110 protein-coding genes and 1 pseudogene (2 of these 111 cut by a window edge) are annotated in these 115,343 nt (G+C 69.5%); 71 read left to right on the top strand and 40 right to left on the bottom strand.

From position 1 onward, the window contains the following. From BOX37_RS19790 to BOX37_RS19745, 10 genes are all read left to right on the top strand, one after another. On the top strand, positions 1-52 hold the 3' end of the coding sequence (locus BOX37_RS19790; RefSeq protein WP_084760922.1) for a DUF8175 domain-containg protein. The gene continues 542 nt to the left of window position 1, outside the view; only the last 52 of its 594 coding nucleotides appear in the window; its start codon lies off the left edge, out of view; its stop codon occupies positions 50-52. Then, a complete protein-coding gene (locus BOX37_RS19785; protein WP_071928962.1) occupies positions 49-864 on the top strand; it encodes a DUF8175 domain-containg protein in 816 nt (271 codons plus the stop codon). The genes BOX37_RS19790 and BOX37_RS19785 overlap by 4 nt, the downstream gene beginning before the upstream one ends. A 59-nt stretch (positions 865-923) precedes the next feature. Beyond that, positions 924-2,381 carry a hypothetical protein gene (locus BOX37_RS19780; protein WP_071928961.1) on the top strand — a complete coding sequence of 486 codons (1,458 nt, stop codon included), beginning with the start codon at positions 924-926 and terminating at the stop codon, positions 2,379-2,381. Then, complete coding sequence (locus BOX37_RS19775; RefSeq protein WP_071928960.1) at positions 2,378-3,874, top strand: SCO6880 family protein; 1,497 nt, start codon at positions 2,378-2,380, stop codon at positions 3,872-3,874. The genes BOX37_RS19780 and BOX37_RS19775 overlap by 4 nt, the downstream gene beginning before the upstream one ends. A gap of 7 nt (positions 3,875-3,881) precedes the next feature. Further along, positions 3,882-6,389, top strand: coding sequence for a hypothetical protein (locus BOX37_RS19770; protein WP_071928959.1), 2,508 nt, complete (start codon positions 3,882-3,884; stop codon positions 6,387-6,389). Continuing rightward, on the top strand, positions 6,386-6,694 hold the full coding sequence (locus tag BOX37_RS19765) for a transposase (RefSeq protein ID WP_071928958.1): 309 nt from the start codon (positions 6,386-6,388) through the stop codon (positions 6,692-6,694). Before BOX37_RS19770 ends, BOX37_RS19765 begins: the two co-directional genes overlap by 4 nt. Before the next feature lie 58 nt (positions 6,695-6,752). Beyond that, positions 6,753-8,411 carry a peptidoglycan DD-metalloendopeptidase family protein gene (locus tag BOX37_RS19760; RefSeq protein WP_071928957.1) on the top strand — a complete coding sequence of 553 codons (1,659 nt, stop codon included), beginning with the start codon at positions 6,753-6,755 and terminating at the stop codon, positions 8,409-8,411. A gap of 68 nt (positions 8,412-8,479) precedes the next feature. Further along, a complete protein-coding gene (locus BOX37_RS19755; protein ID WP_084759875.1) occupies positions 8,480-8,992 on the top strand; it encodes a hypothetical protein in 513 nt (170 codons plus the stop codon). 34 nt (positions 8,993-9,026) lie between these two features. Continuing rightward, positions 9,027-10,850: a type IV secretory system conjugative DNA transfer family protein gene (locus tag BOX37_RS19750; RefSeq protein WP_071928955.1), complete on the top strand. Its 1,824-nt coding sequence runs from the start codon at positions 9,027-9,029 to the stop codon at positions 10,848-10,850. Then, positions 10,847-11,275 carry a DUF4913 domain-containing protein gene (locus BOX37_RS19745; RefSeq protein ID WP_071928954.1) on the top strand — a complete coding sequence of 143 codons (429 nt, stop codon included), beginning with the start codon at positions 10,847-10,849 and terminating at the stop codon, positions 11,273-11,275. Before BOX37_RS19750 ends, BOX37_RS19745 begins: the two co-directional genes overlap by 4 nt. A gap of 39 nt (positions 11,276-11,314) precedes the next feature. Here BOX37_RS19745 and BOX37_RS19740 read toward each other — a convergent pair whose 3' ends face one another. Beyond that, positions 11,315-11,896 (bottom strand): hypothetical protein, encoded by a 582-nt coding sequence (locus BOX37_RS19740; protein ID WP_071928953.1) that lies wholly within the window; start codon positions 11,894-11,896, stop codon positions 11,315-11,317. 168 nt (positions 11,897-12,064) lie between these two features. After that, the gene (locus BOX37_RS19735) at positions 12,065-12,958 is read right to left on the bottom strand and encodes a peptidylprolyl isomerase (RefSeq protein ID WP_071928952.1); all 894 of its coding nucleotides are present in this window, start codon (positions 12,956-12,958) and stop codon (positions 12,065-12,067) included. Positions 12,959-13,043: 85 nt separating this feature from the next. Between BOX37_RS19735 and hisS the strand changes: the two genes are divergently transcribed. Then, a complete protein-coding gene (gene hisS, locus BOX37_RS19730) occupies positions 13,044-14,318 on the top strand; it encodes a histidine--tRNA ligase (protein WP_071928951.1) in 1,275 nt (424 codons plus the stop codon). Positions 14,319-14,390: 72 nt separating this feature from the next. Beyond that, positions 14,391-15,032, top strand: coding sequence for a hypothetical protein (locus BOX37_RS19725; RefSeq protein WP_071928950.1), 642 nt, complete (start codon positions 14,391-14,393; stop codon positions 15,030-15,032). Positions 15,033-15,082: 50 nt separating this feature from the next. On the opposite strand, the gene BOX37_RS19720 is transcribed toward BOX37_RS19725, so the two are convergent. Both BOX37_RS19720 and BOX37_RS19715 read right to left on the bottom strand, forming a co-directional pair. Next, on the bottom strand, positions 15,083-16,108 hold the full coding sequence (locus tag BOX37_RS19720; protein WP_071928949.1) for an Rv2578c family radical SAM protein: 1,026 nt from the start codon (positions 16,106-16,108) through the stop codon (positions 15,083-15,085). 64 nt (positions 16,109-16,172) lie between these two features. Continuing rightward, positions 16,173-17,147, bottom strand: a complete 975-nt coding sequence (locus BOX37_RS19715; protein ID WP_071931679.1) for an NAD-dependent epimerase/dehydratase family protein — start codon at positions 17,145-17,147, stop codon at positions 16,173-16,175. A 191-nt stretch (positions 17,148-17,338) separates the two neighbouring features. On the opposite strand from BOX37_RS19715, the gene BOX37_RS19710 reads away from it, so the two are divergent. Together BOX37_RS19710 and BOX37_RS19705 are read left to right on the top strand one after the other, a co-directional pair. After that, complete coding sequence (locus tag BOX37_RS19710; protein ID WP_071928948.1) at positions 17,339-17,668, top strand: type VII secretion target; 330 nt, start codon at positions 17,339-17,341, stop codon at positions 17,666-17,668. Beyond that, entirely contained in the window at positions 17,665-19,326 is a 1,662-nt protein-coding gene (locus BOX37_RS19705; RefSeq protein WP_071928947.1) for a hypothetical protein, read from the top strand. The genes BOX37_RS19710 and BOX37_RS19705 overlap by 4 nt, the downstream gene beginning before the upstream one ends. 43 nt (positions 19,327-19,369) lie before the next feature. Here the strand turns inward: BOX37_RS19705 and BOX37_RS19700 are convergent, their stop codons facing one another. Both BOX37_RS19700 and ypfJ read right to left on the bottom strand, forming a co-directional pair. Further along, a complete protein-coding gene (locus BOX37_RS19700; protein WP_071928946.1) occupies positions 19,370-19,864 on the bottom strand; it encodes a hypothetical protein in 495 nt (164 codons plus the stop codon). 37 nt (positions 19,865-19,901) lie between these two features. Then, positions 19,902-20,831, bottom strand: coding sequence for a KPN_02809 family neutral zinc metallopeptidase (gene ypfJ / locus BOX37_RS19695; protein ID WP_071928945.1), 930 nt, complete (start codon positions 20,829-20,831; stop codon positions 19,902-19,904). 240 nt (positions 20,832-21,071) lie between these two features. On the opposite strand from ypfJ, the gene aspS reads away from it, so the two are divergent. Both aspS and BOX37_RS19685 read left to right on the top strand, forming a co-directional pair. Further along, complete coding sequence (gene aspS, locus BOX37_RS19690; RefSeq protein ID WP_071928944.1) at positions 21,072-22,913, top strand: aspartate--tRNA ligase; 1,842 nt, start codon at positions 21,072-21,074, stop codon at positions 22,911-22,913. A 77-nt stretch (positions 22,914-22,990) separates the two neighbouring features. After that, positions 22,991-23,959, top strand: a complete 969-nt coding sequence (locus BOX37_RS19685; protein WP_071928943.1) for a DUF389 domain-containing protein — start codon at positions 22,991-22,993, stop codon at positions 23,957-23,959. A gap of 3 nt (positions 23,960-23,962) precedes the next feature. On the opposite strand, the gene BOX37_RS19680 is transcribed toward BOX37_RS19685, so the two are convergent. Beyond that, positions 23,963-24,835: a DUF2189 domain-containing protein gene (locus tag BOX37_RS19680; RefSeq protein WP_240504950.1), complete on the bottom strand. Its 873-nt coding sequence runs from the start codon at positions 24,833-24,835 to the stop codon at positions 23,963-23,965. 340 nt (positions 24,836-25,175) lie between these two features. Here BOX37_RS19680 and BOX37_RS19675 point away from each other — a divergent pair, with 340 nt between their 5' ends. Beyond that, the gene (locus BOX37_RS19675) at positions 25,176-26,345 is read left to right on the top strand and encodes a phosphotransferase family protein (RefSeq protein ID WP_071928941.1); all 1,170 of its coding nucleotides are present in this window, start codon (positions 25,176-25,178) and stop codon (positions 26,343-26,345) included. A 79-nt stretch (positions 26,346-26,424) separates the two neighbouring features. Then, complete coding sequence (locus tag BOX37_RS19670) at positions 26,425-27,252, top strand: siderophore-interacting protein (RefSeq protein WP_071928940.1); 828 nt, start codon at positions 26,425-26,427, stop codon at positions 27,250-27,252. A 157-nt stretch (positions 27,253-27,409) separates the two neighbouring features. Here the strand turns inward: BOX37_RS19670 and BOX37_RS19665 are convergent, their stop codons facing one another. Beyond that, the gene (locus tag BOX37_RS19665) at positions 27,410-29,074 is read right to left on the bottom strand and encodes an alkaline phosphatase D family protein (protein ID WP_240504949.1); all 1,665 of its coding nucleotides are present in this window, start codon (positions 29,072-29,074) and stop codon (positions 27,410-27,412) included. A gap of 207 nt (positions 29,075-29,281) precedes the next feature. On the opposite strand from BOX37_RS19665, the gene BOX37_RS19660 reads away from it, so the two are divergent. From BOX37_RS19660 to BOX37_RS19630, 6 genes are all read left to right on the top strand, one after another. Continuing rightward, a complete protein-coding gene (locus BOX37_RS19660) occupies positions 29,282-30,658 on the top strand; it encodes a replication-associated recombination protein A (RefSeq protein ID WP_071931677.1) in 1,377 nt (458 codons plus the stop codon). 69 nt (positions 30,659-30,727) lie between these two features. Beyond that, a complete protein-coding gene (gene alaS, locus BOX37_RS19655; protein ID WP_071928939.1) occupies positions 30,728-33,391 on the top strand; it encodes an alanine--tRNA ligase in 2,664 nt (887 codons plus the stop codon). After that, on the top strand, positions 33,391-33,948 hold the full coding sequence (gene ruvX / locus BOX37_RS19650) for a Holliday junction resolvase RuvX (protein ID WP_071928938.1): 558 nt from the start codon (positions 33,391-33,393) through the stop codon (positions 33,946-33,948). Before alaS ends, ruvX begins: the two co-directional genes overlap by 1 nt. Continuing rightward, positions 33,945-35,486 carry an endolytic transglycosylase MltG gene (locus tag BOX37_RS19645; RefSeq protein WP_071928937.1) on the top strand — a complete coding sequence of 514 codons (1,542 nt, stop codon included), beginning with the start codon at positions 33,945-33,947 and terminating at the stop codon, positions 35,484-35,486. Before ruvX ends, BOX37_RS19645 begins: the two co-directional genes overlap by 4 nt. Next, a complete protein-coding gene (locus BOX37_RS19640) occupies positions 35,479-36,285 on the top strand; it encodes a shikimate dehydrogenase (RefSeq protein ID WP_071928936.1) in 807 nt (268 codons plus the stop codon). Before BOX37_RS19645 ends, BOX37_RS19640 begins: the two co-directional genes overlap by 8 nt. Before the next feature lie 410 nt (positions 36,286-36,695). Next, positions 36,696-37,145, top strand: coding sequence for a B-4DMT family transporter (locus BOX37_RS19630; RefSeq protein ID WP_084759872.1), 450 nt, complete (start codon positions 36,696-36,698; stop codon positions 37,143-37,145). Positions 37,146-37,173: 28 nt separating this feature from the next. Here BOX37_RS19630 and BOX37_RS19625 read toward each other — a convergent pair whose 3' ends face one another. From BOX37_RS19625 to BOX37_RS19590, 8 genes and pseudogenes are all read right to left on the bottom strand, one after another. Then, the gene (locus tag BOX37_RS19625; protein WP_071928933.1) at positions 37,174-37,833 is read right to left on the bottom strand and encodes a response regulator; all 660 of its coding nucleotides are present in this window, start codon (positions 37,831-37,833) and stop codon (positions 37,174-37,176) included. Further along, the gene (locus BOX37_RS35420) at positions 37,830-38,975 is read right to left on the bottom strand and encodes a sensor histidine kinase (RefSeq protein ID WP_071931676.1); all 1,146 of its coding nucleotides are present in this window, start codon (positions 38,973-38,975) and stop codon (positions 37,830-37,832) included. Before BOX37_RS35420 ends, BOX37_RS19625 begins: the two co-directional genes overlap by 4 nt. A gap of 265 nt (positions 38,976-39,240) precedes the next feature. Next, the gene (locus tag BOX37_RS19615) at positions 39,241-39,693 is read right to left on the bottom strand and encodes a hypothetical protein (protein ID WP_071928932.1); all 453 of its coding nucleotides are present in this window, start codon (positions 39,691-39,693) and stop codon (positions 39,241-39,243) included. Next, positions 39,690-40,193 (bottom strand): DUF1772 domain-containing protein, encoded by a 504-nt coding sequence (locus tag BOX37_RS19610; protein ID WP_071928931.1) that lies wholly within the window; start codon positions 40,191-40,193, stop codon positions 39,690-39,692. Before BOX37_RS19610 ends, BOX37_RS19615 begins: the two co-directional genes overlap by 4 nt. Positions 40,194-40,367: 174 nt before the next feature. Beyond that, positions 40,368-41,486: a 3-dehydroquinate synthase gene (aroB, locus tag BOX37_RS19605; RefSeq protein WP_071928930.1), complete on the bottom strand. Its 1,119-nt coding sequence runs from the start codon at positions 41,484-41,486 to the stop codon at positions 40,368-40,370. 734 nt (positions 41,487-42,220) lie between these two features. After that, a pseudogene (locus tag BOX37_RS35415) lies at positions 42,221-42,724 on the bottom strand (shikimate kinase); the annotation flags it as partial. A gap of 89 nt (positions 42,725-42,813) precedes the next feature. Next, positions 42,814-44,022 (bottom strand): chorismate synthase, encoded by a 1,209-nt coding sequence (gene aroC, locus BOX37_RS19595; RefSeq protein ID WP_071931675.1) that lies wholly within the window; start codon positions 44,020-44,022, stop codon positions 42,814-42,816. Positions 44,023-44,209: 187 nt separating this feature from the next. After that, positions 44,210-44,677 (bottom strand): prepilin peptidase, encoded by a 468-nt coding sequence (locus BOX37_RS19590; protein WP_071928928.1) that lies wholly within the window; start codon positions 44,675-44,677, stop codon positions 44,210-44,212. Between the two features lie 161 nt (positions 44,678-44,838). Between BOX37_RS19590 and BOX37_RS19585 the strand changes: the two genes are divergently transcribed. Genes BOX37_RS19585 through BOX37_RS19570 form a run of 4 tightly spaced genes read left to right on the top strand, consistent with a single transcriptional unit; the run spans position 44,839 to position 47,353 of the window. Further along, positions 44,839-45,960: an aminopeptidase P family protein gene (locus BOX37_RS19585; protein ID WP_071928927.1), complete on the top strand. Its 1,122-nt coding sequence runs from the start codon at positions 44,839-44,841 to the stop codon at positions 45,958-45,960. A 47-nt stretch (positions 45,961-46,007) separates the two neighbouring features. Beyond that, the gene (gene efp, locus BOX37_RS19580; RefSeq protein ID WP_071928926.1) at positions 46,008-46,571 is read left to right on the top strand and encodes an elongation factor P; all 564 of its coding nucleotides are present in this window, start codon (positions 46,008-46,010) and stop codon (positions 46,569-46,571) included. A 2-nt stretch (positions 46,572-46,573) separates the two neighbouring features. Further along, positions 46,574-47,083: a transcription antitermination factor NusB gene (gene nusB / locus BOX37_RS19575; RefSeq protein ID WP_071928925.1), complete on the top strand. Its 510-nt coding sequence runs from the start codon at positions 46,574-46,576 to the stop codon at positions 47,081-47,083. 3 nt (positions 47,084-47,086) lie between these two features. Then, positions 47,087-47,353 carry a YciI family protein gene (locus tag BOX37_RS19570; protein ID WP_084759868.1) on the top strand — a complete coding sequence of 89 codons (267 nt, stop codon included), beginning with the start codon at positions 47,087-47,089 and terminating at the stop codon, positions 47,351-47,353. Between the two features lie 49 nt (positions 47,354-47,402). Here BOX37_RS19570 and BOX37_RS19565 read toward each other — a convergent pair whose 3' ends face one another. From BOX37_RS19565 to BOX37_RS19530, 8 genes are all read right to left on the bottom strand, one after another. Then, positions 47,403-47,738, bottom strand: coding sequence for a hypothetical protein (locus BOX37_RS19565; RefSeq protein WP_071928924.1), 336 nt, complete (start codon positions 47,736-47,738; stop codon positions 47,403-47,405). Between the two features lie 457 nt (positions 47,739-48,195). Continuing rightward, the gene (locus BOX37_RS19560; protein WP_167659964.1) at positions 48,196-51,021 is read right to left on the bottom strand and encodes an NERD domain-containing protein; all 2,826 of its coding nucleotides are present in this window, start codon (positions 51,019-51,021) and stop codon (positions 48,196-48,198) included. A 114-nt stretch (positions 51,022-51,135) separates the two neighbouring features. Next, entirely contained in the window at positions 51,136-52,332 is a 1,197-nt protein-coding gene (locus BOX37_RS19555; RefSeq protein WP_071928922.1) for a serpin family protein, read from the bottom strand. 307 nt (positions 52,333-52,639) lie between these two features. Then, positions 52,640-53,083 (bottom strand): SgcJ/EcaC family oxidoreductase, encoded by a 444-nt coding sequence (locus BOX37_RS19550; protein WP_071931673.1) that lies wholly within the window; start codon positions 53,081-53,083, stop codon positions 52,640-52,642. A gap of 46 nt (positions 53,084-53,129) precedes the next feature. Further along, complete coding sequence (locus tag BOX37_RS19545; RefSeq protein WP_071928921.1) at positions 53,130-53,753, bottom strand: alpha-ketoglutarate-dependent dioxygenase AlkB; 624 nt, start codon at positions 53,751-53,753, stop codon at positions 53,130-53,132. 78 nt (positions 53,754-53,831) lie between these two features. After that, positions 53,832-54,440, bottom strand: coding sequence for a hypothetical protein (locus BOX37_RS19540; RefSeq protein ID WP_071928920.1), 609 nt, complete (start codon positions 54,438-54,440; stop codon positions 53,832-53,834). A 23-nt stretch (positions 54,441-54,463) separates the two neighbouring features. Then, positions 54,464-55,342 (bottom strand): phosphotransferase enzyme family protein, encoded by an 879-nt coding sequence (locus BOX37_RS19535; RefSeq protein WP_071931672.1) that lies wholly within the window; start codon positions 55,340-55,342, stop codon positions 54,464-54,466. Positions 55,343-55,367: 25 nt separating this feature from the next. Next, positions 55,368-56,258, bottom strand: a complete 891-nt coding sequence (locus BOX37_RS19530) for an RNA polymerase sigma-70 factor (protein WP_071928919.1) — start codon at positions 56,256-56,258, stop codon at positions 55,368-55,370. Between the two features lie 171 nt (positions 56,259-56,429). On the opposite strand from BOX37_RS19530, the gene BOX37_RS19525 reads away from it, so the two are divergent. The 3 genes from BOX37_RS19525 to BOX37_RS19515 are packed head-to-tail and all read left to right on the top strand — an operon-like array spanning position 56,430 to position 57,927. Next, positions 56,430-56,585, top strand: coding sequence for a hypothetical protein (locus BOX37_RS19525; protein ID WP_156910464.1), 156 nt, complete (start codon positions 56,430-56,432; stop codon positions 56,583-56,585). A 5-nt stretch (positions 56,586-56,590) separates the two neighbouring features. Then, the gene (locus tag BOX37_RS19520; protein ID WP_071928917.1) at positions 56,591-57,091 is read left to right on the top strand and encodes a VOC family protein; all 501 of its coding nucleotides are present in this window, start codon (positions 56,591-56,593) and stop codon (positions 57,089-57,091) included. Positions 57,092-57,123: 32 nt separating this feature from the next. Further along, complete coding sequence (locus BOX37_RS19515) at positions 57,124-57,927, top strand: MerR family transcriptional regulator (RefSeq protein ID WP_071931671.1); 804 nt, start codon at positions 57,124-57,126, stop codon at positions 57,925-57,927. A gap of 78 nt (positions 57,928-58,005) precedes the next feature. Here the strand turns inward: BOX37_RS19515 and BOX37_RS19510 are convergent, their stop codons facing one another. Next, positions 58,006-58,389 carry a hypothetical protein gene (locus BOX37_RS19510; RefSeq protein WP_156910463.1) on the bottom strand — a complete coding sequence of 128 codons (384 nt, stop codon included), beginning with the start codon at positions 58,387-58,389 and terminating at the stop codon, positions 58,006-58,008. A 59-nt stretch (positions 58,390-58,448) separates the two neighbouring features. Here BOX37_RS19510 and BOX37_RS19505 point away from each other — a divergent pair, with 59 nt between their 5' ends. From BOX37_RS19505 to pyrF, 8 genes are all read left to right on the top strand, one after another. Next, positions 58,449-59,417, top strand: a complete 969-nt coding sequence (locus BOX37_RS19505; RefSeq protein WP_240504947.1) for an AraC family transcriptional regulator — start codon at positions 58,449-58,451, stop codon at positions 59,415-59,417. Positions 59,418-59,571: 154 nt separating this feature from the next. Then, positions 59,572-60,204, top strand: a complete 633-nt coding sequence (pyrR, locus tag BOX37_RS19500; protein WP_071928916.1) for a bifunctional pyr operon transcriptional regulator/uracil phosphoribosyltransferase PyrR — start codon at positions 59,572-59,574, stop codon at positions 60,202-60,204. Further along, on the top strand, positions 60,201-61,157 hold the full coding sequence (locus BOX37_RS19495; RefSeq protein ID WP_071928915.1) for an aspartate carbamoyltransferase catalytic subunit: 957 nt from the start codon (positions 60,201-60,203) through the stop codon (positions 61,155-61,157). Before pyrR ends, BOX37_RS19495 begins: the two co-directional genes overlap by 4 nt. A gap of 58 nt (positions 61,158-61,215) precedes the next feature. Next, positions 61,216-62,514, top strand: a complete 1,299-nt coding sequence (locus BOX37_RS19490; protein WP_071928914.1) for a dihydroorotase — start codon at positions 61,216-61,218, stop codon at positions 62,512-62,514. A gap of 12 nt (positions 62,515-62,526) precedes the next feature. After that, the gene (locus BOX37_RS19485; RefSeq protein ID WP_071928913.1) at positions 62,527-63,042 is read left to right on the top strand and encodes a PH-like domain-containing protein; all 516 of its coding nucleotides are present in this window, start codon (positions 62,527-62,529) and stop codon (positions 63,040-63,042) included. Further along, the gene (carA, locus tag BOX37_RS19480) at positions 63,039-64,154 is read left to right on the top strand and encodes a glutamine-hydrolyzing carbamoyl-phosphate synthase small subunit (RefSeq protein ID WP_071928912.1); all 1,116 of its coding nucleotides are present in this window, start codon (positions 63,039-63,041) and stop codon (positions 64,152-64,154) included. The genes BOX37_RS19485 and carA overlap by 4 nt, the downstream gene beginning before the upstream one ends. Next, on the top strand, positions 64,154-67,516 hold the full coding sequence (gene carB, locus BOX37_RS19475; RefSeq protein ID WP_071928911.1) for a carbamoyl-phosphate synthase large subunit: 3,363 nt from the start codon (positions 64,154-64,156) through the stop codon (positions 67,514-67,516). Before carA ends, carB begins: the two co-directional genes overlap by 1 nt. A gap of 56 nt (positions 67,517-67,572) precedes the next feature. After that, entirely contained in the window at positions 67,573-68,397 is an 825-nt protein-coding gene (pyrF, locus tag BOX37_RS19470; RefSeq protein WP_071928910.1) for an orotidine-5'-phosphate decarboxylase, read from the top strand. 353 nt (positions 68,398-68,750) lie between these two features. Here the strand turns inward: pyrF and BOX37_RS19460 are convergent, their stop codons facing one another. Then, complete coding sequence (locus tag BOX37_RS19460) at positions 68,751-69,098, bottom strand: DUF6463 family protein (protein WP_240504945.1); 348 nt, start codon at positions 69,096-69,098, stop codon at positions 68,751-68,753. A 30-nt stretch (positions 69,099-69,128) separates the two neighbouring features. Here BOX37_RS19460 and BOX37_RS19455 point away from each other — a divergent pair, with 30 nt between their 5' ends. From BOX37_RS19455 to BOX37_RS19395, 13 genes are all read left to right on the top strand, one after another. Next, the gene (locus BOX37_RS19455) at positions 69,129-69,719 is read left to right on the top strand and encodes a TetR/AcrR family transcriptional regulator (RefSeq protein ID WP_071928907.1); all 591 of its coding nucleotides are present in this window, start codon (positions 69,129-69,131) and stop codon (positions 69,717-69,719) included. 348 nt (positions 69,720-70,067) lie between these two features. Continuing rightward, positions 70,068-70,388: an integration host factor, actinobacterial type gene (mihF, locus tag BOX37_RS19450; protein ID WP_030203531.1), complete on the top strand. Its 321-nt coding sequence runs from the start codon at positions 70,068-70,070 to the stop codon at positions 70,386-70,388. Positions 70,389-70,393: 5 nt separating this feature from the next. Beyond that, entirely contained in the window at positions 70,394-70,978 is a 585-nt protein-coding gene (gene gmk, locus BOX37_RS19445) for a guanylate kinase (protein ID WP_071928906.1), read from the top strand. A gap of 27 nt (positions 70,979-71,005) precedes the next feature. After that, entirely contained in the window at positions 71,006-71,284 is a 279-nt protein-coding gene (gene rpoZ, locus BOX37_RS19440) for a DNA-directed RNA polymerase subunit omega (RefSeq protein ID WP_071928905.1), read from the top strand. Positions 71,285-71,312: 28 nt separating this feature from the next. Further along, positions 71,313-72,530 (top strand): bifunctional phosphopantothenoylcysteine decarboxylase/phosphopantothenate--cysteine ligase CoaBC, encoded by a 1,218-nt coding sequence (gene coaBC / locus BOX37_RS19435; protein WP_071928904.1) that lies wholly within the window; start codon positions 71,313-71,315, stop codon positions 72,528-72,530. Between the two features lie 220 nt (positions 72,531-72,750). After that, positions 72,751-73,962: a methionine adenosyltransferase gene (gene metK, locus BOX37_RS19430; RefSeq protein WP_071928903.1), complete on the top strand. Its 1,212-nt coding sequence runs from the start codon at positions 72,751-72,753 to the stop codon at positions 73,960-73,962. Between the two features lie 14 nt (positions 73,963-73,976). Beyond that, positions 73,977-76,148 (top strand): primosomal protein N', encoded by a 2,172-nt coding sequence (locus BOX37_RS19425; RefSeq protein WP_240504944.1) that lies wholly within the window; start codon positions 73,977-73,979, stop codon positions 76,146-76,148. 345 nt (positions 76,149-76,493) lie between these two features. Beyond that, entirely contained in the window at positions 76,494-77,171 is a 678-nt protein-coding gene (locus BOX37_RS19420; protein ID WP_071928902.1) for a PadR family transcriptional regulator, read from the top strand. A gap of 104 nt (positions 77,172-77,275) precedes the next feature. Next, positions 77,276-78,253 (top strand): esterase/lipase family protein, encoded by a 978-nt coding sequence (locus BOX37_RS19415; RefSeq protein ID WP_420811632.1) that lies wholly within the window; start codon positions 77,276-77,278, stop codon positions 78,251-78,253. Positions 78,254-78,339: 86 nt separating this feature from the next. After that, positions 78,340-78,879, top strand: a complete 540-nt coding sequence (def, locus tag BOX37_RS19410) for a peptide deformylase (protein WP_071928901.1) — start codon at positions 78,340-78,342, stop codon at positions 78,877-78,879. Then, positions 78,879-79,802, top strand: coding sequence for a methionyl-tRNA formyltransferase (fmt, locus tag BOX37_RS19405; RefSeq protein WP_071928900.1), 924 nt, complete (start codon positions 78,879-78,881; stop codon positions 79,800-79,802). Before def ends, fmt begins: the two co-directional genes overlap by 1 nt. A 556-nt stretch (positions 79,803-80,358) precedes the next feature. Then, the gene (locus BOX37_RS19400; RefSeq protein ID WP_071931667.1) at positions 80,359-81,717 is read left to right on the top strand and encodes an RsmB/NOP family class I SAM-dependent RNA methyltransferase; all 1,359 of its coding nucleotides are present in this window, start codon (positions 80,359-80,361) and stop codon (positions 81,715-81,717) included. Positions 81,718-81,935: 218 nt separating this feature from the next. Then, the gene (locus tag BOX37_RS19395; protein ID WP_071928899.1) at positions 81,936-82,283 is read left to right on the top strand and encodes an MmcQ/YjbR family DNA-binding protein; all 348 of its coding nucleotides are present in this window, start codon (positions 81,936-81,938) and stop codon (positions 82,281-82,283) included. 19 nt (positions 82,284-82,302) lie between these two features. Here the strand turns inward: BOX37_RS19395 and BOX37_RS19390 are convergent, their stop codons facing one another. Together BOX37_RS19390 and BOX37_RS19385 are read right to left on the bottom strand one after the other, a co-directional pair. Then, on the bottom strand, positions 82,303-83,109 hold the full coding sequence (locus tag BOX37_RS19390) for an RNA polymerase sigma factor SigF (protein ID WP_420811631.1): 807 nt from the start codon (positions 83,107-83,109) through the stop codon (positions 82,303-82,305). A 95-nt stretch (positions 83,110-83,204) separates the two neighbouring features. Beyond that, positions 83,205-83,627, bottom strand: coding sequence for an ATP-binding protein (locus BOX37_RS19385; protein ID WP_071928898.1), 423 nt, complete (start codon positions 83,625-83,627; stop codon positions 83,205-83,207). Between the two features lie 98 nt (positions 83,628-83,725). Here BOX37_RS19385 and rpe point away from each other — a divergent pair, with 98 nt between their 5' ends. Beyond that, positions 83,726-84,382 (top strand): ribulose-phosphate 3-epimerase, encoded by a 657-nt coding sequence (gene rpe, locus BOX37_RS19380; protein WP_071931665.1) that lies wholly within the window; start codon positions 83,726-83,728, stop codon positions 84,380-84,382. Between the two features lie 9 nt (positions 84,383-84,391). On the opposite strand, the gene BOX37_RS19375 is transcribed toward rpe, so the two are convergent. Then, on the bottom strand, positions 84,392-84,790 hold the full coding sequence (locus BOX37_RS19375; protein WP_338039702.1) for a hypothetical protein: 399 nt from the start codon (positions 84,788-84,790) through the stop codon (positions 84,392-84,394). A 594-nt stretch (positions 84,791-85,384) separates the two neighbouring features. On the opposite strand from BOX37_RS19375, the gene BOX37_RS19370 reads away from it, so the two are divergent. The 6 genes from BOX37_RS19370 (at position 85,385) to BOX37_RS19345 (ending at position 90,061) form a co-directional block, all read left to right on the top strand. After that, complete coding sequence (locus BOX37_RS19370) at positions 85,385-86,008, top strand: riboflavin synthase (RefSeq protein ID WP_071928896.1); 624 nt, start codon at positions 85,385-85,387, stop codon at positions 86,006-86,008. A gap of 206 nt (positions 86,009-86,214) precedes the next feature. Then, the gene (locus tag BOX37_RS19365; protein WP_071928895.1) at positions 86,215-87,459 is read left to right on the top strand and encodes a bifunctional 3,4-dihydroxy-2-butanone-4-phosphate synthase/GTP cyclohydrolase II; all 1,245 of its coding nucleotides are present in this window, start codon (positions 86,215-86,217) and stop codon (positions 87,457-87,459) included. A gap of 31 nt (positions 87,460-87,490) precedes the next feature. Continuing rightward, positions 87,491-87,967 carry a 6,7-dimethyl-8-ribityllumazine synthase gene (ribH, locus tag BOX37_RS19360; RefSeq protein WP_071928894.1) on the top strand — a complete coding sequence of 159 codons (477 nt, stop codon included), beginning with the start codon at positions 87,491-87,493 and terminating at the stop codon, positions 87,965-87,967. Between the two features lie 2 nt (positions 87,968-87,969). Continuing rightward, positions 87,970-88,464: a PH domain-containing protein gene (locus tag BOX37_RS19355; RefSeq protein WP_167660047.1), complete on the top strand. Its 495-nt coding sequence runs from the start codon at positions 87,970-87,972 to the stop codon at positions 88,462-88,464. A 37-nt stretch (positions 88,465-88,501) separates the two neighbouring features. Beyond that, a complete protein-coding gene (locus tag BOX37_RS19350) occupies positions 88,502-89,074 on the top strand; it encodes a helix-turn-helix domain-containing protein (protein WP_071928893.1) in 573 nt (190 codons plus the stop codon). Between the two features lie 135 nt (positions 89,075-89,209). Continuing rightward, a complete protein-coding gene (locus BOX37_RS19345; protein ID WP_071928892.1) occupies positions 89,210-90,061 on the top strand; it encodes a class I SAM-dependent methyltransferase in 852 nt (283 codons plus the stop codon). A gap of 13 nt (positions 90,062-90,074) precedes the next feature. Here BOX37_RS19345 and BOX37_RS19340 read toward each other — a convergent pair whose 3' ends face one another. Then, positions 90,075-91,808, bottom strand: coding sequence for a gamma-glutamyltransferase family protein (locus BOX37_RS19340; RefSeq protein ID WP_240504943.1), 1,734 nt, complete (start codon positions 91,806-91,808; stop codon positions 90,075-90,077). Between BOX37_RS19340 and BOX37_RS35410 the strand changes: the two genes are divergently transcribed. Continuing rightward, a complete protein-coding gene (locus tag BOX37_RS35410; protein ID WP_240504942.1) occupies positions 91,792-92,040 on the top strand; it encodes a hypothetical protein in 249 nt (82 codons plus the stop codon). The two genes, BOX37_RS19340 and BOX37_RS35410, sit on opposite strands and share 17 nt — an antisense overlap. Before the next feature lie 150 nt (positions 92,041-92,190). Beyond that, positions 92,191-92,898: an HAD family hydrolase gene (locus BOX37_RS19335; protein ID WP_071928890.1), complete on the top strand. Its 708-nt coding sequence runs from the start codon at positions 92,191-92,193 to the stop codon at positions 92,896-92,898. Positions 92,899-93,064: 166 nt separating this feature from the next. Here the strand turns inward: BOX37_RS19335 and BOX37_RS19330 are convergent, their stop codons facing one another. Then, on the bottom strand, positions 93,065-93,478 hold the full coding sequence (locus BOX37_RS19330) for a hypothetical protein (protein WP_071928889.1): 414 nt from the start codon (positions 93,476-93,478) through the stop codon (positions 93,065-93,067). Positions 93,479-93,586: 108 nt separating this feature from the next. On the opposite strand from BOX37_RS19330, the gene uvrC reads away from it, so the two are divergent. The 7 genes from uvrC to tpiA all read left to right on the top strand — a co-directional run bounded on the left by uvrC (position 93,587) and on the right by tpiA (position 101,903). After that, complete coding sequence (gene uvrC, locus BOX37_RS19325) at positions 93,587-95,575, top strand: excinuclease ABC subunit UvrC (protein ID WP_071928888.1); 1,989 nt, start codon at positions 93,587-93,589, stop codon at positions 95,573-95,575. A gap of 124 nt (positions 95,576-95,699) precedes the next feature. Beyond that, on the top strand, positions 95,700-96,656 hold the full coding sequence (gene rapZ, locus BOX37_RS19320; RefSeq protein WP_071928887.1) for an RNase adapter RapZ: 957 nt from the start codon (positions 95,700-95,702) through the stop codon (positions 96,654-96,656). Next, positions 96,653-97,708 (top strand): gluconeogenesis factor YvcK family protein, encoded by a 1,056-nt coding sequence (locus tag BOX37_RS19315; RefSeq protein WP_071928886.1) that lies wholly within the window; start codon positions 96,653-96,655, stop codon positions 97,706-97,708. The genes rapZ and BOX37_RS19315 overlap by 4 nt, the downstream gene beginning before the upstream one ends. Further along, on the top strand, positions 97,699-98,682 hold the full coding sequence (gene whiA, locus BOX37_RS19310) for a DNA-binding protein WhiA (RefSeq protein WP_071928885.1): 984 nt from the start codon (positions 97,699-97,701) through the stop codon (positions 98,680-98,682). The genes BOX37_RS19315 and whiA overlap by 10 nt, the downstream gene beginning before the upstream one ends. Positions 98,683-98,874: 192 nt before the next feature. After that, a complete protein-coding gene (gene gap / locus BOX37_RS19305; protein WP_071928884.1) occupies positions 98,875-99,891 on the top strand; it encodes a type I glyceraldehyde-3-phosphate dehydrogenase in 1,017 nt (338 codons plus the stop codon). Positions 99,892-99,896: 5 nt separating this feature from the next. Further along, positions 99,897-101,111: a phosphoglycerate kinase gene (locus BOX37_RS19300; RefSeq protein WP_071928883.1), complete on the top strand. Its 1,215-nt coding sequence runs from the start codon at positions 99,897-99,899 to the stop codon at positions 101,109-101,111. Positions 101,112-101,114: 3 nt separating this feature from the next. Next, positions 101,115-101,903, top strand: a complete 789-nt coding sequence (tpiA, locus tag BOX37_RS19295) for a triose-phosphate isomerase (RefSeq protein WP_071928882.1) — start codon at positions 101,115-101,117, stop codon at positions 101,901-101,903. 62 nt (positions 101,904-101,965) lie between these two features. Here the strand turns inward: tpiA and BOX37_RS19290 are convergent, their stop codons facing one another. Both BOX37_RS19290 and BOX37_RS19285 read right to left on the bottom strand, forming a co-directional pair. Further along, positions 101,966-102,751 carry an META domain-containing protein gene (locus BOX37_RS19290; protein WP_071928881.1) on the bottom strand — a complete coding sequence of 262 codons (786 nt, stop codon included), beginning with the start codon at positions 102,749-102,751 and terminating at the stop codon, positions 101,966-101,968. Between the two features lie 18 nt (positions 102,752-102,769). Continuing rightward, the gene (locus tag BOX37_RS19285; RefSeq protein WP_071928880.1) at positions 102,770-103,261 is read right to left on the bottom strand and encodes an MmpS family transport accessory protein; all 492 of its coding nucleotides are present in this window, start codon (positions 103,259-103,261) and stop codon (positions 102,770-102,772) included. A gap of 172 nt (positions 103,262-103,433) precedes the next feature. Between BOX37_RS19285 and BOX37_RS19280 the strand changes: the two genes are divergently transcribed. Both BOX37_RS19280 and secG read left to right on the top strand, forming a co-directional pair. Further along, a complete protein-coding gene (locus BOX37_RS19280; protein ID WP_071931663.1) occupies positions 103,434-105,005 on the top strand; it encodes an MFS transporter in 1,572 nt (523 codons plus the stop codon). A gap of 34 nt (positions 105,006-105,039) precedes the next feature. Beyond that, positions 105,040-105,273: a preprotein translocase subunit SecG gene (secG, locus tag BOX37_RS19275; RefSeq protein WP_071931662.1), complete on the top strand. Its 234-nt coding sequence runs from the start codon at positions 105,040-105,042 to the stop codon at positions 105,271-105,273. Between the two features lie 220 nt (positions 105,274-105,493). On the opposite strand, the gene BOX37_RS19270 is transcribed toward secG, so the two are convergent. Then, a complete protein-coding gene (locus BOX37_RS19270) occupies positions 105,494-107,815 on the bottom strand; it encodes a thiamine pyrophosphate-dependent enzyme (protein WP_071928879.1) in 2,322 nt (773 codons plus the stop codon). A gap of 188 nt (positions 107,816-108,003) precedes the next feature. Between BOX37_RS19270 and BOX37_RS35405 the strand changes: the two genes are divergently transcribed. Continuing rightward, complete coding sequence (locus tag BOX37_RS35405) at positions 108,004-108,636, top strand: alpha/beta hydrolase fold domain-containing protein (RefSeq protein WP_071928878.1); 633 nt, start codon at positions 108,004-108,006, stop codon at positions 108,634-108,636. A gap of 78 nt (positions 108,637-108,714) precedes the next feature. Here the strand turns inward: BOX37_RS35405 and BOX37_RS19260 are convergent, their stop codons facing one another. The 6 genes from BOX37_RS19260 to tkt form a co-directional block, all read right to left on the bottom strand. Continuing rightward, a complete protein-coding gene (locus BOX37_RS19260; protein ID WP_240504941.1) occupies positions 108,715-109,470 on the bottom strand; it encodes a PaaI family thioesterase in 756 nt (251 codons plus the stop codon). Positions 109,471-109,540: 70 nt separating this feature from the next. Continuing rightward, complete coding sequence (pgl, locus tag BOX37_RS19255; RefSeq protein WP_084759849.1) at positions 109,541-110,326, bottom strand: 6-phosphogluconolactonase; 786 nt, start codon at positions 110,324-110,326, stop codon at positions 109,541-109,543. Then, a complete protein-coding gene (gene opcA, locus BOX37_RS19250) occupies positions 110,319-111,227 on the bottom strand; it encodes a glucose-6-phosphate dehydrogenase assembly protein OpcA (protein WP_206045906.1) in 909 nt (302 codons plus the stop codon). The genes pgl and opcA overlap by 8 nt, the downstream gene beginning before the upstream one ends. Then, positions 111,224-112,795 (bottom strand): glucose-6-phosphate dehydrogenase, encoded by a 1,572-nt coding sequence (zwf, locus tag BOX37_RS19245; RefSeq protein ID WP_071928875.1) that lies wholly within the window; start codon positions 112,793-112,795, stop codon positions 111,224-111,226. Before zwf ends, opcA begins: the two co-directional genes overlap by 4 nt. Before the next feature lie 4 nt (positions 112,796-112,799). Beyond that, positions 112,800-113,936, bottom strand: a complete 1,137-nt coding sequence (tal, locus tag BOX37_RS19240; protein WP_071928874.1) for a transaldolase — start codon at positions 113,934-113,936, stop codon at positions 112,800-112,802. Between the two features lie 3 nt (positions 113,937-113,939). Beyond that, positions 113,940-115,343, bottom strand: partial view of a transketolase gene (tkt, locus tag BOX37_RS19235; RefSeq protein ID WP_071928873.1) — the 3' portion only. Its footprint extends 738 nt past the window's final position; the window shows 1,404 of its 2,142 coding nt (coding positions 739-2,142); its start codon lies beyond the right edge, outside the window; it ends in the stop codon at positions 113,940-113,942.

Below are 115,343 nucleotides of genomic sequence, written 5' to 3'. Positions count from 1 at the left end.
CGCGATCGACGAACTACCCACCGACATCGTCGCATTGGAGGCACCACAGTGAGCGTGAAGGAGCCGGGCGCCCGCGACCGCGCTACCTTCGGCATGGTCGCCTCCGGTGCGCTGCTCGCCCTGATCTTCGTCGCCGGCGCGGTCGTGTACTTCACCAGTGGTGGGGACGCCGAACCCGACGCCGGGCCCCCGCCCGCTCAGGCCGCGGGCGGGACCGGGTTCGCCGAGCCCGAGGTCGACCTGCTCGGCCGGCGCGTGGACGTCCCGAACAATCCGGCGGGGCAGCCGCTGGCCCAGGAACCGGGAACCCAACGCACGCCAGCGGATCCGGACTGGCTGACCGCCGCGCCCATCGGCACGACCAAGCCGCACGGCTGGCAGCGGGTGTTCGGCGCGTCGGTGCCGTTCTCCACCTCCGATGGGCCATCGCGTATCGAGGACGGTCTCGCCGTCGGCTACGCGCGCACCCCGCAGGGTGCCGCGCTGGCCGCCGCCCAGATCACCTACCGGCTCAATGCCAGGCCCGCCGATCGCGACCTGTACGTGACCCAGTTGCGGGTCAGCACGGCGCAACTGGCCGCCTACGACTCCGCGCTGTCGAGTGACCGGCTGCCGAAGCAGCAGCCGGAGAAGGTGACCCGCTACTTCGTCGCCTCCGACGCGTTCAAGATCGATGACTACGCCGACGACATGGCGATCGTTCGCCTCGCCTCGCGCGGGCCGGTGATCGACGGTAAGCAGTTGTATGCCGCGATGCGGATGATCGTGGTGTGGGACGAGGGGGACTGGCGACTCAAGCCGTCGACGACGACCAACACCCAGACCGAGTACGTGGAATCGCTGGCGGGGTGGACGAAATGGTGAGCATCGGTGTACAGCACAGCCCGGATCGATTCCCTGCGGACCATCGAGGGGTGCCAACAATGCTGAGGCGGATCGTCACAATTCTCGCGGTGATCTTCACCGTGATGCTCGCGACGCCGGTCGTGGCCTACGGCCAGAACACCTACGGCTTCGACGAAGCGTGCAACGAATTGCACGACACGCTCGACGGCGTCGCCATTCCCGGGATCTCACTCGGTGACGCCGCCTCGGCGGTCTGCAAAGCGGGCAACGCCGCCTCGCATCCCGGTGAGGCGGCCACCGCGGTCAAGGACAAGGCGTGGGACTCCACCTTCGGCAAGGTGGTCGACTCGCTGATGAAGGGCCTCGGCGAGGCGCTGATCCTGGCAATGACCTTCTGGATGAACGTGCCCAACGAGGCGGTGAGCGACTCGGGGGCGTTGTTCACCAAGATCAACGACTACACCTATCAGATCCAGATATTGCTGTTGATCGCCTCGGTGATCATCACCGGCGGGCGATTGGCCGAGGCCAGGCGCGGTGCGGCGGTGAGCGAGGCCGCGGAATCGTTCCGGTTGTTCGCCAGGGTCGTGTTCAGTTCGTGGATGTTGGGGGCGGTGATCGTCGCGGGGACGCGGGCCTCGGACAGGTTCTCCGAGTGGATCATCGAGGACGCCACCGGCGGCAATGCCAAGAACATGGCCGAGTTGATGGTGAAAACCAGCAAGTTGCAGGCGTTCTCACCCGGTCTCGTGCTGATCATCGCGATCGTCGGGTTGCTCGGCGCGCTCGCCCAGATCGTGTTGGCCATTGTCCGGCAGGGTCTGCTGGTGGTCGCCGCGGGTGTGCTGCCCTTGGCCGCCGCCGCCTCGGCGACCGGGACGGGTAAGCAGTCGTATCAGAAACTGGTCGGCTGGATCATCGCGTTCATGCTGTTCAAACCCGTGGCCGCGATCGTCTACATGATCGCGTTCACCACTGCGGGCCACGCCGACGAGACCACCGAGTCCGGTGGCCTGCCCAGCGGTGAGGACGCCCAGCGCATGCTGGTCGCCCTGGTGCTGCTGTGCAGCGTGGCGTTCGTGCTGCCCGCGCTGATGCGGCTGGTCGCGCCCGCGGTCGCCACCGTCGGCGCGGGTGGTTCCGGCCTGATGGTGGCCGGTGGTACCGCGGTCGGTGCGATGGCGCTCGGTGCGATCGGTACCAAGGCGGTGGCTTCCCGGACCGCCGCGGCGCCCGGTGCGGCAGGCTATTTCGGCAGCGGCGGAGCGGGTCCGCGACCCGGCGGCGCCGGGGGCCGAGGCGCCAGTCCGCGACCCACGCCACCACCTCGTGGCGGCGGCGGAGGGGGTGGTGCCGCGCCCCCGGCGCCCAGCTCGGGCTCGGTGCCCTCCGGGGCGGGGGCGGCCCGTGGCGTGATGGCCGCGCGCGCCGCGGCGGGCAGCGCGAGCAGAGCCGATCAATCCATGGGCGACGTCGCGGGTGACCGCTGGGCGAATCGTTCACCCGACCTCGGCAGGAGCACGATTCCGCGATGACGACCTCGGCGACCGACACCTACGAGCGCCGCTCGTACGGGCTGTGGCAGAAACCACGCAGCGCGGGCCTTTTCGGCCTGCGCTGGGAAGAGACCGTGATCGGTTTCGTCGTGGTGATCACGGCACTGATCTGCGCCATGGTCGGTGGATTCAAATGGGGCTTCATCGTCGGCGGCCTCGGCGCGCTGGTGATGTTGCCGCTGGTGTGGCGGACGGGGGGCCGCTCGGGCTACGAGACGGGACTGATGATGTTCAACTGGATGCGCTCGCGCAAGAACGGCGAGCACGTGTACCGGGGCGGCCGGTTCTCCCGGATCCCGGGCGGTGTCACCAAACTGCCGGGGCTGCTGGCTCCGTCGAAGCTCTACGAGGGCATCGACGCGGGCGGCTACCACTTCGGGATGATCCACCTGCCCGCGTTCGCGCAGTACACGGTGGTGTTGCGGGCCTGGCCGCAGGGCCACGAGGCGGTGGACCAGCCGGTGATCGACCGCTGGGTCGCGGCCTGGGGCACCTTCCTGGCGTCGGTGGGCCAGACCAGCGACATCGTCGCGGTGGTGCCGGTCATCGACACCGTCCCCGAGACCGGCAACCGGCTGCTCAACGAGGTCTCCACGATCACCCGGCCCGAGGCGCCCGATCTGGCCCAGCAGGTGATGTACGAGCTGGCCACCGAACTGCCCCAGGAGCGGGTGCAGTTGCTGCCCCGGGTGGCGATCACCTTCAAGGCCACCACCGCCGAGCGGCGCAAGAACCCGGCCGAGGAGGCCGTGGAGATCGGGCGCAGGCTGCCCGGGATCTGCGCGGCGCTGGCCGAGGCGGGCGTGCGGGCGCAGCCGATGGCGGCCGAGGAGGTCATCTCCTTCATCCGCCGCAGCTACGACCCGGCCGCGCAGGCCGACCTCGAGGTGGCCGCCGCCGATCCGGGCGGGCACGGGCTCGGCTGGGACGACGCGGGCCCGGTCTCCCACGACGAGAAGTGGGACCACCTGATCCACGACGGCGGCCGCTCGGTGACCTGGGAGATGGATGCCGCCCCCGAGGGCGCGGTCGACGAGCGGGTGCTGCAGCGGCTGCTGGCGCCCAATCCCGAAGTGCCACGCAAGCGCATCGCGATCGTCTACCGGCCGCACTCGGCCGCCGACGCCGCCGAGATCGTCGACGACGACTTCAAGAACGCGCTCGTCGCGCAACAGAGTGAACGCGGTGTCGTCTCGGCCGCCGCGACACTGCGGGTCGGTGCGACCCAGCAGGCACGCGAGGAACAGGCCCGCGGGCACGGTGTGACCCGCTTCGGCGCGCTGGTGACCATCACCGAGCCGCTGCGCGGTGACCTACCGCGCATCGAGGCCATCACCCGCGACCTCTCGACGCAGGCCCGGCTCAAGATCCGGCGCTGCTACCGATACCAGGCCGCGGCATTCGCGGCCTCCCTCGGTTGCGGCGTGATCCTGCCCGAGCACGCGACCATTCCGAAGGCATTGGCGGGGTGAGGCGATCATGGGACGCGACTACGAACCCCCGGTGCGCGACCGCGACGACATCGCGTTGCGCCCGGTCCACCGGCCACCGCGGATCCGTGGTGAACGTGAGCCGCGGGGGAGCGCGTCGCGCGTGAGCGACGACGTGCTCGGCCTCGACGAGCGCACCGAACGCGCCGAGCGGGAGACCGCGGCGCGAGGTGGGCGCACGTCCGAGGAGCGTCCCTCGGGGGAGCGCGGATCGCGTGCGGATGACGGTCGGGGACGCCCCGGGCGATCGGGCCAGGACGATCCGCGTCGGCCGGAGGAGACACGCAGGTCGCGTGCCGAGGAGCCACGTCGCCCCCGTGCGGACGACGAGCGCAGGTCCAGGGCTGACGACCCGCGCCGGGCTCGCGAGGACGACAAGCGCGGACGACGGGCCGAGGATCCACGCGGACCACGTGCCGAGGGCGCGCGAGGGCCGCGTGGTGAGGCCGTCGGCCGGCCGCGTGGTGACGAGACCGGCCGGCTCCGTGGTGCCGGACGTGGCTCCCGGACGGGTGGTCGCGGCGCGGACGAACGGCGAACGCGCGGTGCGCAATCCCCGGCCGGTGCCCGTGGCCTGCGCGACGAGGACCACGGCCCCCGCCTGGAACACGAACGTGTACAAGGCGATCCGCGCCGTCAGCAACGACCGGCGAAACCCGGGCTGACCAAGCAGCCGAGAGCGGCCAAGCCGGCGCGTCCGATTCGTCCCGACGAGGCCGCCGACCGGGCGATGGGCGCCGGCCGGGCGGTGAAGTCGAAGAGGCCGGAGCGGGGCCGATCCGGCCCGTCGCTGCTCGATGACGCCACTCGGGCCCGCTACGAGATGATCGCGCGCGAGCAGTCCGGTCTGCGCGCGGCCTGGGCCACCTTCCGCATCCACACCGACGACCTGCGCCGCAACAACGCCCAGGCCCGCACCGAGGCCGTGGTCAAGGACGGATTCGACCGCACCACCGCCGAATTGACCGACCGCGGCTACTCCGGCCCCGGTGGCGGCAAGATGAACGTGGTCGGCCGACCGGTCGAATACCGGGCCACCACCGCTCAGGTCGCCGGGTTGTGGCCCTGGTCGGTCGGGGCCGGCGCCCCGTTGATCGGCACGCCGCTCGGCTCGCACCTGCACACGGGCGCGCCGGTCTGCTTCGACCCGATGAACTGGTTCATGCGCGGCAGCTTCATCACCGCGCCGAGCCTGTTCGTGCTGGGCCTCAACGGTTTCGGCAAGTCCTCGCTGGTGCGCCGGATCGTGCTCGGCGGCATCGCCCAGGGCATCACCCCGCTGATCCTGGCCGACGTGAAACCCGACTACCGCAAGATGGTCGAACTCGTCGGCGGTCAGGTCATCGACCTCGGTTACGGCCACGGCAAGCTGAATCCGCTGGCCGCGGGTGTGCTCGGCGCGGTGGTGCCCCGGCTCGGAGACCTCCCCGCGTTGCAGCGTCAGGTGCTGCAGGACCTGCGGGCCAGGCAGGTGACGTTGGTGGCGGGCCTGGTGGAACTGGTCCGCGGTGCCAGGGTCGCCGACTTCGAGGAAACTCTGATCGCGACCGCACTGCGCATCCTCTACCAGCCGGGTAGCGAATTCACCCCCGACAAGCCGCCGATCATGGAGAACCTGCTAGAGGTGATCGTCGGCGGCGGTGCGGAACTGATGCTGGACGCGGGCGCCGACAACGCCGACGAATACCAGAACGCGATCAAGAATCTGCGCCGCTCGTTGCGCGCGCTCACCCAGGGTCCGTTCGGCGCGATCTTCAACGGCCAGACCAGTGTGCCCATCGACACCGACGCCGTCGCGGTGTGCATCGACGTCTCGCACATCCCCACCGGCGACAAGAAGCTCAAGGCCGCGGTCATGCTCGCCTGCTGGGCCGACGGATTCGCCTCGGTCGAGGCCGCGCACGTGCTCGCCGACGCGAAGATGGGCCCGCAGCGCTACTTCCAGGTGGTGATGGACGAGCTGTGGCAGGTGCTCGGCCTCGGCGACTTCATGGTCGACCGGGTCGACGAACTGACTCGCCTGCAGCGTGGCCTGGCCACCGCGCTGATCATGATCAGCCACACCATCAAGGACCTGCAGGCACTGGGCTCGGATGCCGCGATCGCCAAGGCGATCGGCTTCCTGGAACGCGCCCGCGCCAAGATCTTCGGCGCGCTGCCCGCCGAGGAGATCAGCAGACTGGATTCGACGGTGCCGTTCACCGCCGCCGAACAGGAGATGGTCACCGGCTGGTCGGCCCCCCAGGCCCTCACCGGGGAGGCGTTGCGGCCGGGCCAGCAGCGGCCCTCGCCGCCGGGCACCGGCAAGTTCCTGCTCAAGATCGGCGAGGATCGCCGTCCCGGCATCCCCTTCCACATGGAGTTCACGGTGTCGGAGAAGGAAAGCGGAATCCACGACACCAATCAGCGGTTCAGCGAGTTCGGCGACAATCCGCGTGGCACGCCTGCCTACGACATGCCACCGGCCGAACCGTCGGCGAACGGGGGTCAGCCATGATGCCGCACCGGTCCTACCGCCGCGTCTCGCCCGAGGTGCGCAATGCCGCCGTCGAGCAGGTACTGGCCTTGACCGACAAGCTGCGCAGCGAGTCCGAGGCCTGCCGGGTGGTGGCCGAACAGATCGGCGTGCACACCAATTCGGTCCGCAACTGGGTGCGCGCGGCGGAGGGACCGAGCCTGGACCGGATGGACGCCACCGCGCTGCGCCGCAAAGTGGCCCTGCTGCAACAGCAGCTGGCCGCCGCCGCCGAGATGAACCGCACACTCGCCGACACGCTCAACGAAACCCGGCGCCGCCGGTGAACACCCCCGCGGCGGACCCGGATCCCGGCGCCCGGCGCGGAACCCTGGGAGGGCGCCGGTGAATGCCCGCACCATCCTGATGACGACGCTGGGTTCGGTCATCGGGCTGATCGCGCTCGTGCTGGTGATCGTGCTGCCGTCGGCGGACGAGACCTGCGAGACCGACGACATCCTCGACGGCTCCTCGGTGCCCACGCTGCCGCGGCTCGGTGGTGAGGACCAGCGCGCCGCCGCCACGAGTGCGCCCGCGCCGTCATCGAATCCGGCCGTCACCGGGACACCGTCGCTGGCCGCCGGGGTCGGTCCGCTGCGCCGCACACTGCCGCTCGAGATCGGTACCTTCACCGTCTCCGATGTGTTCGGCACCCGCGGTGGCAATCACAAGGGCATCGACTTCGCCGCCGGCGACGGGACGACGATCTACTCGGTCTCCGATGGTCGCGTCGTCGCCGCGGGTCCGGCCTCCGGCTTCGGCAACTGGATTGTCGTCGACTCCGTGGACACCAACGGCCGCGCCTACTCCGCGGTGTACGGTCACATGTGGGACAACGGGGTCAAGGTACGCACCGGTGACACCGTCACCGCGGGACAGCCGATCGGGATGGTCGGCTCGGCGGGTGAATCCAGCGGCCCGCACCTGCATTTCGAGATCGTGCCCGGCGGCCGGTTCACCGGTGGCCGCCAGATCGACCCGATGCCGTGGCTCGACGGCGCGCCGACCCCCGATGTCGGTGGCGCGCGCGCCTTCTCGGTCGACCCCCGGTGTGTGCGCGGATTCGGCAGCGCCGGTGGGGCGCTCGCCGACGGCAAGGTGCCCGCCGAACTCGAGATCTGGTACCGACGCGCCGGGACGGTGTGCCCCGAGATCTCGTCCTCGCTGCTGGCCGCACAGGCCAAGCAGGAGTCCGGATTCCGGCGCGGGCTCACCTCGCCCGCGGGTGCGCAGGGCCTGGCCCAGTTCCTGCCCGGCACTGCGGCGGGGATCAACCCCGACGACGGGCTGCCCTACGTTCTCGACTCCGACGGCAACGGCACCGCGAGTGTGTGGGACGACGGTGACGCGATCATCGGCCAGGCCCGCTACATGTGTGCGATCGCGCGCAAAGTCTCGGGCTGGATCGCCGAGGGCAGGGTGTCGGGCGACCTGACCGCGCTCACGTTGGCCGGATACAACGCCGGGGAAGGGGCGGTGCTCGCGTCCGGCGGCATGCCGAATCAGTATGCTGCGCACTACTCCGAGACCCGGCCGTATGTCACCAACATCCTGACGATGGAGCCGCTGTACCGCGCGCCCGGCGCGCAGGGCCGATTCACTCCCGAGCCGGGTGGTGGCGGGGAACAGATCGCCGAGGCCGCTCATGATTGGCTCGGCACCCCGTATGTGTGGGGCGGTGGCGGCGCGCAGGGACCGAGCAGTGGCGGATTCGACGCACCGGGCCTGACCGCGGCCGCGGTGTTCGCGGCCTCCGCGGGCGAGGTGGTGTTGCCGCGCACCGCTGAACAGCAGTGGGAGTCCGGCGTCGAGGTCCCGCTGCGCAGGGCGGCCGCGGGTGATCTGGTGTTCAGCGCGTTCGGTCGGCAGGGTCCCGCGCAGGTGGGGATCTACACCCGTGACGGGCAGGTGATCCAGGCGGTGCCGCCGGCGAGCAACGGTGGCGGCGGTGGCGTCGTCGAGGTGGCGGTGCCGGGTGACGCGCGGATACGGAGGGTGTTGTGAGCACACAGCGACCGAGACCGACGATAACCTGGTGGGACAGAACACGAATCCGGACGATTCCGGCGGTGATGCTCGTGGCGGTCCTCACCTCGGTCGCCGCCTGTGGCGGCGGCTCCGATTCGGCGCGCCCGGACCAGGTCACCTCGACGACCCGGTTGCTCGAGGCCGCCGTGGCCACCGACCCCACGACGCCCGACGGGGTGGCTGTCGTGGCGCTGCGCGAGATCTACAGCTGGAACCCGGTCACCGAGGAACCGGGCGACTCACTCCAGCGTGCGCGCACATGGCTGGGGCCCAGCATGATACGTATGCTCGACGGGTCCGCGGACGAGAGCGACACGCCGAAACCCTCGCTGCAGTGGGCGGATTGGGCGAAGGCGAAGGCGCACGTGACGGCGTTCACCTTCGCCTCGGGCGACACGGCACCGCCGAGCCCGGATCCGGCGGTGGCGCAGTACAAGATCGGCATCGAACAGACGGTCGTCTACCCGAGCGGACGCACCGAGCCACTACCGCCGAGCACGGTCATCGCGACCGTGGTGCAGACGACTCGAGGCTGGCGCCTCGACGCGTTCCGCTGAGCACCCATCCGACCCAGTCCACAAGGAGGCACTCGTGGCGAAGAAGAAGGTGACGGATCCGGCCGCGGTCGGGCCCGACACGACGCTGATCCTGATCATGTTCGGCTTTGCGACGCTGATCACCCTCGCCGTCGCGCTGCACCTGGGCAACGCGTTGGCGGTGGTGCCGCAGGACATTCCGGCCAATCCGATCGCGGTGGTGGCCGATCTTGCCCGCGGCAAGCTGCACTGGCCGCGGGCCTCCACGGTGATTGTGCTGCTGGTGATCGTGACGATCATCGGCTACGTGGTGGTGCGCAAGAAGTTGCGCAAGCGCGCGGTGGTCGGGCGACTGTCCATCGACGACAAGGCCGACCACATGGGCACCGGGAGCGCGATCGCCTCGATCACCGAGGAAGGTGTGCGGGCCAAGGCCAAGGACCTCGGCGTGCGGTTGGGTTCCCAGGACGCCCCCGGCGTGCCGATCGGTGTCGCCGTGGCCGACGGCACCCCGCTCTACGGTTCCTACGAGGACCTGCATCTCGACATCTGGGGCCCCCGGCAGGGCAAGTCCACCTCGCGGGTGATCCCGGCGATCCTGTCCGCGATCGGGCCGGTGCTGACCACCTCGAACAAGCGTGACGTGGTCGACGCCACCCGTAATGTGCGCGAGGCGAAGGGCAGCGCGACCTTCGTGTTCGACCCGCAGGGCGTGGCCGGTGAACGGCCGACCTGGTTCTGGGATCCGCTGGCCTGGGTCGATCACCGCAGGGAGGGCTGCGAGATGCGCGCGGCGCGCCTGGCCGGTCACTTCGCCGACGCCGAGTCCGGCGGCGCCGACGATCAGGACAGCTTCTTCGACCCCGAGGCCGAAGACCTGCTGGCCGGGATGTTCCTGGCCGCCGCGATCGCGGGCAGGCCGATCACCCAGGTGTGGGAGTGGGTCACCAACCCGCAGGACAGTGAGGCGATCGAGCACCTGCGGCGGGCCGGCCACGATTTCACGGCCGCGGGTCTGGCCATGCAGTACAACGCCGAACCGCGCACCAAGAGCGGCATCTTCGGCACCGCCAAGAAGATGGTCCGCTGCCTGCAGTTGTCGAATGTGCACCCGTGGATCACCCGGGGCGGCGGCGATCGGCTCCAGTTCGACGAGCTCGAGTTCGTCGAACGCAACGGGACGCTGTACTGCCTGTCGCTCGAGGGGCGAGGTTCGGCCTCGCCGCTGGTGAGCGCGCTCACCGAAGCGGTGATCGATGTCGCGATGCGCAAGGCATCGATGTCGTCGGGCGGCCGGTTGCCGATCCCGCTGCTCGCGGTGCTCGACGAGGCCGCGAACGTGGTGCGCTGGAAGGATTTGCCCAAGCAGTACAGCCACTTCGGATCGCGCGGCATCGTGGTGATGACCGTGCTGCAGTCGTGGGCGCAGGGCGCGCGGTGCTGGGGCGACGCCGGGATGAGCGCGCTGTGGTCGGCGGCCAACATCAAGGTGCTCGGCAGCGGTGTCGACGACATGGCGTTCCTGCGCGATCGGTCCGAGGCGATCGGTGAGTACGAATCCATCTCGTCGTCGATGTCGCAGTCGGGCAACAGCAAGAGCTATTCGCGCTCGCTCAGTTCCTCGGTGACCTTCACCGCCCAGGCGCTGGCGACGTTGCCCCGGGGCCGGGCGGTGGTGTTCACCTCCGGTCAGCCTGCGGTGCTGGTCCGTACTGTGCCATGGTGGGAATCGGAGTACGCCGACGCGGTGAAGCGGTCGATCGAGTACAACGACCCGACGCGCAAGACCCGCGTCGACGATCTGTTCGGGTCGCCCGCGCAGTCGCATGCCAATCCGCCGGACGAGATCGGTGAAGTCGAGGAGGTCAAGCCGCTGTGAACGAGCAGAATTCGGGTCCGGATCCGCGCGATATCGCGAACGGGTACCCCACCGTGTTCGCCTTCGTGAACGAGTATCTGAGCAGGGTGTACAGCAGGCAGGTCACCGACATCAGCGACACCGTGTGGTGCCCGGAATGGTGGCGGCATCCCGAGGCGGCGATCCGGCTGCACGCGCTGTGGCAGGCATGGGAACACTTTCGGCTGCAGGGCGGGCCGGGGATCAGCTTCTGGTTCCTCGATCACGCCGATCCGCACATGGCGAAGCTGTTCGATCCGCGGGGGCCGTTCAAGTACTGCAGCGTGCGCAACGGGCACAAGAAGATGCTCGACCGGCTGCCACTGGAGGACCAGGTCGGCGGTGACCGGGAGCTGTTCACCGACCCGGACGTCATGCAGACGATGGAGAAGACCAAGCCGCTGTAGTCCGCTGTCGGGGGCGGTCCGCCCGCCCCCGGCCCGGGGTCAGCGACCGCGTTCGATGCCGCGTTCGATGCCGCGTTCGATGGCCGATCGGCGGGCGCCCACACTCGGTCGCCGGATCGCCTCGTCCGGCGAGATGCCCTGCCCCATCTCGAGCAGCATGCGCACCTCGGCCAATTCCGGTGCGACACCGGCGCGTTCGAGATGGGCCGCGATGGCGGCCCGGCGTTCGACCGAGTCGTAGCCGATCTGGGGCGCGTGTCCGCTCGCGCTCGCACCCGCACCGGTCGTTGCCGCGGCGGCACCGCCGGCCGATCCGGCACTGCTGGCATAGGACGACGCCGTGTCCCGTTCCAGTCCGAGACCGGGTGTCTGCGCCGAGGCCGAACCCATCGACATCATCTGGACGAGCTCGAGATTGCGCGGATCCTTGGCCTTGAGATCGCGGGCCTCACGCACCTGCAGTTCGCGCGCTTCCTTCATTTTCGCTTCGATCGCCTTGGCGCGGGCTTCGGCGTCTTTCTGGCCGTGCTCACGCGATTTGAGGGCGACCAGGGTGGCCATCTGCAGCATGGTGCGCATCATGGCCGCCGTTTCGCTACCGATGTCGTCGAGTTCCGCCATGACTGCTCCCCGATACGGCTGTGGAAGTGGACATCTGAGCCTACCGCGCGAAGGACACAGACGGGTGTCCAGCAGGGCATCTTCTGGGCAGTGTCGAGGCAGGGGAAGGGCGACGGGCCCGACACCGTGGCGGTGTCCGGCCCGTCGCTCGGGTGTCCGAGCCGGGTGTCAGCCCACCGTGACCTTGGTGAACTCGATCGGCAGGTTCGGCGTGCCGCCACCGGCGGCCATCGATCCGTCGTCGCCCGCGGCGCCCACCTTGGCCAGCGTCGCCAGACCCTCGTCGTCGATGGTGCCGAAGATCGTGTACTTCGGCGGCAGGATGGTGTCGCCGTAGACCAGGAAGAACTGGCTGCCGTTGGTGCCCTCCGGGGTGAGCCCGGAGTTGGCCATCGCGATCACGCCCTTGCGGTACTTGATCGGCTCCTCGAGCGCCGGGTCCTCGGGCGCGTACTGATCGGTCGGGTACTCGTTGGCGAAGGCGTAGCCCGGGCTGCCGGTACCGGTGGCGGTGGGGTCACCGCACTGCAGCATCTCGAAACCGGTCACCGCCGAGATGCGGTGGCAGCTGGTCTCGTCGAAGTAGCCCTGCTGGGCCAGGCTCACGAAACTGTTGACGGTGCACGGCGAGGCGGCACTGTCGAGTTCGAGGCCGATCGGGCCCTGGGTGGAGTCGATGCTGACCTTCGTCGGCGCCGTACCGGGGCCGGAGGCCACCGAGGTGCTGGTCGGCGGGGTCACCGGCTTGGACGCGGGCTCGGCGCCCACCGGGTAGGCGCAGTCGACCGTGGCGGGCTTGTCCGCGGGGGCGGGCGCGTCGGCCGCAGGCGGTAGCTCCTGCTCGCTGGTGGCCGAGGTGCTCGACGCGGTCGTGGTGTCGGCCTCGTCGCCGCCCTTGGTGAGGAAGTACACCCCGGCCGCGGCGGCACCGACCACGATGACACCGAGTACCGACCCCGCGATCATCAGGCGCTTGCGCTTCTTCTCCTGCTCGGCCCGTCGTGCCAGCTGGCGCTCCAGCTTGCGCTTGGCCGCCGCCCGTCGCTGTTCGTTACTCGGCACTACCGCGTTCCTCCCGTGTCGTCAGGTTCGTGTAGAGGGTAACCGGTTGGACTGGAGGGGCGCCCGTGGGGAAAACTGGACCATCGTGACCAAGACCAGCAGCTTCACCGCCCCGAAGGGGGTCCCGGATTATGTGCCGCCCGGCTCGGCCGAGTTCGTCGCCGTGCGCGACGGCTTGATCCACGCCGCCCGACTCGCCGGGTACGGGCACATCGAACTGCCGGTATTCGAACAGACCGCCCTGTTCGCCCGGGGTGTCGGCGAGTCGACCGACGTGGTCAGCAAGGAGATGTGGACTTTCGCCGACCGCAACGGCGAGAGCTTCACCCTGCGCCCGGAGGGCACCGCCGGCGTGATGCGCGCGGTGATCCAGCACGGCCTGGACAAGAGCGGGCAGCTGCCGCTCAAGCTCTGCTACGCCGGGCCGTTCTTCCGCTACGAGCGCCCGCAGGCGGGTCGCTACCGGCAGTTGCAGCAGGTCGGGATCGAGGCGATCGGTGTCGATGATCCGGCACTGGACGCCGAGGTCATCGCCATCGCCGACGCCGGCTTCCGCAGCCTCGGTCTCGACGGGTTCCGGCTCGAGATCACCTCCCTCGGCGACGAGACCTGCCGCCCGCAGTACCGCGAACTGCTGCAGGAGTTCCTCCTCGGGCTGCCGCTGGATGAGGAGACCCGGCGGCGTGCCGAGATCAATCCGCTGCGCGTGCTCGACGACAAACGCCCCGAGGTGCGTGAACTGACCGCGAACGCGCCGCTGATGATCGATCACCTCTCGGAATCGGCCAAGACGCACTTCGAACAGGTGCTCGGCCACCTCGACGCGCTCGGCGTGCCGTACGTGGTGAACCCGCGCATGGTCCGCGGCCTGGACTACTACACCAAGACCACCTTCGAATTCGTGCACGACCAGCTCGGCGCGCAGTCGGGCATCGGCGGCGGTGGCCGCTACGACGGGTTGATGGCCGAGCTCGGCGGGCAGCCGCTGTCGGGCATCGGCTTCGGTATCGGTGTCGACCGGACTGTGCTGGCATTGGCCGCCGAGGGCAAGACGGCGGCCGATCCGGCGCGCTGCCAGGTCTACGGTGTCGCCCTCGGGGACGCCGCCAAGGCACGGATGGTGGCCCTGGCCGGGGAGCTGCGCGGTGCGGGCGTCAGCGTCGATCTGGCCTACGGGGGGCGCGGCATGAAGGGCGCCATGAAGGGCGCCGATCGCTCCGGCGCGAAGTACACCCTCGTGCTCGGCGATCGTGATCTCGCCGACCACACCATCGGGGTCAAGGAGATGGGCACCGGGGATCAGCGTCAGGTGCCGCTCGGCGAGGTCGTCGGGGTGCTGCGGGACGCACTCGGCAACTGAGCCATCCCCGGTGTCGGCGCGGTAATCTGACCGCGCCGACACCGGGCGGGCCGGTGCGCGGTGGAGAGGGACATGGTGGACGGGGAGTCCGGACGATCGCAGGCGGTCGGGATCGATCTGGTGGCGCCCGAGGTGTTCGCGCCCATGCTGCGCAGGCTCGCGCTGGCCGCGCTCGGCATCGGCATCGGCGCGGCGCTGCTGTCGGCGGTGTGGTTGAGCTGGCCGTACGCGATCCTGCTCGGGCTCGTCGTCGCGGTGCCGACCCTCGGGTACGTCTTCGCGTTCCGGCGGCGGCGGATGTGGTTGAGCGGCAGCGTGATCAGCGCCCACCGGCTGTTCGGTGAGCGCACTGTCGACCTGGCCGCGGCGACCGGCGTGCAGCTGCTGGTGTTCCCCGGCAGGCTCAGCCGGATCGTGCTGAAGGTGACCGCGGGCCCCGACACCCAGCTGGTGCCGCTGGCGATGTACACCGACGCGGGCAGCGGCCGGGAACTGCATCCGCTCGGCTTGCGCAAGCTCGCCGACGCGTTGGCCGCCAGCGAACTCGCCGCCGGTGCCGCGGTGTCGGAGATCCTGGTGCACCAGTTGCGGGCCGAGGCACGCGACGCCGCGCTCGGTGAGCGGCCGCTGTATCGCGGGGTCCAGCTGGTCCGAGCCAAGGACTCGGTGTCCTCGGTCGTGCTCAGCGATCAGGAAGTCGCTCAGCTGCTCTGAGAGGTCAGCGCGCCGACCAGGCGGCGGGCCGGAGTCCGGGCGTGGTCTCCTCAGGTGAACAGGGGCAGCTGATGGTCCGCTGGCGCGAGTGCCGGTGGGTCGGGGACCGTGCGGTCCTGGACGCGGCGCAGTCCGTATTCGTCGAGCAGCGGGTCGACGCGTTCGCGCAGCCAACTCGCGTAGACGGGGGCGACGTTGGCGCCTCGGCCGTAGAGCTGGCGGTAGCGGCGCATCAGGGCGGGATGCTCGGCGGCGAGCCAGCTGAGGAACCAGGTCTTGGTCGGGCCGCGTAGGTGCATCGGGAAGGCCATCGCGCTGTGGGCCCCCGCCTCGGCGATCGCGGCGAACAGCGCGTCGAGGTGGGCTCGTCCGTCGGTCAGACACGGGATGATCGGGGCGGCCATGACGTGCACGGCGAAGCCCGCCTCGGCCAGCGCGCGCACCAGGTCGAGACGAGCGCGCGGTGCCGGGGTGCCGGGTTCCAGGCTGCGGTGCAGCTCGGAGTCGAGGATGGCGATGGACACGGCCACGCTCACCTCGACCCGACGCGCCGCCTCGGTGAGCAGGGGCAGATCGCGGCGCAGCAGTGGCCCTTTGGTCAGAATGGAGAACGGGGTACCCGACTCGGCCAGCGCGCCGATGATCCCCGGCATCAGCCGATAGCGGCCCTCGGCTCGCTGATACGGATCGGTATTGGTCCCCAGCGCCACCGCCTCACGCCGCCACGACCGCCTACCGAGCTCACGCCGCAACACCGCAGCGACATTGGTCTTCACCACGATCTCGGCGTCGAAATCGCGCCCCGCGTCGAGATCGAGATACTCGTGACTCCCGCGCGCGAAACAGTACCGGCACGCGTGCGTACACCCCCGCATCGGATTGATCGTCCACCGAAACGGCAGCCCCGAGCCCTCCGGCATCTTGTTCAGCGCACTCTTGCACAACACCTCGTGAAACGTCACCCCGTCGAACTCGGGGGTGCGAACAGAACGAAGAACAGAACGAACCAGCCCCGCCCGGGTCAGCCCGGGCAGGGCACCATCCTCGGCGTCGAGCGTCTGAGTCTGCCACCGCACCCCAATAGTCGAACATATGTTCGGATGAATTGTCGAGTGCCGACCCGTACGGGGTGGGAATTTGTCAGGCGGGGCGCGCGGCGCGGAGGAAGTCGACGAGGTCGGCGACGGTTTCCTCGACGGGGCGGGGGCGGTAGCCGAGTTCGCGTTCGGCTTTGCCGTGGTCGACGACCGGGGCCGAGAGAATGGCACCGAGGGCGGCCTTGGACAGGATGTCGGAGCCGAGGCGCTTGCCGATCGGCTCGACCACCGGCAGTACCGCGCCGAGCGCCTTTGCCGGGATCGCGAAGCGCGGGCCCTTGACGTCGGCGTGGGCTGCGGCCATCCGGCACAGATCGATCAGCTTGGTCATATAGCCGCCGAGTAGATAGTTCTCGCCGGTGCGGCCCTTCTCGCCCGCCAGGATCAGGCCCTGGGCCACGTCGCGGACGTCGACCAGGTCGAAACCGCCGCCGATCATCACCGGGACCCGGCCGCGGACGGCTTCTGCGGTGGTGCGGTTGAGCCGGGACAGCTGCTTCGGGTTGTCGGTGGGGCCGTAGACGCCGGTCGGATTCACGATCACCGCGTCGAGGCCACGCTCGATCACCGGCCGGAGCGCCAGTTCGCCCGACCACTTGGACCGGTCGTAGACCGGCAGGCTCGGATCGTCGGAGCGACCGGAGGTCTCGTCGATGTGCCCGCCCGCGCGGTACTGATCGAACGCGTGGATGGAACTGGTGTGCACGAACCGGCGCGCGCCGACCTCCAGTGCCGCCTCGGCGGTGACCCGCACGCCCTCGGTGTTGACCCGCCACGCCAGATCGTTGCGCTCGGCCAGGGTGATCAGTGCGACGAGGTGGTAGACGACCTCGGCGCCGTCGAGTGCCTCGCGCATCGACGCCGTGTCGAGCACATCGCCCTCGACCCAGGTCACGGCCGGGTCCGAGGTGGTCGGTGCCGCGCGATCGATGGCGATGATCTCGTGTCCACGCTCGATGAGCTGGGGGATCAGGTTGGTACCGAGGTATCCGGCTGCGCCGGTCACTGCGACCTTCATGTCGCCGAGGATATAGAACATGTTCTAGTTTTGATAGTGCATCCTTCAGATCGGACCCGACAGGAGTCGATACTGGTCGAGGTGTTCGGCTATATTTGGCCCACTGCGCAGTCAGGTGGCCGCGTCGGGAGTTTCGAGGTCACCGATCGCGTTCTCAGTGCAGACTTTTCACGACGAGTTGGGGGATTCGCATGACCGATCTCTCGGTGCAAACCGATGCCGTCGCCGCGTTCGCGGCGACCAATTCCGTGGTGGCGGCCGATGTCTCCGCAGCGGGTCTCGGCGAGGCCGCGGCCAGTGTCACCGCGATGACGCCGGTCTTCGGGCTCATCGGTGCCGACTACCTGGCCATGTTCGCGGCCGCGCAGGCCCTGCAGGCCAAGGACATCAACGATCTGTCCGACCGGTTCAGCAAGCTCTCCGATGCCGCGTTCACCTCCTCGGTGCAGTTCGAGACCACGGACCTGACCAACGCCGCCGACATCGCGCGCCGAGCCGCCGGAATCGGGGGCCTGGCATGAAGCCGCTGAGCTCCGGCGACACCGGTGTCATCACGCCCGACACCGCGCTGGCCACCGCCGACGCCGCCACCCTGTCGGTACTGGGCGCCGTGCCCGCCGACCTGACGCCCCAGGCGATCCTCGACGTGCCGCTGATGCAGCTGCCCGAGGACGAGGAGACCGTCGAGGAGCCCGTCCTCACCCTGGCACAGAAGATCACCGAGGACACCCCGGCCGCGGGCGCGTTCCCCGGTGGCGGAATGCCGGGCATGTCCGGACTCGGCGACGGCGCGGTGCTCCCGCAGGACATTCTTTCCGGCATCTCGGCGGACGCCTCGGCCGCGCTGAGCGGCTTCGAGGGCACCGTCACCCAGGCCGCCACGCCCGCGCTCGCCGCCGCGCAGACCGCGTTCGACCAGGCCAAGAGCGCCTTGGCCGGCACCTCGGGGGGAGGTGCCGCGAACCCCGCGGGGACCGGCGGCTCGGCCGCCGCCACCACCATGGCCGAGGACCCGGTCTCGGCGCTGATGAGCGGGCTGTCGCTGCCCGCTCTGCCCGGCATCGAGTCGCTGTTCCAACCGCTGCTGGAACTGCTGAGCAGCTTCGGCAGCGGCGTCTTCGGATCGTTCGACCCCACCGCACTGCTGAGCAGTTCCTCGGCGGCCATCGAGACGGCCATGAGCGTCGCGCAGGGCGGGGTGAAGACCGTGCAGCAGGTCTGGGAAGGGCAGTCCGCCGACGCGGCGACGGTCGCCAGCCAGCAGGCGCAGAACCAGGGCGAGGAGACCAGCCAGCGCGGCATCGATATCGCCGCGCTCACCCAGCAGGCCGCCACGGTCGTCCAGACGGGCAACGCGCAGCTGACGGGGATCGCCACCACCTTCGCCGCGCAGGCGGTCGCGCTCGCGCCCACGATCATGCTGCCGCCCACTCAGGCCACCCTGATCGGACTGGCCACCCAGCATCTCGGTCAGGCGGTCACGGTCGTCAACACCACTCGCGGCCAATTGGCCGGGCACACCGCCGAACTCGGCGGTGTGGTGCACCAACTCGCCGCCCAGAGCGGACTGCCGTCGCCGGATCAGGTACTCACGGCGGCGTCGGAGAACATCGGCGAACCGCTGCTCACCAAGGCGCAGGACGCCTTGACCGGCTCCGATGGTGCCACCACCGCGGCAGGCACCGGCGGCGGCACCAACCTCGGCGCGACCACCCCGTCGAGCCTGGGCACCGGCGGTTCGGGCGGCATCGGGTCCGGTGGGTCCGGTGGGTCCGGTGGGTCCGGCGCTTCGCTGGGCGCGCTCGGCACCCCGCGGACCGGATCGGGCGGCAGCACCGGTGGCGGCGCGGGTACGCCGAGCACCGGCAGCCCGAAGGCGACCGCGCTGCCCGGTGCGGGGCTGCCCGCGGGCCGCGCCATGACCACGCCGGCGATGACCTCGGGCTTCGGCGGCACCCCCGCGGCCGGCGCCAACGGCTCCAACTTCATGGGCGGCGGTGGCGCGGGCGCGGGTGCCGGCCAGCGGGGCAACAACGACGAGCAGCACGGCCGCACGGTGCAGCCGTACCAGAGCCGCACCGGCAACGACGATCTCACCGGTCCGCTCGGGGAATCGACTCCCGATGTGATCGGCGCGGTGCACGAGGACGAACGCGACACCGCCGAAGATCGGTTCTGATCAACCAGGTTCGCCCGCGGTCGAGGACCGCGGGCGAACCCGCTCAGCTCGTGAAAGCGTCGACCAGCTTGCGGTACAGATCGGCGAAGCGCTTGCGCGCGGCCTGCTGCTCGGGGTTCAAGCCGTCGGTGGCATCGGGGGAGTAGACCACCAGGTGGACGTCGCCCGCCGCGTCCTCGGGCAGCAGATCGATGATCTGCAGACCCTTACCCTCCCCGGCGGGAATACCGAAGTCGAGTTCCCTCATCGCGTCGATCTCCGTGCGCGCGGCCGAGATCACTTCGGGGGCAACCTTTCCGGTCACCTTCTTCGGATCGGTGTCGGCTTTGCGGTCCTTGCTCACCGCGTCGGGCCGGTGCACGGCCTTGCCGTCGGCGAAGACCTGCAGCACCGGCCGCAGATCGGTGCGCTGTGACCAGCCGTCGGGGATCGTGGTCAGACTCACCAGCGGTAGCGGCGCCGGATCGGCCTGGGCGACAGCGCTCGCGCCGGTCAGGGCGAGCGCGCAGACGAACAGTCCGGTCATGGTGCGGCGCATGGGTTCCCCTCGATCGAAAGACGGTGTGACGTTCGGGTCAGCGTAGCCCGGCGGGGTTGTCCAGGTCGGTCGCGGTGTAGGTATCGCAGGCCTGCACCGACCCGGTCCGGTAGCCGGTGAGGAACCACTTCTGGCGTTGTTCGGAAGACCCGTGCGTCCACGACTCGGGGTTGACCCCGCGCCCCGCGCTGCGCTGGATGCGGTCGTCGCCGACAGCATTGGCCGCGGAGAGCGCGTCGCGGATGTCGGTGTCCGACAGCGGTTTCAGGAACGGTTGGTTGCTGCCCGGTGCGTTCTTCTTGTCCGCGTAGTGTGCCCACAGGCCCGCGTAACAGTCGGCCTGCAGCTCGGTGCGGACCGCGCCGGATTCCGGGCCGCGCGGATCGCGCTGGGCGCGACCGATGTCGCCGAGCTGATTCTGGATGTGGTGGCCGATCTCGTGGGCCACCACGTACTCCTGGGCGAGCGGACCCGAGCTGGCCCCGAACCGGTCGGTGAGCTCCTGGAAGAACGAGGTGTCGAAGTAAGTGGTCTGGTCGGCCGGGCAGTAGAACGGGCCGACGTCGCTGGTGGCGTTGCCGCAGCCGGTGTTGACCGCGCCGGAGAACAGCACCAGGTTCGGCTGCACGTAGCGCTTGCCGGTCTGCCTGGGCAGCTCCTCGGTCCACACCGCGTCGACGCTCTGCGCGGTGAGCACGATACGGCAGTCGACGTACTTGTTGGCGTCGGCGCCGGTCTTGCAGTGCTCGGGCGTGCCCGCCGTCCCACCCGAGCCGACCTGCTGTTCGGCGGAGGACCCGGTGAGGTCGCCCATCAGCGAACCGGGATCGCCACCGAGCAGCAGGGTGATCACCAGCAGGATCAGCCCGCCCGCGCCGCCGCCGACGGCGAGTTTGCCGCCCATGCCCGGGCCGCCGCCCGACGATGCCCGGCCGGGATCGATCTGCATACCTTCGTTGAAGGTCATCGCCGTACTCGCCTTCGCTCGGTCCCGGTCCGCACCCGCGTGGGAGGGTATCGGTTGTCCATCTGTCTCGCAGCACGATTCACCGCCCTGGGCACGAGGACGGTGCGCGCGTGGCACAAGCTTGACACGGTCAGCAAGATATCGGTTTTCACTCGGGGATCGTGTCTCACTACGATGGCAGTGCACCTGGCCGTCCGCGCCGGTGCGACGAGTCCGCGAATGTCTGTCGAAAGGAATACCGTGCTGCGCACCCACTTGGCTGGTTCGCTGCGAAGCGAGCACGCCGGTCAGACCGTCACCCTCACCGGCTGGGTGGCCCGGCGTCGTGACCACGGTGGCGTGATCTTCATCGATCTGCGCGACGCCTCCGGGGTGGCGCAGGTGGTCTTCCGCGAGGGCGAGGCGGCCGAGCAGTCCCACAAGCTGCGCGCGGAGTACTGCGTGCAGGTCACCGGTGTGGTGGAGCAGCGTCCCGACGGCAACGAGAACCCGGACCTGCCGACCGGGCGGATCGAGGTCGACGCCAAGGAACTGGTCGTGCTCAACGAGAGCGCGCCGCTGCCCTTCCAGCTCGACGAGACCCCCGGTGACGAGGCTCGTCTCAAGTACCGCTACCTCGACCTGCGTCGCGAGGGCCCCGGCCACGCGATCCGGTTGCGCTCCAAGGTCAACGCCGCCGCGCGCGACGTCCTGGCCCGCCATGACTTCATCGAGGTCGAGACCCCCACGCTGACCCGCTCGACGCCCGAGGGCGCCCGCGACTTCCTGGTCCCCGCGCGCCTGCAGCCGGGCAGCTTCTACGCGCTGCCGCAGAGCCCGCAGCTGTTCAAACAGCTGCTGATGGTCGGTGGCATCGAGCGTTACTTCCAGATCGCGCGCTGCTACCGCGACGAGGACTTCCGCGCCGACCGTCAGCCGGAGTTCACCCAGCTCGACATCGAGATGAGCTTCGTGCGCCAAGACGATGTGATCCTGCTGGCCGAGGACATCCTGACCGCGTTGTGGAAGCTGGTCGGCCACGAGATCACCACGCCGATCCCGCACATGACCTACGCCGAGGCGATGCGGCGTTTCGGTAGCGACAAGCCGGATCTGCGTTTCGGCGTCGAGATCACCGAATGCACGGACTACTTCGCCGAGACCCCGTTCCGGGTGTTCCAGGCGGAGTACGTCGGCGCGGTCGTGATGCCCGGTGGCGCGAGCCAGCCGCGACGTCAGCTCGACGCCTGGCAGGAGTGGGCCAAGCAGCGTGGCGCCAAGGGCCTGGCTTACATCCTGATCAACTCCGACGGCACCCTGGGCGGCCCGGTCGCCAAGAACCTGTCCGAGGCCGAGCGTGAGGGCCTGGCCAAACACGTCGGCGCGGTGCCCGGCGACTGCGTCTTCTTCGCCGCCGGTCCGACCAAGGCGCAGCGCGCCCTGCTCGGCGCCGCGCGCGGTGAGATCGCCCGCAAGGTCGGTCTGATCGACGAGAACGCGTGGGCCTTCGTCTGGATCGTCGACGCCCCGATGTTCGAGCCGACCTCCGAGGCCACCGCCAGTGGCGACGTGGCCCTTGGCCACTCGGCCTGGACCGCCGTGCACCACGCCTTCACCTCGCCCAAGCCCGAGTCGATCGACACCTTCGACACCGACCCTGGCGCGGCGCTGGCCTACGCATACGACATCGTCTGCAACGGCAACGAGATCGGCGGCGGCTCGATCCGTATCCACCGTCGCGACGTGCAGGAACGCGTGTTCAAGGTGATGGGCATCGACCACGAGGAGGCGCAGGAGAAGTTCGGCTTCCTGCTCGACGCGTTCGCCTACGGCGCCCCGCCGCACGGTGGCATCGCCTTCGGCTGGGACCGTATCACCGCGCTGCTGGCCGGTGAGGACTCCATCCGCGAGGTGATCGCGTTCCCGAAGACCGGTGGTGGCGTCGACCCGCTCACCGACGCGCCCGCCCCGATCACCGCCCAGCAGCGCAAGGAAGCGGGGATCGACGCCAAGCCCGAGGTCAAGGGTGCCGAGGCCAAGGGTGCTGAGATCAAGGGCAACGGCAAGCCCGACGCGCCCGACACCGGCGCCGCCGCGAAGTAGCGGGCTTCGGCTCGAGCCCCGGTACCTTCTGGTCAGTTCCCGTGTCGCCGCGGCGGCACCGACCAGGAGGTCACCGGTTGCTGCACCTGCGCGTGATCAGTCCGGCCGAGCAGACCGCGGTGCTCGTGCGGGTGCTGGAGGCGGACCCCGGCGTCACCCATCTCACGGTGGCGCGCGGGATCGCCGTTCGGCCGCCGGGCGATCTCGTTCAGGCCGACATCGCGCGTGAAGCCGCCAACAAGGTGCTCGCCGACATCAAGGCACTCGGCATCGTGCACAGCGGCGGGCTGACACTCGGCCCGGTCGAGGCGGTGCTCTCCGATGCCGCCGACCGCGCGGTCCGGGCGGCGCCCGGTGACGCGAACGACGCGGTGGTCTGGGAAGAACTGCTGGAGGAGACGCACGAGGAGTCCTCGCTCAATGTCAGCTTCCTCGCTTTCCTGACCATCGCCTGTCTGCTCGCCTCGATCGGGGTCGCGACGAACTCGCCGGTCACCATTGTCGGCGCCATGGTGGTGGGTCCCGAGTTCGGTCCGCTGGCCGCGCTGTCGGTGGCGCTGGTGCGTCGCAACTGGCGGCTGGCCAGGCGGTCGATCATCGCGCTCGCCGTGTCCTTCCCGGTGGCGATGCTCATCACGCTGGCCGCGACCCTGGTGTGGGTGCGGCTGGGCTGGATCACCACCGAAGGGGTGATCGGCGCGCACGATGTCGACTTCATCTACCAGGTCGGACCGTTCTCCTTGGTCGTGGCGTTGCTCGCCGGTGGGGCCGGCATGCTGTCGCTGGTGACGGCCAAGTCCTCGGCCCTGATCGGGGTGTTCATCTCGGTCACCACGGTGCCCGCCGCCGGGTACGCGGTGGTGGCTGCGACGCTGGGGCAGTGGCATCGGGCGTTCGGGTCGGCCGGTCAGCTGGCGTTGAACCTGGTCGGTATCGTCGTCGCCGGGGTGATCGTGCTCGAGCTGCGGCTGCGCACGGGCGACCAGAGCCGTCCGATCGGGCGGTTGAAGCCGACGATCGGGAGGCGGACCCCGCGGGAGCGATGATCGTCAGAACTCGGCGACCGGGCCCTCGGTGAGCATCCGGTAGGCGTAGGTGACCGCGATCACGCAGACCGGACCGGCCACGAACAGGCCGAGCCCACACAGCGCGAGACCGACGAAGGTCACCAGCATCACCGTGATCGCGAGCAGGAACGAGGGCCACAGGTTGGCCAGCACCAGCTGCGCGCTCGCCTTGATCGCCTCGACGGGGCCGTAGTCCTGATCGATCACGAAGTGCAGCGAGTACATGCACAGGAATCCGACGACGAGTCCGGGCAGCAGACACAGCGAGGCGGCGACGAGGGTGATCGCGAAGGCGAGCAACGCGGTGAGCAAGACATTGCCCGAGTTCACGAACCGGAAGAACGAGCCGAAAGCCGGTGGATAACCATCGGTTTCGTAGAGCGCGCCACGCACCATCACCGCCTGGAGCAGCCACAGGGCAACCAGCACCACCAGGAACAGGAACAGCACGGTGAACAGCGATGTCGGGTCGAAGATCTGCACGACCGCGAAGTAGCCGAGATAGATCAGCACGCCCACGGCCATCACGCCGAGCCATGGTCCCGGGTTGGTGCGGAACCGCTCCCACCCGTAGCTCAGCGCGCGGCCCACATCGAGGGCCTGTGCTTCCGGATGGTAGTAACCCGGCGGCTGCTGAATCTCGCCCGGCGACACGCCGGGCGCGGGGGCAGTGGCTCCGGCGAGGTCGTCCGGTTTCGCCTGCGGCGCCGGGTAACCGGGCGCGGTGCCGGGCGGGCCGTAGCGTGGTGCGGGCGCGGGGTGTCCGGCAATCGGCGGCGGAGGTTCGAGCGGCTCCTCGCCGTACTGGGCGGCGCCGGGCCCTTCGAACTGTGGATAGCCTGCGCCACCGGCCATTCCGTGCCTCGCGGGTCCGGGACCGGCCTGCGATGGTCTGCCCTGTCCCTCGTGCTGACCCCCTGGGCCGGCGAATTGTCCGCCACCACCGGGCGCAGGCGACCCACCCGGTGAATCGCTCGATGCGGCGTACGGTGTGTCGGTCACTGTGGTAGACCTTTCGACTCAACCGGTTTGCGGTGTGGCGCACAGCAGTTGACGATGAGAAAACCCGACGACCGACAGGTGTGTCAAGCGAACAGGCACACTCGCGCAACCTCGGCGCCAACACGCCGGGTGACGCGGAAAGGTTGTCCAACCGCTCGCTAGAAGTGACCTGGTACGAGTAGCTTGAGAGGCGATGACCGCACTATTGGCCGAACGCGCCGCCGACGTCGTGTCCGCAGCACAACAGTTGCTCACAAAGCGAATGGGTGCTCCGGTGAAGCTGAGTGATCCCATGGAGCTCAGCGGCAGTGGTAGGACGACAGTCCTACGCGTGCGTGTCGCGGAGAACGCTTTCTCGTTGCCGCGCACGCTGATCGTCAAGCAGGTGCGCGGTACCGCTACCGAGCGACGCACCGGTGGCATGGCGCCCGGAGTCGCCAGCATCGACTCCGCGTTCCTGCGCGAGGCGGTGTCCTACCAGTTCACCACCGCCCTGAGCCGCGAGCAGCGCCCCGGTGCCTTCCTGATCGCGCACAGCGTGCCCGACCGGCTGCTGGTGCTGTCGGATCTGGGTGACAATGCCCTGCTCACCTCGGTGCTGCGGGCTCGGGTCGAGCCGAACACCCGCAACGCGCTGATGGCCTTCGCGCAGGCGCTGGGCCGGATGCACGCCGCGACCGTGGGCCGTGAGCCCGACTTCGTCGCCCTGCTGCGCCGGGTCGACTCGGCGCACCGCGTCGACGGGATCGCCCAGCAGGCCCAGGCGGCCATCGCCGAGGTGCCCGGACTGCTCCAGGCCGAGCTCGGCATCGAGGTGCCCGGCGAGATCGCCGAACGCATCGTGGCCGGAAATCGTCTGTTCACCGGCGGTCGTCACCGCGCGTTCAGCCCCTCGGACCTGTGCCCGGACAACGTGGTCCTCAACGATGACGGCGCGCGCTTCCTCGACTACGAGTGGGGCGGTTTCCGCGACGCCACCCTCGACATCGCCTACGCGCTGGTCTCCTTCCCCGGCTGCCTGTGCGATGTCGAGCTCTCGCGCGGCCGGGCCAGGGAAATGGTCGAGGCCTGGCGGTCGGCCGTGGTCGGCGTGTGGCCCTCGCTGGCCGACGACACGGTGCTGGCCGAACGGATCCTCGAGGCGCGGTTGATCTGGGTCTGGCTGTCGACCTACTGGTTCCTGCCCGCCGACCACACCCGCATCGCCGTCGCGCGCGAGCACGGGCTGTCGGTGCCGCGCTCGGAGGCGCTGATCAACCGCTGGTCGGCACTGGCCGAGGACGCGCGCGTCACCGGTGACGACGCGGTCGGCGACTTTGCCGAACAGGTCTCGGCGACGCTGGAAGAGCGCTGGTCGGAATGACGAGCCCGGGGACGTAGCTCCCCACTTCGCGGCGCGACGGGAGTAGCGTCGGCGGACGTCCGAGGAATGGGGAGCTGTCGTGCCGAAGTCGATCACCGTCACCGTCGTCCGCAAGCAGTCGCTGACCCCGCACCTGGTGCGGGTCGTCGGCCGCGTCGCGGAGCCGGATCGGTTCACGCCGAACGAATTCACCGACGCCTATGTGAAATTGATCTTCCCGGTGCCCGGCGTGGAGTATCCCGAGCCGTTCGATCTCGACGCGATCCGTGCCACGCTGGGCCCGGAGAGCCAGCCCGTCCTGCGCACCTACACGGTGCGGTCCTTCGACCCCGCGCGCAACGAGATCAGCATCGATTTCGTCGTGCACGGCGATGAGGGCATCGCGGGGCCCTGGGCGCGGTCGGTCGAACCGGGCGAGCAGTTCCGGCTGTTCGGCCCCGGTGGCGCGTTCGCCCCTGACCCGTCCGCGGACTGGTTCCTGCTGGCCGGTGACGAATCCGCGCTGCCCGCCATCGCGGCCGCACTGGCGGCGCTGCCCGCTGGTGCCCCGGCGGAGGTGTTCGTCGAGGTGGGCGGTCCGGAGGAGGAGATAGCGCTCGAATCACCGGCGGACCTGCGCCTGCACTGGGTGCATCGTGGTGGGTCGTCGGACCGCATCCCCGACGATCTCGCGGGGGCGAACTCCCCGCTGGTGGCCGCCGTGCGTGCGGCCGAGTGGCTGCCCGGCCAGGTCCAGGCCTTCGTGCACGGCGAGGCCGAGGCCGTGATGCGCAACCTGCGCCCCTACCTGCGCAAGGAACGCGATGTCGCGCCGAAGTGGCTCTCGATCTCCGGATACTGGCGCCGCGGTCGTACCGAAGAGGGCTTCCGCGAGTGGAAGCGCGAACTGGCCGCCGAGGGCGCCTGATTCGCGGGTAGCGGGGTGGTTGGGCGCCGAGTGCGCGATCCGGCCGCGGACACTGACCCCCGCGGCCTGATGAGCAGGCCGTTTCGTGACGGTGATGATCACCCGGCCGGCGGTGTCATGGCGGATCGACAAACCCGCCGCAGATATCCTCCTCCGCTCAGCTCGGCGGCGTCGCCCGCGGCTCCAACCGGCCGCCGGAGCGCACGGCGAACGAGGTGCCGTGGCGGAGGCCGCTGTGCGGATCGATGACGTCGAACAGGTAGAACCAGTCCATCTGGGTCTGCTCGTGGGTCACCTCCAGCACGCCGAAACCGTGCGAGTCCAGCTCGACGTAGCGCAGGTGGTGGTTGGCCGCCTTGATCGCCTCCTCGGCGACCACCGAGGTGGTGCGCGGCGGGGTCTTCAGCAGGTCACCGACGCTTGACGAGGTGACCGACGGGATGACGAACTCGGTGCCGACGGTGGGCCCGGCGGGATAGTTCGCGGCATCCAGGGGCAGATCGGCGGCCCAGGAGGTGTGGATGTCGCCGGTGAGGAACACGACGTCACCGATCTGGTTGTCGGCGATGGTGCTGAACAGCGTGCGCCGGTCGGCGGTGTAGCCGTCCCACTGGTCGCCGTTGACCGTGATGCCGCCCTGCGGGATACCCAGGGCGGTGGTGATCGCCTCGGTGGTCGCGGGCTCGAGCGGCGGGAACAGCAGCGGCGAGATCATCACCGAGTTGCCGATGAGCTTCCATCGAGTTGGCGAGGACACCAGTCCGGCGGTGAGCCAGTCCATCTGCGCGCGGCCGGTGATGGTGCGCGCCGGATCGTCGGCGACCCGCCAGCCCGCCAGCGGGCCCGCTTCCTCATCGCGGTAGGTGCGCAGGTCGAGCATCGAGAGTTCGGCCAGCGTGCCGAATCGCAGGCGCCGGTAGATCTGCACGGCGCCGTCGGCACGGGTCGCACGCACCGGCATCCATTCCAGATAGGCGCGGGCCGAGGCGGCGCGCCGGTCGCCCCAGGCACCCTGGGTGGCCGGATCGTGGTGGGTCGAGCCGTCGCGCCAGGCGTTGTCGGCGGATTCGTGGTCGTCCCAGGTGCAGATGAACGGCAGCGCCGCGTGCAGATCGGCCAGGTCCGGGTCGGTCTTGTACTGGCCGTGACGGGTGCGGTAGTCCGACAGGGTGATGATCTCGTGCGCGGGATCGTGGAGGCGCACCGCGCCGTTGCGGCCGGTGTACTTGCCCTGTCCGTACTCGTAGAGGTAGTCGCCGAGGTGCACGATCGCGTCGAGATCGGTGCGCGCGGCCAGATGCCGGTAGGCGCCGAACCAGCCCGCCTCCCAGTTCGAGCACGACACCAGCCCGAGCCGCAGCCGGTCGACCTCGCTCTCGGCGGCGGGCGCGGTGTGGGTGCGCCCGATCCGTGAGGTCTCGCCGAGGGCGATGAAACGGTAGAAATAGTCGGTGCCCGGAGCCAAGCCGGTCGCGTCGACCTTGACGGTGTGATCAGCGTCCGCGTTCGTGGTGACGGTGCCCGAGGCGGCGACCCGGTCGAAGCTCTCGTCGGTGGCGATCTCCCAGCGCACCGTCGCGGGCGCACCGAGGCCGGAGCCGGGGACGGCGTTGTCGGCGACGGTCACCCTGGTCCACAGGATCACCGCGCCCGGTAGTGGATCACCGGAGGCGACCCCGTGCCGGAACACCGTCCCAGCCGCGTGCGCGGTCGCGGTGCTCAGCACCACCGCCGCTGCGGCCGCGGTGCCGCCCGCGAAGAGGGTGCGCCGGGTGAACTGTCCCGCCGACGGGGAAGTGACGATGCCGTTGTTTTCGACCACGATCAGCGATCACAACCCACGATCGGCTTGCGCGCAAGCCTGAAACGCAAAAATTGGTCAATCGTTCAACTCGGCGCCGGTCAGGGCCGGGTCCGGACGGATCACCGACCGGGTGGCGCAGCCGCGGCCGTGGCCTTCCCCGACGGTGTGCCCGAGCTTGTCCGGCGGAGCTGACGTCGGCTGGGCATTGTCCGGCGTCGACCGATGATGTCCGACGGTGTCGGTACCCTGCTCGACGTGAGCGATCAGCTGTTCGAGGTGCCAGGAGAACCCGTCGAGCCCGACCGCGGGCTCGACGCGGTGGTCCGACGCGATCCCGGCGCCCCGCTCGCGGTCCGGATGCGGCCCACCTCGCTCGACGAGGTGATCGGTCAGCAGCATCTGCTCGGTCCGGGTTCGCCGCTGCGCAGGCTCGTCGAGGGCTCCGGCGCGGCCTCGGTGCTGCTCTACGGTCCGCCCGGCACCGGCAAGACCACGCTGGCATCGCTGCTGTCGCAGGCCACCGGGCGCCGGTTCGAGGCGCTCTCGGCGCTCTCGGCCGGGGTCAAGGAGGTCCGCGCCGTCATCGAGGTGGCCCGGCGCCGCCTGACGGTGGGGGAGCAGACCGTCCTGTTCATCGACGAGGTGCACCGATTCTCCAAGACCCAGCAGGACGCGCTGCTGGCCGCCGTGGAGAACCGGATCGTGCTGCTCGTCGGCGCGACCACCGAGAACCCCTCCTTCTCGGTGGTCTCGCCGCTGCTGTCGCGCTCGCTGGTGTTGCAACTGCAATCGCTCACCGTCGACGACATCCGCGCGGTGCTCGACCGCGCCATCGCCGATCCGCGCGGGCTCGCCGGGGACTACACCGTCACCGAGGAGGCCCTCGACCACCTCGTGCGCATCGCCGGCGGTGACGCGCGCCGCGCGCTGACCGCGCTGGAGGCCTCGGCCGAGTCGTCCCTCGACGGCACGGTCGACGTCGAACTGGTCGAGGCCAGTGTCGACAAGGCCGCGGTCCGCTACGACCGGGCAGGCGATCAGCACTACGACGTGATCAGCGCCTTCATCAAGTCCATCCGCGGTTCCGACGTCGACGCCGCCCTGCACTACCTGGCCCGGATGCTCACCGCGGGCGAGGATCCGCGATTCATCGCCCGCCGCTTGATGATCCACGCCAGCGAGGACGTCGGCATGGCCGATCCGACCGCCCTGCAGACCGCCACCGCCGCCGCGCAGGTCGTCCAGCTGGTCGGCCTGCCCGAGGCGCAACTCGCCCTGGCCCAGGCCACGATCCACCTCGCCACCGCGCCGAAGTCCGGTGCGGTCACCTCGGCGCTGGCCGCCGCCATGGCCGACATCACCGCGGGAAAGGCGGGTGCGGTCCCGCCACACCTGCGCGACGGGCACTACGCGGGCGCGGCCGCCCTCGGCAATGCCAAGGGCTACCAGTTCCCGCACAAGTCCCGCGACGGCGTGCTGGCCCAGCAATATCCGCCCGACGAGCTGGTCGGCACCGACTACTACGAGCCCACCGACCATGGCTTCGAACGTGAGGTCGGCCCGCGGGTGGGCAAGCTGCGCCGCATCATCCGCGAAAAGTAGCCACCGGTACACCGCGAGCACCGCCCTCGGCGCAAAACCGGTGGAATGCAGACGGTAGGCTGGTCAGCTGTGCAGACCCACGAGATTAGACGGCGTTTCCTGGACCATTTCGTCCGTGCCGGACACACCGAGGTACCCAGTGCCTCGCTGATCCTGGCCGACCCCAACCTGCTGTTCGTCAACGCAGGCATGGTCCAGTTCGTGCCGTACTTCCTCGGTCAGCAGACCCCGCCGTACGCGACCGCGACCAGCGTGCAGAAGTGCGTGCGCACCCTCGACATCGAGAACGTCGGCATCACCACCCGCCACAACACCTTCTTCCAGATGGCGGGCAATTTCAGCTTCGGTGACTACTTCAAGCGCGAGGCGATCACTCTCGCCTGGACGCTGCTCACCGACAGCGTCGAAGCGGGTGGCTACGGCTTCGATCCCGAGCGCCTATGGGTCACCGTCTATCTCGATGACGACGAGGCCGAGCGGATGTGGCTCGAGGTGGGCGTCCCCGCCGACCGCATCCAGCGTCGTGGCATGGCCGACAACTACTGGTCGATGGGTATCCCCGGACCGTGCGGCCCGTGTTCGGAGATCTACTACGACCGTGGCCCCGAATACGGTGTCGAGGGCGGCCCCGAGGCCGACGAGGACCGCTACATCGAGATCTGGAATCTCGTGTTCATGCAGAACGAGCGCGGCGAGGGCATCGGCAAGGACAACTTCGAGATCCTCGGCCCGCTGCCCAAGCAGAACATCGACACCGGTATGGGCGTCGAGCGCGTGGCCTTCCTGCTCCAGGGCGTGGACAACGTCTACGAGACCGACCTGATGCGCCCGATCATCGACAAGGCCGAGCAGCTCACCGGCCGCTCCTACGGTGTCGACCACACCGACGATGTCCGCTTCCGGGTCATCGCCGACCACGCCCGCACCGGCGCGATGCTCATCGTCGACGGCGTGAACCCCGGCAACGACGGCCGCGGCTACGTCCTGCGTCGGCTGCTGCGCCGCATCGTGCGCTCGGCCCGTTTGCTGGGCGCCGAGAAGCCGGTGATGGCCGAGTTGATGAAGGTCGTCTCCGAGCTGATGGCCCCGTCCTACCCCGAGCTGGCCACCGACTTCTCCCGCATCGAGACCGTCGCGGTCGGCGAGGAGACCGCCTTCCTCAAGACGCTCAACACCGGTGAGACCCTCTTCGACAATGCCGCCTCCGCGGTGAAGTCCAAGGGCGGCAAGCAGATCGCGGGCTCGGACGCCTTCGCCCTGCACGACACCTACGGCTTCCCGATCGACCTCACCCTCGAAATGGCGGCCGAGGCGGGTCTTTCGGTGGACGAGGACGGGTTCCGCTCGCTCATGGCCGAGCAGCGCAAGCGCGCCAAGGACGACGCCCAGGCCCGCAAGCACGCCCACGCCGACCTGACCGTCTACAAGGAACTGGTCGACCGCGGCGCCACCGAGTTCACCGGTTTCGACGAGCTCACCTCCGAGGCGCAGGTGCTGGCCCTGATCGCCGACGGTGTCCGGGTACCCGTCGCGCAGGCCGGTTCCGATGTCGAGGTCATCCTCGACCGCAGCCCGCTCTACGCCGAGTCCGGCGGCCAGATCGCCGACCGCGGCACCATCACCGCCTCGGGGCTGAAGCTGCGCGTCAACGACGTCCAGAAGATCGCCAAGAAGGTCTGGGTGCACAAGGCCACTGTCGAGCAGGGGCAGATCACCGAAGGTGATGTGGTGCTCGCCCAGGCCGACCCGGCCTGGCGTCGTGGCGCCACCCAGGGCCACTCCGGCACGCACATGGTGCATGCCGCGCTGCGCCAGATCCTCGGCCCCAACGCCGTGCAGGCCGGTTCGCTGAACAAGCCGGGCTACCTGCGCTTCGACTTCAACTGGCAGGGTGCGCTGAGCGAGGCCCAGAAGGCCGACATCGAGGCCGTCTCCAACGACGCCGTCGGCGCGGACTTCCCGGTGAACACCTTCGTCACCGACCTGCCCAAGGCCAAGGAAATGGGCGCGATGGCGCTGTTCGGCGAGAACTACGGCGACGAGGTGCGCGTCGTGGAGATCGGCGGCCCGTTCTCGATGGAGCTGTGCGGCGGCACCCACGTCGAGCACTCCTCGCAGATCGGCCCGATCACCCTGCTCGGCGAATCCTCGATCGGTTCGGGGGTGCGGCGCGTCGAGGCCTTCGTCGGCCTGGACTCCTACAAGTACCTGGCCAAGGAGCGGGCGCTGCTGGCCGGTGTGGCGTCTTCGCTGAAGGTGCCCTCCGACGAGGTGCCCGCGCGGGTGGAGCAGCTCGTGGAGCGGCTCAAGGTGGCTGAGAAGGAACTCGAGCGCACCAAGATCGCCGCGGTGCTGTCCTCGGCGGGCACGTTCGTCGACCAGGCCGAGCGGGTCGGCTCGGTGCTGCTGGTCGCCGCCGCCGCGCCCGAGGGCGTCAACGCGGGCGATCTGCGCACCCTGGCCACCGACATCCGGGGCCGCTTCGCCGGTGAGCCCGCCGTGGTCGTGCTGCTCGGCAATGCCGACGGCAAGGCGCCGTTCGTGGTGACCGTCAACAAGGCGGCCCAGGACCTCGGTTTCAAGGCCGGTGATCTGGTCGCCGGCTTCGGTCCCAGCATCGCCGGTCGCGGCGGTGGCAAACCGGAGATGGCCCAGGGCTCCGGCTCGGATCCGTCGGGTATCCCGGCCGGTCTGGCCGCGGTCCGTGCCCAGGTGGCCGAACTCGCCGCCTGATGCCGGAGACCGCTGGATCACCTGAGCAGGACCCGGCCGACCGGCCGGATCCGGCGACCGACCCGGGCCGGGGGCGCCGGATCGCGATCGACGTCGGCAGTGTCCGGATCGGGGTGGCCTCGAGCGACCCCGACGGGATCCTCGCCACCCCCGTGGAGACGGTCGCGCGTGCCAAGTCCGGTGCGCGCGCGGCCGGTCCACCCGCCGACATCGCCAGAATTGCCGACATTGTGCTGGAATACGAGGCGGTGGAGGTTATCGTCGGTCTGCCACGCACATTGCGCGGTGAGAACGGTAGTGCGGCCGGTATCGCCAGGAAATTTGCCCGGCAGTTGCGCCGGGTGATCGACCCGATTCCGGTGCGCCTTTCCGACGAACGTTTGACTACGGTGTCTGCTGCACGTGCGCTGCGCGACAGCGGAGTTCGAGCACGTGGCCAGCGGCAGGTGATCGATCAGGCGGCAGCCGTGTCGATTCTGCAAGGATGGTTGGACGAGCGGAGTTCGGTGTTGAAGCACGCAGCAGACGCGGCGAGTGTGGTCGGAGATGATGCATGACCGACCGATGGGCGAGGGCCGAGGAACGCTACCGGGCGCGGGAAGCTGATCGGCGCTACCCCCGGCGCGACGACTGGGGCCTCGATGCCCGCGCGGCGCACGGCGACGAACAGCAGGCGGGCGAGCCCGTCGGCTGGGACGACGACGATTACGGCACCGATGTCATCCCGCGCTATGACGAGGAAGCCGACGCGTTCGTCGAACAACCCGAGCCGGAACCGGCCGCACCGCCGCGTCGCGTAGGGCAGCGCCCGGCCGCCGGTCGGCCGCCGGATGAACGGGGCGGACGCGCCAAGGCGGCTGCGGGTGAACGTGGCGGTCGCGCCAAGGCGGGCTCGTCGGGACGCGGCGAACGGTCGCGGATCGCCTCGCGTAAGGCGGCCGAGCGTAAACGGCGCCGTCGCAATCTGTGGGTCGTGGCCGGGGTGTTCGTGCTGCTGTTCGTCTCGGTGGCCGGATTCGCCGGGTACAAGCTGATGGGCCGACTGACCCCGGCCGAGGATTTCGCCGGTCCGCCCGGCGCGCTCGTCGTGGTCGCGGTGCATCCGGGCGACACCGCCTCACAGATCGCCACGGAGATGAAAGACAAGGGCGTGGTCGCCAGCTCGGCGGCGTTCTACGAAGCGGCGGTGCGGAATTCGTCGATGAACAGCGTGCAGCCCGGCTTCTACGCGGTCGGCGTGAACAGCCCCGCCGCCGACGCCGTCGCCACGCTGGTCGGCGGGAAGTCGCGGGTCGGGAACGTGACCGTGTCCGAGGGCCGGTTGCTGCACGACAAGCACGACGTGGGCACCGGCGGCCGATACGAGGGCATCTACCGAAAGATCGCGCAGGCCAGCTGCTTCGGCGAGGAACGCAAGTGTGTGACCTACGAGCAGCTCGACGCCGCGGGCGCGAGTCCGGACCTGGCCGCGCTCGGCGTACCCGAATGGGCGATGCAGGGCGTGCGCGACTCCCCGGACCGGACCAGGCAGCTGGAGGGCCTGATCGCGGCGGGGACATGGGATTTCGATCCGAGCGGCACACCGGAGCAGATCTTGCGGCAGCTGATCACCGCGAGTGTGCAGCGCTACGAATCGACCGGCCTGCTGCAGTCGGGCGCCACCACGGGCCTGACCCCGTATGAGACCCTGGTCGCCGCCTCCCTGGTGGAGCGTGAGGCCAAGCCCCAGGACATGAGCAAAGTGGCCAGGGTGATCGCGAACCGCCTGAAGGTCGAACAGATGCTGCAGTTCGACTCGACGGTGAACTACACCCTCGACACCACCGAGGTGGCGACCACCAACGCCGACCGTGCCCGGGTCACCGCGTGGAACACCTACGCGATGTACGGCCTGCCCGTGACGCCGATCGCCGCACCCTCCCTGCAGGCCCTGCAGGCCATGGAGAACCCCGAACCCGGCGAGTGGCTGTACTTCGTCACCGTCGACAACGACGGCACCACCCTGTTCACCGACAACTATCAGGAGCACCTGCGACTGGTCGCGCAGGCACAGCGCAGCGGCATCCTCGACAGCTCCCGGCCCTACGGTGGCTGAGGCGCGCAAAGCGGCGGTGCTCGGCAAGCCGATCGCGCACTCCCGCTCGCCCCAGCTGCACCTGGCCGCCTACCGCGCGCTCGGGTTGAACTGGAGCTATGAGCGCATCGAGTGCTCGGCCGAACAGCTGCCCGGGCTGGTCGACGGGCTCGGCCCGGAATGGGTGGGACTGTCGGTGACGATGCCCGGCAAGGAAGCCGCGCTGGCCCACGCGGACGTGCGCACCGATCGGGCCGTGCTGGTCGGTTCCGCCAACACCCTGGTTCGGACCGAGGCCGGCTGGCTGGCCGACTGCACCGATGTGGACGGCGTGCTCGGCGCGCTTCGTGGTGGTGGTGTCGACCGGGTCCGCGAGGGTGTGGTCCTCGGTGCGGGTGGCACCGCACGGCCCGCCCTGCTCGCTCTGTCGGAGCTGGGCGCGGAGTCGGTGACCGTGGTCGCGCGCGATGCCGGCCGCGCGCGTGGTGCGCTCGAGCTCGCCGAGCGGTTGGGCATGGCCGTGTCGACGATCGGTTTCGATGCGGAGCCCCTCGCCGCCGTGTGTGCGCGCGCGGGAGCCGTGGTCAGCACGGTGCCCGCCGAGGCCGCCGCTGCGCTCGCGGCTCCGGTGTCGGCGGCGCCGGTGGTCCTCGACGCCATTTACAACCCGTGGCCCACACCGCTGGCCCATGCGGTCGAGGCGGCCGGACACACGGTGGTCAGTGGGCTGCAGATGCTGTTGAACCAGGCGTTCGGGCAGGTCGAGCTGTTCACCGGGCAGCCGGCACCGCGTGCGGCGATGGCGGCCGCGCTCGACTGACCCCTTTCGCGGCGGTGCTCGCCGTATTACCCTGGTGCCCAACGCAACCTAGGGGAGGGGTGGGCTCGTGTTCGGTCGAATCGGGTTCGTCGTGTTGTCGGTCGCCGCGTCGGCGATCGTTGTGGGTGGATCGGCGGCGGCGCAGAGTGGCTGCGCCTCGGCGCAGCCGACGTGGGGGTTCCGTTGTGTACCGTCGGCATCGAACGTCACGCTGGCGAGCTGTCTGAAGGACGGTCCGCTGTGGAGCGATCGGGCGCAATGCGTACCGCGCGGTGACGGCAGCGGCAGGTACGACCTGTGGGTGCCGTGACGTGCTCGGCTCTGTGTCAGCACCGCCGACGCGGCCGCGGTGATCATCCGATCCGCAGAATTGACACCGGTTCTAGTTTTGCCGGGCTAAGGTGTTGCCCATGAGCGCTTGGGTGTTACGAGCCGTCGGTCTCGGCGCGTTGGTCGTCGTGCTGCGGGTTCTGCTCGGTCTGCTGATGGGGTCACTGCCGACCTACGGCACACTGTGGCGGGCGGTCTGCCTCGTCGCGATCGTCGCCGTCGCCGTCGTCTGGGGCGTACGCGATGCCCGCTCGACATCCGGCACTGATCTCACGGTCCGCTGGCTCGCCGCCGGTATCGCCGCCGGCCTCGGCAGCGGGGCGGTGTGCCTGATCCTCGACTACGTCCCCGGTATCGAACTCGGCGACGCCGGCGCGCTCTTCGAGCTGACCTCCGCGGCGTCGTTCATCATGCTGCTGATCTTCCTGCCCGCACTCGCCGGTGTTGGCTACGGGCACGCCCGCTCCGGACGGCCCGCGAAAGCCCCTGCCGCGACTGCGAGCGAACCGGTACTCGCTCCCGCGCAGTAGCCCGCGGGGTGGGGTGTGGGTCGGCCACTCACGGTCGACCTGGGGTGATCAAGCCGGTCTCATAGGCGAGTCGCACCAGTTGGGGTCGGTCGCGGGCGTCGAGTTTGGTCAGTAGACGGCCGACATGGGTGCGTGCTGTCGCTGGACTCATCGACAGCGCCGCGGCGATCTCGGCATTGGAACGGCCGTGGCCGACCTCGGCCAGCACCTCGCGTTCGCGTGGAGTCAGTGGACTCAACAGCTCGGCGGTTTGCGGATCGGGTCCCCTGGCGGCCGCGCGCATGACCCGGCGGGTGACCGCGGGAGACAGGAGTGCGTCGCCACCCGCGACGATCCTGATCGCGGCGCGCAACTCCTGTGGGTCGGTGTCCTTGAGCAGGAATCCGGATGCGCCCGCGCGCATCGCCGCCAGCACGTTGTCGTCGGTGTCGAAGGTGGTGAGCACGACGACCCGGACATCACGAAGCGCGAGGTCGGCGACGATGCGCTGGGTCGCGGTCAGGCCGTCGCCGTCGGGCATACGGATGTCCATCAGCACGACATCGGGTCGGGTACGTGTCACCAGATCGACTCCCGCGCGGCCGGAACCGGCCATCCCCACCACACCGATGTCGTCGGCGCGGTCGAGCAAGGCCCGTAGGCCCTCGCGCACCAACTGTTGGTCGTCGACCACCACCACTCGGATCACGTGGTGCCTCGCGCCGGAATTCGTGCCTCCACCACAAATCCTCCTGTCTGGCCCGGTCCGGCGTGCAAGGTGCCGCCGAGCAGCGTCACCCGTTCCCGCATGCCGATGATGCCCCATCCGCTGTCGGCGGTTTCGGACGCTGCGCCGACGCCGTCGTCGGCCACGCGGACCACCAGATCGGTGTCGGCTCGGTCGATCTCGATGTCGACCGTGTGCGCGGCGGCGTGGCGCAGGACATTGCTCAATGATTCCTGGACCACCCGGTAGGCGGTGAGGTCGACGATGGCGGGCAGGGTGCCGGTCGCGGGAGAGTGGGTGAGCGTCACGATGAGACCGGCGGCCTCGGTGGCGGCGATGAGACCACCCACTCGGTCCAGGTTCGGTGTCGGCGGTTCGGTCGTGCTGTCGGCGCGCAGGGCGGCGACGGTCGCGCGTAGCTCACTGTTCGCTTCCCGGCAGGCGGCTCGCGCCGCGGCGAGCGACTGGGCCGCGGTGTCAGGGTCGTCGCGCAGCGATTCGCGCGCCACATCGGTGTGCAGCGCGATCACCGAGACGGTGTGGGCGAGCAGATCGTGCAGATCGCGGGCGATGCGCAATCGCTCCTGCTCGATGCGCCCCGCCAGCGCGCGGTCGCGTTCGGCCGCAGCCGCACGCGCGCGCTGCTCGGTCTCGGCGCGCCAGCCCCGGCGGGCCCGCACCCCATCACCCAGGGCGATCATCGCGGTCATCAGCGCGGCCGAGGTCGGCAGTTCCAAGCCGAGGACGAATCCCAGGTCGTCACCGTGGATGACCCGCACGCCCGTCGAGATCGCCAGGAGCGCGACGGCGATCCCGATTGCCCAGCCCGGTCTGCCGCGCTCGGCCGCGGAGAACAGCGCGGCGGCGACCGGCAACGCGAGTCCGATCGGCGGATAGTCGAGCATGTAGTAGATAGGCAGCGCGGCGGCCGAGACGACCAGCGTGGCGACCGGCCAGCGTCGACGCACCAGCATCGCACCGGCGAACAACGCGCCGAACGCGTACGCGGCCGGGTCGACCGAGTCCGAGCCGACGCGCGCGGTGATGGCGGTACCGACCACCACGAAGGTCGCCGCGGCAAGGGCGAGATCGACGGCTCGCTGCCCCCGTTCGGTGGCAAACATGGGCGACACCGCCCCTCCCTTCGTCCTCGGGCCGGCCGCACATCGGCTGACGCACCCGTCCGTCGTCTCGAAGCGTGGTGTTCGGGTCGCACATCCGGCGGCTCGGATGCGTGGTCACTGGGCCCGCGCCTTGTCCATGATCAGGATGCCCACCGGGTCCCGGGTGCGTGTCCGCGCGTTTGGACGAGCCGTTTCCGGCTTCTGTTCCGGTCCGTGATCAGGATGCGCGATCTCCTGTCCGGGTCCGTTCGTTCGGACGAACCCTTCACCGGGGTCGATGTCGGTCTGTTGTACGGATGAGCACCCAGGCGATCGCGCCGGTCACCGCGCCGACGAGCACTCCGGTCACCAAGCTGCTGCCAACGGAGAAGACGCGCAGGACCACGTCCTCGACCACCGGTGAGAGCTGCCCTTCCAGGGTGCCACCGAGCCGGGGCGGGTCGTCGAACGCCATGGTCCACAGGATCTGGTGCGTGACCGCCAGCGATACGCCGTAGCAGGCGCCGACGGCGAGCAGCGCACGGAACGCGTCGGAGACCCGGCGCCACCACATGTAGCCCACCCAGGCGGCGAAGGGCGCGAAAACCAGCACCGTGTTGACGGTAGGCCCGACCAGGTCCAGATCGTGCGCGATCACCCGGGGGATGCCGAGCAGGGCCAGCCCGCACACCGTCGTGAGGGGGACGCCGAACGTGCGCGTGGACGCCACCGAGTTCATGCGCGCACCAACCGATCGCGATACACCCGCAGGAATCCGACGAACGCGGCACCGGCGGTGACGGCGCTCATCGCCAGCCTGCCCCGGTGACCGGTCTCGAACTCGGTCGCGGCGCGCCGCAGTACCTCGCTCGAGTGCACCGCGGCGCCCTCGGTGAACATCATTTCGTTGCGCGGCCAGAAGTACAGGGCGGAGAACAGGAACTCCCCGAAGATCAGGGTCAGCAGGCTCCCGACGATCCACCAGCGTGCCGCCCGCACCCGCCACACCAGCACCGTGCTCGCCACCGCCGCGACGATGGTCGCCGCGCCCAGCGGACGGAAGAAGTCGGCAGGCCCGGTCACCTCGAAGAAGGCCGACGCCTCGCCCAGCGACGCGGGAACATCGTGAAAGACGTTGGGGTAGATGATGATCGTTTCCACGGCGATGGCGCTGAACGCCACCGCCGCGATCCACGCGTACACCGCGGGGATCCCGAGCGTGAGCCAATGTCGTGTCATGTCTCGACGGTAGGTTCATGCCCGGGGTCGCCGCGTCAGCCGAAATGCCCGATGCAGGTACGCGTTTCGACGTACGCCGCGCACCGACCGGCTACACCGTATCGAGCCGACCACGCGGCGCCGAGGTACCAGTGCCGACGCCGACGTCACCGTCGACGGGACCAGGAGCCCTGCTCAGAGCAGGATCGCGCCGCCGCCCGGCTTGTCCTCACGAGCGATCGCCGAATAGGCGGCCGCCAGCAGGCTCGGGTCAGGGCCCTCGAGCCGACCCGGCTTGGCGAGGCCGTCGAGGATGACGAATCGCAGCACGCCGGAACGGGTCTTCTTGTCGGTCTGCATGGCGTCCATCAGCTGCGGCAGCGCGTCGGCGTCGTAGCTGACCGGCAGGCCGACGCTTTCCAGGATGCTGCGGTGCCGGTCGGCGGTGGCATCGTCGAGCCGCCCGGCCAGGCGGCCCAGCTCGGCGGCGAACATCAGGCCGACCGAGACCGCGGCGCCATGGCGCCAGCGGTAGCGCTCGCGCCGCTCGACGGCATGCCCGAGGGTGTGCCCGTAATTCAGGATCTCGCGGAGGTTGGATTCCTTGAGATCGGCGGCGACCACGTCGGCCTTGACCTGGATGGCGCGCCGGATCAGTTCGGGCAGCACCTCACCGGTGGGGTCGAGCGCGGCCTCGGGGTCGCGCTCGATGAGATCCAGGATCACCGGATCGGCGATGAAACCCGCCTTGATGATCTCGGCCATGCCGGCGACGATCTCGTTGCGCGGCACCGTCTCCAGTGTCACCAGATCGACCAGCACGGCGCTGGGCTCGTGGAAGCTGCCGACGAGGTTCTTGCCCGCCTCGGTGTTGATGCCGGTCTTGCCGCCGACCGCCGCGTCGACCATCGCCAGCAGCGTGGTCGGCACGTGCACGATGCGCACTCCGCGCATCCAGGTGGCGGCCACGAACCCGGCCAGATCGGTGGCCGCGCCACCGCCGAGGCTCACCACGGCGTCGTTGCGGGTCAGCCCGATCCGTCCGAGCACCTCCCAGCAGAACCCGGCCACGGCCAGATCCTTGCCGTCCTCGGCATCGGGGATCTCGATCCGATGCGCGTCGACACCGGTGTCGGCCAACGCCTTTCGCACCGCCTCGGCGGTCTCGGCCAGCGGCGGCTGATGGAAGATCGCCACGGTCCGCACGGCGTTGCCCGCGGTGACCGACTCGACGAGATCGCCGAGCAGCCCGCGTCCGATGATCACCGGGTACGGGTCGGCGGTGCGGACCTGAATGGTGGACGGCTCTGTCACGTGCGCTGCTCCGATTCTTTCTGGTCGTTGGTCTTGCGTCGACCGCTGCGGTGGCGCGGCCTGCCGCGACGCGCTCGATCACCCTGGGTGTCGGAACGGTCGGTGTCGGGTTGATTCGAACCGGTGCGGTTGCCGCCGCCCGGTTCCGATGTGCTGGTGCGGTTTTCGCCGCTGGCCTTTGACGCGCCTGCACGGTTTTCGCCGCTGGTTTCTGTTGGCCCGGTGCGGTTGCCGCTGTTGGGCTTTGACGTGCGGGTGCGATTGCCCGCCGGGCGATCCGGGGTGTCGGCGCCGGAGGTGTTCGTGCGTTCGCCACCCGCCGCGCGGGCGCCTGCCCGGCTGTCGGCGTCCCGGTTCGCTGACGTGGTCGAGCGGATACGTGCGCCACCGCGGCGCGATCGGGTGCGGCGGGATCGGCGGGCGCCGGTTGATCGTGAGCCGGTGGACTCACCCTGTGCCTGCCCGGTGGCCCGGCTGCTGGACGTCGCGTCGGTGGACTGGCTGGTCGTGGACTCGTCGCCGCCGGATCGTGATGTGGCCGAACGGGTTCGGTCGGCACCCGCCTGCTCGGTGTTCGCGCGCCGTGTGGCCGCGGCCCGTGCCCTGGCACGCCGACGCGCTTTCGACCGGTTGCTGCCGATGCCAGGTCTGCTGGTCGTCGCACCCGCCGCGCCGGAACCGCTTGCGGCGCCGCCCCGTTCGGCCTCCAGGTCGGTGCGCACCGACTCCAGACCGAGCTTGGCCAGGATCATCCGCACCACCCGGCCCGGGCTTCGCCCGTCGGTGCGCACCCGCACCGTGGCGACCTCGCGGTAGAGCGGGCGCCGGACGCGCATCAGTTCGCGGTACTTGGCGCCCGGGTCGGTGCCGTTGAGCAGCGGTCGACCAGTGCTCGATCCGGTGCGCCGAAGCCCTTCGGCCACACTGATTTCCAGGTAGACCACGACGGCGTCGCGCAAGACCTCCCTGGTCTGCGCCGACAGCACCGAACCACCACCGAGCGAGACGATCCCGTCGTGTTCGAGGACGGCGCGGCGCACCACGTCCTCCTCGAGCCGCCGGAACTCCGGCTCGCCGTCCGTGGCGAAGATGTCCGGGATGGTGCGCCCGGTCTCGGCTTCTATTCCGGCGTCGGTGTCGTACAGTTCGACCCCGAGTTCCCTGGCCAGCTTGCGCCCGATCGTGGATTTCCCCGACCCGGGTGGTCCGACCAGGACCGCCCGCGCTCGGGGCGCGATCCGCGCGTCACCGTCGGCACCGGTGCCGACGGTCGTCGATGAGGGGCCCGCGTCGGTGTCCTCCGCGGCCCCCTCCTGCCCCTGCTCGGTCACGGCGTACGGCTGTCCGCGGGCACGTGCGGGCGGCTGCCGATCCGCTTGACGTAACTGGTGATGTTGTCGACGGTCTCGGCCAGCGAATCGCCACCGAACTTCTCCAGGGCGGCCTGGGCCACCACGAGCGCCACCATCGACTCCGCGACCACGGCGGCCGCGGGCACGGCGCACACATCGGAGCGCTGGTGGATGGCGACGGCTTCCTCGCCGCTGGACATGTCGACAGTCGACAGTGCGCGCGGCACGGTCGAGATCGGCTTCATCGCCGCGCGCACGCGCAACGCCTCACCGTTGGTCATGCCACCTTCGAGGCCGCCCGCGCGGTTGGTCGAGCGCAGCACGCCGTCGGGGCCGGGGCGCATCTCGTCGTGGGCGAGGCTGCCGCGGCGGCGCGCGGTCTCGAATCCGTCGCCCACCTCGACACCCTTGATGGCCTGGATTCCCATGAGGGCGGCGGCCAGGCGCGAATCGAGCCGCTGCTCGCCGCTGGTGAACGAGCCGAGCCCGATGGGCAGGCCGTCCACGATCACCTCGACGACGCCGCCGAGGGTGTCGCCGTCCTTCTTGGCCGCCTCGATCTCGGCGATCATCGCCGCCTCTGCCTCGGCGTCGAACGCGCGGACCGGGCTGGCATCGATGGCATCGAGATCGTCCCCACCCGGCGTGACACCGGTGGTGTTGGCCGCGGTGCCGATCGAGATCACGTGCGAGATCACCTCGACACCGAAGGCCTGGCGAAGGAAATTCCGGGCGACGGTACCGGCGGCGACGCGCGCCGCGGTCTCGCGGGCACTGGCCCGCTCCAGCACGGGGCGGGCGTCGTCGAAGCCGTACTTGAGCATGCCCGAGTAGTCGGCGTGGCCGGGGCGCGGACGGGTCAGCGGCGCGTTGCGCGCCATGCCGGCCAGTGCGGCCTCGTCGACCGGGTCGGCCGACATCACCTCGGTCCACTTGGGCCACTCGGAGTTGGCGATCTCGATGGCGACCGGACCACCCATGGTGCGGCCGTGGCGAACCCCGCCGACCAGGGTGACCTTGTCGGCCTCGAACTTCATCCGGGCGCCGCGCCCGTAACCGAGCCGACGGCGCGCGAGCTGTGCGGAGACATCGTCCGATGTCACCTCGACTCCGGCGACCATCCCTTCCAGGAGGGCGACGAGAGCGGGACCATGGGATTCTCCGGCGGTTATCCAGCGCAACACGCCGACCATCTTCCCATGTCGACGCGCGAAGTCGGGCACGTGGTCCGACGTGACGAGTGGCACGTCGGCGTCACGCCGGGCAGCGCGGTGGCGGCCACCGCCCCGATCCGGCCGCGTCGAACCGGTCGGTGAGGTCACCGCGACCCGGCCACGACCACGTGATCGGCCCGGCGCGTCGTGGGGCGGGTCATGCCAGCGCCATCGCGGTCACCGTGGCCAGACACATGGCGGGCCCGTGGGGAACGACGCGTCGAGACGGTCGCACCCGGCTCACGGTCCGGCCCAGTGCCGCGCGCAGGCGGAGCCCGCCGAGCAGCACGATCGCGGCCGCCGCGGTGAGCAGCGGCGCGGCGATCGCGGCCCACGTCCAGGCCGGCGGCCCGGCCAGTGCGGCGGCCGCGCCCAGCCCGACGGCCAGCTTCACATCACCGGCACCGAGCGCGGCGGGGGCGAGCAGGTGGGCGACCAGATAGGGCATGGTCAACAGGGCGGCGCCGATCACCGCCGTACCCAACTGCGCTGTGCCCAGGGCATAGAGGAAGACGGCGGCAGCACCGACCCCGGTCAGGGCATTGGGCAGGCGACGGGCCTGGATGTCGATGACGCCCAGCAGCAAGCACCAGGCGATGAGCAGGCAGAACGCGGCAGTGGTCATGGCATCGATCGTGCTGGGTCACGATCGGCGAAACGAGGCCTCGACCGCGATTGTGGACAACGTCGCGGTATGTGGACAACGTCGTGTCCAGTTGCGATCGTCGTGCGAAAACTCCGGCGCTCGGTGCCGACGTGTCGCAGGTCGAGCGGTAGCGTTGACCCATGTGTGCTGATTACCCGGGTCCCGACCACGCCGCGCGCCGTGGTGTCCTCCGGAGCCTGCTGGTGGAGAACGGCGTCGACGCGTTGCTGGTGACCGATCTGGTCAACATCCGCTACCTGACCGGCTTCACCGGCTCCAATGCCATCCTGCTGGTGCACTCGTGGGACATGCGCGGCGCCGAGGACCGTACCGTCATCGGCACCGACGGGCGCTATTCGGCCCAGGTCGCCGACCAGGTGCCCGATCTGCGGGCCGAGATTTCCCGCGCCACCGCCCGCCGCATCATCGAGTTGGCCGGTGAGTGGCAGCTGGGCCGGGTCGGCTTCGAGAGCCACGTGGTGACCGTCGCCGAGCACAAGTCGTTCCAGGAGCTGCGCACCGGGCTGCAACTGGTTCCCGTCCCCGGGCTGGTCGAACAGCTGCGCATGGTCAAGGACCGCTACGAGGTCGAGCAGCTGCGTGCGGCCTGCGCGGCCGCCGACGCCGCTCTGGCGACGCTGCTCGAGCGCGGCCAACTGCGGCCGGGCCGCTCCGAACGTCAGGTCGCCCGCGACCTCGAGTGGGCGATGTTCGAACACGGCGCCGAGGCGATCTCGTTCGAGACCATCGTCGCCACGGGCCAGAACTCCGCGATCCCGCATCACCGCCCGACCGGTGCCGTGCTGGCGACCGGCGATTTCGTGAAGCTCGACTTCGGCGCGGTCGTCGACGGCTACCACTCCGACATGACCCGCACCCTGCTGCTCGGCGAGCCCGCCGACTGGCAGCGCGAGATCTACGAACTGGTCGCCCGCTCGCAACAGGCGGGCCGGGACGCGCTGAAACCGGGCGCGGGGACCGCCGAGGTGGACGCCGCCGCGCGGGTGGTCATCGAGAACGCGGGATACGGTCCGCAGTTCGTGCACGGGCTCGGACACGGGGTCGGACTGCGGATCCACGAAGCGCCCGGAGTCGCGAAAACGAGTACCGGTACACTTCTTGCTGGCGTGGCGGTGACCGTCGAACCTGGTGTGTATCTTCCCGGCCGCGGCGGGGTCCGGATCGAGGACACGCTCGTGGTCCGCGAAGGGGGCCCGGAACTGCTCACCCACACCAGCAAGGACCTGACCGTCGTCGTGTGACGGCGGCGCCCCCAGACCGCAGTAACGAACTAGGAGATCCGAGAACAGTGGCGGACACCAGCGACTTCAAGAACGGCCTTGTGCTGAAGATCGACGGTCAGCTCCAGCAGATCGTCGAATTCCAGCACGTGAAGCCGGGCAAAGGCCCCGCGTTCGTGCGGACCAAGCTGAAGAACGTCGTGTCCGGCAAGGTTGTCGACAAGACCTTCAACGCCGGCGTCAAGGTCGAGACCGCGACCGTCGACCGTCGCGACATGACCTACCTGTACCACGACGGCACCGACTACATCTTCATGGACGGTGACACCTACGACCAGATCTCCATCGCGGAGGCCACCATCGGCGACGGTGCGCGCTTCCTGCTGGAGAACATGGGCGTGCAGGTCGCCGTGCACGAGGACGCGCCGCTGTTCGTCGAACTTCCCGTCACCATCGAGCTGCTCGTGCAGCACACCGACATCGGCCTGCAGGGCGACCGCTCCACCGGCGGCACCAAGCCGGCCACCCTGGAGACCGGCGCCGAGGTGCAGGTCCCGCTGTTCATCAACACCGGTGACAAGCTGAAGATCGACTCGCGCGACGGCAGCTACCTCGGCCGGGTCAACGCCTGATCGTGGCTGATTCCTCGGCGGAGAAGAAGGGCTCGTTCAAGAAGCTGGGCGCGCGCCACAAGGCGCGTCGCCGGGCTGTCGACCTGCTGTTCGAGGCGGAGGCGCGCGACGTCGACGTCTCGGACCTGCTCTCGGATCGGGCCGAGCTCGCCACTCGCGACCAGAGCGTGGCGCCCGTGCACGCCTACACCAACACCCTGGTCGAGGGTGTCGCCGACGACCTGGACCGGGTCGACGGCACCATCGAGTCCTACCTGCAGGACTGGACCCTGCAGCGACTGCCCGCCGTCGACCGGGCGATCTTGCGGATCGCGGTGTGGGAGTTGTTCCACGCCAACGATGTTCCGCCGGTCGTCGCAGTCGACGAGGCGGTGGAGCTGGCCAAGGAGCTGTCCACCGACGACTCGCCGTCGTTCGTGAACGGCGTGCTCGGCCAGGTCGTGCAGGTGGCGCCGCAGGTCCGTGCCGCCGCCGCGGCCACCCGGGCCCCGCGTCCGGAACCGGAGTCCTGAACCGTGGCGAACAAGTACCTCGTCATGGTGATGCGCGCCCCGAACTTCGACCAGTCCGTCGTCGAGCCACATCGCGCGTTCCTGCAGGAACTCCTCGCCAAGGGGCAGTTGCAGGAGAGCGGCCGATTCACCGACGGTACCGGCGGCGCCTATGTGGTGCTGGCCGAAAGCCTCGATGCCGCAACGGCTGTCGCGCACTCCGACCCGCTGCACACCACTGGCGCCTCGGAACTCACGATCTACGAATGGGAGATCACCGTCTCGGCGTGACCTTTCGGGTCAGCCGCACATCCCCGGCGGATGTGCGGCTTTCGCCGTTTCAGGCGCCGATCTTGTGCAGGCAGTACGAGACCGGCGGCACGACGAACCGCACCTCCTCGGTGTCCCGAAACTTCTTCGCCGATTCGTCGCAGACCTTGATGTCATCGGCCGCGAGCCGCGTGTCGACCTCGTAGGCGCCGGTCCCGCACGGCACCTTGCGCAGGCGGTCCAGGTGGGCGTTCACATGCCGCGGGTTGTTGAAGCAGTCACCGACCTTCGCGTTGAGTTGGGTGCACACGTATTCGTCGGTGCTGCTGGATTTGCGTTTGCGGACCTTGTATTCGAAGTCGCGGTCACCGGCAGCGCAGGGCTTGGTGCCAGAGGCCCGTGACACGATCAGTGCCGCTTCCGGATGGGCGCACGCCCTGGTCTGGAAATCCCAGCCGCGTCGGGCGTCGGTGAAGAATCCACATTGTCCCGCCGAGGCGGTGGTGACGCTCTTGCTGGACGAGCAAGCGGCGAGTCCGCAAACGCCAAGGGCGAGAAGTGCGACGACGGCGACTGCGCCCCACCTGCCTTGCCGGACATGAACGTCGGTAGTCCGTCCGGTGCGGGGCCGGTGCGGTCGGCCGTGTTCCGATGGGTGATGGGATGCGAGCGGATTCTCCACGGACGCCAGTGTGTCAGGGGCACAACGGAACTCGGCCATCTGGGTGTCGTCCCGACGGCCTCCGCCGGTGGGTGTACGGGAAACCGGCGGAGGCGCGACCGGCGCCGGGGGCGCGGTGTCGGGTGTGCGCGAGGCACGTCGCCGATCCTGCTACCTCGAGTGCACTCGAGGTCAAGTCGGGTCAGTGGTCGGTGCCCACCAGCGGTGCCAGGAACCCGGTGACCTGGGCGGCCGAGGGCTGACCGAGGCGGCGGCCGAGGTAGTCGGGGGCATCGGCGGCGGCACGGCAGCGGTCCGGGTTGGTATTGGACGGGTCGGCCGAGTAGCGTTCGCCGACCATGTCGGCGCGCGCCACTTCCCGCCCCGAATGTGCCTCGTAGACCACGATCTCGTAGCTCGCCCGGAACAGGTTGACCGTGCGTCCGACCGGCACGCCCGGGCCCGGGGCGTACTGGCAGGTCTGCACCAGATCGCGCAGGTCGAGCTGTCGCATGCAGGCGATGAGCTGCACCGACGAGGTGTCGCGCGGATGCCACGCCCCCGTTCTGTCCGGGATCACCATCTCGGCGAGTGCGCCGGACAGATAGATCGGCCGCACGCCGCCGCTCTCGTACGCCGCGGCGTTCGGGAACGGTATGCGCTCCCCGCACATTCGGTCGTAGTCCGACATCTCGAACCGACTCGCCTGCACCGCCGCGATCGCGAAGAACCCGGCACCGAACAGCACGATGAACAGCACCAGCCCGAGGCCCGGCCCGACCCGCAGCCGTCGCCTCCGTTCGCCCCGATCCCGCACCGGACGGTTACGCCACCGCTCCAGCAAGGACGGTCCGTCCCCGCCGCGCAGCTGCTCGCGCACCCGACTCGCCCATGTCGGCCGCTGCGCGGGCCGATCATGTTCGACCCAGTCGGACCAGTGCTCGGTGTTCCCGTACGATTCCTGCGGATTCCGGTAAGCCCCTTGGGGACTCGTGTACGGACCCCGCGGATCCTGGTACGACTCGTGGGGATCCCCGTAGGGGTCCTGTGTGCTCCCGTATGACTCTCCTGTGTCCCGAAACGAGTCCTGCGTTGTCGCGGAGGGCTCTCGCGGGTCCCGGTGCGGCTCCTGCGTGGTCCCGTACGCCTCGTGCGGCTCCCGGGACTCCTCCTGCGCGACCGTGTGCCCGCCCTCGGACTCGAGATCCGACCGGCTAGTCTTTTCCGGTATAGCGCGCGACGCTGCCGCCGCCCCGGCTGCCCCCGTAGCGGCAGCGACAGCAGCGCCACCGACTGCCACACCGACACCCGTCGATCCGGATGACTCCGGCTCCCGCTGTTTCCCGGCTGCCTCGTCGTCCGCGCGGGCCGTACGGTAGGACGCCACACCACTGCGCCACCCCGAACCGGCCTCGAACACCACGCCTGAATCGCCAGGCGGCCTTGCGTCCTCTGGCACACCACGGCCGCTGAGCTCGCGTTCGCCGGGACCAGCACTCTCGGAATCCCCAGGCGTAGCGGCACTCCCCTGAGATGCGCTCGCCGCAGCGGACACCTCGTCGGGAAGTTCCTTACGCAGCGAGACGACACCTGCGGGGGCGGTTCCACCCTCGGGTTCACCGACGCCTGGTTCGTTGAACGGCGCTGCACCTGAACCGGTTTCGCTACGCGCGGCGTCACGGCTCTTGCCGCTGGTGGTAGGCATCGCGCCGGTGAGTATCTCGTCGTCAGGGGTGGGCGCCACAGGTCCGTGCGACGAGGTGGTGACGGTCGCGGGGCCGCCGAATGTCAGTGTGGCAGCGCCGAGTTCGTCACCCGAAGTGGTGCGGGTATCGGTCTCCTCTGTCGGTGTCTGTCCGGCGGTTCCTTCGGCAGGGGCCGGAGCAGTGTCCGCGGCGGCAGTGCGTTCAGGGTCGTTCACGGCGTCCTCGCTGCCCGACGTGTCGTTCTCGGCATCGTCGTCGGGTATCACATCGCTGTGGGCACTGCCGAAAGCGGCGGCGTCCGAGCTGTTCGCGAGGTCGGGTGCGTCGTCGCTGGGTGCTGCGCCGGCGCCGGAATCGGGGGCGTCCGCACCACCGGTTGCTGGACTGTCCTCGACTGTGCCACCAGGCGCGGCGGAAGCGGATTCGTCTCGGGGGGAGCGAGATTCGCGATCATCTGGCATGCCGGACGGCCCACCGGTGCGCGACGACGAGTGTGGTCGATGAGCGAGGCGGTCGATCGCGGCGAGGAAGGCGGGGGTGGTGGCCTGGGCGATGCGAGTGGTCATCCGGGCCGAACCGCTCGTGGCCACCTCGGTGGAGGTGGGGGAGTCCGGGGCGTTCGCGTCGGAACCGGCCACTGTCGTGAGTTCCACAGCGGGAGGTGCCGCGGGGCGGCTGGTGGTCGCGGGGTCGAGTTCGGCCGGGAAACCCTGGGCCGCGAGTTCGTGCGGTGCGGGCAGGAGGTGACGCAGGTTCAGTCCGGCGAACACGTGGCCGACATCGGCGACGCTGAGGCGGACCGTGCGCCCGGTCTCGGCATTGAAGTAGTCGTGCAATGCCGAGGAATCGTCGCGCCCGACCAAGACGGCCCGGTACCCGTCGGCGATGCGGGTCTCCTCGATGGTGATGTCGGAGCCGGGCTGGGGGACCAGCGCGATCACCGCGTTCACCCAGCCGAAGATGCCGGACTGCTGCAGGAGGTTCTTGGCCGCGAACACCTGTCGGCGCACCTGGACGAATGGATTCGGCACCCGCACCGCGTGGTAGAGCGCGGCGGGTTCGTCGCCGATGGTCCACGGGCCGTTCGGTGGTGTGGCCAGGATGCCGTCCTGGCGGGTGGTGAAACCCTTGACCTCCACCACGGTCGCACCCTGCGGGGTGCACACCAGCGCGTCGACCTCGACCGATCCGCCCCGGCTCTCCGGCACATGGCAACGGAACACGGCCACCCCACCCGCGTCGGAGGCCCAGTCGCGGATCGCCGCACCGACGATCTGTTCAGCGCCTTCGAGTTCGGTCTCGTCCGCGACAACGACGATCACCACGACCCCCTGTGCACCCGACTGCGGACTCCTACCAGGATACGACCTCCACGCGTTGCATCGAAACCGAATCCTGTTGCTGAGCAACATGATCGACAACGCCGATTACCGGTCTCACGGTGGCGGCTCCGGGAATCGCGCCCTCGCGGACTCGGTAGTGGCAGGTCGGACCCGGTCTCGCGGCGGCTCGGTGACCTGACCGGCGACCAGGACCAGCCCGCTCGCGCGGTCCACCGCCAGGAATCCGAACGGCCGATCGATCGTCACGGAGGTGATCGTCGACCACTGCTTGCGCGGCATCCCCGCCACGGCCATCGCGACAGCGGTGACGGCGGCCGCCTCGAAACCGGTGGCATCGAACCGTGCCAGCACATGCTGGGCCGCCGCGTTCAGCGCGAGCGGAGTGTCGCTGAGCCCGGGAAAATGACCCCGCGACCCGTCGAGCGCGGTGGTGAGACCGAACAGTGCCGCCTGGCCCGTCAGGTCGTGCGCGCTGCGCACCTCGAAGGGGGGCAGGGCCAGCGAGGTGCCGTTGCCGCCACCCCATGACTCGACCCGGCGCACGGTCAGGCATGGCGCGATGCTGCCGGCGGGCGGGTCCGTCCGCACCTCGATCGCGTCGTCGAGCGCGGCGATCCCGGCGGCGAGGCCGTGGCGCGGTCCGTCGGCGCTGATCAGAAGATGGACATCGAACTCACCGCGACCGGTGACCACGACTCGGGTGACATCCTCGCCGAGGATCGAGACACTGCGGTCACCCCGCGAGAACCGTCGCAGACCCGGCCCCCGATGTCCCTGCCACGGACCGGTTTCCGGCGCGAACTCCCGCGGCTCGAACGGCTGCACCCACTGCGTGCGCGCCACGAGCGCGGTCGCCACGGCGAGCACGGTCTCCGGCGTGATCTGTAGCGGAAATTGTTCGATCAGACCCTGCGTGTGGTCGCGCGCCCAGGCGTCGAGCACGGCCTGATCACCCAGGACGCCGACGGTCCCGACAGGCATGCTGTGCACCCACTCCGGACGCAACTCCAGCCCCGGCCGCACCCAGGTGCCGATCGCCGTCGACACCTCACGAGATTCATCGAGCGCGCGCAACAGCTCCAACCCCGCCGCGTGCGCGTCCTCGGCACGGATCCCGACCGCATCGGCCAGCTCGGCGCGAGCCCCGCCCCCGGCCGCCCCGGCCAGCACCGCCAGCAACGGCCACAGCCCCGCACCCGAGACCACCGCGTCCGCCGCGGCGAACGTCGCCGACCACCGTTCGGTGAGCGCGTTGGCCGCACGCACCTGCGCCGTCAATGGACTCCCCATGCCCGAATCCTACGGGCCATCCCCGACATCTCGCCGGACCGTACCCGGTGACCGGTTCCGCCGCTCGGTTCCGAACTCGACCCACGCGAACATCGTTCCTGCCCCGGTCACACTGCTCATGATCAACTCGATGAATCGCCGAGCAGTGGAAAATATCTCGTGATCAGGGCCGTAGCAGAACCGCACCCAGCGCGGCAGGCCGATGCCGGGCGACCTCGGCGAGTCAGGCGGGCCCCGACCGGCCGGTGAGCCCGCGGCGCGATCGACTCGCGCGCTGCGGGAGATCCTGGCTCGGCTCGGCCCGGAGTCACTGTGCGGGCGGCACCAGTGTGTTCTGTCGCGCCGCGGTCCACCACGTACCGCCTTCTTTCACCAGGACATACAGGGCGACCATGGCGGGCTCGGTGTCGATCAGCGTGCCGTCGGCGGCGGTGGCGCGGGCCTGCTTGCGGGCGATGGCGACATCTGGGCGAAGGAACGAGACTTCGGTGACGTCGTAGCGGACGTGCTCTTCTCTCAGGAAGCCGGACAGTCCGCGCCGAGTCGCCTCCAGTACCGCGTCGTGTCCGTGGAGCACTCCGCCGACGGCGTTGCCGACGCTGGCGTTGGCGGTGAACGGCGCGGCCAGTAGTTCGGCGTCGTTGGTGTTCATGGCGGTCTGGGTGTCGGCGATGATCGCGTGAATCGCCGCGACGTCGGCGGCGTGGTCGATGGAGCGGTCTTCGATGGCCGGGGGTTCGGTGCTGTTCATGATCATCATCGTGATTGCTCAACCATGGTTGAGGTCAAGGGTGTTGTCAGCGGACGTCGCGCGTGCGGAACTGAACGCTGATGCGCGGGCCCACTGGGCGTGTGGTCTTCGGCACGGCGTGCTCCCAGGTGCGCTGACACGCGCCGCCCATCACCAGTAGGTCCCCGTGTCCGGCGGCGAATCGCACGCTCGCGCCCCCGCCGCGCGGCCGCAGCAGTAGCGACCGGGCCGCGCCGACCGAGACGATCGCGACCATCGTGTCGTGGGTGGCGCCGCGCCCGATCGTGTCGCCGTGCCAGGCCACGCTGTCGCGGCCGTCGCGATAGAAACACAGCCCCGCGGTCCGGAACGGTTCGCCGAGCTCGCTCGCGTAATGCGCCGAGAGCGCCGTCCTCGCCTCGACCAGGATGCGGTCGGGCAGTGGATCGTTCTCCCCGAAGAACGACACCAGTCGCGGCACGTCGACCACCCGGTCGTACATCGGCCGCCGCTCGGCATGCCACGGCACCCGCTCGGCCAGCCGGTCGAACATCACACCCGCCCCACTCAGCCATCCAGGTAGGACATCCACCCAGGAGCTCGCGTCGAGTGGGGTCCGTCGAACCGCCGAGAGTGAACCCAACGCCACCGCATCACCGTCGAACAGCGAACTCTGCAGGGGTAACGACATGTCGGCGATCCTACCAGCGATTCGAATGTGTGTTCGAACGCAGTGCGGTGGTGTCAGCGGCCGCCGACCGTCGATACGTCACACGGTGGGCAGTCCGTCGACCAAGCTGTCGAGCAGGTCCAGGTCGTAGCGATCCCGACGTGGCGGTGCCAACGTCTCGAGGTCGAGTGCAGGCGGAAAACCGTCGATGACACGTCCGGAGTCGAGTCGCTCCAGGGCGGCATACCATTCGGCCAGCGGTTCGGAAAGGCGTGCGTGCAGGTCGAAGTGTCGACGGCGTCGAGTCGGATCGCCGAGGCGTTGTGCCATCAGCCGCGGTGCATCCGGAATCGACAACAGCACAACATCGGGAAGTCCGAGCTGACGCCGCGCGAAGGCGCTACGGACGGCAGCGAGTTCATGTTCGAACCGCGAGAACGGCGCCGCACCCACCGCCGCCAGGCACCAGCTGTAGTGCAGCTTCAGCGGATCACTGTCACACACCGCGACCCCGGTAGTGCCCGACAACTCCAGCGCCTTCGCCCACCGCTGAGAATTCACGCCCACCCAGTACGCCGCCTGCCCAACCAGATCGGCCCCCTCCGGCTCCACCCCGGTGGGCGCGTACTCGGCAACGAACGCCAGCCCCGAACCTCGACACCACGTCGTCTTCCCCGCAGCACTGGGCCCTTCCACAGCAACGATCACCGCGAAGACCCTACTGATCTCGACTACAGCCTCAGGCGGTGGAAGGCGGTCAGGCGTTCGTGGTGGTAGGCGAGGTCGTCTTCGTCGTGTTCGGCACCGCGGGCGACGGTGAGGGTGAAGTAGGCGGCTTCGCGGCGGAGGCGGTGTCGCATGAGTTGGGTGCGGGTGCGGTCGTCGAGGGGGGAGGCTGTGCCGCCTGCGGCGTGGTAGGTCGCGACGAAGTGGCGGGCCGCGGTGGGGTCCTGGCCGAATTCGTCGGCGAACTCCAGTGCGGCCGAGGCCAATTCGACCTCGGGTGGGCCGATGAGGGCTGCGTCCCAGTCGAGCAGTGCTGTGACGTGTCCGTCGTGGGCGAGGAGGTTCGCCTCGGAATAGTCGCCGTGGAGCGGTTGCACGCGGGCGGTGCGGGTGAACTCGGCGAGCCAGCGGTCGAGCTCGGGGTCGGGTAGTTCGGTCGAGGGTGTGCCGTCCAGGCCGACCTCGAGGAAGCCGGGGCGGGGGCGTGGTGGCGGTCGATGATCGGCCAGCGTGCGATGCACGCGGGCCAGCAGCGTTGCGGCTTCGGCGACCTGGACGGGGTCGTCCACGTCGACCCACTGTCCGTCGACCAGCGGCCACACGGTGACCGGACGGCCGTGCACCACCGCGACTGTCGACCCGTCGGCGCGGGCCAGCGGCGCCACGACCTCGTCGACCGCACCGGCCGCGACGGCGATGCCGTTGCACCACTGCACCTCGGCTGGATCGCGGTCGAGCCCGCCGATCCGCACGACCACTTCGCCGACGCGGTACGCGGCGGATTCGCCACCGCCGGAGAGGCGTTCGCCCTCACCTCGGATTCCCCACTCGGCCGCGACGGCGGCGCGGATGTCCTCACTCAGCGGAATATCGACCTGCGTCACCACTCCACTTGTAGCAGGGCGGAGCTCAGCGGCTCACCGCGGTCTCGCGCTCCACGCGCGACAGCTTCTCCGGGTTGCGAACGATGTAGAGCCCCGAGATCGCGCCGTCGTCGATGCGGACGGCCATGATGCAGTCGATCACGCCGTCGATCCGAATCGTCAGTGCCGGAGCGCCGTTGAGCTGCACGACCTCGGTCGAGACGGGCCCGGTGATCCTGGGGATCCCGCCGCCGAGCAGGCGGACGACCTTGTCGGCCCCGAAGATCGGGTTGACCACCGCCTTGACGACACCGCCGCCGTCGGCGAGCAGCACGACATCGGGAGCGAGCAGGTCGAGCAGACCCTGGAGGTCGCCGGTCTCGACCGCGCGCCCGAAGGCTTCGAGGGCGTGGCGGCTCTCGGTCGAGGACACGACGCCGCGCGGTCTGCGGGCGGCGACGTGCGCTCGCGCGCGGTGGGCGATCTGGCGGACTGCGGCGGGGGTCTTGTCCACCGCGTCGGCGATCTCGTCGTAGGGCAGGTCGAACACCTCGCGCAGCACGAACACCGCCCGCTCGACCGGGGCGAGCGTCTCCATGACCAGCAGCATCGCCATCGACACGCTGTCGGCCAGCGTGACGTCGTCGGCGATGTCGGGGGTGGTCAGCAGCGGCTCCGGCAGCCACGGCCCGACGTAGTTCTCCTTGCGCCGCCCCAGCGTGCGCAATCTGCTCAACGACTGGCGGGTGGTGATCCTGACCAGATAGGCGCGTTGATCCCGCACGGTCGCGAGCTCTACATCGGCCCAGCGCAGCCAGGTCTCCTGCAGGACGTCCTCGGCGTCGGCGGCCGAACCGAGCATCTCGTAGGCGACGGTGAACAGCAGATTGCGGTGCGCGACGAACGACTCGGTCGCGGGGTCCATGCGCTCGCTCATCGGTGACTCCTGTCGATCGGCGGTTCTGTCGCACACCAGACGCCCGAGAGCGCCGCGATGTGACAGCCATGCTCGGTGATCCGCGTCATGTCGGCGGTGCTGTCACAGGGTCTGAGTGCCCGGCGTCTTGTGGTCGTCCACCCAGCCAACACCACCCGCGAGGACGACGCCATGAGCGCACGATTCGACCTGTTCACCAACGAGCTCGCCACCAGGTTCAGCAAGCGATTCGCCGCGGCCGCGGTGATCATCGACCAGTCGTCGCTGGCGGAGAGCACCAGGGGGCTGGTGAACTTGACCCTCACGTTGCGTAAGGGTTCACGCTGACTCGTATGACCGAAACATTCCCCGCCTTCGATATCAGCCCCGTGCCGATCCCCGGCCCCGATGCGGTGGCGCCCGAGCCGTTCCGCGGCCTCTACGGCATGCCGATGTTCGTGACCGTGCAGACCGCCGACCTCGCCGCTTCGGTGGCCTTCTGGACCGAGGTGCTCGGCTTCGTCGACCTGTTCTCGGTGTCGGCGCAGCTCACGCATCTGCGGCGCTGGGCGTTCCAGGACGTCCTGCTCGTCCCCGGGGCCCCGGCCGCCGAGGCACCCGCGCTCACCGTGAGCTTCTCGTGTGTTCTCGGGGAGCTCGACGCGATCTCCGCCGCGTGTGAGCAGGCGATTCCGGGCTGCACGGCGGGGCCGCGACAGATGCCGTGGAATTCGGTGGAGCTCGAGGTCCGCACGCCGGAGAACACGCGGGTGATCATGACCGCGGCGCGCCCCTACGACCCGGACAGTCCAGAAGCCGCGCATCCGCGGTCGATCGGCATCGAGGCGCCGTAGCGATGCCGCCGACGCCGGGCAGACTGGTGGACATGGCGCAACCGTCCACCACGGACCACCGCACCGTCGGCGCGGCGGCCCGACTGCTCGGCGTCACCACCCGCACCCTGCACCACTGGGACACCGTCGGGTTGGTGAGTCCGTCCGAGCGCACGCCCGCGGGCTATCGGCTCTACACCGCCGCCGACCTGGCCCGCGCCCACCGGGTACTCGTCTACCGGGAACTCGGTGTCGCGCTCGACGAGATCGGCGCCCTGCTCGACGCACCCGCCGCCGAAGCCCTCAGCACTCTGCGCCGCCAACGCGACGAGCTGGGCGCCAGGATCGACCGCCTCGAGCAGATGGCCGAGGCGGTGGACCGGATGATCGCGGCCAGGGAATCGGGCATCCTGCTGTCCGCCGAGGACCAGATCGCGATCTTCGGCGGCCACTGGCAACCCGCCTGGGTGGATCAGGCCCACGAACAGTGGGGCGACACCCCGCAGTGGGCCCAGTACGCCGAGCGCGCCGCCACCCGATCCGCCGCGGACTGGCAGCGCATCACCGCCGAGACCGAAGCACTGCACGCCGACCTCGCCGCGGCCTGCCGATCCGGTGTGGTCCCCGGCGATCCCCGCGCCGACGCACTCGCCGAACGACACCGCGCGTCCTTGTCCCAGTACTTCGACTGCACCCACGCGATGCACGTCTGCCTGGGCCGCCGCTACATCACCGACCCCGATTACACCGCGTTCTACGACGGACTCACCCCCGGCCTGACCGCATGGCTGCGCGACATCATCGACGCCAACGCCCGCGCCAACGGCACAGACCCCGCCACGGCGACATGGGAGTGAACGCACCGGGACATGGTGTGCGGGGACCGATGTCTGCAGCGGGAACGACGCCGACTTCGAACTGAGCCGTGGCGGCGTTCAGCCGCCAACTGCCAGCAGACATGTCGCGGCGATCAACGCGACCAGCGCGATGACATCGACGCGGGCCACTCGCAGCGTGCGCGAATTCAGCTGACTCGGGCCGATGACGGCCGTCAGTGCGAGAAATGAAGCGGTGCTGATGATTCCGGCTGCGATCGTGACAGGTCTGGCGGCGGGCATGAATGCGCAGACGAGCAAGCCGATGCCGACCGTGCCGAGTAGAACGGCCCGGTGGCGCAGGAGTAGTTCGAAGTCCCGGTCCGGGATCGAGGTGCCGTAGGCGGTGGCCGCTCGGCTCGGCGCGAGGGCGATCACGCCGGGTATCACGTGCACCAGGCCGACGATTGCCAGGATCACCGCGGCGACGACTTCTGTGACCATGTCCGGCTCCTTCGCCATCGTCCCGGCGGGTGCCGGGATGTCGTGCAAGCATGGCGGGCATGGGCACACAGCCACTTCCGGAAACGTGTCGCATCCCGGCGACGGTGTGGTTGTGGGCGGGGCACGCCCTCTATCGCGGGCCGTCGCTGCGGCTCGACCGGCATTCGGGCGCGGTGCTGTGCCTGGCGATCGGCCTCGACTCGATGTTCACCGTGGAAGCGGACGCGTTCGGCGCGCGTTCGGCCCGCAGCGTGCTCGTCCCGCCGCGGACGCCGCACCGGATCATCGCCGAGACACCAATGCTGTTCTGCTACATCGATCCCGGCTCACCGCGTGCGGCGGCGTGCCGAGGCCGAATGACCGAGTTCAGCGGAGGATTCGGCTTCGGCCATGAGCACGAAGCGGCATTGATCCGGCTCGGGTCCGAGTTCGGCGCGCAACAGCACCTCGGCGGCGACCCCGGCACGGTGTTCGACCTCGCGAGCAGCGCGGTTCGGTTCGCGATGGATCCACGGATCGCCGCCGCTACGGCGATCCTGTGCGCCGACCCGGCAGCACCGATCACCGCCGACCACCTCGCCGCCGCCGTCCACCTGTCGAAATCCCGCCTCCTGCACCTGTTCGCCGAGCACGCGGGCACCACCTTCCGCCGCTACCGCGTGTGGGCCCGCATGCTGGCCGTCGGCCGCGCGGTCGCCGAGGGCGCCGACCTCACCACCGCCGCCACCCACGCGGGCTTCGCCAGCCCCTCGCATTCAGCGACACCTTCCACGCCATGTTCGGCCTCACCGCGACCGACCTGCTCGCGGCCGGAGCCCGCATCATCATCGAAGAGGATTCAGGCCCGCGCTGCGCCGAGTCGGCGGGCTGAGGCGATCGGGTGGGCGGCCGGGAGGGTCCATGGCGGCTGTCGGACCGTTGATCACCACGCTCTCAGGCCCGCACCGAACACTCGACACCGCAACACATCGCCGCCCACCTCATCCGGCGAAACCCCCGCGCTCACAGCACTTTCGCGCCGACTGTGATCACGACCGCACCACATGCCACCGACCCGCCCCCGGTGGCCGTGCTCACAGGCCGACCTACCTGGTCAAAGGCGCGTCGCGGCGCTGATAGGCTGACGGGCGAGTGGAGACATCCTTTAACGGACCGTCCGGTGAGGCGGGGAAGGAGGTCGGCATGGCTGTGCCCGAACGGGCGGCCAGAACCGGCGCGGGCGAAACATCCCAGCGGCACACCCCGGAGTGGGTGGCGGCCGGGCGAGAGTTGTTGTCACCGTCCGATGTGCACCGCACCGTTGCGCGAATCGCGCATCAGATCATCGAGAAGACCGCCCTGGATTCCGGCGACGCCGACGCACCGCATGTGGTCCTGATGGGCATCCCGACCCGCGGCACCACCCTGGCGAACCGGCTGGCGGCCAAGATCGAGGAATTCTCCGGCGTGCGCCCCGCACTCGGCTCCCTCGACATCACCCTCTACCGCGACGACCTGCGCAGTCGTCCGCACCGCCCGCTCGAGCGCACCTCGGTGCCCGACGGCGGCATCGAGAACGCCCTGGTCGTCCTCGTCGACGACGTGCTGTTCTCCGGCCGCACCGTACGCTCGGCCCTCGACGGCCTGCGCGACCTGGGCCGCCCCCGCGCGGTCCAGCTGGCGGTCCTCATCGACCGTGGCCACCGCGAGCTGCCGATCCGCGCCGACTACGTGGGCAAGAACGTGCCGACCGCGCGCGCCGAGGACATCTCGGTGCTGCTGAGCGAACACGACGGACACGACGGTGTGTACCTGCATCAGGAGGCGCAAGCGTGAAGCATCTGCTGACGGTCGCCGATCTCGATCGCGGCACCGCCACCGAATTCCTCGACGAAGCCGAGCGCTTCGAACAGGCCCTGCTCGGCCGCGAGGTCAAGAAGCTGCCGACCCTGCGTGGGCGCACCGTGATGACGGTCTTCTACGAGAACTCCACCCGCACCCGCGTGTCCTTCGAGGTCGCGGGCAAGTGGATGAGCGCCGACGTGATCAATGTGAGCGCCTCGAGCTCCTCGGTCTCGAAGGGCGAATCGCTGCGCGACACCGCGCTCACCCTCCACGCCGCGGGCGCCGACGCGCTGATCGTGCGCCACCCGGCCTCGGGAGCGGTGCACCAGATCGCGGGCTGGATGGAGCAGTGGGCACGCGAGGAGAACCGCGCCGCCCCGTCGATCATCAACGCCGGCGACGGCACCCACCAGCACCCGACCCAGGCGCTGCTCGACGCGCTGACCTTGCGGCAGCGCCTCGGCGACGTCGAGGGCAAGCGGATCGTGCTGGTCGGCGACATCCTGCACAGCCGGGTCGCCCGCTCCAACGTCCTGCTGCTCAATACCTTGGGTGCCGAAGTGGTGCTGGTCGCGCCGCGCACCCTGCTGCCGGTCGGCGTGCAGGGCTGGCCCGCCCGGGTCGCGACCTCGCTCGACGCCGAACTGCCCGGTGCCGACGCGGTGATGATGCTGCGGGTGCAGGCGGAGCGGATGAACGGCGGGTTCTTCCCGTCGGCCCGCGAATACTCGATCAACTACGGACTGTCCGAGCGTCGGCTCGCGCTGCTCGACGACGACGCGGTGGTCCTGCACCCCGGTCCGATGCTGCGCGGCATGGAGATCGCCTCGGCGGTCGCCGATTCGCCGAAAGCCGCTGTCCTGCAACAGGTGACGAACGGGGTGCACATGCGAATGGCCGTGTTGTTCCGGCTGCTCGTCGGCACCCAGGAGGTGGCGGCGTGAGCATGCAGCAGCGGAGCACGACCACGGAGGCCGCCCGAGCACGCAAAGAGGAGACCGCGTGAGTGAACTGCTGATCAAGAATGTGAAGCCCTATGGCGAGGGTGAGCCGGTCGATGTGCTGGTGCGCGACACCGTCATCGCCGAAATCGGTTCCGGCCTCACGGCATCCGAGGACGCCGAGACGATCGAGGGCAACGGCCAGATCCTGCTGCCCGGCTTCGTCGACCTGCACACCCACCTGCGCGAACCCGGCCGCGAAGACACCGAGACCATCGAAACCGGTTCCGCCGCAGCGGCACTGGGCGGCTACACCGCGGTGTTCGCGATGGCCAACACCAGCCCGGTCGCGGACTCGCACGTCATCACCGATCATGTGTGGCGGCGCGGCCAGGAGGTCGGCCTGGTCGACGTGTTCCCGGTCGGCGCGGTCACCGTCGGGCTGGAGGGCAAGCAGCTCGCCGAGATGGGCACCATGGCCGCCGGCGTGGGTCAGGTACGGGTGTTCTCCGACGACGGTCACTGCGTCTATGACCCGCTGATCATGCGCCGCGCCCTCGAATACGCGAACTCCCTGGGCGTGCTCATCGCCCAGCACGCCGAAGAGCCGCGCCTGACCAAGGGCGCCGTCGCGCACGAGGGCCCCAACGCCGCGCGCCTGGGCCTGGCGGGTTGGCCCCGTGCCGCCGAGGAGTCGATCGTGGCGCGCGACGCGCTGCTGGCCCGCGATGCCGGTGCTCGCGTGCACATCTGCCACGCCTCCACCGCCGGCACCGTCGAACTGGTGAAATGGGCCAAGTCCCAAGGCATCTCGATCACCGCCGAGGTGACCCCGCACCACCTGCTGCTCGACGACTCGCGCCTGGAGACCTACGACGCGGTGAACAAGGTGAACCCGCCGCTGCGCGAGTCCTCCGACGCCGCCGCGCTGCGCGAGGCACTGGCCGCGGGCATCATCGACTGTGTCGCCACCGACCACGCCCCGCACGCCGAGCAGGACAAGTGCTGCGAGTTCGCCGCCGCCCGCCCCGGCATGCTCGGCCTGGAGACGGCGTTGTCGATCATCGTGCAGACGATGGTGGTGCCCGGTCTGCTCGACTGGCGCGGCGTCGCGAAGGTGATGAGCGAGAAGCCCGCCGCGATCGTCGGCCTCGACGACCACGGCCGTCCGATCGCCGTTGGCGAGCCCGCCAACCTGACGCTGGTCGACCCCGACGCCGAGTGGACGGTGCGCGGCGCCGAACTGGCGAGCATCTCGAACAACACACCATTCGAGGACATGACGTTCCCGGCCGAAGTGACAGCCACGGTGCTGCGCGGCCGGGTAACTGCCCGCGAGGGCAAGGCGGTCGGGATCTAGGAGGCCAGGAACGTGGAAAGAACTCTGTGGGTGGTGGGGTGTCTGGCCCTGTTCCTCGGTTGCCTGTGGCTGATGTACCGAGCCTGGCAGAAGAAGGAGGCCCGGCAGCAGGCACAGATCGGTGACCTGCCGACGGTGCCCGCCGAACTGGGCGCGCAACTGCTGGAACCGACCTCCGGCCTGTACCTGGGCAGCACCTTCGCGCCCAGTTGGCAGAACCGGATCGCGGTCGGTGACCTGGGATTCCGGGCGACCGCCGAACTGACGCGGTTCGAACGCGGAATCCTGCTCGAACGCGACGGGGCGACGCCGATCTGGATTCCGCAGGAATCCCTGACGGTCGTGCGCACCGAACGCGGACACGCGGGCAAAGTGATGACAAACAATGGTGTGCTGGTAATTCGCTGGAAGCTGCCGACCGGAACCGAGATCGACACGGGGTTCCGCGGCGACGACAAGACGGTGTACCCGGCCTGGACGGCTGGGTCGGCGGATGCGACCAGGGCGACGACGGGAGACGACGAATGACACAGGCGAAGGCTGCCCTGGTGTTGGAGGACGGCCGCGTGTTCCGCGGTACCGCCTTCGGCGCGCAGGGCCAGACACTCGGCGAAGCGGTGTTCTGCACCGCGATGACCGGGTACCAGGAAACCTTGACCGACCCGAGCTACGCCCGCCAGATCGTGGTGGCCACGGCCCCGCAGATCGGCAACACGGGCTGGAACGACGAGGACGACGAGTCCGGCAAGATCTGGGTCGCCGGCTACGCCGTGCGCGACCCCTCGCGGGTGTCGTCGAACTGGCGGTCCACCGGCACGCTGCAGGATCAGCTCGACCGCCAGGACGTGGTCGGCATCGCGGGCATCGACACCCGCGCGGTGGTGCGCCACCTGCGCACCCGTGGCTCGATGAAGGCGGGCGTCTTCTCCGGTGCCGCCCTCGCCGGTGACGACGAGTTGCTGGCCCGGGTCAACGGCCAGCCCTCCATGCTGGGCGCCGACCTGGCCGAAGAGGTCAGCACCGACGGCCTGTACACGATCGAACCGGTCGGTGAGCACCGCTTCACCGTCGTCGCGGTCGACCTCGGCATCAAGACCAACACCCCGCGCATGTTCGCCGAGCGCGGCGTGCGCACCCATGTGGTGCCGTCGAACACCTCCCTCGACGACATCCTGGCGCTGAACCCGAACGGGGTGTTCCTCTCGAACGGTCCCGGCGACCCGGCCACCCAGACCGGCGCGATCGCGCTCACCCAGGGTGTGCTGGAACGTGGGATCCCGCTGTTCGGCATCTGCTTCGGCAACCAGATCCTCGGCCGCGCGCTGGGCCGCAACACCTACAAGATGAAGTTCGGTCACCGCGGCATCAACATCCCGGTGGTCGAAGAGGGCACCGGCCGCATCTCCATCACCGCGCAGAACCACGGGTTCGCGCTCGAGGGTGAGAAGGGCGAGCAGTTCGACACGCCCTTCGGCAAGGCCGAGGTCTCCCACATCTGCGCCAACGACGGCACCGTCGAGGGTGTGCGGCTGATCGACGGCCGCGCCTTCTCGGTGCAGTACCACCCCGAGGCCGCCGCAGGCCCGCACGACGCCGCATACCTGTTCGACCGGTTCGCCGGTCTCATGGAAGGATCCTGATGCCTCGTCGTCAAGACCTCGAGCACATCCTGGTGATCGGCTCTGGCCCGATCGTGATCGGCCAGGCGTGCGAATTCGACTACTCCGGTACCCAGGCGTGCCGGGTGCTGCGGTCCGAGGGGCTGCGCGTCTCGCTGGTGAACTCCAACCCGGCGACCATCATGACCGACCCCGAGTTCGCCGACTCCACCTACGTGGAGCCGATCACCCCGGAGTTCGTCGAGAAGGTCATCGAGAAGGAACGTCCCGACGCGATTCTGGCGACTCTCGGCGGGCAGACCGCGCTCAACACCGCGGTCGCGCTGCACGAGAACGGGGTGCTGCAGAAGTACAACGTCGAGCTGATCGGCGCGGACTTCGAGGCCATCCAGCGCGGTGAGGACCGGCAGAAGTTCAAGGACATCGTCGCCAAGGTTGGTGGTGAGAGTGCCCGCAGCGCCGTCTGTTACACCATGGACGAGGTCCGCGAGACCGTCGCCGAGCTCGGTTACCCCGTGGTCGTTCGCCCCTCCTTCACCATGGGCGGACTCGGCTCGGGCATGGCCTACAACGAGGAAGACCTCAACCGCATCGCCGGTGGCGGCCTGGCCGCTTCGCCGACCGCGAACGTCCTGATCGAGGAGTCCATCCTCGGTTGGAAGGAATTCGAGCTCGAGCTCATGCGCGACGGCCGCGACAACGTGGTCATCGTCTGCTCGATCGAGAACGTCGACCCGATGGGCGTGCACACCGGTGACTCGGTCACCGTCGCCCCTGCCATGACGCTCACCGACCGCGAGTACCAGAAGATGCGCGATCTCGGTATCGCGATCCTGCGCGAGGTCGGCGTCGACACCGGCGGCTGCAACATCCAGTTCGCGGTGGACCCCAAGGACGGTCGCCTGATCGTCATCGAGATGAACCCCCGCGTCTCGCGCTCCTCGGCGCTGGCCTCGAAGGCCACCGGCTTCCCGATCGCCAAGATCGCCGCCAAGCTGGCCATCGGCTACACCCTCGACGAGATCGTCAACGACATCACCGGCGAGACCCCCGCCTGCTTCGAGCCGACCCTGGACTACGTCGTCGTGAAGGCGCCGCGGTTCGCGTTCGAGAAGTTCCCCGGCGCCGACGCCACCCTGACCACCACCATGAAGTCGGTGGGCGAGGCGATGTCGATGGGCCGCAACTTCTCCGAGGCCCTCGGCAAGGTGCTGCGCTCGCTCGAGACCAAGGCCACCAGCTTCTGGACCGTCGAGGACGGCCAGTGGGCGCCGAAGGATCCGAGCGATCCGGCCTCGGTGCGCGAGGCGATCGAGGCCGTCCTCACCGACCTGCGCGTGCCCACCGAAGGCCGCATCTACCAGGTCGAGCGGGCGCTGCGCTACGGCGCGAGCATCGAAGAGGTCGCGCTGGCCTCCGGTGTGGACCCGTGGTTCGTCGCCGAGGTCCTCGGCCTGGTCGAACTGCGCCAGGAAGTTCTCGACGCGCCGGTCCTCGACGAGGACCTGCTGCGCCGCGCCAAGCACTACGGCCTGTCGGACCGTCAGCTCGCCGCCCTGCGGCCCGAGCTCGCGGGTGAAGCGGGTGTGCGCTCGCTGCGCCACCGCCTCGGCGTGCGCCCGGTCTACAAGACCGTCGACACCTGCGCCGCGGAGTTCGAGGCCAAGACGCCGTACCACTACAGCTCCTACGAGCTGGATCCCGGCGCGGAGTCCGAGGTCGCGCCGCAGCGTGAGCGCGACAAGGTGATCATCCTGGGTTCGGGCCCCAACCGCATCGGTCAGGGCATCGAGTTCGACTACTCGTGTGTGCATGCGGCACAGACGCTTTCGGCCGCCGGGTACGAGACCGTGATGGTCAACTGCAACCCCGAGACCGTCTCGACCGACTACGACACCGCTGATCGCCTCTACTTCGAGCCGCTCACCTTCGAAGATGTGCTCGAGGTGTACCACGCCGAGGCCGAGTCGGGCACCGTCGCCGGTGTCATCGTGCAGCTCGGCGGCCAGACCCCGCTGGGCCTGGCGCAGCGGCTCACCGACGCGGGCGTGCCGGTCGTGGGTACCTCCGCCGCCGCGATCGACCTGGCCGAGGACCGTGGCGAATTCGGTGACGTGCTCGTCGCGGCCGGACTGCCTGCGCCCAAGTACGGCACCGCCACCACGGTCGAGCAGGCCAAGAAGATCGCCGCCGAGATCGGCTACCCGGTGCTGGTGCGCCCGTCCTACGTGCTGGGCGGGCGCGGCATGGAGATCGTCTACGACGAGAAGTCGCTCGAGGGCTACATCTCCCGCGCCACCGAACTCAACCCCGATCACCCGGTGCTGGTCGACCGCTTCCTCGAAGACGCCATCGAGATCGACGTCGACGCCCTGTGCGACGGCGAAGAGGTCTACCTCGGCGGCGTGATGGAGCACATCGAGGAAGCCGGCATCCACTCCGGTGACTCCGCGTGCGCGCTGCCCCCGATCACGTTGGGCCGCAGCGACATCGAAGCTGTGCGCCGCTCCACCATCGCGCTGGCCAAGGGCATCGGCGTCAAGGGTCTGCTCAATGTGCAGTACGCGCTCAAGGACGACGTGCTCTATGTCCTCGAGGCCAATCCCCGTGCGAGCCGGACGGTTCCGTTCGTCTCCAAGGCGACCGCGGTCCCGCTGGCCAAGGCGTGCGCGCGGGTCATGCTCGGCGCCACCATCGCCGACCTGCGCAAGGAAGGCATGCTGCCGCCCGAGGGTGACGGCGGCCATGTGCCGCTGGACGCGCCCGTCGCGGTGAAGGAGGCCGTGCTGCCCTTCCACCGGTTCCGTCGCGCCGACGGCACCGGCGTGGACTCGCTGCTCTCCCCGGAGATGAAGTCCACCGGCGAGGTCATGGGCATCGACGCCGACTTCGGCACCGCCTTCGCCAAGAGCCAGGCCGCCGCCTACGGCTCGCTGCCCACCGAGGGCACCGTGTTCGTCTCGATCGCCAACCGCGACAAGCGCGCCATGGTGTTCCCGATCAAGCGGCTGCACGATCTGGGCTTCCGCATCCTCGCCACCGCGGGCACGGCGGAAACATTGCGCCGCAATGGCATTCCCTGCGAGCAGGCGCGCAAGCACTCCGACCCGGAGAGTGTCGACGAGGCCACCGGTATGCCGGAGGCCTCCATCGTGGAGCAGATCCGCGACGGCGAGATCGACATCGTGTTCAACACCCCCTACGGCAACTCGGGCCCCCGTGTGGACGGCTACGAGATCCGCACCGCGGCGGTGGGCGCGAACATCCCGTGCATCACCACCGTGCAGGGCGCGGCCGCGGCGGTGCAGGGCATCGAGGCGAGCATCAACGGCGGCATCGGCGTGCGCTCGCTGCAGGAACTGCACTCGAAGCTGCGTGGCTGATCAGGCGCCGCGCGTCGCACCGGACGCGCGGGGAGAACACAGAAGGAGCGGGACCCATGACGACGTTCGGTAGCCGATTGCAGCAGGCCATGCGGCAGTTCGGTCCGGTGTGCGTCGGCATCGATCCGCATCCCGGCCTGATGCGCGCCTGGGGCCTGCCCGAGGACGTCGACGGGCTGGAAACCTTCGCCGAGATCTGCGTCGAGGCCTTCGACGGGCGCGTCGCCCTGGTCAAGCCGCAGGTCGCGTTCTTCGAGCCCTACGGGTCCGGCGGGATCGCGGTCCTGGAACGCACCATCTCGGTGCTGCGCGCCTCGGGCACCCTGGTGCTGGCCGACGCCAAGCGCGGCGACATCGGCTCCACCATGGATGCCTACGCGCAGGCCTGGCTCGGCGACCGCCCGCTCGGCTCGGACGCGGTGACGGTCTCGCCCTACCTCGGTTTCGGCTCGCTCGATCCGGCGCTGAGCTTGGCGCAGGCCAACCACCGCGGGGTGTTCGTGTTGGCGGCGACCTCGAATCCCGAAGGGGCGCAACTGCAACGGATCGCCGCACCGGACGGTCGCACGATCGCGCAGACGATGGTCGACGAGGCCGCGGCCCGCAATGCCGGACCCGGCTTCGGTTCGGTCGGCGTCGTCGTCGGCGCCACGCTCGCCGAGGCGCCGGACCTGTCGGCCCTCAACGGCCCCATCCTGATGCCGGGCGTCGGCGCGCAGGGCGGGGGAGCGGACTCGATCCGCGCGCTGGTCCCGGAGGCCAACTTCGCGGCCGCCATTCCCGCGGTGTCCCGCGAACTCCTCGGCGTCGGGCCGTCGGTGACGGCGCTGTGCGACAAGATGGCTCAGCTGCAGGAGGAGTTCGCCTTCCTGCAGCGCTGATCCGAACACGACAGGCCGGGGCAGCGACACGCTTCCCCGGCCTCGTCGCTCTCCACGCCTGCTGCCGATCCGGGACCTGCTCTGCGGCCCAGTGTGCCCTGTTGTTCGGCCTCGCCGCCGAGGTGATGCCGGCCGCGCTGACACTCGGTCTCGCCGACCCGCAGCACGACGTCGGCGTCGGACCACCGCGCCGATGCCTCGACCACAGTCCCGACGACCCGCGAGCGGACTGTCACGAGGCCGGCGGCGGCCAGGAAAGCGGCAACCAGCACAGGTCCCCGGGCACCGCAACGAAGGCTCGAAAGAGTTTCTGTCGCAAAGGTTTCGACGCGGCGGATGCGGAAGGCCCCGGCTCAGGCCGACGTCGGCTGCTGCGCCCTGGCGCGCCACCAACCCAGCGCACCAGCCCCCAGCGGCACCAAGAGGGTGATGAATCCGGATACCGGCTCGAAGACCAGCCCGAAGACCACGGTGACGGCCAGCACGATCAACACCGACCCCGGCACGAACCCGCGCGCCCGTTCGAGCTCGATCATCGCCAACCCGAGACCGATCCCGACCACGCCGAAGGTGGTGAACCAGAACGACAGCTCGATGTCCTGATCGCTGACCGACAACAGGACGACACCCATGATCGTGTGCACGGTGGCGATGAAGGTGAGCGCGGCCCCGGCGATCGGGAATCTAGTTTTTGAATTCATATTCATAAACTGTGCCACTAGGCTGAGCCGGTGGCAAGACCCCGCCTCTTCACCGACGATCAGGTGCTCGACGCGGCCCGTGACCTGCTGGTCGATCCGGCGATCACGCGCCCGTCCATCGCGGCGATCGGCACCGCCGCCGGGGTGCACTCGGGTTCGATCTATGTGCGTTTCGCCTCACGTGACGAACTGCTCGCTCGCCTGTGGCTGCGCGCTATTCGCCGTTTCCACGAGGGCTTCGTCACCGCCCTGACCGGGCCGTCTCCCTTGCTCGCCGCAGCCGTGTTCCTGCCGCGTTACTGCCGAGAACACCCGACCGAGGCCAGGGCGATGAAGATGTTCCATCACGACGAGCTGCTCGACGTCGGCCCCGAGGAGCTGCGCGCTGCGATCGCCACGGTGAACGACGACATGCACGCCGCCCTGTTCGCCGCGGTCGGCGTCGAATTCGGGGCCGCCGACGAGCGCTCGATCGCTGTGGCCGAGGCCGCGGTGAAGGCGATTCCGTACGGCCTGGTGCGCGACTACATCGCCCGCGCCGCACCGATTCCGGACTGGGTCGACGCCGTCACCGCCACCGCGTCGGGCGCCGTGCTGGCCGAGTTTCGGGCCCGTTCGTGACGACATGCGGTACGAAATCCCGCGACACGCCGGTAATTTCGGGAAACCCCCTGGTCGAGTGCCGCCGAGTTTGCCAGGCTGATCAGCGCGACCGGCGCAACCTAGTGGCTATCATCGCCCATATCGGTATAACAGCTGGTAGAGGTATATTTTTTGGATTCGGCACGACGATCGCAGCAGGGGAATCAGCGGTCACCGCATCGGGCCCGCGCGCCCCATACGGCATCCGTAATCCTGCCCTGACCTGGGGGTCGGGTTCGCAATCGGCGGGCGCCGTGGGTACGGTCGCACAGACCGTCCGGGTAACCGGCGGTAGATCTAGCAATGAACGATGAGACGGAGGAACCCGTGGCCCTTCCCCAGCTGACTGACGAGCAGCGCGCCGCTGCTCTGGAGAAGGCGGCTGCCGCTCGCCGCGCTCGGGCAGAGCTCAAGGAGCGCCTGAAGCGCGGCGGCACCAACCTGAAGCAGGTCCTCACCGATGCCGAGTCCGATGAGATTCTCGGCAAGATGAAGGTGTCGGCGCTGCTCGAGGCTCTGCCGAAGGTGGGCAAGGTCAAGGCTGCCGAGATCATGACCGAGCTGGAGATCGCCCCCACCCGGCGGCTCCGTGGCCTGGGCGACCGTCAGCGCAAGGCGCTGCTGGCTCGCTTCGACTTCGACTCCTGATTCAGGTGGTCGAACACACGCGGAAGGGTCGACTGGTCGTACTGGTCGGCCCCTCGGCCGTGGGTAAGTCCACGGTCGTGCGGTGCGTGCGGGAACGCCTGCCCGAACTGGTCTTCAGTGTGTCGGCGACGACCCGGGCCCCCCGGCCTGGGGAAGTCGACGGCCGTGACTACCGTTTCGTTTCCCGAGCCGAGTTCGACGCCATGATCGAGGCGGACGAACTGCTCGAATGGGCAGACATCCATGGGGGGTTGCAGCGATCGGGCACCCCCGCGGCCCCGGTGCGGGAAGCACTGGCGGCCGGATATTCAGTACTGATCGAAGTCGATCTGGCCGGTGCGCGGTCGGTCCGCGCGGCCATGCCGGAGGCTCTGCTGGTGTTCCTCGCACCGCCGAGCTGGGAGGAGCTGGTCTCGCGGCTGCGTTCGCGCGGTACCGAGACCCCCGAGGTGATCGAGCGCAGGCTCGAGACCGCCAGGGTCGAATTGGCGGCCCGTGACGAGTTCGACACGGTCATCGTGAACAGCGAGGTGACCACTGCTTGTGAGCAGTTGGTATCGTTGTTCGTTAGCACAAATTCGAGTTCTTGACCCACTGAACCGCAGGAGCCTCCCCTAGTGAGTACGGACATCACCGTAGTGCCCGCGTACGACACCCCCATCGGCCTCACCAACCCGCCGATCGACGAGCTGCTCGAGCGCACCTCGTCCAAGTACGCCCTGGTCATCTACGCGGCCAAGCGGGCGCGTCAGATCAACGATTACTACAACCAGCTCGGCGACGGCATCCTCGAGTACGTCGGCCCGCTGGTCGAGCCCGGCCTGCAGGAGAAGCCGCTGTCGGTCGCCATGCGTGAAATCCACTCCGACCTGCTCGAACACACCGAGGGCGAGTGACCATCTCTACTCCGGAGGCGTAAAGACCATGCGGATCGTCGTCGGGGTCGGCGGGGGCATCGCCGCCTACAAGGCGTGTGCCCTCGTTCGTCGGTTCACCGAGACCGGACATCAGGTGCGGGTCATTCCCACCGAGTCCGCGTTGGAGTTCGTCGGTAGGGCGACCTTCGAAGCACTGTCCGGTCAGCCGGTGCACACCACGGTGTTCGCCGACGTGCCCGAGGTGCCGCATGTCCGGATCGGCCAGGAGGCCGATCTCGTCGTCATCGCCCCCGCCACCGCGGACCTCATGGCCCGCGCCGCGCAGGGGCGCGCCGACGATCTGCTCACCGCCACCTTGCTGACGGCCCGATGTCCGGTGCTGTTCGCGCCCGCGATGCACACCGAGATGTGGGAACATCCGGCGACGGTGGCCAATGTCGCGACGCTGCGCGCGCACGGCGCCACGGTCATGGAACCCGCCTCGGGTCGGCTCACCGGCACCGACACCGGTCCGGGCAGGCTGCCCGAGCCGGAGGAGATCTTCGGCCTGGCCTCGCTGCTGCTCGAACGCGCCGACGCGCTGCCCCGCGACCTCACCGGTCGCCGCGTGGTGATCACCGCGGGTGGAACGAGAGAACCGCTCGATCCGGTGCGTTTCCTCGGCAACCGCAGCTCCGGCAAGCAGGGCTATGCCCTGGCCAGGGTGGCCGCCCAGCGCGGCGCCCAGGTGACGCTGATCGCGGGCAACACCATCGAGCTCGCTCCGCCCGCCGCGGTCGACCTGGTCCACATCACCACCGCCGACCAGCTCAAGACCGCGGTCGACAAGCACGCGCTCGGCGCCGACGCGGTCATCATGGCGGCCGCGGTGGCCGATTTCCGGCCCACCCACGTCGCGGCGGCCAAGATCAAGAAGGGCGCGGACGAGCCCGACGTGATCCCGCTGACCAAGAACGAGGACATCCTCGCCGGACTGGTGCACGCCAGGACCGAGGGGCGGCTCACGGACACCGCGATCGTCGGTTTCGCCGCCGAGACCGGCGACGACAACGGCGACGTGCTCACCCACGCGCGGGCCAAACTTGCCCGCAAGGGGTGCGATCTGCTCGTGGTCAACGCGGTCGGCGAGGGCAAGGCGTTCGAGGTCGACACCAACGACGGGTGGCTGCTCGGCGCCGACGGCACCGAACAAGCTCTCGATCACGGCTCCAAGGCCCTGCTGGCCAGCCGGGTGCTCGACGCGCTCGTTCCACTGCTGCGCTGACCGGGGCGCGTCACCGATCTCGAGCGAGATGTGTTGCACCGCAATGACGGTCGCGCAGTGTACCGCTCAAGTGGGTGTTCGGTGTGCGGCTTGGTCCTTACCCGCCACCATGTCGGTGGTTTCGAATAGTCTGAGAAGAAGGGTTGTGCGGAAGCCGTCGGAGGACGAAGCTACCGTCGCAAGCCGATACGAGTAACCCGTTGAGGGAGAGGGAACAACTGTGCGTACGACCGGCAGTCGGCTATTCACCAGTGAGTCCGTGACGGAAGGCCATCCGGACAAGATCTGTGACGCGATCAGCGATTCCATCCTCGACGCGTTGCTCACAGAGGATCCGAGCAGCCGGGTCGCGGTGGAAACACTGGTGACCACGGGTCAGGTCCATGTCGCGGGCGAGGTCACCACCTCCGCCTACGCCGACATCCCGCGGATCGTCCGCGAGAAGGTCCTCGAGATCGGATACGACTCCTCCGCCAAGGGGTTCGACGGCAACTCCTGTGGCGTGAACATCGCCATCGGCGCCCAGTCGCCCGATATCGCCCAGGGCGTCGACACCTCGCACGAGGCGCGCGTCGGCGGCTCCGACGACGAGATCGAGCGCCAGGGCGCCGGTGACCAGGGCCTGATGTTCGGCTATGCCACCACCGACACCCCCGAACTGATGCCGCTGCCGATCGCGCTCGCGCACCGGCTCTCGCGCAAGCTCACCGAGGTCCGCAAGTCTGGCGTGCTGCCGTACCTGCGTCCCGACGGCAAGACCCAGGTCACCATCGAATACGACGGTGACCGCCCGGTTCGCCTGGACACGGTGGTCATCTCCACCCAGCACGCGGCCGATATCGACCTGGACAACCTGCTCGCCCCCGACATCCGCGAAAAGGTCGTCGACGCGGTGCTCGGCGACCTGGACCTGCCCTCGCTCGACACCTCCGACATCCGGCTGCTGGTCAACCCGACCGGCAAGTTCGTGCTCGGCGGGCCGATGGGCGATGCCGGTCTGACCGGCCGCAAGATCATCGTCGACACCTACGGTGGCATGGCCCGCCACGGTGGCGGCGCGTTCTCGGGCAAGGATCCGTCGAAGGTGGACCGCTCGGCCGCGTACGCGATGCGCTGGGTCGCCAAGAACGTGGTGGCCGCCGGGCTGGCCGAGCGCGTCGAGGTGCAGGTCGCGTACGCGATCGGCAAGTCGGCCCCGGTCGGTCTGTTCGTCGAGACCTTCGGCACCGAGACGATCGACCCGACCAAGATCTCCACCGCCATCGCGGAGGTCTTCGACCTGCGTCCGGGCGCGATCATCCGCGATCTCGACCTGCTGCGCCCGATCTACGCGCCGACCGCGGCCTACGGTCACTTCGGTCGCACCGATATCGACCTGCCCTGGGAGCACACGGACCGCGCCGACAAGCTGCGCGCGGCCGTCGGCCTGTAGTACCCACCGCCCGCGTGGCAGCGGACGATCCATCGACACCAGCGGGACACCCGATCGCTCGGGTGCTCCCGCTGCTGTCGCCCGCGCACCTGGACCGTGATTTCGACTACCTGGTCCCGCCCGAACTCGACGAGATCGCGCAGCCCGGTGTGCGGGTGCGCGTCCGTTTCGCCGGCCGCCTGGTGGACGGATACCTGCTGGCCAGGCTCCCGCGCACCGACCACACCGGCAAGATGATGCCGCTCGAGCGGGTCGTGTCCGCCGAGCGGGTCCTCACGCCGGAGATCCTGCGGCTGGCGACGTCGGTCGCCGCGCGGTACGCGGGCACCCGCGCCGACGTGTTGCGCCTGGCGATTCCGCCGCGGCACGCGAGCACGGAAAACGGCGGGGCGAAGAAGTCGTCGAGCAAGAAGAAGGCGGCCGAGCATCACGTGACGCCACCGCGCCAGGTCGAATCCCACGCTGCCGCCGAAGAACCCGGCACGGAATCGCGCCCCGGCGGGCTCTCGTCGCAGCGCGATTCGGGTAGCGCCGGGGCGCTGGCAGGTGCGCCGGGTGATGCCGCGTCGGGCGCCGATGTGGCACCGGTCGTGGACACCGCGGCGTGGGGTCGGTATGTACACGGCGGTGCCTTTGTCGCTGCCCTGGCCGACGGTCGCGGACCGCGGGCGGCGTGGCAGGCGCTGCCGGGGGAGGACTGGGCGGCTCGGCTGGCCGAACTCGCGGCGACGGTGGCGGCCGGTGGGCGCAGTGCGGTACTGATGGTGCCGGATCAGCGGGATCTCGATCGATTGCTCGCCGAATGTATTCGGCTGGTGGGGGATTCGGCTGTCGGGCTGTCGGCGGGACTGGGGCCCGCGGCGCGATACCGGCGGTGGCTGGCGGTGCTGCGCGGGCAGGCGCGGATTGTGGTCGGGACACGGGCCGCGGTGTTCGCGCCGGCGAAGGACCTCGGGCTCATTGCTCTCTGGGACGATGGCGACGACACCTACGCCGAACCGCGCTCCCCGTATCCACATGCCCGTGAAGTGGCGATGCTGCGCGCGCACGAGACCGGCGCCGCCTTCGTCGCGGCCGGGTTCGCCCGCACGGCCGAAATTCAGGCCGTCGTCGAATCCGGTTGGGCACGTGACCTTCTGGCCGAACGGCAGGTCCTGCGCGAGGTGTCACCCCGGATCAGCGCGCCCGGCGACACCGACTTCGCGCTGGAACGTGACGCGCTGGCCCGCGCGGTGCGCATGCCCGGCGTGGCCTTCGCGGCCGCGCGCGCCGCGATCAAGGAGAACGCGGCCGTCCTGGTCCAGGTGCCGAGGCGGGGGTATGTCCCGTCGCTCGCGTGCGCGAAATGCCGCACGCCCGCCCGTTGCCGCCACTGCAACGGGCCACTGGCACTGCCTCAGTCGGCCGACGGTGAAGCGGCGAGCCCCCAGTGCAAGTGGTGCGGCATCACCGAGGCCGCGTTCCGCTGTCAAGCCTGCGGCGCGCGGGCACTGCGAGCGATGGTGATCGGTGCGGCCCGCACCGCCGAAGAGCTCGGCCGGGCCTTTCCCGGCGTGCCGATCCGGGGGTCGGGCGGCGGGGAGGTGCTCGACACGGTCGAGCCGGGCGCCCAGGTCGTCGTCGCCACTGTCGGCGCGGAACCACTCGTACGCGGCGGCTACGGTGTGGCGCTGCTACTCGACGGCTGGGCCCTGCTCGGTCGCGCCGATCTGCGCGCCACCGAGGACACCCTGCGCCGTTGGATGGGCGCCGCCGCGCTGGTCCGCCCGCGCGGTCAGGTGATCGTGATGGCCGAACCCGCCCTGCCCACCGTCCAGGCGCTGGTCCGCTGGGATCCTGTCCACCACGCCGCCGCCGAACTGGCAGCCCGCGCCGAAGTCGGCTTCCCGCCTGCCGTACGCCTGGCCGCCATCGACGGCACCACGGCCTCCATCGCCGAGTTGCTCGACGCCGCGACACTTCCCGACGGCACCGAAGTCCTCGGCCCGGTCCCCCTTCCGCCCACCGCGCGCACGCCGTTCTCCGGCGCCGACAGCCCCGCCGAGGTCGAACGGATGCTCCTGCGCGTCCCACGCTCCGGCGGCGCCCCCCTCGCTCGCGCCCTCGCCGCAGCCCAGGCAGTCCGCAGCTCTCACCGCTCCGACGCGCCACTGCGCGTCCAGATCGACCCGGTCGACATCGGCTGATCGGCTCCGGCCCGCACGAGCACGTGTCCGCAACAGCCGTCGGGGAGTTCTCCGCGTGTCGCGGTCCCGAGCGAGCCCCTCGCCGACGGCTTGTGCCGGAATCCGCCGACGGCCCCGTCGCCGCCGGAGCGGGTCTGCTGGTCAGCGGATCGATCTCGCCGACCACGGCAATGGCAGGCCGGTCCACCGGCCGCGCGGGACTTCCAAGGCCCGAAATTCCCTTGTCGCGTGACACCTCGGCTGCGCTCGGTGGGAAGTGAGGCGCAGACCACCCTTGCGCTCGATGCATTGCCGATATATCGTCGATAGCGTAAAGAATAACCGCGAGAGCCCGAGGAGGCTGTCATGCACAACCGAGAAGAAAGAGAATTCGGACACTTCGGCCGCGGGCGAGGGCCCGGCTTCGGCGAATTCGGTACCGAACGACGGCAGTTCCGCCGGGGCGGGCGACACGGGCACGGCCCCGAGTTCGGACCGGGCTTCGGGCCTGGCTTCGGACCGGGCTTCGGTCCCGGTTTCGGCCGGGGGCGAGGCCGCGGTGGTCGGGGCAGGCGCGGTGACGTGCGGGCGGCAGTCCTGCTGCTGCTCGCCGAGCGGCCCATGCACGGCTACGAGTTGATCCAGCGGATCCGCGAGCGCAGTGACGATGTCTGGCGCCCCAGCCCGGGGTCGATCTACCCGGCATTGGCCCAGCTCGAGGACGAGGGCCTGGTGCTCATCGAGAAGGTGGCCGGTCGCAAGACCGCGCAACTCACCGACGAGGGCAAGGCCTATGTGGAGACCCATCGCGACGAAATCGGCGATCCCTGGGCCGAGGTCAGGCAGGATGTCGGCGCCCAGGCGCTGGATCTGCGCGGGCTGGTCGGGCAGGTGATGGGCGCGGTCGGACAGGTCGCCGCGGTCGGTACTCCGGAGCAGGCGGCCAGGGCCGCCGAGGTGCTCACCGAGACCCGCCGCGCGCTGTATCGCATCCTCGCCGAGGACGATCTCGCTCCCGAGGGCGACGCAACCCCCGAGAAGTGAGGGCGGCGTGAGCCCCTTGGTCGAGGTGCGGTTGTCGGTCCCATGGAGTAGATCTTTGGGATATGGAACAGCCGCGAGGTGTGTGGGGTTGGGGAGTATCACCAATACGCAGGAGGGTGTCGGCCGCGGCGCTCGCCTGCACGGCGGTGGTCGGTGTGTCGCTCGCGCCGATCGCCGCCGCGGAACCGGCGGGCTATCGGCCCCCGGTCATCCCGAGTCAACCGGGACCACCGCAGTCCGATCATCTCGCCGCGGCCCGCTACATCGCCACCCATCCGGACGCGGTTCCGTCGGGCGTCAACGACTTCGAGTGCCGACCCACCGTTGATCATCCCCGCCCGGTGGTCCTCGTGCACGGCACGGACTCGAGCGCGTACTCCGACTGGGCCGGGATCGGTCCACAACTGGTCGAGGCGGGCTTCTGCGTCTTCGCGCTGAACTACGGCGGCAAGCCGGATGCGGACACCTACGGCACCGAGGACATGCGGATCGGCTTCGCCCAGCTCGCCGAGTTCGTCGATGACGTGCTCGACGCGACCGGGGCGGCGAAGGTCGACCTGGTCGGGTTCTCCCAGGGGGCGAACGTGAGCCGGTTCTATGTCAACAAACTCGGCGGCGCACCGAAGGTCGACACCTGGGTCGGACTGGCTTCGCCCAGCTACGGCGGCGTGATGTACGGACTGGTGCCGGTGGGGCAGGCCGTCCCCGGACTGCTGGACGTCTACGCGCAGGTCACCTCGGTCGCGGCGGTGCAGCAGGCGCAGGGCGCCCCGCTGATGCTCGAACTCAACGAGGGTGGCGACACCGTGCCCGGCGTCCGCTACGTCACCGTGGGCAGCCGGGTCGACGAGATGATCCAGCCCTTCGACAACATCGCCCTACGCGGTCCCGGCGCCGAGAACCTCGTCCTCCAAGACCTCTGCGCCGACGACCTGACCGGCCACTTCCACCTGGTGTACGACCCCTTCGTCCAGCAACTGCTCCTGCGCGTGCTCGACCCGGCGAGGGCGCCGGAGCCGGTGTGCGAGCCGGTTCCGCTCGGCACCGGGATTCCGGATGTGATCATCGCCGGAAACTCCTGACCGCCGCGTCGGACGGGCGGTCGGAGGCGCCGCGAACGGAAACTAGAATGGGGCGACCGCCAACAATCCGCCAGCCGGGAGCCGCCGTGACCATTCAGCCCGTTCGCCTGTTCGGCGATCCGATTCTGCGTTCCCGTGCCGACACGGTGACCGAGTTCGGCGCCGAGCTCGCCCAGCTGGTCGCCGATCTCACCGAGACGATGCACGACGACGGTGGCGTCGGGATGGCGGCGCCGCAGATCGGGGTGGGGCTGCGGGTGTTCGTCTACGACACCGGCGATGCCGCCGGACACGTGGTGAACCCACAGTGGTCCGCCATCGGCACGGACGAACAGGTCGGGCCCGAGGGCTGTCTGTCGATCCCCGGCGTGCGCTACGACGTGCGCCGGGCGCTGCGCGTGCGGGTCACCGGTGTCGACAGCGCCGGTGCGCCGCTCGCATTCGAGGCCGAGGACCTGCTCGCCCGCTGTGTGCAGCACGAGACCGATCACCTCGACGGCGTGCTGTTCGTCAGCCGGCTCGAACCCGAGGACCGCAAGGACGCGATGCGCACCATCCGCGAATCCGACTGGTTCCGTGCCGGTGTCACCGTGCGCGAATCCAGCGGTGTGGGCGGTGGCCACTGATGCGCGTGGTCTTCGCGGGCACGCCGGACCCGGCGGTGCCGTCACTGCGCAGGCTGATCGAGAGCGAGCGCCACGAGGTCGTCGCGGTGGTCACCCGGCCCGACGCCGTCGCGGGCCGTGGCCGCAAGATCAGCCGGTCGCCGGTGGGTCAGCTGGCCGACGAGCACGGCATCCCGGTGCTCACCCCGCACAAGCCCGCCGAGCCCGAATTCGTCGCCGCGCTCACCGAATTGGCGCCCGACTGCTGTCCGGTGGTGGCCTATGGCGCGCTGCTGCCCCAGCAGGTGCTGGACATCCCCACGCATGGCTGGATCAACCTGCACTTCTCGCTGCTGCCGGCCTGGCGTGGCGCGGCGCCCGTGCAGGCCGCCATCGACGCCGGTGACGACATGACCGGCGCGTCGACCTTCCTGATCGAAGCGGGCCTGGACACCGGCCCGGTGTACGGGGTGATGACCGAGAAGATCGGCCTCACCGACACCGCGGGCGAACTGCTCGCCCGGCTCGCCGAGGCGGGTGCGGTCCTGCTGGAGAAGACCCTTGACGGTGTGGAAGACGGGGAGCTGCGAGCGATTCCACAGTCCAACGATGGTGTGTCCTATGCGCCCAAGGTGACCGTGGAGGCGGGCCGGATCGGATTCGACGAACCCGCCCTGTCCATCCACCGCCACATCCGCGCCGTCACCCCGGCGCCCGGCGCGTGGACCGAGGTGAACGGGCTGCGCCTCAAACTCGGCCCGGTGGAGATGGTGGAGGAAACCTTGCCCGAACGCGAGATCGAGGTGCGCAAATCCGGCGTCTTCGTCGGTACATCGACCACCGCGGTCCGCCTCGGTCAGGTCCAGCCACCCGGCAAGAAGATGATGAACGCCCTCGACTGGGCCCGCGGCGCCCGCCTCGCCCCCGGCACGGTGATCGGATGAGCGAGCGCAGCGAGCGGCGAATGAGCACAGCTGCCACGGCGTTCGCGCCGGAGCCGGGCGTCACCGAGGTGCAGCCATGAGTGCCTCCGATCGTCGGCGCCGCCGCGAAGCCGACCAGCGCAGCGGCACCCCGCCACGCCAGGAAGGCAAGGTCACCGCCAAGAACGTCGATGGCGGCTGGGCCGCCCGCGCCGCCAAGGGCAAGACCACGGGCATGCCCCGTACCGACGACGACCGCTGGAGTACCCGCCGTGAGGGCGAGGGCACTGACCGTGGCGCACGGCCTGCTTCGAATCGTGCGGGGACGGATCGTGCGGGTGATTCACACCGACGTTCGGGTGCGGCGGAGCGCGACAGCGGGACTGCCGGCACCGGGCGTGCTCCGGGTCGCGTAGGCAACGCCCGCGTCGGCGGGGCGAAGGATGGTTCGCGGGTAGGTGGTGCGAAAGGTGTTCCGCGCGCGGGCGATTCGCGTGGTTCGGGTCCGGTCCGGTCCGGGGCAGATGCGCCCGATGCCAAGCGGGATCGGCGGCGGGCCGAGCGGCCTGATCCGAGTGTGCCGAGTCCGCGGAAGCGGCGGGGTGAGTCGACCGATCCGGCACGCGAGGTCGCCCTGGACGTGTTGCGCGCGGTGCGTGAGCGCGACGCCTATGCCAACCTCGCGCTGCCGAAGTTGATGCGGGAGCGCAAGATCGGTGGCCGGGATGCCGCGTTCGCGACCGAACTCACCTATGGCGCCAGTCGTTCGCAGGGCCAGCTCGACGCGGTGATCGCGGCGTGCGCGGGCAGGCCGGTGGCCGAGATCGACGGGCCGATCCTCGACATCCTGCGGCTCGGCGTCTACCAGCTGTTGCGCACGCGCACCGGCGCCCACGCCGCCGTCGACACCTCTGTCGACCTGGCGCGCGCCGAATTCGGCCAGGGCAGAGCCGGTTTCGTGAACGCCGTGCTGCGGCGGGCAGGGGAGAAGACCGCCGAGGAGTGGGTCGCCGAATTGGCGCCCGCCGACCCGGTCGGGAAACTCGCCTTCGAATACGCCCACCCCACCTGGATCGCCCAGTCCTTCGCCGACGCGCTCGGCGCGCAGGCAGGAGAACTCGGTGACCTGCTCGCCGCCGACGACGAGCGGCCGGTGGTGCACCTCGTGGCCCGGCCCGGCGAGATCACCGCCGAGGAGCTGGCCCTGGTCACCGGCGGTGAGGAAGGCCGCTTGTCGCCGTACGCGGTGCACCTCGACGGTGGTGACCCCGGACAGCTGGAGCCCGTCCGCGAGGGCATCGCGGCCGTGCAGGACGAAGGCAGCCAGCTGGTCGTCCTCGCCCTCACTCGCGCACCCCTCGACGGCCCCGACCAGGGCCGCTGGCTCGACCTCTGCGCGGGCCCCGGCGGCAAGGCGGCCCTGCTGGGCGCATTGGCCGCCATCGACCTGTTCACCGTCGACGCCGTCGAACCGGCCGAACACCGCGCCGAGCTGGTCCGCAAATCCACGCGTGGCCTGCCCGTCACCGTGCACGTCGCCGACGGCCGCGACAGCGGCCTGACCCCCGGCTACGACCGTGTCCTGGTCGACGCACCGTGCACCGGCCTCGGTGCCCTGCGTCGCCGTCCCGAGGCCCGCTGGCGCCGCACCCCGGCGGACATCCCGGAACTGGTCACCCTGCAGCGCGAACTCCTCACCGCCGCCTGGGACCTCGTGCGCCCCGGCGGGGTCGTCGTGTACTCGACCTGCTCGCCACACCTGTCCGAGACCGTCGCGGTGGTCGCCGACTTCGTCCGCCGCACCGGCGCCGAACAACTCGACACCCGCGAATACCTCCCCGGCGTCACCGGCCTGGGCGAAGGTCCCTCCGCCCAGCTGTGGCCCCACCGCCACGGCACCGACGCGATGTTCCTGGCAGCCCTGCGCAAGAGCTGACCGAGCCCGCCGCCGACGGCCCACGCCTACCGACACGCTGATCGGTACGGCGCGTCGTCGAGCGACGAGGTCGGCGGCCAGGCCATAGCGCCGCCGCTCGACGGCAGCCGCGGCCGCTGGACCCCGCCGTTGCTGGTGGAGGTGCACAGCGGGCCGGGCCGAGTACGACGCGACATTCGTCCAAGCCTGACCCGGCATCAGCAGAGCAGAATCAGCACATGCCGATGACATGGGAGCAAGTGGTGGCGGTGGCGACCGCGCTGCCGGGTGTGGAGGAAGGCACCTGGTGGCGCAGTCCCGGCCTGAAAGTGGGTGGTAAGGGCTTCGCGCGCCTGCGCGTCGAAGCCGAGGGCGGTCTCGCCCTGCTGTGCGACCTGGCGGAGAAGGAGGCGCTCCTGGCCTCCGATGATCCGGCGTTCTACACGACCCCGCACTACGACGGTCACCCGTTCGTGCTCGTCGACCTCACGGTGGTTGACCCCGGTCAGCTCGCCGAGCTGGTCGACAGCGCCTGGTGGCTACGAGCGCCCGCGCGACTACGTCGCGAACGGTCCGCCGCGCAGTGATCCGCTTGTCCGGGTGAGCTCAGTCCCGTTCGGACAGTTCCCGCAGGCGGGCAAGGGTTTTCGCGAGGATCCGGGACACGTGCATCTGCGAGATGCCCAGCTGCGAGGCGATCTGCGTCTGGGTCATCGACTCGAAGAACCGCATCGTCAGGATGCGGCGTTCCCGTTCGGGCAGCCCCGCCAGCAGCGGCCGCACCGCGATGTACTCCTCGACCCGGTCGAACTGCGCTTCCTCCTCGCCGAGGGTGTCGAGCAGGGAGGCATCGCTGTCGCGACCGACCGAGGCGGCATCGATCGAGGTGGGCTGATACGCGTTGCCCGCGATCACCGCCTGGGTGACCTCGTCGGGGTCCACGTCGAGTTCGGCCGCGATCTCCTTGGCCGTGGGGGAGCGGCCGAGGCGCTGCGAGAGCTGATCGACCGCGGCGCCGATGCGCAGATGGGTCTCCTTGACCCGGCGCGGAACTCGCATCGCCCAGGTGTTGTCGCGGAAATAGCGTCGGACCTCGCCCATGATCGTCGGCACCGCGAACGACAGGAAGTTCGAGCCGCGGCTCAGATCGAAGCGATCGACCGCGTGCACCAGACCGACCCGGGCCACCTGTGACAGATCGTCGAAGGGCTCACCGCGACCGCTGAACTTCCGGGCGATGTGATCGGCCAGCGGAATGCAGCGATTGATCAACGCGTCGCGTGCCACGGCGTGCGCGACACTGCCCGGTTCGGTCGCCGCGAGCCGTTCGAACAGCGCGCTGACGTCGTCGTAGCCCGACACCGGCGCGGGGGGCTCGGTCTCCTCGGCCGGGGTCTGTTCCGCCTCGACCAGGGGCTCGGCCTCGGCGGCGGGTTTCTCGGTGCCGTTGGCTTCGGTGGGTGTCTGCTGGTCGGGTCTGTGGTCTTCGGTGGTGTCCTCGCCGTGCACTACGCCTTCCCCCGGACCCGACGGAATCGGACCGTCGTCGGATACCCGGACACCGCCGGGTCGAAGCCCTGCTGCTCAGCGGTGACCTCGTCACTGAGCGTGCGCAGCACGTGCCAGCCGAAACTGCGTTGATCGGGCATGCCCGCACGACCCGCGACGCCGTCGACGCGGACCAGCAATTCGGTGTCACCGACGACGAATTCGCAGGTGAGCAGCGAGCCGGGCGCGGCGATCGCGATGAGGGTCGAGCACACCTCGTCCACGGCGAGGCGCACGTCGGCCACCTCGTCGAGGGTGAAATCGCTGAGTAGAACCAGGGTTTCGGCCAACCCGCGCAGGATCGGCAGCTGGGTCAACGATGCTGCTACGCGAATCTCCACCGGGGCGCTGAACAGCCCTTGCTCCGCCGAAATATTGGTCACCCTATGCAGGCTACCCACAACCGTGGAGGGCAATCACCATTTGGTCGGTACACTGGCGCGCTGTGTCCACCCCCACCTTCTCCCGCACCGATCAGCCCATGATCGCTCCGTCCATCCTGTCTGCGGACTTCGCGCATCTGGCCGACGAGGCCGCCGCCGTCGAGGGCTCCGATTGGCTGCATGTGGACGTCATGGACGGTCACTTCGTGCCCAATCTCACACTCGGCCTGCCCGTGGTGGAGAGCTTGCTGAAAGCGACCGACATCCCGCTCGACTGCCACCTGATGATCGACAATCCGGGTCGCTGGGCGCCGGGCTACGCGGAGGCGGGCGCCTACAACGTCACTTTCCACGCCGAGGCCACCGAGGATCCGATCGCGGTCGCCCGCGACATCCGCGCCGCGGGCGGCAAAGCGGGTCTGTCGGTGAAGCCGAACACCCCGATCGAGCCATACCTGGAGATTCTGCGGGAATTCGACACCCTGCTGGTCATGAGCGTGGAACCCGGTTTCGGCGGGCAATCGTTCATCGCGAGCGTGCTGGAGAAGGCGCGCATCGTGCGCGGGCTGGTCGACTCGGGTGAATTGCAGCTCGTCGTGGAAATCGACGGCGGCATCAATGCCGACACCATCGAGCAGGCCGCGGCGGCCGGTATCGATTGTTTCGTCGCCGGATCGGCGGTCTACAACACCGCCGACCCCGGTGCCGCGGTGAAGTCGTTGCGCCGTCAGGCCGCGACTGTCTGGGCTTCGTAGCGAAGCGATTCAGAGGGAGCGGAGTTTGCGGGCGCCCAGTGTCCGCACCGCCTCGATCACCGCGTCCAGCGGCGGCCGATTGTCTGCGGCATCCGGCGCCTGCACCCAGGTGCGATAGCCGGTGCGCTCGTCCTCGGGCGAGGGCAGCACGATCTGGCTGCCGTGGCACGCGACCGTGGTGTAGAGCCGGAACAGTTCGGCCGACGCGGTGGGCGTGAGGGTGTCGGGTCGGCAGGGTCCGGTGAGGAAGGTCCAGCGCCGGGCCCGGGGATGGTCGACGACCGGCCCCGCGATGGCGGCGCCGCGCAGTCGGGCCTGTACCCGCTCGCCCAGATCGCCGGGCATGGTGACCGCGCCGTAGTGCGCGCCGATCTGCAGCAGGATGCGACGGGAGTCGGGGTCGATCACCGCGGGTAGGTGTAGTTCTCGCCGATACCGGACGCAACGAATTTCCAGTATGGAATCGACCAGTGTGCTCACGCGGCACCCTCACATGTATCGAAACTGATGTGACCCACAGTGTTGGCTGACTTCCTGGAGTGTGTGGACTATCCCTGGGTCGAACTCCCGGCGGCTGCTTCGCCCCGAGATATTACGCCGTTGAACAGCGGGAATCGGTGACATAACAATATTGCGTCAATGGCGGGAGCGGCGCAAGCATTCGAATCACCGTGTTTCGAGTTCGTCATCCCGGGTAATACGACGGTAGCGCGCCCGCTCAATTAACGGGGCCGAGTAACCGAAAATTCGTTTGAAGGACAACCGCCGGAATGATTGACGGCGGTGCATCGTCATGTCGAGACACATTCGCCGCCGCATCGATGCCCGTGCGTTCGTTTCCGGTGACCTGATCATGCGTGCGGTCGGGTTCGATCCCGGCCGGTACCGTGCTCACCGGCCCCGCCACTAGGCTGTGCGGCGAACGGTGGCCGCCGGGAATAGCGGCCACCCATCGGCTGTTGGGCCCGAACGGGTACCGACGACGCGACAAGGGAGTCAGGCATGTTCACAGGGATCGTCGAGGAGCTGGGCGAGATCGTGGCCACCGAACAGCTGGCCGACGCCGCCCGGCTGACCATTCGCGGCAAGCTGGTGACTTCCGATGCCGGGCACGGCGATTCGATCGCCGTCAACGGCGTGTGTCTGACCGTGGTCGACGTGGTCGACGGCGACAGCTTCACGGTCGACGTGATGGCCGAGACGCTGAACCGGTCGAGCATCGGCGCCCTGGTCGAGGGCTCCCGGGTCAACCTCGAGCGCGCGGCCGCCCTCGACAGCCGCCTCGGCGGGCATCTCGTGCAGGGCCACGTCGACGGCACCGGCACCGTGCTCTCGCGCACCCCCTCGGAGAACTGGGAGATCGTGCGCATCTCGCTGCCCGACGCCATCGCGCGCTATGTGGTGGAGAAGGGCTCGATCACCGTCGACGGCGTCTCGCTCACCGTCTCCGGACTCGGCATCGCCGACGACGCGGCCGCCGACGGCAACCGCGACTGGTTCGAGGTCTCCCTGATCCCGACCACCCTCGCGCTGACGGTCCTCGGTACAGCCCCGGTCGGCACCACGGTCAATCTCGAGGTCGACGTGATCGCCAAGTACGTGGAACGACTCGCTCAGCGAGGGTGACTCAGCAGACGGTGGGCGTCACCGAACTGCGGGACCGCACGCCGTAATGTAGGAGTTCATTGCCGTCCTCAGGGCAGTTCTCGGCCGCCTCGATTCTGGACTGACCAGAGGGTGCGACGAAGGAGTGCCCGCCGGGAGGGAAGAATCGAGGCCCCAGGGCCGAGAAACCCGCGGCCCCGGCCGCCAAGAATACGGAGCAAGCAGACGTGACCAGGTTGGACAGCATCGAGCGCGCGGTCGCCGATATCGCGGCGGGTAAGGCTGTTGTCGTCATCGACGACGAGGACCGGGAGAACGAGGGCGATCTCATCTTCGCGGCCGAGAAGGCCACCCCGGAGCTGGTCGCGTTCATGATCCGCTACACCTCCGGCTACATCTGCGTGCCGCTCACCGCCGCCGACTGCGACCGGCTCGGCCTGCCGCCCGCCTACGCGAACAATCAGGACAAGCACGGCACCGCCTACACCGTCTCGGTCGATGCCCGCGAGGGCATCACGACCGGTATCTCCGGCGCCGACCGGGCCGTCACCATGCGTCTGCTGGCCAGCGGCGAGACCAAGGCCGACGACTTCACCCGCCCCGGCCACGTGGTGCCGCTGCGTGCCAAGGACGGCGGCGTGCTGCGCCGACCGGGCCATACCGAGGCCGCGGTCGACCTGGCCCGGATGGCCGGGTTGCGTCCCGCGGGCGTGATCTGCGAGATCGTCAGCCAGAAGGACGACGGGCACATGGCCCGCACCGATGAGCTACGCGTTTTCGCCGACGAGCACGACCTGGCGATGATCTCGATCGCCGACATGATCGCCTGGCGGCGCAAGCACGAGAAGCACGTGGTGCGGGTGGCCGAGGCCAGGATTCCCACCGCGCACGGCGATTTCAAGGCCGTGGGCTACCAGAGCATCTTCGACGAGGCCGAACACGTGGCGCTGGTGCGCGGCGACATCGGCGACGGTGAAGATGTGCTGGTGCGGGTACATTCCGAATGCCTCACCGGTGACGTCTTCGGCTCGCTGCGCTGCGACTGCGGTCCGCAGCTGGACGCGGCACTCGAGATGGTCGACGCCGAGGGGCGCGGTGTGGTGCTCTACATGCGCGGGCACGAGGGTCGTGGCATCGGCCTGATGCACAAATTGCAGGCCTACCAGCTGCAGGACACCGGCCGCGACACCGTCGACGCCAACCTCGATCTCGGCCTGCCCGCCGATGCCCGTGACTACGGCACCGGTGCCCAGATCCTGGTCGACCTCGGCATCCGTTCGATGCGCCTGCTCACCAACAATCCGGCCAAACGCGTCGGCCTCGACGGGTACGGACTCGGGATCACCGAGCGGGTGCCGATGCCGTTGCGCGCCAACGCCGAGAACCTGCACTACCTGCGCACCAAGCGAGATCGGATGGGCCACGACCTGGTCGGCCTCGACGATCTGGACCTGGGCGAGACCGCGCAGTGATCAGCACGCACATTCCAGAAAGGCGGCAACGATGAGCGGCACCGGTGTCCCCACCTTCGCTTTGGCACAGGCCAAGGACGTCAAACTCGGCATCGTGGCCTCCCGCTGGCACACCGAGATCTGCGACACCCTGGTGGCGAATGCCGAGCGGGTGGCCAAGGAAGCCGGCGTCGAGCAGGTGACCGTGGTGCGCTGTGCCGGGGCGATGGAACTACCGGTGGTGGCTCAGGAGTTGGCCCGCACACACGACGCGGTCGTCGCGCTCGGCGTCGTGATCCGTGGCGGTACACCGCATTTCGAGTACGTCTGTGACGCGGTGACCGCCGGCCTGACCCGGGTGTCGCTGGACGCGGCCACCCCGGTCACCAACGGTGTGCTCACCACCAACACCGAGGACCAGGCGCGCGACCGGGCCGGCCTGCCCGGCTCCGCCGAGGACAAGGGCGAGCAGGCGTGCGCCGCCGCCCTCGACGCCGCGCTCACCCTGCGCGCACTGCGATCGGCGTGACCGTGCCCGTCGTGCGGATCTGGCGTCGCGACGCGCCCTCGCCCGAACCCGAGTCGGCATGGGATCTCGAGGTGCGACCACGGCGCGCGATCCGTACCGCGGTGGTGATCGCGATCGTCATCCTTGTCGCGTTCACCGCGGGTGGGTTGTTGCTGCTGCGCGCCGGCTCCACCGGGGTGAATTTCCGGTTCGCCGACCAGGTCGCGGTGATCCTGATCGGCGTGTTGGGCGCAGGCGCGGTGCTGATGCTGACCCGTCCACGGGTCCGCGTCGGTGCGGCGGGCGTCGCGGTTCGCAACATCCTCGGCGAGCAGCTGTACCCGTGGGACTACGTCCGCGGCGCCGCCTTCCCCGACCGCAAGTCCTGGGCCCGCCTGGAACTCGCCGACGACGACTACGTCCCCATGCTGGCGATCCGTTCCAACGACAAGGTCCACGCCGCCGAAGCCATGGAGCGCCTGCGGGCACTGGGCGCCCACTACACCGACCAGGACTGATCGCTCCGCCTTGCGGTACGGACATAGGCTTTCGCCTATGACGCAAGAAGATGGCGAGCTGGACGGCCTCGTGCGCAAGCGCATCCGGGCGTTGCGGGTGGCGCAGGGGTACTCGCTGGAGGAACTCGCTTCGCGCGCGCATCTGAGCCAGTCCACCCTGTCGCGGATCGAGAACGGTCAGCGCCGGCTCGCGCTCGATCAGTTGGTCACCCTGGCCCGGGCTCTGGACACCACGTTGGATCAGCTGGTGGAGACCGCCGCCGACGATGTCGTGAGCAGTCCGACGATCGACGCCGCGTATGGGTTGATGCGCTGGGCGATCAAAGGGGAACCGGGGCTGAGCGTGGTGCGCCAGCGGATGACCGAACCGCCGCCGGACAACCCCGCCCGAATGCGCGCGCACCCCGGCCGGGAGTGGCTGGTCGTGCTGTCCGGCACCGCGATCCTGATGCTCGGTCACCGGCGCTTCCGGGTCGAGACCAATCAGGCCGCCGAGTTCCCCACGATGCTGCCGCACGCCATCGGGGCCGAAGGCGGCCCGTGCGAGATCATCGGCATCTTCGACCGGGACGCTCGCCGAGGTCATCAGCGCGACGACGAGAATGCGTGAGGCGAGGTCTGCGCTCGCGGGTGCCACCTCCGCCGACCGCCGCGCGTTTGCGTGTGGGGCACCCCGGACGGCGCCCTCCTTGCCAATACTGGGAGGCAGCTTGCCTCAAGCGCATGTCGACCTAGTGTGGTGAGCATGGCCCATTCACACTCGACCACCCACCACACGGCCGCGGCCGTCACCGCGCAGGCCGAGATCCTCGACCTGGATGCCGAGATTCTCGCCGAGTACGCCACCGCCATCGCCGCGTGGCTGCCCGTCCAGGCGTCGCCGCGCGAGATCGTCGACCTGGGCAGCGGCACCGGCGCGGGCACGTTCACGCTGCTCGCGCGATTCCCCGATGCGCGCGTCCTCGCGGTCGACTCCTCCGTCGATCACCTCCGCCGCCTCCACGACAAGGCCTGCGCCACCGGCGTTCTCGACCGGGTACACACCGTCACGGCCGACCTCGACGCCGCCGACTGGCCCGACCTCGGCACACCGGACCTGGTCTGGGCCTCGGCCTCGATGCACCACATGGCAGACCCCGCTCGCACCCTGCGCAAGGTCTACGACGCACTCGGGCCCGGCGGCCTGTTCGCCGTCGTCGAGCTGGCCGGGCTACCGCGATTCCTGCCGGAGACCGCTCCGGCCGACCGCCCCGGGCTCGAGGAGCGGTGTCACGCCGCGACCACCGGCTTCCACGCCGAGCATGTCCCCCACCGGGGCGCGGACTGGGGTCCGATGCTGACCGCGGCCGGGTTCTCCGTCGAGGGAACACACACCTTCGCCGTCGACATGGCGGGTGAGCGAAATCCGGCGATCGGCCGCTACGCACTCACCGTGCTGCAACGCGTCCGCCACCGTGTCGCCGAGACGATCCCAGCCGAGGACCTCGCCGCCCTCGACCGCCTCCTCGACACCGGCAGCCCGCACAGCGTCCTACGCCGCGACGACCTCGCCCTGCGGACCGAACGCACCGTCTGGGCTGCCCGCCGCGCGGACTGACACCGGGAACCGCTCAGCGGGTGTCGCCGAGCACCACACCCTCCCGGCGGGGATCCGCCCCGCCGATCCAGCCGTCCTTGTCGTCGCGCCGCAGCGCGCTGAGCCCGCTGGCCTGCGGCGCCACCGAGACCTCGTGGCCCATGGCGCGCAGCTGCTGAACGAGGGGATCGTTGTCGCCGTTGTCGGTGGCATCGATCGCGGGATGCTCCCCGCCGACCCCGGTGACCGGCGTATTCGCCGCGCCGAAGGACACCCCGGACACCGCCTGTTGCGGATCCAGCCCCCAATCCAGTGCGCCGATCAGGGTTTTCACGACGAACTGGATGATCACCGAACCGCCGGGCGAACCCGTCACCAGGGCGAGGTCACCGCGGTTGCCGCTGTCGTCACGGTCGAACACCAGGGTCGGCGCCATCGAGCTGCGCGGGCGCTTGCCCGGCTCCAGCCGGTTGGCGACCGGGATGCCCTCGGCGTCCACCGGATCGGCGGCGAAGTCGGTGAGCTGATTGTTCAGCAAGAACCCGTTGACGAAATGGAACGAACCGAACGCCGACTCGACCGTCGTGGTCATCGCGGCGGCATTGCCGTACTTGTCGACCACCGAGACGTGGCTGGTGCCGTGCTCGGGCGGTTGCGGACCGACGCCCAGCGGGACCGGACCGAGGTTGCCGGGTTCGGCGGTACCCATGCTGCGCAGCGGATCGATCAGGGTCGAGCGTTCCTTCAAGTACTGCGGGTGCACCAGCGACAGTGCCGAATTGCCTGGCAGCGGAACGAAATCCGGGTCCGCCACGTACTTGTTCCGGTCGGCGTAGGCGAGTCGCTCGGCCTCGGAGATCAGGTGTACGGCCTGGGCCTGGGGGCGGCCGCCGTTGCGGTCGACGTCGTGCGGGCCGAGCGCGCCGAGATCGAAATTGGCCAGGATTCCGAGAGTCGCGGCGACGGTGCTGCCGCCCGAGGACGGCGCGGGCATGCCGCACAGCTCGAACTTGCGATAGCCCGTGCACAGCGCGGTGCGCTTCACCGCTTCGTATTCGGCCAGATCGGTGGTGGTCAGCAGGCTCGGGGTACGCCCGCCCGCCGTGCTGCCCGCCGCTTCGACGATGTCCTGGGCGAGAGGGCCGGTGTAGAGCGCCTGCGCGCCGTCGGTGGCGATGGTGGACAGCGTCTTGGACAGTGCCGGATTGGTGAGCACGGTGCCGGATTTCTTCGGTGAGCCGTCGGCTTCGAGGAAATAGCCGCGCGCGCCCTCGTCGGCGGCGAGGTCCTCGGCCGACTCGGCGATCTGGCCCGCCAGGCGCGGGCTGATCTCGAAACCGCTGTCGGCCAGGCTGATCGCGGGATCGAAGAGCTCCCGCCAGGAGGTCATCCCGTGCTCGCGGTGGGCGAGTTCGAGCATCCGGACCACTCCGGGCACGCCGATCGAACGGCCGCTGGCGCGGGCGTCGGGCACCGGTTCGGTGCGGTCGGTATCGCTGATCCAGCGCAGGGAGTTCTCGGTCGCCGCGGCGGGTGCGGTTTCCCGGCCGTCGTAGGCCTCGACCATGCGCGACTTGGCGTCGTAGTGCACCAGGAAGGCGCCGCCGCCGATGCCGGAGGCCTGCGGTTCGACCAGGCCGAGCACCGCCTGCGCGGTGACCAGCGCGTCGGTCGCCGTTCCGCCCGCGCGCAGCACCCGGCACGCGGCCTCGGTGGCGATCGGGTTGGCTGTCGACACCGCGTAGGTGCTGGTGCGCACGGCCGTCATGTCGGCGCGGTACCCCGACGCGATCTCGGGGTTGGTGCTGAGATTCGGGGTGGTCGGTGCGCCGTCGGAGGTGGGCGTCGCCGCGGTCACCGGGGTGCCGTGGGGAGTGCTGGTGCACTCCGCGTTCGTCCTGTCATCGGTCGAACAGCCCGTCAGTACCCCCAGCGTGAGCACTGCGGCCGTCGTGGCCCCGATCCACGTCCGTCGCCTTGGCGTCATCCTGGCAGCCTAACGCCGCCGCCGCCGACCAGGCCGCCTTTTCCGGTCGCGCGCTGACGCCCTCCTGCCCTGCCCGCGACGCCGCGGTGACGTCCCGGCGACACTTCGGTTGCCGATCCGGATTCGGTCGAGCCGCCCCGCGCGGAGTCGTTACTCTGGCGAAATGGGTATCGGCGAAACGGGTATCGACGCGGTGTTGTTCGACTTCTCCGGCACGGTCTTCCGGCTCGAGGACGACCGGGCCTGGGCCGACGAACTCGTCGGCGACGACGGCACGCCGTTCGACGTGGCCGCCAAAGCCGAAGTGCTGCGCCGGATGACGGCACCGGTCGAACAGTTCATGACCTTCGACGCCGCGGGCCAGCACGCCTGGGACAACCGTGATCTCGACCCGGCGCTGCACCGGCACGCCTATCTCGCGGTGCTGCGCGGCTCCGGCGTCCCCGACACACAGGCCGCGCGGCTCTACGACCGCCTGATCGACCCGTTGGCCTGGACCCCGTATCCCGATACCGGAACGGTGCTGAACGCCCTGGCCGCCCAGGGCATTCCGATCGGCGTGGTGAGCAACATCGCCTTCGACATCCGTCCCGCCTTCGCCGGCCACGGCTGGGACGGCCTGATCGGCGCGATGACGCTGTCCTACGAGGTCGGCGCGATCAAACCCGATGCCCGGATCTTCCGGGACACCATCGACCGCCTCGGCGCGGACCCCGAGCGCGTACTCATGGTGGGCGACAGCGCCGAGGCCGACGGCGGCGCGACCGCGCTGGGCGCCCGATTCGCCCTCGTCGAGCCGCTGCCGACCGCCCAGCGCCCGCGCGCGCTCGTCGAGGCACTGGCCGCCCACGGAATCTCGACGTCGCACTGAGCCGCTGTCCGGGTCTCGGAGATCCGGCCTCGGCCGCGCTCGGTCAGCGCGGCCGGGTGAACCACTTGGTGAACCCGAAGGCGAGGGTCGCCAGAAGGAGGAAGGGCAGGAATCCCGGGATCGCGGCTCCCGCGGTCTCGGGTCGGGCCGAGGTGACCGGCTCCGCTCAGCGTGCTTCGGCGAACCAGCGTTTCGCGGAGGGGCGCAGCAGCAGCGCCGCGATCGTGCCGTGGGCCACGACGCCGACCAGGCCCGGCGGCAACTTGGTGAACAGGCCGGTGGACGACACGACGGCGCCCACCAGCGCGACGGTGATCGTGGCCAGCCGCAACCGCTCGCCGCGACGGGAGAACAGCAGCACCAGCGGAACCAGCGCGAAGGTGGGCACGTAGCCCGCCACCAGGAGACCGACCGAATAGGGCTGACTCAACGCGATGGCCATCCCGAGGATGACGACGCCGACGGCGGCCGCGCCCACGGCGATGATCCGGGCGCCGCGCACGGTGCCGGGTGGGACCCAGGGCGGGGTCACGTCGTCGTCGTGATCCGGGTGCGGCGGGCGGGTGGAGGCGCTGGTCATCGGACATCCTTTCGGCACGGAATCCGGATACTCACGGTACAGGCGGACGGATCGGCCTCCCGGCTCGGCTCACGCGAGCCTGTCGGGGGTGCTCGCTAGGCTGGACGAGTGGCAGATCCCGCGACCTACCGGCCCGCGCCGGGCACCATTCCCGTCGAACCCGGGGTGTACAAATTCCGGGACTCCCACGGCCGGGTCGTCTACGTCGGCAAGGCCAAGAGCCTGCGCAGCCGGTTGAACTCCTACTTCGCCGATGTGTACTCCCTGCATCCGCGCACCAGACAGATGGTGACCACCGCGGCCGGGGTCGAGTGGACGGTGGTCTCCACCGAGGTCGAGGCACTGCAGCTCGAATACAACTGGATCAAGGAATTCGATCCTCGGTTCAATGTGCGCTACCGCGACGACAAGACCTACCCGGTGCTCGCGGTGACGCTGAACGAGCAGTACCCGCGTCTGTTCGTCTACCGCGGCGCCCGCAAGAAAGGCGTGCGCTACTTCGGCCCCTACGCCCACGCCTGGGCCATTCGCGAGACCCTCGACCTGCTGCTGCGGGTCTTCCCCGCCCGCACCTGCTCCAACGGAGTCTTCAAGCGGCACAACCAGATCGGGCGCCCCTGCCTGCTCGGTTACATCGACAAGTGCTCGGCCCCGTGCGTGGGCAGAGTCACCGCGGGCGAGCACCGCCAGATCGTCGAGGACTTCTGCGACTTCCTCTCCGGCAAGACCGACAAGATGGTGCGAGCCCTGGAACGGCGCATGCACGAGGCCGCCGAGGACCTCGACTTCGAGACCGCCGCCCGCCTGCGCGACGACGTGCAGGCCCTGCGGCGCGCGCTGGAGAAGCAGGCGGTGGTGCTCGGCAGCGGCACCGACGCCGACGTGATCGCCTTCGCCACCGACGAGCTGGAGGCCGCCGTGCAGATCTTCCACGTGCGCGACGGCCGGGTGCGCGGTCAGCGGGGCTGGGTCGTCGACAAGTCGGGCGACGCGCTCGATGTCGCCGAGTCCGGCACCGCGCTCGCCGCCCTCGTCGAACAGTTCCTCACGCAGTTCTACGGCGAGCAGGCCGCGCTGGCCGAGCAGAACGCCGATGGTGACGTGGTGATCGTCCCGCGTGAGGTGCTCGTCCCCGAACTGCCCGGTGACGCCGTCGAGATCCAGGAGTGGCTGAGCAGACTGCGCGGCTCCGCGGTCTCGCTGCGGGTGCCCCAGCGTGGTGACAAGAAGGCTCTCGCGGAGACGGTGCAGCGCAACGCGATGGAGTCACTCGCTCAGCACAAACTCAAAAGAGCCGGTGATCTGACCTCGAGATCGCAAGCGCTGCAAGATATTCAGGACGCACTGGAACTCGACAGTGCGCCACTGCGGATCGAGTGCGTCGACATCAGCCATGTGCAGGGCACCGACGTGGTCGCCTCGCTGGTGGTGTTCGAAGACGGTCTCGCCCGCAAATCCGACTACCGCCACTACACGATCAAGGAGGCCGCCGGCGAGGGCCGCTCCGACGACGTCGGCAGCATCGCCGAGGTGACGCGCCGCCGCTTCGCCCGGCTGGCCCGCGACCGCGAGCAGGTCGTCGACATCGAACCCGACGAGGTCGACGAGCCCGCTTCACGCCCCGGCATCGACCCGACCACCGGCCGCCCGCGCCGCTTCGCCTATCCGCCGAATCTCTACGTCGTCGACGGTGGCGCGCCGCAGGTCGCCGCCGCCGCGGAGGTGCTCGACGAACTCGGCATCACCGATGTCGCGGTGATCGGCCTGGCCAAGCGACTGGAAGAGGTGTGGGTTCCCGGCGAACCCGACCCGGTGATCATGCCGCGCAACAGCGAGGCGCTGTATCTGCTGCAACGCGTGCGTGACGAGGCGCACCGATTCGCCATCACCTTCCACCGCTCCAAGCGATCGCGCCGGATGACGGCATCGGCACTGGACTCGGTGCGCGGACTCGGTGAGGCGAGGCGAACCGCGCTGGTCACCCACTTCGGCTCGGTCGCCCGGATCAAGGAGGCCACGGTCGACGAGATCACCTCCGTGCCGGGCATCGGGGTCTCCACGGCGAAAGCCGTGCTGGCAGCGCTGAACAGTGCGTAACGGGGGGAGTGGGGCCGGGATCGCAGGACGCAACATTGCGAGTGCCGTACGTTGTGTGTCTGCGCCCGATACCCGAACCGGTGCGGGATGATCGAAAGGCACCCAGAAACGGATCCGGTAGGACATGACACGCGTCGAATCGAACAACAATGCGGGGGTGGCACCCGGTGAGTCCGGGTCGGTCACCGACACACAGCAACCAGTAGAAGTGGTGATCGTCACCGGCCTGTCCGGTGCGGGCCGTGGCACCGCCGCGCGCGTACTGGAGGACCTCGGCTGGTACGTCACCGATAATCTGCCACCCGAGCTGATCGGGCGGATGATCGAACTCGGCGCCGCGGCGCAACCGCCGATCCGGCGCCTCGCGCTGGTGATGGACGTGCGGAGCCGGTTCTTCACCGGTGACCTGTCCGGCGTCACCGAGCAGTTGCGGTCGGCGGGCATCCGAACGCGCGTGCTGTTCCTCGAGGCCTCCGACGATGTGCTGATCCGGCGGTTCGGCTTCGCCCGGCGCAGGCATCCACTGCAGAGCGACAGCCCCGACGGCACCCTCTCCGCCGGCCTGACCGCCGAGCGGGTCCGGCTCGGGGCGGTGAAGGCCGCGGCCGATCTGGTCATCGACACCACCGAGCTGTCGATCCACCAGTTGCACCGCAAACTGGAAGAGGCCTACGGTGCTGGCGCGCCAGCGGCGCTGCAACTGACCGTGCAGTCGTTCGGCTTCAAGTACGGTGTTCCCCTTGACGCCGACATGGTGTTGGACGTGCGATTTCTGCCCAATCCGCATTGGATTCCGGAATTGCGGGAACACACGGGACAGGAATCGGTGGTCAGCGACTACGTGTTGTCGAGGCAGGGTGCGCAGGACTATCTGCAGACCGGCAAGCACCTGGTCGACCTGACCACGACCGGATACCGGCAAGAGGGGAAGCGATACATGACGGTGGCAGTGGGGTGCACCGGCGGTAAACATCGCAGCGTTGCGATCGCCGAGGCGCTCGGTGAACGCATCGGCGGCGACACCGGGCACGCGGCGGTTGACGTCGTCCGCGTCGTGCACCGGGATCTGGGGCGCGAATGAGTGGGCCCCCAGAAGGCCCCGCCGACCCGGCCGTCGTCGCGCTCGGCGGCGGCCACGGGCTCTACGCCACGCTGAGCGCGGTCCGCCGGGTGACCCAGCGGATCACCGCGGTGGTCACCGTCGCCGACGACGGCGGATCCTCCGGCCGGCTGCGCGGCGAACTGGGCATGCTCCCGCCGGGCGATCTCCGGATGGCGCTGGCCGCGCTGTCCGAGGACGCCGACGGCGTGTGGACGACGGCGGTGCAGCACCGCTTCGGCGGTACCGGCGCGCTGGCCGGGCACTCGGTGGGCAATCTGATCCTGGCCGGGCTGACCGATGTGCTCGGTGACCCGGTGGCCGCGCTCGACGAGGTGGGCCGACTGCTGCGGATCACCGGCCGGGTGCTGCCGATGTCGCCGATCCCGCTCGACATCGAGGCCGAAGTGTCGGGCCTGGAGTCGGATCCGCGGATCGGCCGGTGCGTGCGCGGCCAGGTTGCGGTGGCGACCACGCCGGGTAAGGTCCGGCGAGTGCGGCTGATTCCGTCCGATCCGCCTGCCAGTCCCGAGGCGGTCTCGGCCATCGAACACGCGGATGTAGTTGTGTTGGGCCCTGGTTCGTGGTTCACCAGCGTCATCCCGCATGTCCTGGTGCCGGGACTGCGCGAGGCGCTGGTGCGTACCGCGGCGCGCAAGGTGCTCGTCTTGAACCTGGCCGCGGAGCCGGGGGAGACGGCCGGGTTCTCCGCGGAACGTCATCTGCATGTATTGTCCCAGCACGCACCGGATTTCGCGGTCGACGAGGTGCTCGTCGACTCGGCGTCGGTGCCCGAGGGGCGGCAACGGGAACATGTGGCAAGAGCCGCCGAACAGTTGCGCGCACGGGTAACGTTCTGCGATGTTGCCGAGCCGGGGACGGATCGGCATCATCCCGGAAAACTGGCCGCCGCACTGGATCAGCTGATCCGGTCGCCGCGGTCGCAACTGGCAGGGCTTCGAGTCGAGGGACGACGCACGGTCTCAGATGTGCGTTCCGGGTCGGTGGGAAAGGAGCGCGTCTCGTGGCGATGACAGCCGAGGTGAAGGACGAACTGAGCAGGCTGGTGGTGTCGCAGGTCAGCTCGCGGAAGGCGGAGCTGTCGGCCCTGCTGCGGTTCGCGGGTGGCCTGCACATCGTCGGCGGCAGGGTGATCGTCGAGGCCGAGGTCGACATGGGCTCCATCGCCCGGCGACTGCGCCGGGAGATCTTCGAGCTCTACGGTTACGGCTCCGACGTGCACGTGCTCGGTGCGGGTGGATTGCGCAAGACCTCGCGGTATGTGGTGCGGGTGTCGAAGGAAGGCGAGGCGCTGGCTCGCCAGACCGGTTTGCTCGATGTGCGCGGACGCCCGGTGCGCGGCTTGCCCGCCCAGGTGGTCGGCGGCAGCATCGGTGACGCCGAAGCGGCTTGGCGCGGCGCGTTTCTCGCGCACGGTTCGCTCACCGAGCCGGGGCGGTCCTCGGCGCTCGAGGTGAGCTGCCCCGGTCCCGAGGCGGCGCTGGCGCTGGTGGGCGCGGCCCGGCGGCTCGGCATCACGGCCAAGGCGCGCGAGGTGCGAGGCACCGATCGGGTCGTCGTCCGGGACGGCGAGGCGATCGGCGCGCTGCTCACCCGGATGGGCGCCCAGGACACCAGGCTCACCTGGGAGGAACGGCGGATGCGCCGCGAGGTGCGCGCCACCGCCAACCGACTGGCCAATTTCGACGACGCCAACCTGCGTCGCTCGGCCCGCGCCGCGGTCGCCGCGGCGGCCAGGGTGGAGCGGGCGCTGGAGATCCTCGCCGACGACGTCCCCGACCATCTCGCCGCGGCGGGCCGGCTGCGGGTGCAGCACCGGCAGGCCTCGCTCGAGGAACTCGGCCAGCTGGCCGACCCGCCGATGACCAAAGACGCGGTGGCGGGCCGGATTCGGCGACTGCTGTCGATGGCCGATCGGCGGGCCAAGGACCTCGGCATTCCGGATACCGAGTCCGCGGTGACGGCCGAACTGCTCGACGACGCCTGACGGCCGTGCGGTGAATCGACATAAGGGGCAGAGCGGTCATGTGTGATCGCTCTGCCCCTTGTCATTTTGTGCATTCCGGGTGGTGGAGTGCCGGGAACTCACAAACCGCAGGTGGGGTGTCGGTGGGGTTGGCACGGCTACTACTGTGGTGACGGTCGGAATGAATCCGCTTGAAAGCTGAGGAGCGATAACGTGACTGTCCGGGTAGGTATCAACGGCTTCGGTCGTATCGGACGTAACTTCTTCCGTGCGGTGGAGGCGCTGAAAGCTGTCGGCAAGACCGATATCGAGATCGTCGCGGTCAACGACCTCACCGACATCAACACCCTCGCCACGCTGCTGAAGTACGACTCCATCCTGGGTCGGCTGCCGCAGGAGGTCTCGGTCGACGGTGACACCATCGTGGTCGGCGAGCAGCGGATCAAGGCGCTCGCCATCAAGGAGGGCCCGTCGGCGCTGCCGTGGGGCGACCTGGGTGTCGACGTCGTCGTGGAGTCCACCGGCATCTTCACCGATGCCGCCAAGGCCAAGGGTCACCTCGCCGCGGGCGCCAAGAAGGTCATCATCTCCGCGCCGGCCTCCGGCGAGGACATCACCATCGTGATGGGCGTCAACGATGACAAGTACGACGGCAGCCAGAACATCATCTCCAACGCCTCGTGCACCACGAACTGCCTGGGCCCCATCGCCAAGGTGCTCAACGACGCCTTCGGCATCGAGCAGGGTCTGATGACCACCATCCACGCGTACACCCAGGACCAGAACCTGCAGGACGCGCCCCACAAGGACCTGCGTCGCGCTCGCGCCGCGGCCCTCAACATCGTGCCCACCGGCACCGGCGCGGCCAAGGCCATCGGCCTGGTCCTGCCCGAGCTGCAGGGCAAGCTCGACGGCTACGCCCTGCGCGTGCCGGTCCCGACGGGCTCGGTCACCGACCTGACCGCCACCCTGAAGAAGGCGGCCACCGTCGAGGAGATCAACGCCGCGCTCAAGGCCGCCGCCGACGGCCCGATGAAGGGCATCCTCAAGTACAACGAGGACCCGATCGTCTCCAGCGACATCGTCACCGACCCGCACTCCTCGATCTACGACGCGCCGCTGACCAAGGTCATCGGCAACGAGGTCAAGATCGTGTCCTGGTACGACAACGAGTGGGGCTACTCCAACCGCCTGGCCGACCTCATCGGTCTCGTCGGCAAGTCGCTGTAGACACGATGACGGTCAAGACACTCCAGGATCTCCTGGCCGAGGGGGTCGAAGGTCGGGGCGTGCTCGTGCGCTCCGACCTGAACGTCCCCCTCGACGACAACGGCCAGATCACCGATCCGGGCCGCATCATCGCCTCGGTGCCGACCCTGTCCGCGCTGGTCGAGGCCGGCGCGAAGGTCGTTGTGATGGCGCACCTCGGTCGCCCCAAGGGCGAGCCGGACTCGAAGTTCTCGCTCGCCCCCGTGGCGGCGAAGCTGGCCGAGCTGCTGGGCCGCAACGTCCAGCTCGCCGGCGACGTGGTCGGCTACGACGCGCTCTCGCGTTCGGAGGGCCTCACCGACGGTGACGTACTGCTGCTCGAGAACGTGCGTTTCGACGCGCGCGAGACCAGCAAGGACGACGCCGAGCGGGCCGAGCTGGCCGCGGCCTACGTCGAACTGGTCGGCGACGACGGTGCGTTCGTCTCCGACGGCTTCGGTGTGGTCCACCGCAAGCAGGCCTCGGTCTACGACGTCGCCCAGGTGCTGCCGCACTACGCGGGCACGCTGGTCGCCGCCGAGGTCGAGGTGCTGCAGAAGCTCACCAAGGACCCGGCCCGCCCGTACGCGGTGGTGCTCGGCGGCTCGAAGGTCTCCGACAAGCTGGCCGTCATCGAGGCGTTGGCCCCCAAGGTCGACACCCTCGTGATCGGCGGCGGCATGTGTTTCACCTTCCTTGCCGCACAGGGCGTTTCGGTGGGCACCTCGCTGCTGCAGGAAGAGATGATCGACACCTGCAAGGATCTGCTCGAGCGCTACGGCGACGTGCTGCACCTGCCGGTCGACATCGTCGCGGCCGACAAGTTCGCCGCCGACGCCGAGGCGAAGACGGTCGCCTCGACCGAGATCCCCGACGGCTGGATGGGCTTGGACATCGGCCCCGAGTCGGTGTCGCGGTTCGCCGCGCTGCTGACCGAGGCCAAGACGGTGTTCTGGAACGGCCCGATGGGCGTGTTCGAGTTCGAGAAGTTCGCCGCGGGCACCCGTGGCGTCGCCGAGGCCATCGTGACCGCTACCGGCAAGGGCGCGTTCACCGTGGTCGGCGGTGGTGACTCGGCCGCGGCCGTGCGCACCCTCGGCCTGCCAGACGACGGCTTCTCGCACATCTCCACCGGCGGTGGCGCTTCCCTGGAATACCTGGAAGGCAAAGAGCTGCCCGGTATTTCGGTGCTGGAGGGCTGAGCGATGGCAGCACGCAAGCCGCTCATCGCGGGCAACTGGAAGATGAACCTCAACCACCTCGAGGCCATCGCGCTGGTGCAGAAGGTGGCGTTCGCGCTGCCGGAGAAGTACTTCGCGAAGGTCGACGTGGCGGTCATCCCCCCGTTCACCGACATCCGCAGTGTGCAGTCGCTCGTCGAAGGCGACAAGCTACTGCTCACCTACGGTGCGCAGGACGTCTCGGCACACGACTCCGGCGCCTACACCGGCGAGATCAGCGCGCCCATGCTGGCCAAGCTGGGCTGCACCTACGTGGTGGTCGGGCACTCGGAGCGTCGGCAGTACCACAACGAGGACGACGCGACCGTGCTGGCCAAGGCCAAGCAGGCGCTGAAGTACGAGATCACCCCGATCGTGTGCATCGGCGAGGGTCTCGGCGTTCGCGAGGCGGGCACGCACGTGGAGTACAACCTCGAGCAACTGCGCGGTTCGCTGAAGGGCCTGTCGGCCGAGGAGATCTCGAAGGTCGTCATCGCCTACGAGCCGGTCTGGGCGATCGGCACCGGTAAGGTCGCCTCGGCGGCCGACGCGCAGGAAGTGTGCGGCGCGATCCGGGCCGAGCTGGCCGAGCTGGCCTCCCCGGAGGTCGCCGCGGGCGTGCGCGTGCTCTACGGCGGTTCGGTCAACGCCAAGAACGTCGGCGAGCTGGTCGGCCAGACCGACGTCGACGGTGCGCTGGTCGGCGGCGCGTCGCTCAAGGGCGACGAGTTCGCCACCCTCTCGGCGATCGCCGCCGGTGGACCACTGCCCTGATCGGATAACGCAAGCGAAGGGCCGGAAACCGTGAGACGGTTTCCGGCCCTTCGCCTTTCGCTCTACTGAGCGCGCAGAACCAAGCCGTGTCCGTTGTCGTTGCGCAGGGTGAGAGTGTCGGCGTCGACCGTTGCGGTGGTGCGGCCGTCCAGGGCGGCGAGCACGTTCTGCTCGACCTCCATCACGTCGGGTGCGCACATCATCCTGGTGGTCGCGACGGCGAAGTTCACCGCGTCGCCGGGCCCGACACCCGCGGTGCCGGTGATCCGGTTGCAGCCTGCCATGCCGCTGACGGTGCCGTCCTCGCCGATGGTCAGGTTCGGACTCACCTCGTCGAGCACGGTGGAGCGGATCTGCGCGTCCGGGGTGAGCAGCGTGGTGACGATCCAGGTGGTGCCGAGCAGCGGTCGATCGGGGGTGACGATCTTCTTGTCGGTGAGGTGCACGGTGACGGTCTCCCCGGTCAGCGTCAGCCGGTCGCCGTCCAGACGCCAGGTGGGACCGGATTCCAGGAAGGAGTTCTGCCAGGCGTCGGCGCCTCCTCGGTCACCGGGACAGGCCATCAGGGTGCCCGCCAGACCGGACACGCTCAGGACGTTGCCGGTGAGGTCGACCGCGCCACTGGCGCCGTTGCAGCCCGAGTCGGCCGAGATCCGGCCGTCGGCGAAGCCGAGCGTCATCGGGCCGCCGCCGGGGATCTGGTCACCGACGACCTCGGTGGAGATGTAGGTGTGTCCCATCGGGGTGGCGGAGTCGTCGGTGGGTTCGTCATCGGACGAGCCGCAGGCCGTGGCCGCCAGGGCGGTCAGCACGAGAAGGACAGCTAGACGCAGTGGGATTGCCGACATGTAGCCGATGATACGGATCTATCCGGTGATTCCCGCGTCACCCGAGCAGCTGGCGAGCGCCATCGGGCCACTGGCCTTGTCCTGCGCGATGATCTTCCCGTTCGCGGTGATCGTGCACGTCACCTCGCCACCCGCGCTGTCCGCGCGCACGTTCAGCGAGACGAACTTGACCAGGCCGTCGAGCTCGACGTCCTTCGACCAGGGCAGCGCTACGTCGGATTCCTGGCCGAGGTCGAGGCCCTTGCCCGCGTAGGTGATCGACGCGGTACCGGTGCCGCCCGCTTCGTAGGTCACCGTCACCTCGCGCTGGGACTCCTTGTCGATCTCGTTCGCGACGACGCCGATGAACGCGACGCACCCGCCGACGATCAGGAACAGCACGAGCAGGACGGCGCCGAGGACCCAGGGCCACACCTTCTTCTGCGGCGGCGGTGGGTAGCCACCCGGCTGCGGATAACCGCCGGGTTGGGGCTGCCACTGGGCATGGTGCGGCTGGCCGGGCTGAGACATGTGCGGTTCCCTCCGATGAAACGTGTGCTCCCCCCGAGTGAATGGAGCAACTGGGCAAGATCGTTCGCGCGCCCGCCGGCGTTAACAGCCGATCGGACATCGCGCTCGCGTGGCGAGCGGGGGCGGTCGCCAGGGATATGCTCGGCGGGTGAGCAGCGTGCCCGCCGAGCGGATGTCGACCTGGGCACCCTTGCGTTCTCCGGTGTACCGGGCGCTCTGGATCGCCCAGCTGGTGTCGAACCTGGGCACGTGGATGCAGACCGTCGGCGCCCAGTGGATCCTGGTCGAGGAACCCAACGCGGCCGCGTTGGTGGCCTTCGTCCAGACCGCGCTCGCCCTGCCGGTGATGTTGCTGTCGATTCCGTCGGGGGTCCTGGCCGACCTCGTCGACCGGCGCCGCCTGCTGATCGGCGCGCAGGCGGGGATGGCGCTGGCCGCGCTGACGCTGACCGTGTTCACCGCGACCGGCCACACCACTCCGGCGGTGCTGCTGGCGCTGCTGTTCCTGCTCGGCTGCGGGCAGGCGCTCACCGCCCCCGCCTGGCAGGCGATCCAGCCGGAACTGGTGCCGCGCGACCAGATCACCTCGGCGGCGGCGCTGGGCAGCATGAGCATCAATATCGGGCGGGCGGTCGGACCCGCGATCGCGGGCGTGATCGTCTCGGTGGCCGGACCGACCGTGGTGTTCGGGTTCAACACGCTCTCGTTCATCGGGATCGTCGCGGTGCTGCTGGTCTCGAAGTGGCCCACCAAGGAACGCACGCTGCCCAGCGAACGGCCGCTCGCCGCCCTGCAAGCCGGTACCCGCTTCATTCGCGCCGCGCCCGCGATCCGGCGGGTGCTGTTCCGGGCGATCCTGTTCATCGCCCCGGCCAGCGCGGTGTGGTCGCTGCTGCCGGTGATCGCGCACTCCCGGCTCGGGCTGTCCTCCGACGGCTACGGCCTGCTGCTGGGCGCGCTGGGGCTCGGCGCCGTCTGTGGCGCCCTGGGGTTGTCGCGGTTGCGCGTGCTGTTCACCCCGACCCAGCGGCTCGCGCTGGCCGCGACCCTGTTCGGCCTCGGCGCGGTGGCCACGGCACTGGTGCCGAGTGTGCCGGTGGTGGTGGTGCTGCTCGTCGGCGCGGGCCTGGCCTGGCTGCTGGCCATGTCGACACTGAACTCGACCATGCAGCTGCTGCTGCCAGCCTGGGTGCGGGCCCGCGGGCTGTCGGTGTACATGCTGGTCTTCATGGGCGGGCAGGCCATCGGCTCGCTGCTGTGGGGTCTGGTCGCCGGCGCCTACGGCGCGGTGACGGCGCTGCTGATCGCCGCCGCGCTGCTGGCCTGCTGCGCGGTCAGCACGCTGTGGTGGCCGATCAGGCACAACGTCGAGGACATCGACCTCTCCCCGGCGGCGTTCTGGCCGGAACCGCAGCTCGTCGTCGAACCCGAGCCCGAGGACGGACCGGTGCTGGTGATGCGCGGCTACGACGTGCCACCCGAACGCGTGGCGGAGTTCACCACCGCGATGGCACTGGTCGGGCGCTCACGGCAGCGGACCGGGGCGATGGAATGGCGGCTCTACCGCGATGTCGGCACCATCGACCGGTTCGTCGAGGCGTTCGTGGTGCGGTCCTGGGCCGAGCACATGCACCAGCATCAGGTCCGGCTCACCGCGCGCGACCAGGAGATCGAGCAGACCGTCGCCGACTTCGCCGCGGGGCCGCAGACCGTGGCCCACCTGGTCGCGGTCGAGCCTGGTTAGACCGGCAGTCCGTCCACCACCTAGGATGAACGCCATGTCGCTGTTCCTCGATATCCTCCTCGTCGTCACCAGCTTGCTGCTGGTGCTGCTGGTGCTGTTGCATCGCGCCAAGGGTGGAGGCTTGTCCAGCCTGTTCGGTGGCGGCGTCCAGTCGAGCCTGTCCGGCTCGACCGTGGTCGAGAAGAACCTCACCCGGCTCACCATCTTCGTCGGCATCGTCTGGGTGATCGCCATCCTCGGCATCGGCCTGGAGATCAAGTTCGGCTGACCTCCCGAGCGCACCTACCTCGACACCAGGCGCGATCGGCCCATGTCCTCCAGCATCGGCGGCGAACTGATGGGCTGACCAACACCCACCAGATGAGCCCGGCTGCCAGGCAGCCGGACCGTATCCGCCGCGTTTCGGGCCGGACCACCCCGCGCATCCTCACTTCTCAGGTGAGCTGGACGCCACGAAACCCGGTTTCTGGCCGCCCCGCCCTCGGAGCTCAGCCGGTGATCAGTGCTGTCGCGGCGGCTTCGATATCGGCCTCGCCGAGCAGGATGGTGTCGGCTGCGGGGCCGAGCGGGACGAAACTGTCCGCGCTGGTGACGCGGGCCAGCGCGCCCCGATAGCCCTTGTCGATCAGCGCTGCGTAGACCGACTCGGAAACGCCACCGCTGCGGCGGGTCTCATCGGCGATGAGGACCCGGCCGGTGGCCTCGGCATGGGTGAGCAGATCGGCGACCGGCAGCGGATCGAGCCAGCGCAGGTCGAGCACTCTTGCGTGAACACCTTGGGCGGCAAGGTGATCGGCGGCGCGCAGGCTCATGGGGACGCCGTTGCCGAAGGTGACGATGGTGAGGTCGGCGCCGTCGCCGTATACGCGGGCGCTGCCGATCGGCGCATGCGCATCGGTAGGGGCGGCGAGCCAGGATTCGTCGCCCGGATGCAGATCCCTGGTGTGGTACAGCGCGATCGGCTCGACGAACACGCACACGCGCCCATCGACCCTGGCCGCGGACACGCAGGTCCGCAGCAATGCGGCCGCGTCGTCGGCACGGGCGGGCACGGCCACCACGACGCCTGGGATATCCCGCAGGGCCGCAAGGGAATCGTCGTTGTGGAAGTGCCCGCCAAAACCCTTCTGATACGCGAGTCCGGCGATCCGCACCACCATCGGATTGCGGTACTGCCCGTTCGAGAAGAACGACAACGTCGCCGCCTCGCCGCGGATCTGATCGGCGGCATTGTGCACATAGGCCAGATACTGGATCTCCGGAATCGGCACGAATCCGGCCAGTGCCGTGCCGAGCGCGGTCCCGAGGACGGACTGCTCGTCGAGCAGCGTGTCGAACACCCGTCGCGTGCCGAATCGCTTCCTGAGCCCCTTGGTGACCCCGTACACCCCGCCCTTGCGCCCGACGTCCTCCCCGAACACCAGTACATCGTGATCGCGGGCCAGAAGCTCGCCCAGGGTGTGGTTGATCGCCTGCGCGAGTGTCATCGGACGTAGCAAGTTCCCGGATGCGGGCGCGGAGGGGGGCGAAGCCGCGGACCAGGCATTCGGCTCGGCCGCACTCGCCGAAGGTGGCGCGCTGAAACGGTGCGCCTCGACGCGAGCTTCGTGCCCCGATCGCGCGGGCATGCCGGGCGATCGACGGCTTTCGACAGCCGACGGCTCGACGCGAACCACATCGGCACGAACGACATCGGCGCGGACGGCGTCGGGGTGTGCTGGGGCGAGGGGAGCGACGACCGCCGCCGCGGAGTCCAACCGCGCCTCACGCACCACCTTGTCGCTGGCCTCGCGTACCTGCGCACCGACCCGCTCATAGCGGGCAAGCAGTTCGGCAGCGTCGGCGGCGCCCGCCGCGATCAGACAGCGGGCCGTGCCGACCAGCGGATCCCGGGCGAGATCGGCCGCGGTCTCGGCCGGCCCGCGATAGGCCGCCTCGACATCGGAGCCCGCGTGTCCGCCGAGGCGGACCGTGCGCAGGTGCAGAAAGACCGGCACCCGCCAGGAACGGGCCAGCTGGACCGCGTCGTCGGCGGCGCCCAGGGCAGCGGGCAGGTCGCAGCCGTCCGCGGCGAGATAGGTGAGTCCAGGACGCGGGCCGTAGGCACGTTCGATCCAGTCCGGCGGGGTGGGCACGCTGATGCCGAGTCCGTTGTCCTCGCAGACGAACACGATCGGCATCGGCACGCCCTGATGGGCGGCATGCAGGGCGGCGTTGATCGCGCCGGTGGCGGTGGAGTGATTGGCCGAGGCGTCGCCGAAACTGCACACCACCACCGCATCTGCGGGCCATGGACACGAAACCCCTTGGCGAGCAGCACGATCCAGTGCGAAGGCCAAGCCGACCGCACGCGGCAGATGCGAGGCGATGGTCGAGGTCTGCGGGATGATCGAGGCCCGCGCGCTCCCGAAGACCTTGTGCCTGCCCCCGGAAATGGGATCGGCCGCCGCGGCGACCACCCCGAGCAACACGTCACGGATCGGATCGAGTCCGGGAATCTGCCTGCACCGCTGTACGAAGAACGCCCCCGACCGATAATGCAGCAACGCCGGATCGTCGACCCGCGTCGCGGCCGCCACCGCGGCATTGCCCTCGTGCCCCGACGACCCGATGCTGTAGAACCCCTGCCGCGCCGCCCCCAACCGCCGGGCCGCCAGATCGAGATGCCTACTGGTGACCTGGGATTCGAACAACTCCAGCCCGATCGCGGGTTCGATCGCATCGACGGCCCCGGACGGCGCGGCGAGCCCTGCCAGCGCGGCCCGAAAAGCCGCGTCCAGATCGAGGGAACCCCTCGCCCTCTCACCCATCGCACCCACTCCTCGCCCGCAGTCGAGTCGACGTCCGATCCGTCGGCATGCACCGCCCCCGATGCTAGTGCCACCGGTCGGCGAGCCTCTGCCGATTCAACCCCCGCTCATGACATCGAGAACGGCAGGAGGGTAGCCGGGCTGCCGCACACATCCTCGAACTGCCAGGTCGCCGGATCGACGCGCGGGTGTGTCAACCGGATCGAGCCGACGCGCCGCTGCCGCTGATCGTCGCCTTCCACGGCGGCGGTTGCCTCACCGGTACGCCCGAGCAGGACGACTGGCTGCTGAGCCACCTGGCGGCACAGTGCCCGGCGGTGGTCGCCTCGGTCGACTACCGGCTCGCCCCGGAACATCCGCTGCCCGCGGCCGTCGACGACGCCTACGACGCCACGTGGCGCCTGGTCGAGCTGGCCGGACAGTGGGGCACGCACTTCCGGCATCAACAGCCGGCCAAGCGTGCGTGGCAGGTCCGGCCGAACGTGTTCGAGCTCGGTCCGCGCCTCGGACGTGACTCCACGCTGAAACGCCGCGACTACATCGACCGGGCAGTCGTCGGCGGGTTCCCGGATGCGGTGCCACGCAGCGGCCGTCGGCGCGCGGCATTCTTCGGTGGACCCGCGTACCGCGCTGCCGGCACTCCCAAGCTCGCATTCGTCGACACCGGAGTTCTCGGCCATCTGCTGGGGCAGGGTGCGAGCCGCCTGGCAGATCCCGGTGGGGCAGCCGGAGCTGTGTTGGAGAACTTCGTGCTGATGGAGTTGGCCAGGCAACTCACCTGGAACAGCGAACGAGTTACGCTCTGGCACTCCACTCCGTGATGCGGTGGTCGGTGCCGAGGGGAGACCCCCAGCGGCAGGGGCGGGCGCACGGGGAGGTCACGGCGAGAGAAGCCGCCCTCAGCTCTGCCGGGGTGCTATCCAGAGGGCCTCGGCGAGGGCACAGAGATCGCCGTTTCGGGTGGAAAGGGCCACGCCCACTGTGTGTTTGCGGCCGTTGTGGTGGATCGGCCAGGCGTGGACGATGTAGTCCGCGTCGGCGGGGGTGGGTCGGTAGCGGGTGGTGGTGAGGGCCGCGGTGACCGCGCCGGGCGCCAGGCCGTCGAAAACCATGGCGGCGAGACCACCGGGGCAGTCCAGGGCTGACCAGACGATCTCCGGTGGCAGCTCGCCGGTGTCGTCGGCGAGGCGTGGATCCGGGGTCCACGCGGCGGCCATGATCCGGTGGTCGGGCACCGCCCAGGAGAACAGCCGGAGGCCGTGGCCGGGCTCGCAGTCCACACCGCAGCCGAAGCAGTCGGTGACCTGGCGTTTCGGGCTCGCCAGCGCGGACTCGGTGGCCATGTTCGCCACAGCCCAGGACGGGGTGGACGGTGCGGTGATGCGCAGAGTGGCCGGTGCGGCTTGCACCAGCAGGGTGTCGTCCGCGCCGATCAGGCTCGCGTGCCCGGGTTCCTCGACGGGCAGAGCGACCGGGGTGCCGACCGGAACCGCTCGGCGGAAATCGACCCGGACGGTCTCGGCGCCGGAGCGGCGAGCCAGCATTCCGGCCACATAGCCGCCGAACGCCACCTCCGGGTAGCCGTGCACGTGTTCCGGAATGGTCACTGCCTCGGTCTGGATCATGCTGCTGGACGTCCCTTCCCGCTGTCGCACGGCACCGACGATAGCGGAGCCCAGCGACAGGCGAACCAGGGAGACGGGAGCCACGGTGGCTGTGGGGCGGCTAATCCTCGTCGAGGAGGAGGTCGGTGGCGGCGGCCTCATCGATGACCCAGGTGGTGGATTCGATGCCTACCGCGCCGGCGGAGGGGACGTCGTCGGGGGCGGCGCCGTTGACGGCGGCGGCTACGGCGGCGGCCTTGGCGACGCCGCTGACCACGAGCATGACGTGGCGGGAGCGGTGGACCGCGGGCATGGTGAGGCTGACCCGGGTCGGTGGTGGCTTGGGGCAATCGTGGACGGCCACAACGTAGTCCACGGTTTCCCGGATGGCGGGGGAGTGTGGGAACAGGGAGTTGACGTGGCCTTCGGGGCCCATGCCGAGGACCGTCAGGTCGAATTCACCGCGCGCGTCGAGTTCGGTGTGGATGGTCTGCGCATAGGCGGCGGCGGCTTCCTCGGGGGAGCCGTAGGTGCCGTCCGAGGGCGCGATCGGGAACACGTGCGCCGGGTCGAGCGGGACGTGATCGAGCAGCGCCTGCCTGGCCTGCAGTTCATTGCGGTCGGGATCACCGTCGGGGACGAAACGTTCGTCACCCCAGTAGACGTAGAGCCGCGACCAGTCGATGGCGCCCGGGTCGCGCCGGACGCGCTCGAGCAGCCGGATGCCATCGCTGCCGCCGGTCAGCGACACCGAGGCGGTGCCGCGCTCGGCCTGCGCGGCGACGATCACCGAGACGAACCGTTCGGCGGCGGCGTCGGCGAGGGTGTCGGTGTCGTCGTGGACCTCGATCGTGTTCGCGGGGAACTCGGCGCCCAGGTCGTCGTGCACGTCGATGTGGTCACTCATAGGTCACCTTCTCGATTCCGGCGAGTGCCTCGGCGTAGATCTCGTCGGCGTCGAGCCGGCGCAGTTCCTCGGCGAGGCAGTCGCGAGTTTCCCGGCGCGCCAACGCGATGCGCTGGTCGGGGTCACCGGTGCGGGTCAGTGTTGCGGTTCTTCCCAGTTGCGGTCGTGCGATCGCGATCGAATCGGTGGCACGGTGGATCTCCACCCGCAGCTCGCCCGTCTTGCGGACGACCGGGCAGTGCAGCCGAGCGGCGAGCCACCCGGCCAGGGTATCGAGCGCGGGCTCGCTGGCCAGCCCCGACACGGTCACCGACTGGACCGGTTCGAACGGCGGCTCGTCGAGCGCCGCGGCCAGCAGCGCGCGCCAGTAGGTGATCCGGCTCCACGCCAGGTCGGTGTCGCCGGCGGCATAGGAATAGCGGCGCTTCTTGATGGCGGCCTGCGGATCGGGCGCGAAGGTGGCATCGGTGATCCGGCGCTTGGCCAGCTTGCCCACCGAATCCAGCGAGGGGAAATCCGGTGCGCCGCGCGGCCACCACGCCACCACGGGGGTGTCGGGCAACAGGAACGGCGTGACGACGCTGGACTCGTGGTTCACCAGCGGGCCCTGCAGGCGCAGCACGATCACCTCGGCGGCCCCTGCATCGCCACCCACGCGGATCTGGGCGTCGAGGCGGGTCTCGGCGTCGCGATCGCCGCGGGCCAGCACGATCACCCGGCAGGGGTGCTCGCGGCTGGCGTCGTTGGCGGCGTCGATCGCGTCCTCGGCCTCGGAGGAATCCAGCGTGCACACCACCAGGGTGAGCACCCGGCCCTGGGTGATCACGCCGTTGGTCTCGCGCAACTGCACCATCCGCTTGCCGACCTCGACGGTGTCGGTGTCGGGCATGTCGACGATCACGGGCGCCGCCATTCCCGCCCGCTGCGCGCGAGCATCTCCTCGGCCGAGACCGGGCCCCAGGTGCCCGCCTCGTAGGGTTCGGGTTTGCCCTGCGCGGCCCAGTGCTCGACCACGGGATCGAGGATGCGCCAGGACAATTCGACCTCCGCGTTCACCGGGAACAGCGAGGGTACGCCGAGCAGCACGTCCAGGATGAGCCGCTCGTAGGCCTCAGGGGAGGACTCGGTGAACGCCTCGCCGTAGCTGAAGTCCATGTTCACATCGCGCACCTCCATCCCCGAGCCGGGCACCTTGGAGCCGAAGCGCAAGGTGATGCCCTCGTCCGGCTGCACCCGGATGACCAGGGCGTTCTGGCCGAGTTCCTCGGTCATGGTCTGGTCGAAGGGCAGGTGCGGCGCGCGTTTGAACACCACCGCGATCTCGGTCACCCTGCGGCCCAAGCGCTTTCCGGTGCGCAGGTAGAACGGGACACCGGCCCAGCGGCGGTTCTCCACGTGCACGGTGATCGCGGCGTAGGTCTCGGTGCGCGATTGCGGATCGAAACCTTCCTCCTGGTGCAGGCCGACCACCTGCTCACTGCCCTGCCACCCCTCGGTGTACTGGCCGCGCGCGGTCGTTTCATCCAGTGGCGCAACGAGTTTGGTGGCCGAGAGGACCTTGATCTTCTCGGTGGTCAGCTGCACGGGCTCGAAGGAGGTCGGCTCCTCCATCGCGGTGAGCGCGAGCAGTTGCAGCAGGTGGTTCTGGATGACGTCACGCGCGGCGCCGATTCCGTCGTAGTACCCCGCGCGTCCGCCCAAGCCGATGTCCTCGGCCATGGTGATCTGCACGCTGTCGACGTAGTTGGCGTTCCAGATCGGCTCGAACAGCTCGTTGGCGAAGCGCAGCGCCAGGATGTTCTGCACCGTCTCCTTGCCGAGATAGTGGTCGATGCGGAAGACGGTCTCCTCCGGGAACACCCGGTTGACCAGGGCGTTGAGCTCCTTGGCGCTGGCCAGATCGTGCCCGAAGGGCTTCTCGATCACCACGCGCCGCCACGGCACGTACCCGTCGGCCCTCGCCGCGGTCGGCTTGGCGAGGTGGTGTTCGGAGAGCTGGTCGAGCACCACCGGGAACATGTTCGGCGGAATCGACAGGTAGAAGGCGTGGTTACCGCCGGTGCCGCGTTCGGCGTCGAGGTCGGCCAGGGTGCGCGCGAGCGTTTCGAACGCCGCGTCGTCGTCGAAACTGCCCTGGACGAACCGCAGGCCCTCCGCCAAATGGTCCCAGACCTCCTGGCGGAAGGACGTGCGGGCATGCTGTTTCACCGCGTCGAGCACGACCGCGGCGAAATCCTCGTCGGCGTAGTCGCGCCGGGCGAAACCGACCAGGGCGAAACCAGGGGGCAACAGCCCCTGGTTCGCCAGGTCGTAGATGGCAGGCATCAGCTTCTTGCGGGACAGATCTCCGGTGACACCGAAGATCACCAGGCTGCACGGGCCCGCGATGAAGGGGACCCGCTTGTCACGTTCGTCGCGCAGCGGGTTCTGCCACAGCCCCGCCTGATCCGTCGATGCTGTGCCTGCCATCGGGTCAGTTGCTCCCCGCCGCCGCGGTGCGCAGTTCGCCGGTGGTGGCCTCGAGCAGCTCGCCCCAGGAGGACTCGAACTTGTCGACGCCCTCGCGCTCGAGCAGCTCGAACACATCAGCCAGGTCGATACCGGCGGCCGCCAGGTCGGCGAAGACCTGGGCGGCTTCCACGGCCAGCCCGCTGAGGGTGTCGCCGCGGACCTCGCCGTGATCGGCGAAGGCCTGCAGCGTCTTCTCCGGCAGGGTGTTGACCGTGTTCGTGCCGACCAGCTCGGTGACGTAGAGGGTGTCGGGGTAGTCCGGGTTCTTCACCCCGGTCGACGCCCACAGCGGCCGCTGCCGGTTGCCGCCCTGGGAGGCCAGGTGGTTGTAGGTGGAGGTGTGCGCCCCACCGTCGAACACGTCCTGGTACTCGGCGTAGGCCAGCCGGGCGTTGGCCACGCCCGCCTTGCCGCGCAGCGCCAGTGCCTCAGGGGTGCCGATCGCTTCCAGGCGCTTGTCGATCTCGGTGTCCACCCGGGAGACGAAGAACGAAGCGACGGAATGGATCTTGGCCAGGTCGTGCCCGGCGACCTTGGCGGCGCGCAGGCCGTCGAGGTAGGCACCCATCACCGCGCGGTAGCGCGGCACCGAGAAGATCAGCGTCACGTTCACGCTGATGCCCTCCGCGATCACCGCGGTGATCGCGGGCAGGCCCGCTTCGGTGGCGGGGATCTTGATGAACAGGTTCGGCCGGTCGACGATCTTCCACAGCTCGACCGCCTGCGCGACGGTCTTGTCGGCGTCGAAGGCCAGGCGCGGGTCGACCTCGATCGACACGCGGCCGTCGACGCCACCGCTGGCCTCGAACACCGGGGCGAGCACGTCGCAGGCGGCGCGCACGTCGTCGGTGGTGATGGTGCGGATCGCGGCATCGGCGTCGGCGCCCTGCTGGGCGAGTTCCTTGACCTGCGCGTCGTAGTCGTGGCCCTGGCTCAGCGCGGCCTGGAAGATCGACGGGTTCGTGGTGACACCGACGACACCGCGGGTCGCGATCAGGTCGGCGAGATTGCCGGACTTGATGCGGTCGCGGGACAGATCGTCGAGCCACACCGAGACCCCCGCGGCCGAGAGCGCGGCGAGATTCTCGTTCTGTGCCATGGTTTACCCCTTCACCTTGTCGAGCGAACGCTGCGCGGCGGCGACCACGGCATCGGCGGTGATACCGAACTCGCTGTAGAGCTTCTTGAAGTTCGCGGACGCGCCGAAGTGCTCGATCGACACGATCTCACCGGCGTCACCGACGAACCGGTACCACGGCATCGCGATACCGGCTTCGACGACCACGCGGGCGCGGACCGCGGGCGGGAACACCTCGTCGCGGTAGGACTGCTCCTGCGCGTCGAACCACTCCACACACGGCATCGAGACCACGCGGGTCGGGATGCCCTGTTCCTCCAGGGTAGTGCGCGCGGCGACGGCCAGCTGCAGCTCCGAACCGGTGCCGACCAGGATGACCTGCGGTGTCCCGGTGGAGGCCTCGGCCAACACGTAGCCACCCTTCTTGACACCCTCGTAGCTGGTGCCCTCGAGCGTCGGCACATCCTGGCGAGTCAGCGCCAGCGCGGACGGGCCGTCCTGGTGCGGTGCCTCGTAGGTCGGGAAGTGCGAGGTGTGCTCGTCGGAGTCGCGCTCGAGGATGGTGCGCCAGGCGTAGGTGGTCTCGTTGGCGTCGCCGGGGCGGACCACGTTGAGGCCGGGGATCGCGCGCAGCGCGGCCAGGTGCTCGATCGGCTGGTGGGTCGGGCCGTCTTCGCCCAGACCGATGGAGTCGTGGGTCCAGACGTAGATGGCGGGCACCCGCATCAGCGCGGCCAGGCGCACGGCCGGGCGCATGTAGTCGGAGAACACCAGGAAGGTGCCGCCGTACGGGCGGGTCGGTCCGTGCAGCGCGATGCCGTTGAGGATCGAGCCCATCGCGTGCTCACGGATGCCGAAGTGCAGGGTGCGGCCGTAGGGCTGCGCCTTCCAGGCACCGGTGGAGATCGACTCCGGGCCGAAGCTCGGCTGGTTCGGCATCGTGGTGTTGTTGGACTCGGCCAGGTCGGCCGAACCGCCCCACAGCTCGGGCAGCACGTCGGCGACCGAGGCGAGGAACTTGCCGGAGGCCTTGCGGGTGGCCATGCCCTTCGGGTCGGGCTCGAAGCTCGGCAGCTCCTCGGTCCAGCCGGCGGGCAGCGAGCGGGTCTGCAGCCGATCGAACAGCGCCTTGTTCGACGGGTGCGCGGCGGCCCAGGCGTCGAAGCCCTGCTGCCACTGGGCCTTGGCCTCGGTGCCGCGGACCTGCGCCTTGCGGGTGTGCTCGATGACGGCCGGGTCGACGTCGAAGGACTTCTCCGGGTCGAAGTCCAGCGCCTTCTTGACCGCGGCGACCTCGTCGGGGCCCAGCGCCGCGCCGTGCGCGCCGCCGGTGTTCATCTTGTTCGGGGCCGGGAAGCCGATGATGGTGCGCAGGATGATGATCGACGGCTTGTCGGTCACCGCCTTGGCGGCCTCGAGTGCGGCCTC

This window comes from Nocardia mangyaensis, assembly GCF_001886715.1.
GTDB lineage: Bacteria > Actinomycetota > Actinomycetes > Mycobacteriales > Mycobacteriaceae > Nocardia > Nocardia mangyaensis.
The sequence above is the reverse complement of the archived record's forward strand: the minus strand, read 5'-3'. Positions and strand labels throughout refer to the sequence as shown.

Excerpts from the sequence above, each read along its gene's own strand:
- fmt (WP_071928900.1), top strand. The coding sequence starts at position 78,879 with ATGCGCGTGGTCTTCGCGGGCACGCCGGACCCGGCGGTGCCGTCACTG.
- BOX37_RS19710 (WP_071928948.1), top strand. The coding sequence starts at position 17,339 with ATGACCGATCTCTCGGTGCAAACCGATGCCGTCGCCGCGTTCGCGGCG.
- carA (WP_071928912.1), top strand. The coding sequence starts at position 63,039 with ATGACACAGGCGAAGGCTGCCCTGGTGTTGGAGGACGGCCGCGTGTTC.
- pgl (WP_084759849.1), bottom strand. The coding sequence starts at position 110,326 with ATGAGTGACCACATCGACGTGCACGACGACCTGGGCGCCGAGTTCCCC.
- BOX37_RS19510 (WP_156910463.1), bottom strand. The coding sequence starts at position 58,389 with ATGGTCACAGAAGTCGTCGCCGCGGTGATCCTGGCAATCGTCGGCCTG.
- BOX37_RS19675 (WP_071928941.1), top strand. The coding sequence starts at position 25,176 with ATGACCGCACTATTGGCCGAACGCGCCGCCGACGTCGTGTCCGCAGCA.
- BOX37_RS19515 (WP_071931671.1), top strand. The coding sequence starts at position 57,124 with ATGGCGCAACCGTCCACCACGGACCACCGCACCGTCGGCGCGGCGGCC.
- BOX37_RS19555 (WP_071928922.1), bottom strand. The coding sequence starts at position 52,332 with ATGGGGAGTCCATTGACGGCGCAGGTGCGTGCGGCCAACGCGCTCACC.
- tal (WP_071928874.1), bottom strand. The coding sequence starts at position 113,936 with ATGGCACAGAACGAGAATCTCGCCGCGCTCTCGGCCGCGGGGGTCTCG.
- BOX37_RS19350 (WP_071928893.1), top strand. The coding sequence starts at position 88,502 with ATGACGCAAGAAGATGGCGAGCTGGACGGCCTCGTGCGCAAGCGCATC.
- BOX37_RS19545 (WP_071928921.1), bottom strand. The coding sequence starts at position 53,753 with ATGTCGTTACCCCTGCAGAGTTCGCTGTTCGACGGTGATGCGGTGGCG.
- ruvX (WP_071928938.1), top strand. The coding sequence starts at position 33,391 with ATGCCGGAGACCGCTGGATCACCTGAGCAGGACCCGGCCGACCGGCCG.
- carB (WP_071928911.1), top strand. The coding sequence starts at position 64,154 with ATGCCTCGTCGTCAAGACCTCGAGCACATCCTGGTGATCGGCTCTGGC.
- rapZ (WP_071928887.1), top strand. The coding sequence starts at position 95,700 with ATGACACGCGTCGAATCGAACAACAATGCGGGGGTGGCACCCGGTGAG.
- BOX37_RS19770 (WP_071928959.1), top strand. The coding sequence starts at position 3,882 with ATGGGACGCGACTACGAACCCCCGGTGCGCGACCGCGACGACATCGCG.
- ribH (WP_071928894.1), top strand. The coding sequence starts at position 87,491 with ATGAGCGGCACCGGTGTCCCCACCTTCGCTTTGGCACAGGCCAAGGAC.
- BOX37_RS19610 (WP_071928931.1), bottom strand. The coding sequence starts at position 40,193 with ATGACACGACATTGGCTCACGCTCGGGATCCCCGCGGTGTACGCGTGG.
- BOX37_RS19460 (WP_240504945.1), bottom strand. The coding sequence starts at position 69,098 with ATGAATTCAAAAACTAGATTCCCGATCGCCGGGGCCGCGCTCACCTTC.
- BOX37_RS19700 (WP_071928946.1), bottom strand. The coding sequence starts at position 19,864 with ATGCGCCGCACCATGACCGGACTGTTCGTCTGCGCGCTCGCCCTGACC.
- BOX37_RS19715 (WP_071931679.1), bottom strand. The coding sequence starts at position 17,147 with ATGAAGGTCGCAGTGACCGGCGCAGCCGGATACCTCGGTACCAACCTG.
- BOX37_RS19315 (WP_071928886.1), top strand. The coding sequence starts at position 96,653 with ATGAGTGGGCCCCCAGAAGGCCCCGCCGACCCGGCCGTCGTCGCGCTC.
- BOX37_RS19270 (WP_071928879.1), bottom strand. The coding sequence starts at position 107,815 with ATGGGTGAGAGGGCGAGGGGTTCCCTCGATCTGGACGCGGCTTTTCGG.
- BOX37_RS19630 (WP_084759872.1), top strand. The coding sequence starts at position 36,696 with ATGAGCGCTTGGGTGTTACGAGCCGTCGGTCTCGGCGCGTTGGTCGTC.
- BOX37_RS19340 (WP_240504943.1), bottom strand. The coding sequence starts at position 91,808 with ATGACGGCCGTGCGCACCAGCACCTACGCGGTGTCGACAGCCAACCCG.
- ypfJ (WP_071928945.1), bottom strand. The coding sequence starts at position 20,831 with ATGACCTTCAACGAAGGTATGCAGATCGATCCCGGCCGGGCATCGTCG.
- pyrF (WP_071928910.1), top strand. The coding sequence starts at position 67,573 with ATGACGACGTTCGGTAGCCGATTGCAGCAGGCCATGCGGCAGTTCGGT.
- tpiA (WP_071928882.1), top strand. The coding sequence starts at position 101,115 with ATGGCAGCACGCAAGCCGCTCATCGCGGGCAACTGGAAGATGAACCTC.
- BOX37_RS19660 (WP_071931677.1), top strand. The coding sequence starts at position 29,282 with ATGTCCGACGGTGTCGGTACCCTGCTCGACGTGAGCGATCAGCTGTTC.
- BOX37_RS19550 (WP_071931673.1), bottom strand. The coding sequence starts at position 53,083 with ATGAACAGCACCGAACCCCCGGCCATCGAAGACCGCTCCATCGACCAC.
- BOX37_RS19615 (WP_071928932.1), bottom strand. The coding sequence starts at position 39,693 with ATGAACTCGGTGGCGTCCACGCGCACGTTCGGCGTCCCCCTCACGACG.
- BOX37_RS19395 (WP_071928899.1), top strand. The coding sequence starts at position 81,936 with ATGCCGATGACATGGGAGCAAGTGGTGGCGGTGGCGACCGCGCTGCCG.
- BOX37_RS19285 (WP_071928880.1), bottom strand. The coding sequence starts at position 103,261 with ATGTCTCAGCCCGGCCAGCCGCACCATGCCCAGTGGCAGCCCCAACCC.
- BOX37_RS19335 (WP_071928890.1), top strand. The coding sequence starts at position 92,191 with ATGGGTATCGGCGAAACGGGTATCGACGCGGTGTTGTTCGACTTCTCC.
- BOX37_RS19755 (WP_084759875.1), top strand. The coding sequence starts at position 8,480 with ATGCTCGTGGCGGTCCTCACCTCGGTCGCCGCCTGTGGCGGCGGCTCC.
- BOX37_RS19705 (WP_071928947.1), top strand. The coding sequence starts at position 17,665 with ATGAAGCCGCTGAGCTCCGGCGACACCGGTGTCATCACGCCCGACACC.
- secG (WP_071931662.1), top strand. The coding sequence starts at position 105,040 with ATGTCGCTGTTCCTCGATATCCTCCTCGTCGTCACCAGCTTGCTGCTG.
- BOX37_RS19420 (WP_071928902.1), top strand. The coding sequence starts at position 76,494 with ATGCACAACCGAGAAGAAAGAGAATTCGGACACTTCGGCCGCGGGCGA.
- zwf (WP_071928875.1), bottom strand. The coding sequence starts at position 112,795 with ATGGCAGGCACAGCATCGACGGATCAGGCGGGGCTGTGGCAGAACCCG.
- BOX37_RS19780 (WP_071928961.1), top strand. The coding sequence starts at position 924 with ATGCTGAGGCGGATCGTCACAATTCTCGCGGTGATCTTCACCGTGATG.
- BOX37_RS19585 (WP_071928927.1), top strand. The coding sequence starts at position 44,839 with ATGTGTGCTGATTACCCGGGTCCCGACCACGCCGCGCGCCGTGGTGTC.
- BOX37_RS19680 (WP_240504950.1), bottom strand. The coding sequence starts at position 24,835 with ATGGCCGGTGGCGCAGGCTATCCACAGTTCGAAGGGCCCGGCGCCGCC.
- coaBC (WP_071928904.1), top strand. The coding sequence starts at position 71,313 with ATGCGGATCGTCGTCGGGGTCGGCGGGGGCATCGCCGCCTACAAGGCG.
- BOX37_RS19645 (WP_071928937.1), top strand. The coding sequence starts at position 33,945 with ATGACCGACCGATGGGCGAGGGCCGAGGAACGCTACCGGGCGCGGGAA.
- BOX37_RS19530 (WP_071928919.1), bottom strand. The coding sequence starts at position 56,258 with ATGAGCGAGCGCATGGACCCCGCGACCGAGTCGTTCGTCGCGCACCGC.
- BOX37_RS19590 (WP_071928928.1), bottom strand. The coding sequence starts at position 44,677 with ATGACCACTGCCGCGTTCTGCCTGCTCATCGCCTGGTGCTTGCTGCTG.
- BOX37_RS19290 (WP_071928881.1), bottom strand. The coding sequence starts at position 102,751 with ATGTCGGCAATCCCACTGCGTCTAGCTGTCCTTCTCGTGCTGACCGCC.
- BOX37_RS19725 (WP_071928950.1), top strand. The coding sequence starts at position 14,391 with ATGGTGGACGGGGAGTCCGGACGATCGCAGGCGGTCGGGATCGATCTG.
- BOX37_RS19520 (WP_071928917.1), top strand. The coding sequence starts at position 56,591 with ATGACCGAAACATTCCCCGCCTTCGATATCAGCCCCGTGCCGATCCCC.
- BOX37_RS19740 (WP_071928953.1), bottom strand. The coding sequence starts at position 11,896 with ATGGCGGAACTCGACGACATCGGTAGCGAAACGGCGGCCATGATGCGC.
- BOX37_RS19775 (WP_071928960.1), top strand. The coding sequence starts at position 2,378 with ATGACGACCTCGGCGACCGACACCTACGAGCGCCGCTCGTACGGGCTG.
- BOX37_RS19370 (WP_071928896.1), top strand. The coding sequence starts at position 85,385 with ATGTTCACAGGGATCGTCGAGGAGCTGGGCGAGATCGTGGCCACCGAA.
- BOX37_RS19280 (WP_071931663.1), top strand. The coding sequence starts at position 103,434 with ATGTCGACCTGGGCACCCTTGCGTTCTCCGGTGTACCGGGCGCTCTGG.
- BOX37_RS19330 (WP_071928889.1), bottom strand. The coding sequence starts at position 93,478 with ATGACCAGCGCCTCCACCCGCCCGCCGCACCCGGATCACGACGACGAC.
- pyrR (WP_071928916.1), top strand. The coding sequence starts at position 59,572 with ATGGCTGTGCCCGAACGGGCGGCCAGAACCGGCGCGGGCGAAACATCC.
- BOX37_RS35420 (WP_071931676.1), bottom strand. The coding sequence starts at position 38,975 with ATGTTTGCCACCGAACGGGGGCAGCGAGCCGTCGATCTCGCCCTTGCC.
- BOX37_RS19345 (WP_071928892.1), top strand. The coding sequence starts at position 89,210 with ATGGCCCATTCACACTCGACCACCCACCACACGGCCGCGGCCGTCACC.
- BOX37_RS19525 (WP_156910464.1), top strand. The coding sequence starts at position 56,430 with ATGAGCGCACGATTCGACCTGTTCACCAACGAGCTCGCCACCAGGTTC.
- BOX37_RS19765 (WP_071928958.1), top strand. The coding sequence starts at position 6,386 with ATGATGCCGCACCGGTCCTACCGCCGCGTCTCGCCCGAGGTGCGCAAT.
- rpe (WP_071931665.1), top strand. The coding sequence starts at position 83,726 with ATGATCGCTCCGTCCATCCTGTCTGCGGACTTCGCGCATCTGGCCGAC.
- BOX37_RS19505 (WP_240504947.1), top strand. The coding sequence starts at position 58,449 with ATGGGCACACAGCCACTTCCGGAAACGTGTCGCATCCCGGCGACGGTG.
- BOX37_RS19300 (WP_071928883.1), top strand. The coding sequence starts at position 99,897 with ATGACGGTCAAGACACTCCAGGATCTCCTGGCCGAGGGGGTCGAAGGT.